Raw genomic sequence first — 115343 nt, 5'->3', positions numbered from 1 at the left:
GCCAGTAGTTCCTCCATCACCAAGGGAAATCTTTATGTTTAAGCGTAGTAAGGGTAAATTTGGTGGCAACTTAGGTAAAACTACGGGTTGGATTCATCGTACTAGCTTAAAAAATAAAAAAGTACAGTTTATCAACCAGGTGCAATACACCAAAATTGATGATGACGGCCTGCATTATGTTCAAAAGGAAGCACAAAAAGTATTGGCAGTGGATAACGTTATCATTTGTGCAGGCCAAGTGCCATTAGCAGCATTGGTAGCCCCTTTGGAAGCAAATGGTATAAAAGTGCATGTGGTTGGCGGTGCAGATGTTGCTGTTGAATTGGATGCAAAACGCGCCATTAATCAGGCCAGTAGATTGGCGGCTTCAATTTAAAGAGGAAAAAATGAATATTCGATTACAAAAACCAAGGCATGATCATACCTAAACTACATTATATATCCCAGGGAAATTCACCAACAGCGCATTTGGAAAACATACAAAAAGCCTGTACCTCCGGAATAGAATTAGTGCAATTGGACTTAAATAGTGTTTCAGATAAAAAAATGCTGAAATTGGCACAAGAGGCTAGAGAGATCACCTCTCATTTTCAAACCAGATTAATTATTAACGACCATTGTAAAATAGCAAAAGAAGTTAAGGCAGATGGGGTCTTTTTAGAACAAAAAGTTGCCGACCCTACCCAAGCTAGAAAACAGTTGTTTAATTGGCAAATGATAGGTGGTGTGGCAAATACCCTGCAAGATTGTGAAGCATTGATTGCCAAAGAAGTGGATTATATTTGTTTAGGCCCGTTTAGGTCTGCACACCCCAAAAACAATTTAGGTCGATCTATAGGTTTAAACGGTTACACTGCAATTACGGATATCTTAAAAACCGACACCCCTATTATTGGAGTTGGAGGTATAACCCTGGCAGATGTTGCCGCCATATTGGAAGTGGGTATTACTGGACTTGCAGTCTCGGGAGAAATTTCCCAAAATTTTGATCATATAAAAACCTTCAACCAATTACTGAATGCCTCTTCAACGGAAGAGCAGCGCTATACCTTTGAATAGCATAAGAACGATATTTTATACTTGGATGATTAAGTTATGGCAAGCAATACCTGCACCTGACAAAAAGCTAGGTGACACTCCCCTCCCGCTGTTCACTCGTTTAATACGCTTTTCTTTAGAGCCATAAGTTTAAAAGATTGGGAATCTATGAAATTTTGAGCGATCTAGGGTGTTGGCAAATGTAAAGGAGAAAAACCTATCCACCCACCTCCCGATTGCCATCTAAATCCGCAAAAAAAAAGGGAAGCCAACCAAGCTCCCCTTTTTTATAACAGATCATTACCTTACTCCCCCTGCGGTGCACTGATGGCATCCACATATCTACCCGCCCAATAAGGCAACAAGTAGATATAGGGGGCATATTCCCGTTTGCCATCACTTCCCCCATTGTTTCGATAGGCCCCATTGTGCAAATGAAGTGTCCTCTCGTCACCCGGCAACACTTCGGTATAGGTCTGACTTCTAAAATTTGGTTCTATTTTCGTAAGGTCTTTACGGTGCTCATTATCTATTTTCCAATCGATAAGATCCATAGGAAACTCCCGTAACCACCATGCGGATTCTTCACTATCTATATTTTTTCCGCCAGAAAGTGCAAAAAGATAATTCCATAGAGGATTTTTCTCAGAGCGTTCTACTTCCCAATGGCTTTTTACAGAATTAAAATGAGCTTCTTTCTGTTCTTCCGAAAAGGAAAAATTAACAAATCCGGGAATGGTCAAGAAATACATTTCATCATCGGAATGGTTCCATTTATCGCTTAGATCCTCCCCATCCACATAACCAATAACCGTGGCCGGTCTGTTGGCATTCTCATCATAGCCATATTTTTTTATCAACTTTTCGGCCCCTTTTTTATATTTTTTATCTTTTGTAAAATGATAGGCCGTTTGGAGGAAAGACAGAATAAGTGTCGAATTCAATCGACGATCCCCTACATTGATAGGGAAGCTATTTACATATTCTGGATTCCATTTTCCCCAAGCGGTCGGCTTTCCATTCCAATCCATTAGGTACCAATCGTTATCCATAATATGGTCCATCTCTATTTTTATTTGATGTATCGCCCTATCTCTCCACGCCTTATCGGGTGCCAATTCAGCAAAAAGTGCATAAACGAAAAAATGCCCACAAGATTCATCGCTGCTTGTAGTGGACTTCCATCGCCAAAGTTCATCATCGGACAACTGCCAAATCCTTCCATTTTCTTTTTCATATTTCTCTCTCCATTCTTCAGAAAATCCGTTGGCATGTAGTCCCACTTCATAGCCGTCCCTTTCAAAAGACCTTGCCGGAAACCCTTTTAAATTAGGAAGCGAAGTCATCCGCTCCATTGCCTCAAAGGCTTCGTAGGCATTTTGCTTGGCGTCTTCAGACTTGGTAACGGCATAACGAAATAGCTCACCTGCCAAATACATGGATGTCCAAAGTCCATCATTATCGGTATCATGAAAGTAGCCCGTAGAAAGGTCTCCCGGAGTTCTCATGGCCAGATCTGAAGTAAAACCGTACCGTATATGTCGCAACCGCTGAATTTCTTGAAAATAGTCCGCTTTTTGAGCTAGTGTCATGGGTACAAAGTCGATTTTGCTCATTCCCTTTTGGGTCAGGACCAAAACACTTTTGTCCGGACCTTCTGCCAGATCTACCACATGATCGTCTACCAGCCATCGCTTGGAAGCGTAATAATCGTATTTGCCATCTTCCCGTAGTTTAAAGGCTCCTTTGGTTGACCCGAACCATAGACTGCCACGGATATTTTTTACACTTGTAATTTCTGTCCAAGGCAGTTTTTGGTCCAAATTATTTAAGGTAAATGTTTTGCGGTCCAAAATCTGTATCCCATTGGTAGAACCCAGGACGATGGTGTCTTCATACAAACTGATTGCCGTTAAATTATTGGCTTCATATACCTTTTTTGCTGTTTTTAACACATTATCCACTTGGTACAATCCCTCTGCAGTCAAAACCAAAAATTGATTGGAATTGGGATCATGCTGTATGGATATTGGATTTAGGTTATTGATGGAGGACCTCCATACTTCTTGGTTTTCCTTAAAAACAACAAAGTCGCCTTCTCCTGCTATCAGGGTCAAAAAGTCGGGACCAATACCCATGGCCTTAGGAGACTTTATATTATGGTTGATAAATAGCTTGCCCGCCCAGGCATTGCTCAGTACCGCCTTGTCCGTCAAATAAACAAATTGGCCTTGGTGCTCGGTCATTTTAACAATGCTCATGTCGATCAAGGGTCGATACTGTACATCTTGTCGAATTTCTTTTTCATGTGGGAGCATTAGCCCTTGGCTCGAAAGTACTTTAATGGCTTTATTTCGATCACTGGCAATTTGAAGCAAATCCACATTCCCCAATCCCTCTTCCAAAGAGAACTTTTCAGCCTTATCCTGAAGAAACGCCTCATCGGCGACCGTTTGTGCCGTGGTCGCCAATCCTACTATTAAACAAAAACCTAAGAATAATTTTTTCATAACTTATATCAATTATTGAATCGATAAAACTAAATGTAAGTAAGCTAAGTTGTATCACTATTCTTGATGAATACCTATAGTATTTTAACCTAAGTGATTTTTAACATTTGGAAAGTTAGGATGAAAAATTTATCGGTGTTTCAGGTGTGTTACAAAAAATCAACCAAGTGGTTATATCAAATTACATAGATATACTGTTATTTTGGTATGATTATATTGAAGATGGTCTTCCATGAACAATGTATTCTGACGACTATCATATTGTTTTGAACAATAAAGGCCTATCAGAAAACAGGCTAATATTCTATGTATTTAAATCGAAAATGAAGGCGTCAAGAAGAAGGTCGTATACAAACTCATTGATGCACTAAATAGTCAATTTGAACATAAAGGCATGAATTCAACTTTTATTTCTTGTGGCCCAATAAGAAATAACTCCATGGGTCGTACATTAGGCTAAAGCAAAAAAAAATGGCTCTACAGTCTATAAATACAGAACTGAAAAAGAGCCAATATAGGTGGTCCAAAAATATAAACTGGACCGTTTTAAAAGAAGAAGTAGCCTACAGAAACCTGAAATACCCCATTCCTGAATTTATCCGAAGTACCATTTAAATCATTAATATTGGATAATCCCAAATCATATCGCGCACCAAAGTTTAGTCCGTTGTCCAGTTTATATCCCAACCCTAGATTTACACCAAAATCTAGGGTTTTAAAATTATCCTTTACGTTTACATCTTCATATTTGGCAGATAATAAAAATCCAATTTGTGGACCAGCTTCCACACTAAAACCTTTTGTTATATAATATTTTCCCATTAATGGAAGATTCATATAATTTAAAGCAACTACATCTTCCCCTATGCTATAACCTTGGATAGAATACATTATTTCTGGTTGAAAAGACAGTTTCTCGCTAAATGGCATTTCGGCGACAACACCAAAATTAACTAGGCTGGTTATAGGGTCAAGGTTTCCTGTATTGTCTCCATAAATTGAGGCAAAGTTAATTCCTACTTTAGCACCGAGGTGAATCTCTTGGGAATGAACATTTGCCAATCCAAAAACTGTAATTGCCGTAACAAGTAATAATTTATTCATTGTTTAAATTTAAATTTTTCAAAACAAAAGAATAGCTTTTAATCTGTCCGGTCATTTTTTTACAATCACTTTAACGTTTTTAACCGATTTTAACTAATTTTTGGAAATACAGATTGTGGGTCAGTGCAAAAGTTTAAATTCACTTGGATTCTATAACTTTATAGAAGTTTACAAATTCCATGAATAAGCTCGATTTATTCAATACCGTCTTGAGAAGCGGCATGAATTCTAATGATTGAGAGTCTTTAATTTTATTAGTGACTAGGTGGGGCGGAAAATTTCGGAATTATGTAGAATGAGAATTATTCTATTTATGAATGGCCCGATCTGTTGGCGAATCAAAAAAATACTAATTACTCTTATTTTCTGTAAACATTCTGTTGTTGGTACAATATACCGTCCTATGAACTGCAACTTAAAAATAGGTGTTTCAGCATACTAATCTGGATTCAATTCATCTACATGCAACATATAGGTAGCAATTGTTTTTAATTCCTCATCGGAGATGTTTTGTAAAAATCCATCAATGTTGGCCTGCATAATCGCCACTTGACTAGCTGTGGTATCTACTAGTGGTTTTGTCCCACCTCTTAAAAATGCCACTATATTCCCATTTTTCTCTTTATAAACCTTCATTATTTTCTTGACCGAAGGCCCTACTTTTTGCCCATTGATATCATGACAGGTAATACATGTTTTCTCTGAAAACAATCTATTTCCAAGAAAAATTTGAGAGTCCATGCTCAATTCCCCACGTTTGGGTACAGTATTTTCCTTAACGTTATTAGATTTCTTATCCTCATTACAGCTGGATACTATTAGAAATAGAATGAAAAATGAAATTGGGCGCATAGTGTTTGATTTTTAAGCAATGGTGCTAATAAATATAGTATTATGTATTCCATTCTACAAACATTTAAAAATGCTAGTTATTTGTTCTTTAGAGGATTACATACACCTCACAAAAAAATTCGGCGGCACTTCCCTACCAATTATTTGACTTCGATCAGTAATGGCTGTGGCTTGCCAGATAAGTTTTTACTCTCATTTTATTAATTACCATCCTCCCCCCTATCTACAACATACTTTCAGTTAGGCATATGGAACATATGGACACAAGCCATCGGCACACCGAAAATCATGCTCAAAGACCAAGCTATCCTGATTTTCTACCAAGTGTCATGAACAAAATCAAAAGTGGTAAAACGAGTCAAAAACATAAATTTAGCGCATTATTTCTTCATGGTAATGGTACCGCTCCAGTTGTGATGGGAATTTGGATCTAGACTGCTGTTGTAATCGTTGGATATTCCACCGCCTCTAGCTCCTTGGTATCTACCTGTTCCACCAAGTATTTCAAAGGGATCTTGCCAATATGAAGTTACATGTTCAGGATGATCATCCAATCTACCTGGTATAACATTTCCGGCGATTGAAACAAAAAGAGTATCTCCCTTCACTGTTACCATATAAGCATCGGTTTGCCCATATCCATCTGGTCCAACACAGAAATCAAAGTTCCCTGTAAAATTTCCTAAAGGAGTTCCACTGCCCTCGAAATCAACAATAACTCGAGTAATGTCACATTTGGGCTCTAGGCCTGTAGATTCTTCATCATCAGGTCCGACATACCTATAATCGCCAATAAATTCGGCCTCGAATGGCACAGTAACGAATTTAGTCTTGTGACGTCCAAAAAAATCATCATAGTGGGTACAGGACACGGTCATGGCAATAACAGCCATCAAGAGTAGAATTTGCTTAATAGTTTTCATAGTTAATAGTTTTAAATTAATAAAGTATTTGGGAAGGAGTCCATTAAACTAAAAAACTACACTCAACCACACAATGATCTAAATCAGTTAATAAGCTGATAGATGGTAGCGGCAAGAAAAGTGCAAAATACGCTAAAGCACCCATTCACTTAACCTCCAAGATTTGAAGTAGCTATATTCTTTTCTTTCAAGGGAGAAGAAGTTTCAATGCGTTATTCCTTGATTTATCCAAAATTCCGTTATTAACCTCAAAAAAATGCTTGTTTTAATAAATTTTTTAAATAAAAATCAAAGAAATAGCTATTTTATTAGGAATTCTTCAATATAATCGTATATTGATAGAAAGAATTATTAATTAAAACAAATATATGAGGCAACTTAAGATCACGAAACAAATTACAAACAGAGACACAAAATCCTTAGAAAAGTACTTTCAAGAAATATCAAAAATTGATTTGATAACAGCAGATGAGGAGGTGGAACTGGCCAGAAGAATACGTGAAGGTGATCAGATTGCCCTTAATAAATTAGTAAATGCCAACTTACGTTTTGTAGTATCCGCTGCAAAACAATATCAAGGAAACGGTTTACGGCTTTCCGATCTGATCAACGAAGGAAATATTGGATTGGTCAAAGCAGCCAAACGATTTGACGAAACCCGTGGTTTTAAATTTATATCCTATGCGGTTTGGTGGGTACGCCAATCTATATTACAGGCGATGTCCGAACAATCACGTATGGTCCGATTGCCCTTGAACAAAATTGGTGAAATCAGTAAAATAAATAGGGTATACTCTTCGTTGGAACAGACCTATCAGAGGCCGCCTATTGCAGCCGAAATTGCAAGGGAACTTGATATGAGTTCAACGCAGGTTAAACTTGCCATTAAAAATTCTGGAAAGCATTTGTCTATGGACGCACCTTTTGAAGAAGGGGAATCTTCCAATTTATACAATGTAATAAAATCGAAGGAAACGAACAGTCCTGATGCCAAAATGATGAAAGACTCCCTTAGAATGGATATTGAACAAGTATTGAAAACACTTCCAAGTAGGGAAAGTGAAATAATTCGTCTCTACTATGGTATAGGACAACGAACCCCTAAGAGTCTGGGCGAAATTGGCGAACTCTTTGATGTTACCAGGGAGCGCGTAAGGCAGATTAGAGAAAAAGCGATTCGAATTCTACAAAACAAATCACGTAACAAAATTTTAAAAGCATATTTATAAGATTTTATAGACGATATATATTGAGTATTAAGGCCGACTTCCCTAAAGTCGGCTTTTACTTGTCCTAGATACCAAGTATTTATTGAGGAGGATTAGATACGGCAGCTTGAAAAAAGTTCGTATATTCATTACTGCCAAAGTATCCCTTCCAAGTTCTAATACACATTTTATGAGCCAGCTAAAAAGAAGAACTTTTATGAAAAATATGGTCACCGCAGGAGTTGGTGCCACTGTATTGCCCATCAGTTCATTAAACGCTAATAATATAGAGGAGGAGTTAGCCTCAGATTGGACTAAACCCTCGGCAACTTCAAAAAAAATAATTATTGGGGGTGCAGGAATTGGTGGTTTATGCTGTGCATATGAACTAATGAAAAAGGGTCATGAGGTTGTTGTTTTGGAAGCATCGGGTAGACATGGCGGGCATGTGTATACCACGCGGGATGAATTGTCCGACGGACTTTATGGAGATTTTGGGCAGGAACATATTGTTAAACCCGGTTATGAAAGATATTGGGCATACCTTGAGGAATTCAATATTACAGCACTTCCCTACCCTAGGAGAAAAAATTTAAAACGAAGGATCAATGGAAAGTTCTATACCGAACAAATGCTCCAGGATCCTGCACTATTGAAGGGTTTTGGATTCAACAAAAGAGAAATAAGCTATTTATCTACCCATCCTTGGTCCGATTTAAAGTTGCTTTATACCAAGCCATACTTGGATGCCTTCATAGATGAATACCAACCCTTCAATGTTGGGTATGATGCATTGGACAATATACCCATGTCGGATATTTATAAAAAAGAAGGTGCTTCCCCGGCTGCCTTGGGTTTTTTGGGAGGAAATAACTCTTCCGCACTTTATGAATTGTGGTATGCTGCCATCTTAAAAATGAGGGGCGTTGCCACCTACCCCACCGAGGTTTTTAGATTAAAAGGAGGGAACCAAATGTTACCGAACGCCTTTGCCAAAAAATTGGGATCCAGAGTTTGGCTTAATTGCCCCATTTCCGCAATAACTAACGGAGAAACAGGGGTAACCGTTACGTATGAACGGCAAAAAGAGGTGAAAGAAATTACCGGTGATTATTTTGTGAATTGCATTCCGCTGCCAACCCTTAAAAATATCCCCATACAACCTGCATTAACTGATAAAAAACAATATATCAACGAAAATATCACCTATGATTCTTACCAACGGTTTGTATTTCAGGCCAGCTCCAAGTTTTGGGAAGATGACGGTTTCAAGGATATTAACATGAGTCTGGACCATCCAGATCTCTGGGAAGTATGGCAATCTGCCGAAGAAGTTGATACCCATCGTGTAATCGTACTAGGGACAGGACCGGGAGGAGTTTCGCCCCAACGAGCACTGGCAGCTTTTCGCGAAGTCTATCCAGGAAAAGGGGATTCGATCGAATTGGCTGTTGGTCGGGATTGGACCAAGCAAAAATATTCGCCCAATTGTGAAAGAACCGCCTTTCCTATCGGAGCGCTTAGTAAATTTTGGCCCCATATCATAGAACCTGAAGGACGCATCCATTTTGCAGGTGCCTATGCAGATAACCTTAATTGGGGTACAGAAGCCGCTACTAGATCGGCTAACCGGGTTGCAGAAACAATAGACAAGCTCTAATCCCTGAATGGATGCGACAAAATATTATTACTGATGTTATTGTTTGTGTTTTCTTTTATTTCCTCTTGGGTTTTTCATCATTTCAATTACAAGAAAACAACCCTCCAGAAATTAGGATAAAAGTACCTTTTGCCAACAGTACTTTTGGTTGGAACTCCATTCTACCTTATGAAATTCAGGTTTTGGATGATGAGGATGGCAATTCGGAATACGATGAAATTAACCCTAACGAGGTGCTTTTAGTCGTAAAATATTTGCAGGATTCATCCCAGGTTAAATCCTATTTGCAGCTTGAGGCCAATACCAATTATAAGCCATTGGTCCAGATGGGTAATTCAACCTGCTTTAATTGCCACAAAGCTAAAGGAACATTAATAGGTCCATCGTTTGAACGTATTGCAGCCAAATACGATAATGACCAAAAGGTTGTAGAATCCCTAGCTGAAAAAATAATAACTGGGAGCACTTCCAATTGGGGAGATGAGAAAATGCCCCCCCATCCAGATTTGATGGCTGGGCAAGTCCAAGAAATGGTACGATGGATTTTGGCCAATAATTTAGATTCCAATAAAAATTATCTAGCGGGACTTAAGGGCACCATAAAAACGAAGGAGCAAGCAGTGCCTGTTTCAGAAAAAGGTGTCATTGTTTTGACAGCAATGTACAGTGATCATGGTTCAAATAGTCAAAGACACAATAGCAAACAGGCCCGGAATACACTTATATTAAAAAGCGACTAACTCGTGTTGGAACAAAAGCCAATACCTCAACATGCTGTCTAAATAAAATAATCCACTGGATAATTTTAATTGCACCCAAATTACCCCTTACCAAATCTTGATCCTTTCGGATTCAGGTTTAAAATTGTTTTCTCCGTTTTTAACATCAAAGGCCTCGTAAAATGGAGTAAAGTTCATTAAGGGCCCATTAACACGCCACATGGGGGGTGAATGTGGGTCGGTAGCTACATAATTGCGTAAAAATTCATCTCGCATTTTAACACGCCATATACGTGCAATAGATAGAAAGAAACGTTGGTCTGGAGTAAAGCCGCCAATTTTTGTGGTGTCCCGCCCTTGGGCTGTCAATTTAAAAGCATCATAGGCAATGGCAATACCACCGTTATCCGCTGTGTTTTCACCCACCGTTAAGGCTCCTTTGAGGTGCACGCTATCCAATACCGTAAAATCACTATACTGGTCAATAATTTGTTGCGTTTTTGCTTTAAATTTCGTGTAATCGTCTTCCGTCCACCAATTGGACACATTTCCATTTTTGTCGTACTGCGCACCTTGGTCATCGAAGGCATGGGTAAATTCATGGCCAATCACCATCCCAATCCCTCCGTAATTAACGGCATCGTCAGCATACAGATCAAAATAAGGAGATTGCAGTATTCCAGCTGGAAATACAATTTCGTTCAAGGATGGGTTATAATAGGCTGTTACCGTGGACGGAGTGGTATGCCACTGATCCCTATTGGGCGCTTTATTTAAATCCGCCAGTTCATACTGGTATTCGTCTTGACGTAAGGCAACTACATTTTCAAAAAACTTCCCTCTATCTATTTCCACTTCATAGGTTCTCCATACGTCCGGATATCCTATTTTTTTGTTTATGGCGTAGAGTTTGTCCTTGGCCTTAAGCTTAGTGCTATCGCTCATCCAATCCAGCTGCTCTATTCGTTTTTCCAATGTTTTCTGAAAATTATTGACCAGGTCCAGTGCCCGCTTTTTGGCATCTTCATTAAAGTATCGCTTTACATACAATTGCCCGAGGGCAAAACCTATTTGCTGGTCTACACTACGTGTCATTATTAGTTTTCGCGGTTGTTGTTGGGACTGGCCGGATAATACCTTTGAATATTCAAAGGCTGCATTTTGAAAAGGGGTACTTAAAATATTGTCATGGGAACCTATTGAGTTGGCCTTTAAAAATACCTTCCAATCCCTTAACGGAATAGAAGTCAACATAGCGTTTAAGGTTTCGTAATATGCCGGCTGACCAACGTCTACCGAATCCACATCGGCACCTAAATTTTTTAACATAGTTTTCCAGCCAATATTACTTTGGGTCTTGTCCAAACCGGCAACAGATAATTTATGGTAGTTCTCCTTTACCACTCTTCTTTCCACTCGAGTTTTATGGGATTCTGCCAATTGTTTTTCGATGGCATACACTGTTTCTGCCTGTTGTTCGGCAGAGGCGTTGCCAACCAATTCAAACACAGTGGCAAGGTAGGTTTTATAGGCTTCTTGAATCTTTTTTACCGAAGGGTCTTCTCCGAAATAATAATCCCGATCTGGCAGGCCCAAGCCTGTTTGCGTAAAATGCAAAATATTGATACTGCTGTTTTTTTGATCGGGAGAGATGTAAGGAGCAATAAAAGAATAGTCGCCCGATTTTATCTGGTCGGCAACAAACTCCATCATCATGGGAATATCTTTAATGGCATCTATCCTTTCTAAAATTGGTACTATGGGAGTTACCCCCCTTAGGTCTATCCCGATGGTATCCATTCCGGAAGCGTAAAAATCGCCCACTTGTTGTTCAATACTACCTTTGGCATGATTCCCGTTGGATACTTCATCCAGGATGTTTTGCAATAATTCCTGTTGTGGAATATTTAAAAATCGATAAGACCCTACTCCCACTTGGTCTTCAGCAATAACAGCTTCATCATACCATGTTTTATTAACGTGGTCGAAGAAATTATCCCCGGGTTTTATTCCTTGCGAAATACCCTCAAAAACTACGGTTTTATTTTCTGCTTGAAGATTATTTTTATTGGAAGTCTCATTTTTACAGGAAATAATCAGAAAGGCCAGAAGTGGTAAGAAGACAAATTTTTTCATCTGTAGACAATATGTTTTCTCAAATATAAGCATTATTTATAGTTGGGATTATACCGGATATTGAGGGTTGAATAGCCAGCTCATTAAAGTTACCCTCCGGTACTCCCGGACAAATGGTGGCAAAGGATATGATTAATATTCTTAAAGAATTAAGGAATAATAGTCAGGCTTAGGATAAATTTAAGGGAATTGACGAGGTTAGGGCAAAATTGGTTATCTTTAATGAAATCAAGGGTTTAACACCACAACCTTGATTACTTACTAATAAAATTATAAATATTATGAGCCGCATAAAAGAACTTAAATATTTTACTTTGGCAATGCTCCTATTTGGCTTTGTTACGGCCGGGACATTGAGCTCCTGCAGGGAACAAAAAAAGGAGGAAAAGACTGAACAACAGGAAGATCATATGATGGAGGAAGGTGAGGTTCATGAAGAACATCCTACTAATGGCGCGGACGAACATCCTAAGAAGGAAGGGGATGAACATCCAAAAAGTGACGAACACCCTAAGGATTCGGTATCAGAATAGACTTACCACATTTTTTGAGGTTTCTTTTCCAATTTTCCTGTTAAACCAAAAAAATGTTTTTGGGAAGGCTGGATTTTTTCCAACTTCCATGACCGGGTAGGCCAAAAAGTTGATCGGGCCGGATTGTGGACCGGGTTCAACTTGAAGGTCCCGCCCTCGACTGAATTCGATTCGATTTGCAGGATGACGTCCAAAATAGTAAGTAGCGAGGGCCGTGTATTTATTGGCTTCACTAATATCTACAGGCCACCATTTACCCTCTGCATAAAATTCTGCCCAACAGTGATAGCCATCTATACCACCTTCGTCCCGATCTGATGGGATGGAAGCCCCAACGGCAAATCTGGAAGGTATTCCCGCGGATCTGGCCAGTGAAATGAACAAAGAATGGAATTCGGTACAGTTGCCACTAAGTGCATCACAGGCGTAAACAGCATCACCCGTGCCGTATTTTCCCGCCTTTATGTAACGCATATTATCTATTACATAATCGTACAAGGCCCTTGCCTCCATAATGCTTCCTTCGCTACTTTTTTGTGCAATAATGGAATCTGCCAGGATTTGAAATCGGTCACCTACTGGCATCAGTAAATTGGCATTGAGATATCTTGTTGGTGAGGCTTCTTCTTCATAGGGGCTTTTCTCCTGCCTTACTACGTCGTATACCAGTTCTATTTTTCTTCCACTATGTTCAGGCGAAAGTTCCATGTACAAAATAGAATTGCCGTGGTATTTCTCATCAAGTATCCGATGTTCCACGGGCGTTTCTATGGTCCGTAACACTATCGATTGAAAGCGATCGCTCTGTGGAACGGGAATCCATATTCTTGCCGATTCCTTCATTTCCGGAAGGGTAACCTCATAATGAAATTCAAATTTATCCTCCCCTTCTATGACTCCAAGCAGATCTGAGGTTGCGTTTAAAACAGGCATTCTATACCACGTCTTATCCTTGCGCTGTTTCCATGTATAAAAGGGTTTGCCATTAAGTTTGTGCAAGGTAGTTTCGGTAACGGACATACTGCCAGGATCTCCGTCCAAGAAAAAATCCACGTCATATACATCCCCGCTAATATCGGCCAGATCAACACAGGCAAAATGCCGTTGCGGGCCTAAATTGGATAGGTATTCGGTATGTACTCGTACCAATTGCAATTTAAGTTCCTTTCCACCTGCAGACATATTAAAATATCCGCCCCCCTCTTCCACCTTTTTGGCTATATTGGCCTTAATGCCGGACTCAATATCTGCCGTAACCACCTTGGGAAGGTTTTTAGCTGCATATTTTTCTTCCTTTTTTTGCTTTGTCCCGGAATTGCATGCCATCATCACCGAAAATAAAAATGCAAAGATAATCCGAGAGTCATTCATGTGGGATAAGTTTAAGGTTTCTATGAATTTACGATATTTCCTTGGTTCTTCCAATACGGGTAGGTATCCTGAAGCCTGATCGGCAAACTTAACATCTCATTTCAGACACATATCTTTTTAATATTGACCAGGCAAAAATGATTATCGAATCACCTCGGATATATTTTAATTGTTATTTGCCGCAAAAAGATTGCCGATATAAAAAATGTTCAACCATTGGAATTGCGTACATTACAAGGGGTTATAAAAATATAAAAATGAAGCTTGTTTTGTTTGGATTATTTTGTAGTGTTTTGTTTCAAGGATTCTCCCAAAACTACTTTGACATTATTAATTTAACCTATACCAATACCCCACCTGCCGATTTTGAAATAACAAATGAACACACCACCGTTCAAGAATTGGCCTTAGAACTTAACTTTCCCGTTATAATTAATGAGAAAACAATTGTGCTTACCGGGCTTGTCGCAAATAGGACACAAGTGAAGTTAGATGCAAATATGCCCAGATCCAGCTTGAATGTCTTAGGGTTTAATTTTGGTGTCAATAGAACTTTTGACGATAAATGGTCCGCTACGTTTATGGCCTTTTCTAAAATTGCATCCGATAAAATAAGGCTCTCCAATGATAACCTTCAATTTGGATTTTTATCATTACTCACAAATAAAAAACGCGATGATCTAAAATTTAGATATGGGCTTTATGCCAATACCGAAAAATACGGATTGATAGTAGTTCCTATTTTGGGTTTATATTATATGAGTGATAATAAGAAATTTGAAGCGAATCTAAATTTACCTATTATTGGGGACGTCACTTATAAATTATATGAAAAAGCTTGGGTCGGGATGCGGTTCGATGGCCTGGGTACTACTTACAATTTAAATAATCAAAGCTATAGCCCCAATGGGGCGTATGTTTCTAAAACTTCCAATGAATTGGTTAGCTATTTCCGATTTAAGTTAAGTAAATCGATATATATAGATACTAAATTAGGCTATGCGATCAGTAGAAATTATAAAGTTTTCGATGCTAATGACAAAATAGATCTGGCGGTAAGTTCATTTTATATTGGCGATAATAGAACCCAATTAAATGAACGCTTTAAAGATGGTGCTATTTTTAAGATGGAGCTGTTTTATAGGCTTCACTTTGATTAAGGACTTACCTTAAGCTTTAAGTGATTTCATGTCAATTACAAACCGATAATGTACATCACTTTTTAGCATTCGATCATAGGCTTTATTAATTTCTTGAATTTTAATTACCTCTATATCCGAAGTAATATTGTGCTTTCCACAAAAATCCAATAATTCTTGCGTTTCTGCGATTCCACCAATTAAGGATCCCGCAACCGATCTGCGTCCCATAATCAAAGGCACGGTCACCAACATTGGGTCCAAGGGTCCCAAATAACCAACGACAACCAAGGTGCCATTGGTGGTTAAGGTCCCAATATACGGATTCAAATCATGTGCATAGGGAACGGTGTCTATTATAACATCAAAATGTACCATAACGCTTGCCATTTGCTCTTCATCTGTTGAAATGATCACCTGATCTGCACCTAAAGCCAATCCATCTTTCACTTTGTTTGGGGACCTTGAAAACAAAGTTACGTGTGCACCGAGGGCATCAGCCAATTTTATAGCCATATGGCCCAAACCTCCAAGACCAACAACAGCCACTTTGCTATTTATCCCAACCTTCCAATGTCTTAAGGGAGACCAGGTGGTAATGCCAGCACATAATACCGGTGCTACACCTGCTTGATCTAGATTTTTAGGCACACGAAGTACAAATTCTTCATCGACAACAATGGTTTCTGAATAACCCCCATGGGTAGGCGAATCCATATGCTTATCGTAACCGCCATAAGTACCAACCCATTGCGGACAATATTGTTCCAAATCATCTTTACAATTATCACAGCTTCCACAAGAATCTACTAAACAGCCTACAGCTACCAAATCGCCCACTTTATACTTAGACACTCCTGGACCAACCTTTGATACGGTTCCTACAATTTCATGCCCGGGCACCACAGGATATTGTGTCATGCCCCAATCGTTGCGTGCGAAATGTAGATCGGAATGGCATACACCACAATAAAGGATATCTATTTCCACATCTTTGGAAGTCACGGACCTTCTGTTAATATTCAAGGGTTTTAAATCCGCTTCAGCAGAGGCAGTTCCGTAGGCTTTTACAATTTTAGATTCCATAATAGTGGGATATTAGATCAATGGTTGGATGATTCTTAAATGAACAAAACATATTTAACAATATACAGTATATAGTTCCCCTGCCGTTCACAAATGGCTTGTACAATTATAGTTTAGGTAAACTGTAAATTTTAGCCCTTGGTTCACTATTGCGCTACAGGAATTATTTCTTGGTCAGGGGATGGCACATTTTCTTGATATTACTTAAAATAAGAAAACAAAAAAACCATCTATCAAGATGGTTATTCCTAAATACAATTTTGAATTGAATGTATTACTTCGTACGTACGTTTACGGCACATAACCCTTTGTCACCTTTTTCTATTTCAAATGTTACCTGGTCGTTTTTTTTGATCTTGCCAACAACATTTGATGCGTGTACAAAGAATTCTTCATCAGAATCCTTAAGGCTTATAAAACCAAATTTCTTGGTTTTATTGTAAAACTTTACCGTTCCTTCTTTAATTCCACTTCCTTTATTAATATTCAATAATTTATAAAAAAATTGTTTGATCATTATTCCTTAATTTTTTTCAAATTTATGCTTATTTATCTTATATAGCAATTACTTCTTCCTTCTTTCCCAACAAGCGCAACATCTTCATATGGTCCCAAATCGCAAGAACGATCGATTTTTTGACATGATAGGGCATTCCGAATTCTTTGGCTGTTTCGGATACGATCTTCGTTAATTTTTTGTAATGCACATGGCATACATCAGGTAGTACATGGTGCTCTACTTGGTAATTCAACCCACCTATGAGCCAAAATATAAGATTGCTGTTCGGAGAAAAATTACTAGTGGTGGCGAATTGATGTCCATACCAATTATCATTTATTACACCTTGATCGTCAGGTAGCGGAAACTCGTTGACCGGCATAATATGTGCAATCTGAAAAACGATGCTCACCAATAGGCCCGTCACAAAATGCATACTTAAGAATGCCAGTAAAATAACCCACCATGAAAAAGGCAACATAATCATCGGAAGTATCAGCGCATAGGAATAATAAAACACTTTCCATGCCGTCATACTGATCAATTTCTTTACATATTCGTGTTTTTTATCCAAAAACCCCATGTTTTTATAGCGCTTTAAGCGCACAAAATCCTTGGTGGTAATCCAGGATAAGGTTGATATGCCATAAAAAAACCATATATAAATGTGCTGATATTGGTGTATCCAATAGTGCTTGGCATGTGGTGAGAACCTCAGAAAAAATGGTGCATTAAGATCATCGTCTGCATGGTCAATATTGGTATAGGTATGATGCAGAACATTGTGCTGTATTTTCCAAACAGTTGCATTGGCCCCTATTAGATTGAAGGAATAACCTAACAGCGTATTAATTCTTTTATTTTTTGAATATGAACCATGGATCGCGTCATGCATAACGCCCATGCCAATTCCTGCCATTCCCAATCCACTTAATATATACAGCGAAAAAAGCAACCAAACAGTTGTGGCAAGACCTGATGCCAGTATTATTAAGGGGAGAAAAAATAAGGCCAACATTATTACCGTTTTCACCACCATAGTGGCATTGGCATTTCGACTTTTATTGTGGGTTTTAAAATAGGTGTTTACCCTTTTTCTTAACGTTTTGGAAAAGCTGGGGTTAATGTCTCTTGAAAATTTTGGATTGACTCTGATATTTCTTTTTATTTGATTAATGCTTCTTTAAAAGCAGTATATCATTCCAATTAGGAGAAGTGTTATAGGAGAAGTGTTACTTATTGCTTAACCCACTTAACATTATATTGAAGCGAAGTAACCAAATACACTTTATAGACTCAACTACATCTATTAAAAAAAATGAAGAAAGCAAAAGATTGATTAAAATGGTAAGAAATTAAAAAAAGAAGAGCTGTCTAAATACTGAATATTCCAAAAGTAGGTTAAATTGGCGTTGGTCTTTAAAAAAGCATGTTAAATAATTGATGATCAATCCAAATGCATCTTCATCCCTTCATGGCTGTTCTTAAAACCAAGTTTTGTATAAAAAGCTATGGCCTTTGGCCTTTTCTTATCTGTAGTTAATTGAAGCAGATGGGCATTTCTTTCCTTTGCTCTCTTTATGGCCCATTCAAACATTTTGGTTCCTAATCCTGATCCCCTTTGATCCATTCTTATTCGCACCCCTTCAATCTGCCCTCTTACCCCTCCACGATACGTAAGGTATTGGATAAAGGATAATTGTAAGGTTCCTATCACCTCACCAGCTTCATTTTCAACAACTATAAGTTCCTGATTATCATCGCAGTCTATATTTTCAAAGGCCTTATAATATTCATTGGGCAACGGTATATTGAAATTTTCCCGCGTTTTTCCCAAATCGTCATCGGCAATCATTTTTACAATCTCCAAAACGTCATTTTTTGTAGCTTTTCTGAACCTCATTTCTATTTAAGTTTTCTTCTCTATGTCCTCTTTAATTTATTAAATATTAAACTATACAACAAACCAACAAATGCGATACCAAATCCAAAGACGCCTATATTAACTCCCAATAATGTTTTTTCACTTCCATCCATAAACCTCATAGAACCCCCATAAGATTCCTGTAAGCCAAAAGCCAATAAGAAGCCCCCTGTTACCAATAAACTTAATATGCCACTGATATTGGTTTCATTCTTAACCCAAACCAACCACAGGCATAACATTCCAATACTCGAATTCGTAATTAACTGCCATACTTCATGAATTCTAACATGGGGAGTCCAATTTGGATTGAAAACATGGGTTGCATTTATTTCCAAAAAAGGAACCACAATGGCATAAAGAAGGATACTGAAGGTAATTATTGATTTTCTCATGGGATTATAAGCTATCGTACAATTTTTCAGTGGCCTTTTTGAGATCAGCACTTGGTAGAAACTGATCTGCTAAAGTAAGTATGGCATTCATATTATCACGCAATCTATCTGATTCAATATCACCTGGTCTGATAGCTGTCTGCAATAAATGTAGTGCCATATCCGCCAGAAGCATACGCTGTTTTTCCAACCACTCCATATCGCCTATTTTGGCGGGATTATTCAAATAACTAGTTTCAACTTGACTATGCAACTTCCAACTAGTATCCAATATTTTTAATTTCTGCTCTTTATTCATCTTTTCTAAATCATAGGTTTATTAAAATAAGTTGCCTCTTCAAAATCTCGGATGTTCATGGATAGAATCTGAACTTCCGGAAACATTTGCTTTAATTTGGTTACCAATGTTTTTGATAACATAGACTTTTGATGTACCGTTCTCCCTTCCATAATATTGGCGAATATGTGAACAAAATCATTCTTAGTGTTCCCTATATTGTAATACTTAAATGGATTGATCCTCACCTTTATGTCTCCAGGGTCAAAAAGTTCTGTAGACTCGGCGGCATCATATACATTTTGCATAATCTCCTGAGGTGACTTTAATGAAATAATGTTTTCCGAACAATCTATAATAAAATGTGGCATAGGTTTAAATTTTTGAATTATTCTTTTTAGTTTTTATCTCCTGTCTGCTTTAAGATATATTTATTTTACTAAAGCAGATAGTTGCTGGTCCAACCTATAGGATTGTTTTCAACCGATATTAATTGTTGATATCTACTCTATGTGAACCTCCGTGATTTCATAAAGAAGGGGGATTCCAAACTCCTGTAGCTGCAGTTCCCTTTACATAGTCCGAGAAATCTTTTGGCTTTCTTCCCAATACTTTCTCTATATCATGGGTAATTTCTGCATTGTCTGCATTGCCCAGAACCTCCGTAAACAAGTACTCAATTAACCAAATAAAATTGGCAGGGACTCCCTGTTGTTTCATTACTTGGGTATAGGACGACAGGGCAATTGGCGTAAATACAATGTCCCTTCCAGTGGCTTCCGAAATTTCCTGGATCACTTCCTTAAAAGTAAGTTGTCTTGGACCCGTAAGTTGGTAAATCTGCCCATTGTGCTTTTCGTTCAACAAGGCAGCTACAGCCACATCGGCAATGTCATCCGTATCCACGTAGGGAACTTTAACATCTGCCTGTGGCAAGGCCACAAAGCCCTCCAAAATAGGTTCCAGGAAAAAACTTTCACTAAAATTTTGATTAAACCAACTGGCCCTAACAATAGTATAATCCAGTCCCGAGTGGATCACCACTTGTTCACAGAGTTCAGCTTCGCGCTCTCCTTTTCCAGATAATAGCACTACCTTTTTTACTCTAGATTGCTTGGCTTTCTTGATCAATTTTTCAATAGCTTCCAAAGCTCCCGGAACCGCTAGGTCTGGCTGAAAGGTGATATAAACCTTGTCTATCCCTTTCAAGCTCTCTGACCAGGTTTCTGGTTGTTCCCAATCAAAGGCCGGAGAAGCCGATCTGGAACCTATCCTCACCTTATGGCCCGCCTTAATTAATCTTTTTACTACTTTGCGGCCCGTCTTTCCAGTTCCGCCGATGACTAAAATATTGTTCTTGTTTTCCATTTTAATTTTAATTATTGTTTACGATTTAGAGACCTTTATTGAAAACTGTTCTTAGCGGCCTGTATTAATACCATTAGTAGTAAGAGAAAGGAAATAACCGAGGTGATGGTCCTTATAAGGTGCAAACGATTCCATTTTAGTTCGAAGCTTTCCCTCAATCTTCCCAATTCATTTTTGCTTGCCGTATTCAAATCGACTTTATCCAGCATCTCATTTAAAGGGACGTTCCCGAAAATAGTGACCAGCACTACCCCAAAGAAGTAGGTAGCCGTGGCCAAAACCAATAGCCACATAAGTGTAGCCGGACTTCCTTGGAACCAATACAAACTGATAAACCCGAGTATGGAAGGACCAAAGAACACCACAAAGAACAGGGGATTGATTATGGTTCGGTTCATTTGTTGAAAGGACATCAAATAGCCCTGGTCATCCAACCTTCCAATTCCGGGGGTAATGGCATTGGTCCAGGTGAAGCACAGTCCCGCCGATAGACCGGTCAATATTATCAATACGCTGATTAATATAGTTTCAAGTGTGATATCCATGGCCTTAATTCTTTAGTAGTTTAGTTTTGGGGTATATGCGGGCATACCAGTATAACACGGCTACCAATAAAAACTCGGCCGCTATGATCCAGAATCCCAAGGAGGTAAAAAAGCTAAAATGACTACCTCCTTTTGGGATTACGAAGAAGGGGACCGTGATTAAGGCATCCAATAAAACAGCAGTCAATAACATGGTTTGCCCCACCAGATATCCATGGGTTTGGAGGTCCTTTTTGTAATAGAAAGTGCATCCGAACCAGACCAAAGGTATCACCACAACAAACAATACAAGATTTGCCTGTGCCTCTCTATTTTCTGAAATGGGTAAATAATAAGAAACCGAGTAAAAAAGAATGGCAATAATCCAAATGACCATGCCGATAAGCAGTGCGCGTTTAATTTTCATGACTTTTATTTTTTAAAGTTACATGCCAAAATTATTGGAGTGCGCTCAGGACGGGTTGTCCCAAATGGAGTAAGATTTGTTCGAAAAGGAATTTACTTGATCTGACTAGGTCTATAGCCAAACTTTTTTTCAAAGGCGTTGGAAAATGAACTTAGACTATCATAGCCTACATGCCAGGCAGCTTCCTGTACCGTAGCATCCCGATTTCTGATCAACTTGTGAGCCAAGGTCAATCGTTCGTTTTGAAGGTATTTAAATACGGGAACGCCAAAATATGCCTTAAAGTCTTTTTTTAATTTAAAGGTGTTTAACCCTATTTGCTTGGAAAGTTCGTTTAGGGAAGGAGGGTTATCAATATTCTTCAATAAGATATCTTTGGCCTGATTAAGCTGGCCTCGTTCCTGGGTGCTTATTTTTTCCGTTTTCAAACTGGCCAATTGACCAAAAAAATGGGAAAGCAAAGTTGTTATCTGACTTCGGAAAAACATCATTTTGGTTTTTCCATTGTATTGAATGTTAAATAAACCTTCAACAATGGCTTGCATTTCCGGAGTCATGATAAAATGAGGTCCTTCCACATAATGATCCGAGGGGTTCACCAACTGCGTCAGCATTTCCCCGAATAATTCGCCTTCTTGATTGGGAAGTTTATCCAATACTTTTATGGAAGTGGCAATTACCAAGCACTCCAAAGGCTTGGAGGAGGAGACCGTATGTATAAATTCTACCTTGTCATCCGCATAAAACGAAAGCGCGAGACCTGTGGTATGATTGAACTCTTTAAGTTTATCCCCATATTTTACCTTTAAATCAACATTACCAGAGCCATAAAAGGCGACGGCTATCAAAGGTTCATCAAAAGTACATGAATCTATGGTGGCCTCATTTACTTTGGCTTCCTCTACCAAAATAATAAAGTCGTTTATATCTATTATATCCCTTGTCATATTGTTAATAGCGAATTTACAAAAATTTAGTTTTTGATTTTTCTACTGCTATTGACTTCCATTTCATGAAAAGAAATAAAAAAATCCAGCCACTTTTACAAGTAGCCGGATTTTAATCGGGGGAACAATAAAAATTAATCAACCTGTAGGTTCATCAACTCAAAAAAACTATTTATTTAAATAACTGCTCACTGCTGTGGCACGGGCGCCAACGTGACTATTCAACTGGTTTATGGCAGCCTGAAAATCCGAACTTGAACTTAGAAATGTATAACCGGAAACTTCAAGGTTCGCATAAGGTTCTACCAATGTCTCATAGGTTGCATATTTTGCTTGCATGGTACCAACACTAAAGGCATTATCCACCACTTCCTGTAGATAAGCATCGTACTGTACCCTATAGGCTGCATCTTCATATAGATAGCCGATCAATGGCCATTCCGTAACATTTAAGTCAGAGAAATCCAAAGCTAAAGACCCTTCTCTATTACCCTCTTGCAAAGCCTCATTATTATCCCAAGGAATCCATGATAATTTTTCCGTATCGGGATTATTGTACAGATAATAATTATGCGTCATTCTTCCGTAAGTATCCCAATTTTGGATTACCGTATTTACCGCCAAATATTTTAAGAAGGTATCGGTATCAAAAACAGCCTCTAAATTGGCACGCCATGTTTCAGGATTCGTTGTTCTGTCCGCTGCATGCAAAGCAGCGAAAACACTCTCTACATCCGAATAATCGGCCTCATCTTCATTGGTCTTCTTTACAAATACATCTTCGGTAAATGTGCCTTCGGCAAAACTGGCTCCGTCACCATCAGGCTTGTACAGATTACCATCATTATCCGAAAACTGGGTGTCGATCACCGTGTCATCAACTTCTTCAACCAAAGTATACACTCCAAAATATTGGGGTCCATCGCCATGATCCACATAAACGGTATAAAATGCCGCGTGCGAACTTGCTACACCGGCATCTCTAAAGATATCCGTAGCCACCTTTTCCCGCAACATGGATTTGTCATTGTAGTTGTTTTTTAAACTCAATTTCTTAAAACCATAAAAGCGCTGATTGTCTATTTGGGGGTATTGATCCTCAAATTCATCAAAATCCAACTTAAAGGATAGCTTTAAGATGCCTCCCGACCAGCTGGACTGTAAACTTGAGTTGCCTTTAAAGCGCACTCCTACCCTGTACCATTCCTTTCCATTATACAACACTTCCCCCGGCACAAAAATAGGGTCCTCATCAACCTCTACCAATCCTCCACCGCCTGGACCTCCACCACTAGGGACTCCACTCCCACCAAATGCACCGTAAAGTGAGGTCATATCATCCAACATACTCTGCCACCGTTCTTCTGTAATTACAATATCCAATCGCTTCACAGCATCATCTTCAAATACTTCATCAAAATTAGGGTCGGCCGATTTACTATGGGTATCATCCGTCCAATCAGAAGCTTCAAAATCCGTATCCCCATAGGTTTCAACATACGCCTCGCTGTCTATTACTTCTAATTCATCACCCGTTGTTTCTGCAACATCGTCAGAACAGGAAAACACAAATAATAGTTGCATTGCTAAAAAAAACAGTATGCTTACTTTTTTCATTATAAAATTCATTTTAGGTTATTATTACCCTACAAAGATGTGGATTGGAACAACATGAATTTTAAGGAATCAGTGAATGGCCTATTCTTTTAAGTGAAACACAAGGAATATCCAAAGAGTAAAATTTGAGGGCCGTTATTGGTTGTCTTCACAAGGCTATATCCATATTAAAAATAATTACTCTCAATATTTTTTTAAATAAAGTTAATTACTACAACCAGGTAACTATATCTTCTTTATTCCTTCTCGATTTGGCAAAGGCTGGTTCTTCCTTTCTGTAACCAAATGCCGCCATATACGACAAACCATATTTGTCCGTATCCACGCCAAATTTTTCCCGTAACAGCGCTTCTGCTTTTTCTTGGTGAAAACCTTCAATTGGACAACTGTCTATACCGATCAATGCCGCTGATGTCATCATATTCCCCAAAGCGATGTAGGTCTGCTTAGAGGCCCAATCGAACAACTTTTTATCATTATCGAGATTAAAATCGCGCTCCTGGAATTCCCTATAAAATTTGGAATACATTTCTATTACATCCGCTGGTAATTGCTTTACATCCTTCATCATGGACATAATATATTCCGAATCCCATTTGGTCATGGGTGCCTTCATACTCAACCCCAATACAAAGTGACTTGCAGTATCCAATTTTACCGGTGCACCCCAAGCCACTGGTTTTAAAGCTTCCCTTAGTTCCTTATCCTGGACCACTATAAAATGCCATGGTTCAAAACCAAAAGAACTGGGAGATAAATGTGCCGTTTCCAAAATGAAATTTATATCGGCATCCGATACTTTTTTAGTGGCATCGAATTCTTTGGTTGCGTGTCTAAATTGAAAAGCGTTGATAATGTCTTTTTTAGAAATGTTTGGAGTAAGCATTTTTTATATTTTTTGTTTCAGATTAATTTCTGTTGCAAAGTTAATGGGGCACAACTGCTAATTTGTGGTATAAAAAATGGGTATTTATGTATTTTTAAAGGTTAATGGACCAGATAATTGATGTGTTAATGCTATTTTACTTAATTTTACTTAAAAATAAGCCTTAAATGCAAGTATTGGAGACCTATAAACCTTTTGAAATACAAGAACTGGAATTATCGGAATGGAAACAGCGCCCGGTCAAAAACAACTTCTTTGAATTGGTTTTAATAAAAGAAGGAGAAGGTACGCAGTGTATCAACTATAATGAGGTTGCCTATTCTAGAGGCAGCATCTTTCTACTGCCTCCTCTAAAATGTCATTCTTTTACTATTGAACAACCCACCAAGTTCGTCTTTTTAAAGTTTACGGATTCATTTTTTAAGAATATCAATGGATTGTCCATTGATAGAAACGAATGGTTTAAGGAAGCCTCCTATATACTTTCCAATTACAATCAGTTACCGGGCGATATAATAAAAAGTGATTTAGATCGGCACCATTTGGAAAGTTTGATTTCCATGATTCTGCTCGAATCCAGGAACTATGGCCAAGAGTCGGTAAACTTGATTACCAGTTTAATGACCAGCATTTTGGAGATACTGATCAGGAACATTAAAAGGACCAGTTATTTTGATTTTCCCAAAAAGAATTTTGACGAAAGAATTACAAAGATGCTTATCTATATAAACGAGAATATTGACAAGTCCGAGCTATTGAAGGTAGAAAACCTGGCCGATGTTTTTATGATGTCTACGACCTACGTTAGTGAATATTTTAAAAAACAAGTGAATATGCCTTTGCGGGAATACATAATCAAGGCTAAATTGAAATTGGTAGAAATTCGTTTACTAAACTCCGATTTCACGCTTACTGAAATTGCCGATGAATTAGGATTTACAGATGTTAGCCATCTATCAAAGACCTTTAAAAAATATGCAGGCACCTCCATACGCGAATTTAAAAACAACGGAGAATATAGGCTATTAACACGAAATGCCTGTACTGCATAACCCTCTAAATTTGTTCTTATACATTCTCATGGCCAAAACTTCTTATTCAATACCAAATGGTATTGTTATTAAAAATGTTATCGCCCATTTAATCCAAAAGCACCGTAGCCAGACTCCACTTGCTTGCCAAATCAGCCTCCTCCGGAGCTTTTAAAAGCGAATAAAAAGCAGTACCCGCATTATTGAAAAAGCCAAAATGTGCTTCCGAATCATAAATTGAGCCATCTCCGGTGCCATCGGGAACCAAATATCCTGGCAACAAAATAGTCCCTATATTTCCATGATACTCCGCATCAAATATGTTGATGATATTGGACGGCACTTCCTGATAAATGGTACCAGTTTCCATTACAGCGCAAATTTTATTGGCAACTGTATGGATATCCAAGGTAGATATTTTCTGATTTCCCATTAATTGTCCATTATAACGAATATCAGTAGCTTGGTCCTCAGACAATTTAAATATATTTCTGCTTCTCGAAAACAATTTATCACCAGCATCAGACATCCAAATATCACCATCAAAGGAATAATCTCCGTGATAGGGTGAATCGTACAAATAATGCGCGGTCCCAGCATTAATATCATATTTCTCTACATCGGAGGGAGAAACACCGTTATCCGATCCGTAAATAAAATTGCCCGAAGGGTGCAACTTGGCCTTGGTGCCTTCACGTATCTGATTGCCTGTAGAGATGGTCTCAGTTCCATTGGTCATATCTACGCAATGGATCCTTTGCCACTGTCCCGACCTAGGAAAAGCATAAGCCCAATTATTTGGGGCCAAAACGATGTCGAAAACATCTGTGGCAACATCAAAAATATTAAGCAATTGCATTGTGTTTAAATCAATATAGGAAACTCGGGCATCGTGTCCCACTACGGCAAAATTTCCATCCTGGCTTACCGATAGACAGGTGGGAGTTATGTTCAATTGTAGAGTTTCCATGCTCTGGTTCAAAGGGTCGATCTTACGAATTTCGTTGGGTCCTGTTGACACCACAATCATTTGGTCATTTATTCTATCGAACTCCGCATCCACTACTTCTCCACTGATCAACCATTTTTCTTCCTTATAATTTTTATAGGCAACCGGTATTTTAATGATTTGATTCCTATTGCTGATAATAGATAAATCAAGTTCATGGATGGTAGTGGGCAAGGAACTTCTGTCCAACACAGCATTGACCATAACGGAATCTCCCGGCGCTAAATTGGAATTTTGAGGGATAATAGAAAAATAGGATTCGGCTAAAGTAGCACTCCAATCCAGCACGACATTACCTTCATTTTTTACATAAAAGCTCTTTTCATCTTCGAAATATCCAAAACTCAGACTACTCTCAGACAAGCTCATAGAGGCCTTTTCTCCAATGCGTAATATCACATTTGCTTCTGCCTCCAGGCCATTAGAAGTTAATTTAATAATTCCATCGTATTCACCTGGACCTAACCCTTCAGTAATAGGGCTTATATACAACGATACGGCTTCTCCCTTAAAAGTTCCCGAAAGCGAATTGATAAAAATCCAATCCGGTTTAGATGAAATTTCCCAGGGCGTTTCCCTGGATGGGACAATTGATAAAGTTAAAGTACCACTACTGTTTTCAGAAAGGGTCAGTGATTTAGGGGAAAGTAAAATTGCAGATTCAACTTCCATATTCTCGTTACTGTCTGAGCTACAGCCGGAAATAATCACCATAAAATAGAATAGGAAAAATATGGCACCAAGACTACCTTTTAAAGTATTCATTCTTAGATCTAAAGTTTAAATTGGTGGTGAATATTTGTGGTTTATCAGCATCAAATTTAAATTTTTCCTTGAGATATTTAACACACTGACAAAAATATTTTCTTATTATTTAAATGCCATCAAATTAACTTAAAAAATATATGCCTACGCTTATTTTAAGCCCAATACTTAAAGCTTTACTTTAAGTATTTTTGTATATATTAGACATTTTATTGAGGATTCTTCACCTTAAAGGACCCAATGATCAAAAACAATAAAAAAGCTAAGGTGATATAACTTATATACTTATACGACCCCAAGGAGGTAAAACAATAACTAAATAAGCTAGGCGCAATGGCGCTGGCTATAACTAATACGCTCATCACTTTTCCTGTAATGGAACCTAAATACTTTCTGCCGAAAAAACTTGGCCATGTAACTGCATTGATTACGGCAAATAAGCCACCCATGGTCCCTAGCCCCCCGACCAATAAATAAACCCCTACAGGATTGGAGAGAAACAATAATCCCAATGAGGCCACTACCCCACCTGCCAACATAATGAATAAGTAGATCTTATGCTGGATATAATCACTTAAAATATTACACAGGGTTGACACGAAAATCGCTATAATAGACATTGGTAAAAAAATAGCGATGGCCTCGGCCTTTGTATAATCCTGACTGCCAAAAATGGAAACGATATGAAATGTAAATCCCGTTACATAAAAACTATTGAAGGCCAATACCAATCCAAACATCCAAAAGGCCCGAGTTTTTTTAGCTTCTTTTAAGGTGAAATCGGTTTCCATTTCCTCCTTTTCTTGGTCCACTGCGTTCCTGTCATATCCATCCGGAAGCAAATTAAAATCTTCTGGCCTATTTCTATATAATTGTAAAATACAGATGCAAAAAATAAAAAGACACATAGCCATTATTTGCCAACTGCTTGCCCAGCCATAGTCGTCTATAAGACTATTTAACAAAATAGGTGCACTGGAAAAACCCAATGACACGGTAATACTGCTTATGGAATTAATTTTGCCCCTATTTTTTTTGAACCACATCATAATCATGTTCCTTGAGGCCATAGTCAATACCCCCTGACCACTAAATCTTATTAAAAAAAATAAAAGGGTAATCAATAAGAACGGAATCAACCAAGAATCGAAATTAAAAAGGGCCTTTAAGGCCCCACTAATTTCAACAGAAACAGAAAATATTAAGAGAGACGCTCCAAGAAGCAGGGTTGCAAAGAAAGCCACATATCTGGCTCCATAAGCATCGAACCAAATGCCCGCCCTTGCCACCAGGGCGGAGCTTAACAAAGTACCGATCATATACGCATTGCTAAACTCATTTCTCGTTAATCCCAAGGCATCTTTTACAGGATCTGTAAAGACCGAGACACCCATGGTTTGTCCCGGTATACTCGCTAAAATGCCCAAACTGCCAATAAAAAGCACTACATAACCATAGAAAAAAGGAAACTCTTGGGGCTTTATTAAGGTTATTCTATTTTGATCTTGCATGTGCGTGAAAAATCTGCAAAGGTAACCTATTATAAAGATCTCCTTTTTGGCAGCCATAAAACACTTGAATCCAATTCTTGGTAGACCTAGCGAAAATGGATACAGTCCAAGGCTGAAATCGGTTTAAAGCGCTTATTGACTGGGCAGGCCAACGTATTCTTCGCTGTAATAAAATTAATATAGGTGGCTTATTTATGACAAATCATTTCTTCAACTGTTGGTGGCATAACTTCCTTTTAGTTATTTTTAGGACAAACAAATACAATCACTATGGGTTCTAGAAGAGATTTTTTTGGAAAATTGACCGTTTCTGCCATCGGTTTACCAATTTTATATAGTCCAGCACAGCTGTTTGCAGCATCCAACGAGCCTTATGAGGGACCCATTTTAAAAGTTGCCATAATGGGCCTTGGAGGTTACGGTACTCGAGTTGCCAAAGCCATGGAATCTTGCAAGAGGGCCAAGTTGGTTGGACTTATAAGTGGAACCCCATCCAAAGTTGTAGATTGGCGCTCCAAGTATGACATTCCCAAAAAGAATTGTTATAACTACGATAATTTTGATCAAATCAAAAACAACCCCGATATAGATGCCGTTTATGTTATAACACCAAACGGATTACACAAAGATCAAGTGATTAGGGTAGCCAAGACGGGAAAACATGTAATCTGTGAAAAACCTATGGGCATCAATGCCCAAGAAGGTCAGGAAATGGTAGATGCCTGTAAAGCGGCAAATGTGAAATTATTGGTGGGTTATCGTATGCATTATGAGCCCAAAACAGTGGAAGTAATTAGGATGCGTATGGCTGGGGAATTTGGAAAGCTCAAATTCTTTCAAGGACTATCCGGATTTACCATTGGTGACCCCACCCAATGGCGATTGAATAAAAAACTGGCCGGTGGAGGTGCAATGATGGATATTGGTATCTATTCCATTAATGGAGCCCGGTATATGCTAGGTGAGGAACCAATTTGGGTTACGGCCCAGGAAACCAAAACAGATCCCGTAAAATTTAAGGAAGGTGTGGATGAAACCATACAATTTCAAATGGGATTTCCAAGTGGTGCTACGGCCTCATGCCTATCTACCTATGCCATGAGCCATTTGGACCGTTTTTTTCTAAATGGGGAAAAGGGTTATGCAGAAATGCAACCCTCCTCAGGATATGGTCCCATTAAAGGCAGGACACATAAGGGCGAATTGACACAGCCACATATAACCCACCAGACCCTTCAGATGGATGGAATGGCCCAACTAATTTTTGAAGGGGTACAACCTATTGTTCCCGTTGACGGTGAGGAAGGTCTTAAGGACCTGAAGATTATCGACGCCATTTACAAAGCAGTAAAAACAGGGCAGAGAATTGATTTATAACACTTTACGCAACTGCATTAAATTCAATAATTTAAAGTTTATCTAGAACCCTGCCTAATCTACTTCGGCAATTAAATAGACTATTACCGGAACATCCAATGGCGATTGATAAATACCAATTGCCGATCGGGTGTGGATACCCCTTTTCCCAAACACTTGGTTCAATACGTCCGAAGCACCGTCCAAAACATCGGAGTGTTCCTTAAACCCTTCTGCAGCCTGAATATGGCAATCCAAGCGGATAATTTTTTTAACTCGTTCAAGATCTTTAACCGCATCTTTTAATTGCGCAATGGCATTGATGGCACAAATACGGGCACAATCATATCCCTGTTCAATATCCAGGTCGCTCCCTACCCTACCGGTATATGCCAATACACCAAATTCTCCATCCTTCCAAGGTAATTGACCAGAGGTGTAGAGGATCTTATTACTAATTGTCCAAGAAACATAATTCCCTACCCCTCTTGGGGCTATTTTGGGAACCACTATACCTAAACTTTCTAATTTTTCTTCAATGGTCATTTGCCTGGGATATTAACTAATAAAGGATTACCGTTTTACCTATAGATTTTCCGGATTCTTGCATTTCATGCGCGTACTTGAGGTTTTCCACCGTAAATCCATATAGTGTAGTGTTCAAGGTGGATTTTAAAATTCCCTCGTCCAACAAATGGGCCACATGATTTAAAATATCGTGCTGCCTCTCTATGTCCTCCGTTGTATACATGGAACGAGTATACATTAACTCCCACGAAAAGGTAACGCTCTTATTTTTTAGCAAATTCAGATTCAAAGGTTTACTACTACCCGTAATAGAAACAATATGTCCCTGTGGTTTAATAATATCTGTAGCCATTTCCCAATACCCTTCCAAATCCACAAAATCCAAAATATAATCTACTTGGCTATACCCTAATTTTTCCAATTCCTCTTTTAGGTTATGATGATTTACTACGAAATCCGCCCCTAAATCTGTACACCATTTAATGGAGTCTTCACGGGAAGCCGTAGCAATTACCGTAAGATTGGCCAACTTCTTGGCCAACTGTATAGCAATAGAGCCTACCCCACCAGCTCCTGCCAAGATCAAGACGGATTTTCCCTTGTCTTTCTCCGCGTCTATTCCAATACGATCAAACAAGGCCTCATAGGCTGTTAAGCTTGTTAGTGGCATTGCGGCCGCTTCGGCTATACTTAGGTTTTTAGGTTTGTGACCAACAATACGCTCGTCTATCAATTGGTATTCTGCATTGCTACCACTCCTGGTTATGTCCCCAGCATAGTAAACCTGATCTCCAACATTAAATTTTGAAGTGGTGTCGCCTACCGCCTCCACGATTCCCACTGCATCCCATCCAATAATTTTCGGGGTCTCCAATACCGTATCCTTTGCAGCATTTTGCCTTATTTTAAAATCTACCGGGTTTACGGAAATTGCTTCAATTTTAACCAGTAGGTCGTATCCAGTGGGCGTTGGTATTTCCGTTTCGAACGCTATAAAACTATCTTTTTCAGAAATGGGTAGTGATCGTTTAAATCCTATTGCTTTCATTGTTTTTCGTTTATATTGTTTTACTATCGCTCTTAATTATACTTCAAAGGTAGCTGTATACCTCTTTACCATTATTGTAAATATTGGGTATTTTATGCACTTTTAAAGGTTTGTGCTACATAAATATAGTTGAAATGACCCTAATATATGATTTCATCAAAAAATAACCGATATGAATGGTCATAAACTCTTGACAAGAAAATTTGCAAATATAAATTGCCAACAATAAGTCCTTAGTTTGCTTCAGCAGTCGGTAACAAATAAAAGGTATTAAACCTCATGGCAAGCCCTGAACCCAATAATAGGAATCGACCCAAGGGTCGAGGTATTGAACCTAGATCCCGCCTTTTTCGGCGGGATTAGTTCAACTTTCAATTTTCAGTGCGTCTTACTGACTTCTCAAAATTGAGTTTCACTAATAAAATTTTGACAGTCTCGGGGTGTTTTTAAGAGTTATTAGACTGAAAATAGGATTTATATGACCTTAACCTGAGTTTTAGATTAAAAACTTCTTTATATTTATAGTATGCAATCAATACTATTTTAAAATGAACGATTTAAGAAAAGTATTAGGCCAGATTACACAGCTTACCTCCAATATCGAGAGCAATTACCCCGAATTATATCGTTCTCTGGATGAAAACCCTTTGACAATTTCTGCAAAAAACCATCCGCATGTAGACAAGGAAGCTTTGCAGGATTATTTGGAGAGTTTAAAGCAATTATTAAAACATCATATGGAGACCCATAAAAAAAATGGGTGATGCAGGTCAAAAATAAAGCATATGGGAGAAATAGCTACATCGGAAAGACAGATTACCTTGTATTACAGTTCCAAATCCACAAGGGCCAAGCAAACCTTGGCATATGCGAAGGCTAAGGGCCTACCTATACATGAAATAGACATCTTAAAAGTCGCCCTAACGGGAACCCAAATAGTAGAACTGGCGGACAAATTAAAGATTGAGGTGAAGGACTTGGTAAATCAGGAACATCCATCCTATAAGGCACAATTTGATCCTCATGAGTTTTCTACCGACGACTGGATCAAAATGATAAGGCACAACCCTGAAATTATGAAGCAGCCCATTGCACTACGTGGTAAAATGACCATTTTAATTGAAACTCCTACCGATATTATTAACATATAATTAGGTCCAGAGCCGGTTGGCCGTAAACAATAATCAATATTAACAAAGATTTAATATGTGTGGCTTCCGCTATGCCGGTTGTTCTATGCAGCTTACAGAAATTGAGCATTATCGAAACCTATTTATAATTGAACAATATTACCGGGATCTGCTGACTCATGCAATGCGGCGTACCCAAGCCCCTTATTTTATGATCACTGACACTTATATAATTTACTTATCCGGAAATCTTGTCAATAGTGGGTTCTATACTGCCTAATTATAGCTTAAGCACTTAAAATACGTTTCAGCTGGAATGCCTAGCCCTACAAAAGTTCTCTACAGAAATAACCATTGGAATTTAAGACGATTTCTACGTGGGAGGTAATATCGTCAATGGTTTCTATACGGAGTATATTATCACAATCCTCAAAATCAAAATCTATCTTTAAAATCTCCTTAAATAGGTCTAAAAATTGTCTTACCCGGGACTCCTGCTCCTGACTTATATCTGTCTTAAAAACTGTAATCATGGTTATTCAGATTTTTTCCACCATTCAGAGGTGCGTACATTCAATTTATCAATATTTATGGGTTCCCCAATTCTTGGTGTTATCAAATCCAGATTGAGTTCCTTAGCTTTTTTGGAAAGGCGTTCAACAGGTTCTGTCCAGGGATGCATTGCCAATTTAAAGGCTCCCCAATGTATGGGCATTATCTGCTTTGCCCTTACATCCAATCCTGCCTGGGCTGTTTCTTCTGGAAACATATGAATATCGGGCCACATCTCATTGTACTGCCCACATTCTATCATGGCAAGATCGAAAGGACCAAATTTATCTCCAATCTCCTTAAAATGTGGGCCATAACCACTGTCTCCACTAAAGAAAATATTATCGGTTTCTGATTGTACTATCCAAGAACTCCATAAAGTATTTGCTCTATCGGACAATCCCCTTCCGGAAAAATGCTGGGCCGGGGTACATCTGAATACTAAACCCTCATGGTTAACTTCCTGCCACCAATCCAATTCTACAATACGTCCTTTTTCCACTCCCCATTTTTGTAGGTGGACACCAACACCCAAGGGGGTGTAAAACATATTCACTTTCTCTTTTAATTTCTGAATGGTGCCGTAGTCCAAGTGATCGTAATGATCGTGGGAAATAATCACGGCATCTATTACCGGAAGTTTTTCTACAGCGATCGGTAGCTCCCTACTAAATCTGTTACTTCCCAACATGGGGTGCGGTGCAGGCACCTTACCGAACATGGGGTCGATCAAAATTGTTTTGTTGTTCGTTTGCAACAGGAAAGCAGAATGACCAAACCAGATAAGCCGAGTGCTGTCTTTAAATTTAACAATATCCAACGAATCCAAATTGTCCACTGGAATATTCATTTTGGGTTTTGTAAGTGGTGAAGACCCAAAGTAGCCCGCCAAACTTTTACCCATATCGCGCATACTCATATCCAGTTTTACGTGTTCCCTGTTGACAAACTTTCCATCCTTATAATTGGGTGATTTAATGTAGATTTTTTTTTGCTCCATGGTGGGAGTACCACCAAACTCAGGGCTTAAATACAAAAATAGAACCCCGATCACAATCACCATGAAAAGTCCACTGCCAATAATTATACTCATTTTCTTTATTGTATTTCTAAATTGATTCATAGTTTTTGCCACCAATATGCCACTAATTGCTCTATTATCGAATATTAATTCTGTTATGATCCAAAAAAAACTAACTTTTAATGGCGTCCCAAACCGTGGAGAACATCAAGTCTATATCTTTCTTACTCAATTCCAATTTATTATCCATAATTAGTTTTACGGTCTCCCCCATTATGGCCCCGATAACGGCAAAGTGAATATGGTTATCAATATTCTTTAGCAGACCTTCCTTTTTCCCCAAGTCAATTAATTCCATGGCCAACTTACTTTTGTTTGCCTTAACGGATACAGGTACTTTATCGTAATAAGGAGATTTCTTTAACTGATCCAAGAAACTCATTTCCTTTCTATGGTTGATACTGAAATTGATCCAAAATAACCACAGTGTTCTTAGTTTTAGCTTATAGGGTAAATTCTGTGATATCTCCTGTTCGCTTCTTTGGGTTTCCCTGGCGATTAAATCCGTGGCAATAGACACAACTAAATCCTCTTTATTCTTATAATAAACATATAAGGTGGAAACAGATAGGCCAACCCGCTTGGCCAGGTCCGCCATTTTAATTCCGGCGAAGCCCCGTTCAAAAACCACTTCTAAAGTGTTTTCTACTATGGCCAATTGTTTTATTTCATCCTTTACTCTCACGCTGCAAATATAAACAATATAATCGAATAAATATTCGTTTATATTACTGTTAATTACATATCACCAACTTGTCCCGGGCAGATCACCTTGGCTAGCAGTCAATAGCGGACAAACTTAACCGTCGTTTTTTAAATAAGAAAAAGTCCAAAGGGCTTTCACTTAATTCTTTAATCAAGGCTTAATTGGTTGCTTAAATTTTCAAGCTTAAAGGTCTTATGCCTCTTGAAGCTGTTTTTTAGACTGTCTATAAGTGTATTTAGGATAGATCATACGTTTGGCAAAACGATTAACCGTATTGGAGTTGACCATCTTGATATAAACTTGTTTGGTAACGCCAAAATACTCGTAAGTAGATCCGTCCATAAAGGTAATTTCCAACAAAAGACCTTTGTGATGGTAATCTGCAATACCGGAATTATTAATAGTTTCGGTATATGCCTCTAGATTTGCTGCTTTGGTTTCAGGAGCTATACTCACTAAAAAATGGTAGCCGTCTATAATCCTGCGACCATTTACTTCCGCTTCCCCACGTTTGTTATCTCCTTCTTGAAATTTATCCGGGTGCCATTCCTTTACCAAGTCGCGGTAACTTTTCTTCAGCAACTTTAGATCGATTTCCTTTTCTATTCCAAATAATTTCTTGTACTCATTTATACGCTTCATACACCAGTTTTTTACAGGGCGCGAAACTACGCCTTATTTCTTAAAATTCGTTGTTTTATAAACATAAAAAAGCCCATCATAACTGATGGGCCTTTTCATTAAACATGGAAGTATATATTATATAACTTGTACGTTTACTGCGTTTAATCCTTTGTTACCTTCTTTAAGATCAAAAGATACTTCATCGCCTTCGCGAATTTCATCGATTAATCCAGAGATGTGTACAAAATGATCTTTTTCAACACCTTCTTCAGTGATAAAACCAAAACCTTTAGTGTCATTGAAAAATTTTACTGTTCCTTTACTACTCATTGTAATGTAATTAAATTTATTATAATATTATTTTGCAAATATCGTGCTAATAATTTAAAATACAGCTAATTAGTTCAATAATATTTACTGGGCCTATTTTCAGAGGCGAACAAGCTTGAATTTTCACGCATAATTTCTTAAATCTTAAAACCCTGTCCCAACTGCAATATACCTAGCTCTACTGCCATTCCTATCGATAAATATCATAGGTAAATTTGAAGATCTTAGCGGTTTAAATAAACGTCAATTCCCGCATAACAATTCCAAGTATTATTATCAACAATTCGTTAATATGTTAACATTGTGTCCCACTTACGCAAATATTTCCCCTATAAAACGTAACTTTCAAATAGATTTTCCAGTTCTTTTTTTGGATCATGGCATAGGCCCGAATGTGTTTCTGAACTTTGAATCATAGTGCTCCTGGAGGCAGTTAACCACCGAAATCTATCCGGTAAATCCAATTTCCCGATCGCACCTCCATATGGTGCTCCTTTACATACCAATGTCCAGGCCTTTAAATATTCATCTATGGCATTAATATCGATTTCGCTTGAGAAACATTTTAATTTTTTGGGATCTACTAAATATTTTACTTCCAAGAATTTCCTGCGCCTTGAAAAAAGTATCACCCCAATATTGAAGAATTCTGCACGCTCCACTTTAGGTACAAGTCTAATAATTGCGTATTCGTATTTGTCTTTATCTTGCATTTTCAGACTCTTTAGCTAATATATCGATCATAGCAAGTTTGGCGTTTATATATTCAATATAAGCCGCTCTAATTTCATCGGGATTTAAATCATCGGCCCCGTCCAACAACCATTCCTCTGGTATTAATCCAATGATCTCTTCAATTTTATCGGTATTGAGTGAACCTTTTATTACTAATGCCGCCTCTTTTAATTCTGTGGCAAACTCTAAAAGCACATGGTCCTTTATTAGTGGAAAGGTTCTGGTAAGATGATTTTTCCATGTTTCCCAATTATGGTGAAAATAAAAACTTGCGCCATTATCAATTACCCACAATTCATTATTCCAGTGCAACAAATTGGTGTTCTTTGCCGTCCTGTCTATATTACTCATAATGCTATCCAGTAGTACCACTTTAGATGCGATCAAGGCATCCACCTTGGAAACCAAAGGATCATAAGTAATGGCACTGGACAAAAAATGCAAGCCGAGGTTGAGGCCTACACTAAATTTGAGTAAGTCTTGAACTTCCTCATCCGGTTCTGTCTTGCTAAATGAATCATCTAGATTCATAAAAACCAATTCAGGCACCTTAAGTCCAATGGCCCGGGCCAGCTCGCCTCCAATAAGTTCAGCTATTAACGCCTTTTTTCCTTGTCCTGCCCCTCTGAATTTTAAAACATATAAAAATCCATCGTCGGCTTTTACAATCGCCGGCAGGGAACCACCTTCCCGTAATGGTTTTATATATTGAACAACATCAACCGTTCTTATATCAATTGCATTCATAGGCACGAAGATAAAAAAGTTAATCGTGTAAAATAGAATTTGTATTCCGGTAAATAGGTCTGTTTTTTTCAGATTGAAGTCAATTACTTCAGGGGAATCCCATAAGGCATCGGATGGAAACTACAGCTAATATTCCGCCCCAAGCATCTGTGCATTCAAATCTCACTTATTGAGTAAATTCAAACTGTAATTTGGCGGGATATGATTACCAACCAATTGGAAAGTAATCCTTCAGGAATTTACCTGACCAATGTTTTCCGGTATTAATTCCATCAATTAAAGGATCCAACACCCTAGCAGCACCATCCACAATATCCAAGGGCGGTTGAAAATCATAGACTTCCTGTTTCATTTTAGATAGTTCAGCTGGGTCTTCATCCGTAACCCATCCGGTGTCCACGGCATTCATAAATATTCCTGCTTTGGCCAATTCCCCTGAAGCGGTATGAGTAAGCATATTTAAAGCGGCCTTGGCCATATTGGTATGTGGGTGGCGTGATTCCTTAAAAGAACGATGAAACTTCCCTTCCATTGCCGAAACATTAATGATATGTTTTTGTCCTGTGTTCTCCTTCTTCATTAATTCCGCCAAACGGTTGCACAATACAAAAGGGGCAACAGCATTCACCAATTGTACTTCCAACATTTCGGTAGTTTCAATTTCTCCCAATTTAAGCCGCCAACTATTTGTTTTGCGTAAATCCACCTGTTGTAGATCGGCATCCAATTCCCCTGTGGGAAATACCTCTTTTGCCACCAAGACATTATCAAAACTATAGGGAATTTGGGATAATTTGGCCGAAGCCCTTATTCCAATTCCCGCTTCCGGTCCATGCCAGCTAACCGGCATATTCCGATTGGGGGATGCTCCAGAGGTTAACTCTTTTAATTCCTGTAAACAACTTGTATGATCGCTCAAAACTTTTTGTGCATCTGGAGGAAGTAATTTTATGGGGCTTTCTTCGTTGGACATCAAATGATGGTAAAAGCCAGCGGGCCGTCGTACAGTCTGGGCTGCATTATTGATTAGAATATCCAATCGTTCATATTGCCGCTCTATATAATTACAAAATATTTCCACACTTGGGATATGACGTAAATCCAGGCCATGTATTTTTAATCGATGCCCCCACTCCATAAAATCATCCTCCTTGGAAAAGCGCAATGCCGAATCAACAGGGAACCGGGTCGTAGCGATAACAGTGGCCCCGCCACGTAATAACATTAAAGTAATATGATAACCAATTTTTAATCTAGAGCCAGTTACAACGGCAACTTGCCCTTTTACATCAGCTGTTTGAAAACGCTTGGCATAGTTGAAATCACCACATTTTATGCACATAGTATCATAAAAATGATGCAATTCGCTAAACTCCGTTTTACAAACATAACAGTTCCTTGATACCTCCAGTTCCTGTTTTTTATGATCGATCAATTCTGCAGAAGGCAAAAGTTTAGGGGCTACAAATATGTGGGCCTCACGTGCATTTCTAATACCTGTTTCCTTACGGGCCTTTTTGTCCCTTGCAGCTTTTTTACGTTGGGCACTTTTCTTGCCGTCTTTTTTTCTTCTGGAAAATTCTTCCCTATTGGGTCTGGAAAATTGGCCCGATACCTTTATTAAGGCGGTTCTTTTTTCTTTTGGAATATCGAATATCTGATCTGTATGGTCCACTAATTGCTGCAAGAGTGCAATACAATTATCAATCTCCTCTGGAGTGATTGCAGCTTTATTCCCTTTTAGATCTTCTTTCATTTTTAAGGTATTCCAACGGATAAATATCTAGTTTTTACTCAAAAAAATTATAGAACCGTAATGCGAACTTTTTTCTTTTTTAAACGTGAATTGTTCAATTTTTCCACCAATTGATTGGCAATCGACAAAGGAACGGCAACAAAAGCGCAGTCCTGTTTCAATTCTATCTCCCCCAATTGATCCTTGTTGACATTCCCTTGTTTAAAAAACAGCCCAGCAATATCACCCTTGGAAATTTTGTCTTTTCTTCCTCCTGAAATAAACAAGGTTTCCCAAAACTGTTTCATAGGTGCCGCTTTTTTGGAGATATCCATATCGCCAGTATCCTTTATAAACTCAGGCAATCGCTCCTTTTCCCATTTTAACACGTAGGCAGTTCCTTTGGCATTTACCCGTGCCGTTCTCCCATTTCTATGGATAAATTCCTCCTCAGAATGTGGAAGTTCGTAATGAATTATATATTTTAACTCCGGGATATCTATTCCCCTCGCAGCCAAATCCGTGGCGATTAAAATTTGACTGGTTCCGTTTCTGAATTTAATAAGGGAGCGCTCCCTATCCTTTTGTTCCATTCCTCCGGAAAAGCAAGTGTGCCCAATTTTATTTTTCTCCAATAAAGAACTCACTTCCTCTATACTATCCCTGAAATTACAGAAAATGATTCCCGGCTGATTTCCCAAGTGTTGCAACAGCTCCAATAGTGTTGGCAATTTATCCTTCGCCGGCGATAACACGATCTTAATTGCTAATTTTGAACCAACTTCTTCCTCTAAATAATCGATTAGTACTGGTTGGTCCAATTTAACAAAACTTGGAATCTCAGCTCCCTGTGTAGCGGAAGTCAAAATCCTTTTGCTGATATTGGGCAGTTCACTGAGAATTCCCTCCATTTCTTCCTCAAAACCTATTTCCAGCGACTTGTCAAACTCATCCAATACTAAGGTTTTAATACTTTCCTTTGAGAACCGGTCACTATCAAAATGATCCAAAATACGCCCTGGTGTTCCTATTAAAATAGAAGGATTATGTTTAATTTCAATCTTATCCTTGGACATTGGGCGTCCGCCATAAACGGCATTTACCTTATAGCCAGTCCCCATATTTCTAACTACCTGTTCAATTTGTATGGCCAATTCACGCGTAGGTACCAATATCAGTGCCTGTACTTCGTCACTATTGGGATCTAGAGTGTCTATCAATGGCAACAAAAAAGCCAATGTTTTGCCTGTACCCGTTGGCGACAAAATAATGGTGTTGGTGTTTTTTCCAATTACGGCAATAGCTTCCTCCTGCATGGGGTTCAACTGATGGATATTTAGTTTTGCTAAAACATCCTCCTGGTCTTTAATGTTATTTGCCATGGCTATTTTTTTGATTTTTTCTTTTTAGGCGTTTCTACTTTTGGACCGTGACCGGTAGATTGCACCAAGTAATTCGCCAATATCTTATCTATAAGTTCCTCTTTGGTCAAATGATGGAAAACTGTTCTTATTTCTTCCCTAAACTCCTGTGAAATATTTCGATTGGGTTTGGTCTTGAATATTTTGTTAGCCCATATCAAGGCATTGTTTTCTTCTATACTTTGGGCATCCGCCTTTTTAAATTCCTTAAAATCTATTCCCAACTCCTTTTCAAAATCGGCTATATCCTCCACTTCCTCTTTTTGGATAACGCTTAATGAAAATCCCTCTGCCCCTGCCCTAGCGGTACGTCCACTTCTGTGGACATAGGTGTCATATGTATCCGGTAAATGATAGTTTACTACATAGGATATTTCTTTAACATCGATACCACGTGCTGCCAGATCCGTCGCCACCATTATGTCTATATTACCTTCCCTAAATTGTCCCATCACCCGATCTCTAATTCCCTGGGTTAAACTACCGTGGATTGCACCTGATCTAAATTTATTTATCGCCAAATTTTTCCCTAATTTATTGACCGCCGCTTTGGTCTTGCAAAAAATAATTCCCCTTTCGCCTTCCCTTGACTTTAAAAAGTGTAACAGCACTTCCAATTTCTCTATGGGTTCCACTACAACATACCTATGCTCTATACCCTGATGCCCTGCAGTAGCCATGTCCGCTTCTATCTGAACCACATGTTTGGACATATAATTCTGGATCAATTGCTTTAAGGCTCCCGGCATGGTGGCCGTAAACAATAATGTTCTTCTGGATTTTGGGATTTCTGAAATAATATTATCCAAGTCCACCTTTAAGGCAGTTACCATTTCATCGGCCTCATCCAAAACCAAATACTTGATATCTTTAATATTGATGGCATTCCGTTTTACCAAATCCACAAGTCGACCTGGTGTGGCTATGACGATATGGGTGGCTGTCTTTAAACGTTCAATTTGAGGTTTAATAGGGATTCCACCACATATGGAAGCAATGGAAATAGACGGACTATGGGTGGAAAAGGAAACCAGATTTGCATAAATCTGTTGTCCCAGTTCCCGCGTAGGCGCCAATATTACCAATTGTATATTGCCATTATTTGTATCAATCAATTGTAATAAGGGCAGCCCAAAAGCAGCTGTTTTACCGGTTCCTGTTTTCGCCAGAGCAACTACATCCTTGTTTTGCTCCAAAATCACAGGAATTACTTTCTTCTGAATATCAGTGGGCACTGATATTTGCTGGTCTATTAAACTTTGAAGTAGGTGTTCGTTAATTCCTAAATCAGAAAACTGCTTTGACATATAATAATTTTCGGCAAAGATAGCCACAGTTTTCTAGGGAATGTCAGTAATTGGTATATATTCCTATTTTTGAACAACCTATGTTCTTACGCCTATAATTAACGGAGACTCCTTAATTTATAATACATAAGAAATTGAGATTTAACTATCCATAATTCACCTCTTCTCTCAAAACCCTTCAAAATTAATTCTTTGTTAAAAAAAGAATGAACATTCATTTTAGTCTTATCTTTGCACCAGAATTATGTTATGGATGTCAACGATGTCCCCTAAATAAACCTAGTACATATAATGGCACAATTACAAAAAAGTATTGAAAAGCGAAATGCTTTGGTAAAGGCGACCATTCACCTAGTCAACAATAATGGATTTCACGCCACGCCAATGTCCAAAATTGCGAAAATGGCGAGTGTTTCCCCAGCTACAATTTATTTGTATTTCGACAATAAGCAGGATTTGGTAAATAAGGTATATATAGAGGTAAAGGCTGCCTTTACCGCTTATGCCTTCAAAAATTATAATACGGATATCCCTGTGGCTGAAGGTTTTGAGATAATTTGGAAACGCATTGCCGATTTTAAATTAAAAGAAGTGCAAGAAGCTATGTTCTTGGCCCAATGTGACAATACCCCCATGATCGATGAAGCTAGCAGACAAGAAGGCCTAAAACACCTTCAACCATTACTTGACCTATGGGAACGAGGCAAGCGAGAGGGTATTATAAAACCTTTGTCTCCCTACCTATTATATGCGTACTCTATAAATCCCCTTTCCTTTCTTATGGTGATGCAACAACGCGGTGTTTTTCAATTAAACCAAGATCATTTGGAGGACGCCTACCAGGCTGCTTGGGGCAGTATAAAAAAATAAAACTCAATAAACTAATAGCAAATTATGATTAAGACAATAATATTAAAACAAAGACCCATAGGAAAGCCTACCCTTTCAAATTTCGAACTTATAAAAGAGGAGACGGATTTAAATATTGAAAAAGGTGAAATACTTTTGGAGGCCACGTACATCTCCGTAGACCCTTATTTGAGAGGAAGGATGAGCGATGCCAAATCGTATGTAGCGCCCTTTGAATTGGGAAAGCCTATTACTTCTGGAATAATAGCAAAAGTAATCGCCTCCAAGAATGACAAATTTAACGAAGGTGATTTTGTTTCTGGAATGATGGATTGGAAAACCCAACAAATTTCAAAAGGTGAAGGACTAATAAAAGTAGACAGGGACAGAGCTCCGCTCAGTGCCTTTTTGGGTATTATGGGAATGACCGGCTTAACCGCCTATTGTGGGCTCACCCAAATTGGCAAACCCAAAGCCGGGGAGACCTTAGTGGTATCTGGAGCTGCTGGAGCCGTGGGTAGTATTGTTGGACAAATAGGAAAAATTTTGGGGCTATACGTTGTAGGTATTGCAGGTACAGATGAAAAAGTAGAAATGCTAACCGCAAAATTTGGATTTGACCATGCCATAAACTACAATACCACAGATGACATGAGAGCAGCCCTTAGAACAGCTTGTCCCGATGGTGTGGACGTTTATTTTGACAATGTGGGCGGCCCAATATCGGATGCAGTACTTTTTAATATTAACAAATTTGCCCGAATGATTATCTGCGGGGCCATATCCGTATACAACAATACTGAAGTGCCCAAGAGTGTCAGTGTTCAACCATTTTTGATAAAAAACAGTGCTCTAATGCAAGGTTTTATTGTGTCTAATTATGCAGAGAAATTCCCAGAAGCCATAAAACAATTATCAATTTGGTTGGCAGAAGGTAAATTAACATATACCGAGACCATTGTAGAAGGATTTGAAAATACCCCTCAAGCATTTTTGGATTTATTCGAAGGCAAAAATGAAGGCAAAATGATTGTAAAGGTCTAATTACTAGAGCTGATATTTGATTATTAATTAACATTAAAAAAGCAAAAACGAATGAATATATTATTTGTATTGACCTCTCATGATAAATTAGGGGACACTGGAAAGAAAACGGGGTTTTGGATCGAGGAATTCGCCAATCCATATTATACCCTTTTGGATAAAGGAGTGGACATAACATTGGCTACGCCAAAAGGTGGTGCTGCACCCATAGACCCCAGTAGCGACACTCCTGATGCCAGTACTAAAGATACCGAGCGATTTAAAAATGACGCTGTGGCCCAAAATAAAATAAAAAATACACTGTTATTGGCAGAAATTAATACCAACGATTATGATGCCGTATTTTACCCAGGAGGACACGGGCCTTTGTGGGACTTGGCAAACGATGCCACCTCGATTGGTCTAATTGAAACCTTTAATAAACAGCAGAAACCCATCGCTTTTGTATGTCACGCTCCCGCTGCCTTAAAAGGTGTTAAAAATGAAGATGGATCCCCCTTGGTAAAAGGTAAAAAAGTAACCGGATTTACAAATTCCGAAGAGGAAGCCGTCCAACTCACCTCCGTAGTTCCATTTTTAGTGGAAGATATGCTTAAAACAAATGGAGGTATCTACTCCAAAGAATCCGATTGGGCTCCTTATGCGGTGCAGGATGGTAATTTAATTACTGGACAAAATCCCGCATCCTCAGAATTGGTTGCCGAGAAATTATTGGCATCCCTCAATTAGAGAATCGACTTTAGTATATAAAAGCCGTATGACTGTTTATAGTTGTTCGGTTTTTTTTATCAACGGTTTGAGTTTTCTATTTATTTAAGTTAACTACCATTGATCTTGAATTATGTCATAAACTGAATCTCCAAGTCTTGCAAATCCAGTCTATCTTTTTACAATCATAAAAAAAGGTGGGCCATGAAACCCACCTTATTAACTTCATATAAAATATGCTTATTCTGCCACCAAAATAAAATCTTGGGAGGTCTTATTTCCCGCAACTATTTCTATACCGACAACTGTTTGCTTTTGGAAGGTTGGTAATTCTACCTCAACATCATAGCTTCCAGCCATTAAGCCCATAACCATATATTTTCCGTCAACATCCGTAAAAGTTGTTGTATTTAAGGTATCTCCTGCAAAAACCGCTACCTGTGCCCCTTCCAATGCAACTTCCTGAAGTGTTGTCACCATGCCGGCCAAGGTTCCAGCCGTGGACATATTGCAAGCTTTGATGACTGGTTTAAAATTAAAACCTGTTATATTCTCCAAATTACTGCCACCGCCCTTGGCCACAAAGGATTTGCTTACGTCGAAGTCCAACAATAAATCAGCACTTAGACCACCATTTACCACAAGACCAGGTTTGATGAAGATCTTAATTCCGGACTGTTCTCCGCTAGGTACTTTTAAATCAAATGTAGAGCCATCCGTAAGTACTACATTTACCCCTTTAACATATACCCTTACTAGGTCGTATGTGCCAACAGGTACATCAAGGTCGGCCAAATTCTTGGTAACTCCGTTCGTAAGATCCAATAGGTTTACCTCAATTTCTTCTTCCATTAATACCACAAAAGAAGACTTTTCTTCAGATTCCATCGAAGAATCCAAATTGTCATCAGCCTCTGAATTAATGTCCAAATCCCCTTTGAAACGGGCTTCTATCTTAAAAATGGTCACGTTTGCTTCCGCTACCAGATCATGGGGAAAAGGCGCATCAGTTAAATTGACGGAAAGCCGTCCATAATCATTGTTCTTATCATCATTGTCCGTACAAGAGATGAAAACCGTAAATACAACGAGCATTGCATATGTAAATAGTTTAAATTTCATAGTTATAATTTTTAATAATTAGCAATTGTTGGTATACCTCCACATTTGAAGGCTATATATAACAACCAAAGATGGGGTATACCCTACCACCATCTCAATTTTTTAGATTTTTTTCGATGAAATGCATTCGATTCTTAAACCTAAAGGGGTCAAAAACTAATTTGCTCTGATTTATAAGTTCTCAATTAATGGCTAAAGAAAAGGCCCCTGCTAAGGGGCCCTTCCAATTTAGAATTATAACTTATTAATTTCCTATATTATTGCAGACCCCTGGCTTTTAGCATAGGTTCAATTTTTGGATCGTTTCCTCTCCATTCCTTGTACATTTCTTCCAAGGGCAAGGTATTTCCACGGGAAAGAATCATATCCCGTAAACGTTGACCGTTTTCCCTAGTAAGTCCGCCATGTGTTTCAAACCAATTGTATGCATCATGGTGCAGCATTTCTGTCCACAAGTAGGAATAGTAACCTGCGGCATAGCCACTGCCAAAAATGTGTGCAAAATAAGTAGATCTATAACGTGGTGGGACGGCACAAACCACATCCAATTTAGTTTTATGCAAGGCCTCTTTTTCAAAGGTATTTGCATCCTCTATTTTGGTGTCCGATTCAATGGTATGCCATTGCATATCCAAGTTTGAAGCCGCCAAATTTTCGGTTAGGCTATAACCTTGATTAAATGTGCCCGATTTCTTTATCTTATCTATAAGCTCTTGTGGAATTTGTTCCGCGGTTTTGTAATGCAGGGCGTAGTTCTTCAGGATTTCCGGATACAAGGCCCAGTTTTCATTAAATTGGGAAGGAAACTCTACAAAGTCGCGCGCCACTGAGGTACCGGATAAAGATGGGTATTGTTGATCGGCAAAAAAGCCGTGCAGTGCATGTCCAAATTCATGGAACAGGGTCTCCACCTCATCGTATGTAAGCAGGGCCGGGTCCCCTGGGGTTGGTTTGGGGTAATTACAAACATTATAAATTACAGGTTTGTTATTGTACAATTTGGATTGGTTAACAAAGTTGCTCATCCAAGCCCCTCCCCGCTTACTGGGGCGGGAAAAGAAATCGCCATAGAACAACCCCAATTGATCTCCGTTCTCTTCAAAAAGCTCATAGACCAACACATCCTCATGGTAGGTAGGGATATCGGTCCTGACCAAATATGTAATTCCGTATAATTTTTCTGCAGCATAGAACACCCCTTTTTCCAGTACCGTCTTTAATTCAAAATAAGGTTTTATCTGATTTTCGTCCAAATCGTATTTTTCCTTGCGCACCATTTCGGCATAATAGTTCCAATCCCATGGGGCCATGATGAAATCCCCTCCCTTTTTCTGTATCATTAACTGAATTTCGACTGCCTCTTGTTGCGCTTTAGCAGTGGCGGCAGGAATAAGTCCGTTAAACAACTTATTCACATTCTCCGGCTTTTTGGCCATGGTGTTTTGCAGGCTCCATTCCGCATAATTAACAAAGCCCAACAAGGTTCCTTTTTTTGCTCTTAATTCAGCAATTTCTGTGATAATGGCCTTGGTATCATGAGTGGAACCATCTGTCCTGTACCAGGCAGCTTTAAATATTCGCTCACGTGATGCCCTTTTTTCAAGCGATTGCAACAAAGGTTGTTGAGTAGTATTCTGAAGTGGTAACTTCCAACCCTCATCTTCTTTATTTTTTAATGATTTCAACCCGGATTCAGATATTCCGGCTAGTTCGGATTTATCCTTGAACAATAAGGCTCCGGCATTATTGGCCTCCAAAAGCGTTTTATTGAAAGTATTGCTTAGGGTAGCCAAGCGCGAATTATAGGTTTTTAATGTTTCCTTGTCTTCTTCCGACAAGTTGGCTCCGGCTATTTCGAAATCTTCAAAATAATTTTCCAGTAATTTTAAGGATTCCGCATCCAAGTCCAAATTTTCTTTTTTACTGTGTAAGGTTCTTACACGCTGAAACAATTTTTCATTGAGATAAATGGCATCGCTAAGTTCCGAGAATTTAGGCGCCATTTCTTCTTGTACGGCCTGCAGGGTATCGTTGGTATGTGCCCCTGTTAGGGCCGAAAATACGTTTTGAACACGCTCTAAAAGACTACCGCTCATTTCCAGCGCCAGTATCGTATTTTCAAATGTTGCAGCTTCCGTACTACTTGCAATTTTTTCAATGATTTCTCTTTTTTCGTCCATTCCTTGCAATAATGCTTCTTTGAAATCTTCGTTTTTAATTTGGGTAAAATCGGGCACGCCATAAGGCAAGGTACTTACAGCGAGTAACGGATTATTATTGGAATTCATGGAATTATGGGGGGTTGGATTATCCTTGGTGTTGGAGTCCTTACATGCGGAAAACAAAACCGTTAATAATAACACAGAACAAACTTTTTTCATTCATTTATCAATTTAAAATTTGAGTGCAAAAGTAATGAAATAAGTAGAATCCGTGTTTCATGGCACTTTCAATAAATTCTTTTGGAATATAGACACCATCTCCCCAATTCCAAACATATAGCAATTGAAGCAGAGAATAAACACCCGTAAAAAAAACCTTATCGGAGGAATAAGGTTGTAATAAACTGTACGGTACTACAATTGTTATTCATCAAAATCGAAGGTCATTTTCTTCTTCTGATGTCCATCTGTCAAAGTAACTTTGTACTGTTTTTTAGTCAAATTGTCCTCGGAAAATACACATATATAACGATTCTTTTCCATTTTCCAACCTTCATTTCCATCAAATACCATTTTCCTTACCGGCATGGGCAATACGATATTTTCAAAATTTTCAAAGGCAGTCACAATAGACCCATCGGAGGTATAGGAGGCTATAATGTCCCCGTTGCTGGCTTTGAAAACAACTTCGAAAGTATGAATGTCCTTTTTATCGTATTCATTTAAAGAGGTTACATCAAAGTTGGCTGCTTTGTATTGTAATTCCTGAACCACTTCTGGAGTATATCCATCATTTACTTTCCGCAAATAATCAACATTAACTGGAGAAACCGTTATGGCATCCAAGGTTACAGCAGTAATTCCGTCATTGTCTTGCTGTGCAAAGACCATGCAGGCAAGACCTAAAAAAATCAATAGTGTTACAAATTGTCTCATGATAAGGTTGTTTAAATTATTATTGATTCATTGAAACCCTAAGATATAATTAGTTGTTAATCAACACATAACAATTATAAACACTTTCATTTCAACTTATTTTGGAATTGCTTAATAAATGTGCTAAAGCCTTACAGTTAGGTTGCCTTAAGGGAAAAAAGTGCAATAAAAGCATTTCAATCTATAGTGAGAAGGTAATGTACCTAGGGAGAATACTTTCCTTTACAAATTCAAGTACGTTGTAACTTAACTATTTAGGAGTTAAGAAAGGCTCCGGGCACAGAGCAAGGAAAAGTACTTCGATCGTGTATTACCAGGCTAAAATGGGCATTCTTGATGAATACGACTATGTCTACACCAGAATATTAGTTACATTATTCAAAGTTCGAATACTTAATACTAATTTCTTCTAGGAATACTCACTGCTATCATTCTAAAAGCCAATATTCGGTGCTAATCGGCCCACATAAATTTTTCGATATGAATAGAAACTTGTAGGCTATCATCCCTATGCCCTATAACCTTCGAACCTCTTATTCCCCGATTCATCTGCACATATTACTAGGTAGGTTTAAAATGAAAACTTTATCGAATCTTAATTTGGTAGTTGGGCAACATAAAAAAACCCTGTCTTTAGAACAAGGTTTTTGCAAATGGATCAATTTTTTATTCATCAAAGTTCAAAATCATTTTCTTCTTCTTGTTCCCGTCGGTTAAAGTGACTTTGTATTGCTTTTTGGTTAAATCGTCTTCGGAAAATATACATATATAACGGTTCTTCTCCATTTTCCATCCATCATTTCCATCAAATACCATTTTCCTTACCGGCAGAGGAAGTATAATATTGTCAAAATCTTCAAAAGCTTTTACAATTGAACCATCAGGTGTATAGGTGGCTATAATATCGCCATTACTGGCTTTGAAAATAACTTCGAAAGAACTAATGGCCTCTTTATCGTATTCAGATAATGAGCTTACATCAAAGTTGGCGACTCTGTATTGCAATTCCTGGACCACTTCCGAGGTCTGGCCATCGGTTACCTTTCTCAAATAATCAGCATTAGCTGATGAAACTGTAATAGCATCCAAGGCTACAGGGGTAATTCCGTCATTGTCTTCCTGAGCATAGACTATGCTGCAAAGACCTAAAAAAATCAAAAGTGTTACTAATTGTTTCATGATAAGGAGTTTAAACTATTATTAATTTATAGAAACCTTAAGTTATAATTAATTGTTAATCAACACATAACAACTATGTACACTTTCCTTACAATTCATTTTGGAAGTACTTAACAAATGTTTCAAAGCCTTACAACTATGTTGATTAAAAATGAAAATAGACTTATGCTCGCAATTGTATTAATCCGGAATAGTAAGTGGAGGCACGGGGAACTTCATTTTCTTATACAAATTCAAATACCTTGAATCCTGCCTATATGTTGCCAACAAAGGCTCGGCGCGCAACCAGGTCATTTCCACTTCGTGGTTATCATAGGATTTTTGAAGCCAATTGAATACTTCCTCCCTATTTTGTATATGACAGTAATAAAGTGCCATAAACCAGGCCGGACTACCAGACGAACCTTGCTTGTATTGTTTCTGTAAGGTGGTGAGGCTTTCTTGAACACCCTCTCTATTATCGGCCATTTCATAATGTAAGGCATTAAGCCATACTACAATTGGCGGCCGATCTGTGAAATTATTCATCAATTGCTGCAGCTTTTCTTTGGAGGCATCGTATGCTCCAAAATAATAATACCATTTGGCCGCTTCCCTTAGATAGAACATATCATCCATGAATAGGGGATCGTATTTTCTTAATTCCTCTTTTGCTTCCTCCGTGGAATAAACGAAAAATATCACTGAGGCCCTAATGGCAAATAACCACCCATAGGACGGATCTAAAAAAATAAGCCTATTTAATTCTGACAGTGCATATGAATATTTACCGGTCTTAAGGTAATAATCAACAAAGAGATATTCGTTCCAATTATCAGCACCTATACGGGCATAGGTTTCTTCTACATATTGCTCCACAGCCTCAAAATTCCAATCAAAATAAAATTTACCAATATGCAATTGATCGGATAATTGAATATTATCGCCATCAATTAGCGAAGCCTTTTCCAAATAATATTTGGCATTTCTCCAAGCTTCCTGCTCACCATACATGCCCCAAACAGCTCCACCAGTTACATAAATATCGGCGAGACCAAGGTAGGGTTCAATAAAAGTTGAATCCAAGTCCAAGGCCTTTTCATATAAGGGAATAGCATTTTTAAATGATGTCTGATTAAATTTATTGTTTTGATATTGAGCCAGGAGATAATAATTATAGGCTTCTTCATTTTTTGTGGGTATGCCTTTGAAGGCATTATAGTCCCTTTCGGTAAGTTTTACATTCATTATTGTAGCAACATTTTCCGCAACCTTGGATTGAATTTCGAATATTTCATTCGCCTTCCATTCTCCAGAATATGATCCAGACCATAGTAGCTTATTCAAGGGACCGTCATTTAAGCGTAAATTTATTTTAAACTTATTGCCCTGTTTTTGAAAGTTTCCTTCGAGAATGTAAAACACGTTAAGTGTTTTTGCCAATTCTGGCATACTTTTTTCGCTGTTCTTGAATTGAAGACTGGACGTAAAAGGTACCACTCTATCCATTTCCTTAATTTCAGAAATTCTGCTGATTACTGCATCGGTCATCCCATCACTTATGTATTCCAATTTGGGATCTCCACTCCAATTCTTTAGGGGCAATACCACAATGGACTTGGTACTGTGGCTGGTAGGCAATGGAGGAGTTATGGTAGTGTCAATTGGAGGTTTAGTCCAAATACTATTGTACTGAAAAAAACCAAATGCAATTATTAAAATGAGAATTCCCAAAGCTATGGTTAACACCAATTTTCGCTTACTGGATTTTTTTAACTTCGGGCGTTCCTGCTCTAGGTGCTCGCGTATTTTAGCTTCGCCTGGGGTAAAGCCAAAATACTCCTTAAAACAAGTATTAAAATAGGTGGGACTGTGAAAACCTACGGAATAAGCAATTTCAGAAACCGTGGCAGAATCTTCTTGGAGCAACTCCATAGACTTTTCTAGCCTCAATTCGCGAATAAACTGACTAACGGATTTACCTGTTAGCTTCTTTAGCTGCCTATGTAAATGTGAGCGACTCACCCCATAGATCCGGGCTGCTTCCTTAACTCCAAATTGTTCGTTATCGAAATTATTACGAATAATTTCAGTCAATTTCAGAAGAAACCTTTCGTCTATACTCTTTGATTCTGAATTACCCATAAAAGATTAGGTTAATAATTCAGGGGAGAGAATGATACAAATTTAAAGTTACGAAATATTAATTATAATAAAATGTTAATCATGTTTTTGGATTAATTCATAATTGATGGAATCGCTGCGAGACTAAAATTCACTACCTTTTGGAGAAACCAACCATTGTTCCTTATGGATGAATTATTTTTAAGGATTGCCAATACTTTTTTCTATGTTTTCCATACGGTTCTCATAGTTTTTAATTTATTCGGATGGATATTAAAACGTACACGAAAACTTAATCTAATAACCTTACTTTTAACCTTTGGGTCTTGGGTTTTGTTGGGGATTTGGAAAGGTTGGGGATATTGTTTTTTAACCGATTGGCATTATGGGATCCTAAGACGCTTGGGTGAACAAAATCCGCCAAATAGCTATATTTCCTTTTTGATCCATAAAGTAACAGGTTGGTTGCCCAGTGCCGAGCTTATAAACTTCTATACCCTTGCCTTGGCCTTTTTGGCTTTGTTATGTTCACTTTGGGCAAACCTAATAACTCGAAGAAGCAAAAGAAAAATTAGTTAATTGCTGTAAAAAATATTTTTTTTGACAATTCTATCGCATCCTTTTAATTACCGAGGAAACCAAACAAGGTTTAGGTAAAAAAACCCAAAAATATTGGCCGTTAAGTGGACTTCAAGACCTCGATGGAATATATGTTGGACAAGCCAAATAGATGGCTTGCCAACACAATTCGCCGGCCATTAGCTACTAGGAAGGATATTCTGATTTACCCTAAACAAGTTCTTGGGGTCATAATGTTTTTTTATACGGGCCAATCGCTGGTAGTTATGCTTATAACTTGCTTTTACACGTTCCTGGCCTTCATCCATCATGAAATTGGAATAGGCACCTCCAGAGGAATGTGGATGCAACTCATTATAATAATCCTTACACCAATTAGTTATTTTGTCAGCATTTGCCGGATCTGGATCTACCCCTACAATAACACCTGCGTATTTTGCATCCCTATAGGCCCACGGGGTATCTTTATCCCCCACCCTACTTGCGGCCCCACTAATTGGATACAAATGCATCTGGGAAAGTGGCGTCGGAATTTTTGAGCCATATTTTAAATGGCTCGCTCTAACTTCCGGTCCTAATTTATTAAAAAAATCGGCCCTCCAATACCATTGCATTCCGGGAGGCAATAGTCCGTCAAACAGTGTTTGAATAGAAGGATAAGGCATTTCGCCCACATGTTCGAACAAGGGTTTTTTGGCCAAAACGGGTTTAAATATTTCTTCAAATTTATCAGGATGTCCAGTATAGCACCAGACCACACCGCAAAATTGTTTGTGGTGCAAATTTTCTGGAAATGGAGGCCCGGGAATCACCATGGTTGCAATAAACCCATTTAAATCTTCTGGTGCCTTATGTATAAATTCATCATACCAAGCCATTATTTCCTCGGTTTGCTCTATTGGCCATAATGTAGGCCCTCCAATAACGTTTTTTAATGGATGGGCCTGAAATTTAAAGGAAGTTACAATTCCAAAGTTACCGCCACCACCACGAATGGCCCAAAAAAGATCAGGATTCTGCTCTGCGTTTACGGTAACAAAAGAACCGTCGGCCAATACCATATCGGCCTCCAACAAGTTGTCTATGGTAAGTCCAAATTTCCTGGAAAGATAGCCTACGCCCCCACCTAAGGTTAATCCTCCTACCCCTGTGGTAGAAATTATCCCCGCCGGAATTGCCAAACCAAACGCATGTGTGGCATGATCTACTTCCCCCCAAAGGTTTCCGCCACCAACACGTACCGTATTATTGGAAGTGTCCACTTGAACGAATTTAATTCCGGATAGATCAATGACCAATCCGTCCTCGCACAAGCCCAAGCCACCTCCATTATGTCCTCCACCGCGGACAGCGATTAACAAATCGTTTTTCCTTCCAAAGTTTACAGAAGCTATTACATCTGCCACATCCACACACTTTACGATCATACCGGGATGTTTATCTATCATACCGTTGTAAACCTTGCGGGTACTATTGTATATGCCATCGGAAGGCATTATTACTTCACCCCTTATTTCTTTTTTAAAGGATGCAATGAGGTCAGCATCCATACCAATTACCATTTCCATAATTCTAACTATTATAATTATAATCAGCCTTTCTGTTCAATTCTTTCTATAAAACTATTCTGCTTTTACCTTTACTTATTTTGCACCAAGGGAAAGGCATCCAAAGGTTCTTCAAAGGCAATAAATAGTACACAGGGATCGGCACTCACACATTTTGCAGTATGAGGTTTTGTAGAGGGTCCAAAAGCATAGGAGCCAACTTTCATTGTATGCTCTAATTCCCCCTCATAGGTAACTCTTAACTCGCCGGATACAAGAACCATGCGCTCGGCCGAAGTATGCCAGTGCGCAGGTATTTCATAGTTGGCGGGCACTTTAAAGAAAACATCCAAATTGCTGTTGTTGGGATTAGCGTGCAATACGGATATAGTACAGCCCTCGGGCATAAAAGATGGGCAAGGAGCCCATTGCAAATCTTTATCAGTATGCGTTCTAACCAAGGCCACTTCATTCTCTCCCTCAAGATTTCCTTGTCCGAAAAATGGACTACTGGTTAAAAACATGCAAATGATTACAGCAACTTTTAATTTGGAATAATCTACATCGATTTTCATGGCTAAAATTCTTTAATGTCAATAATCAGTTTTTATTAAAAAAAGGATATTCATATTTTGTAAAGATGAACTCTACATAATTCAACCTATCCCCTAAACGAAGTAAGTTGTTAAGAGGGGGAATAGTCAATGAAGGCTGTTAAGCCAGAAAACGAGGGGGATGTTTTCACTTCCAAAAACCTGGGCATGTCTAATGGCAGGATTTGGTTTCAGCAAAATCACACAAATCGTTCGGATTTGAAGTGATTGTTATTTTTATTTATATAAAATTAGGGAAAGAAAAGGCAACTGACATCTAAAATTGATTCAATTGATTATAAAATTCAATCATAGATTAATTCCATGGAATAATACCTATATAACATAAGACTTTATATATTCTGATGGGAGAATTCCAAAATTGTCCATAAAACATTTAGAGAAGTAGGCAGGACTGTTAAATCCCGTCTTAAATGCTGTTTCAGAAATATTATTCGCGTTTTTGTTCAATAATTGCAGGGCTTTTTCCAAACGGTAATCTTTGATAAAGCTATTGGGGGACTTCCCTGTAAGAGCAATTATTTTCCTGTACAATTGGGATTTACTAAATCCCAGGTTTTTACTGAAATCGCTGGAATTGAAAGCGGCATTGGTCCATTCCTTCTCCGTATAATCCATTAACAGATTAAGGAATTTTTCGTCTCCAACATTAAGGGATTTTATATTTTCATGATCCAATTTAACATTAAGATTCTCGCTTTCATACAATTCACGTACTTCCGGGGATATAACGATTTTTCCATATATTACATCACAGAAGCGTTCCGCCATTTTAATGGTATCTTCAAAAATACCGTCCTTCTCTGTCACAGGAACCCCAGCATGTAATCCTATGTTCAATTGTATAACCGTATCAACTTCCTTTGAAGATGCCTTTAGGTCCGAATAAATTTCCTGTGCAAAAAGTACAGCATTGGTAACTGAATTAAAGGATAACAAAAAATAATCGGATTTTTGTTTTACAATTCGACCAATAAATTTTTCAATGGATTTAAGAATGGCTTTATTGTACTGTAGGATTTCCCCATTTAAGCACTCTGAATCAATACCTGCAAAGGATATCTTTCTTAAACCAATGACCATAATGGTTCTAAAAGCAGGGTCGTTAATAATATTTAATTCTGTCTTTTGTGATTTTTCAGGATCTTCGATCCTACCTAAAAACGATTCTACTATAGAACCTTCCACCTCAATAATCCTATGTGGAACTTCGCCGTGGGCGTGATTGTGCATATCCTGGATAGCCTTTATATTAGGTGCCTGTATTAAGCAAAAAGCTGTTCGCCTTTTTTCATCACACCAATAAGTCATACCCTTACAACCGTAAAGGTGTTCTATTTTTAAGTCTTCCCGATGCATTTGTGCTACATGCGCCGCAGTGATTTCCTCAGGAATTTCGTGACGATCCATGTATATTGGCATAATCTAAATTTTTATACAAGTTAGTAATTTTAATCTAGTTAGAGGTGAGTACCCCTATATCGTTTTAACCCATTTTTACTTAATTCCATATACATTTTTCCGGTCTTAATTCTCGTTTAAATCTACTTGGGATATTTTTTAAGACCGACAATGATATCTAAAAAGAGCATATGAATAACGAAATAGGTTTTTGCAATTCTTATAAACCCAAGTGCCCTTAACTTAGACCAATAATGGAGTTGGAGTATCTACGCAAGCAACCTCCATATCTGCGCTACCAAAAAAGTCACCACAAATCCCATAATAACGGGTAGTATTGAAGCTACAACGGTCCATTTAACACTTTTGGTCTCCTTGTAAATAGTATAAATTGTGGTGCTGCACGGATTGTGCAACAAACTAAATAACATTAGGTTAATAGCCGTCAATAAAGTCCATCCCCCAGCTCTAAGAATATCTCCGGTTGCAGTTACGGAATCCAATTCGAACATGACACCTGCTCCTGAGCCGGCGGTTAATCCTGTTACCAGCACGGTCAGCATCAAAATAGTGGGTATCACAATTTCATTGGCGGGAATGGCTACAATATAAGCTACAAGGATTACGCCGTTAAGACCTAAAAGGAAACCGAATCCGTCCAAAGAATCAATTAACCATGCGGCAACACTGACATCGCCCAGGTAAATATTTGAAATAAGCCAAATAACGGCTCCTGCTGGTGCCGCAAATACAATGGCCCGCCACAATACAATCAATGTCCTGTCTATTATGGAAGTATAAATGGTTTTCCAAAATCTTGGCGGACGATAGGGAGGCAATTCCAAATTAAAGGTGGATACTTCTCCTTTCAATACCGTTTTGGAAAGGCCCCATGACACCAAAAACATAAATACCATGCCCAAAACTGCAATTCCGATAACGGCCGCCAATGATAACATACCCGAAAATGAAGCGGGTACCAAGGCCCCAACAAAGATAGTGGCTATTAGAATCTGCGTTGGCCAGCGACCATTGCAAAGTGAAAAATTATTGGTAATTATGGCAATCAATCTTTCCCTAGGGCTATCTATTATCCTAGTCGCAACAATACCTGCTGCATTACAACCAAAGCCCATACTCATGGTCAATGCCTGTTTACCATGGGCTCCGGACAATTTGAATAAATGGTCCAGATTAAAGGCCACCCTGGGCAAATACCCAAAATCCTCCAACAGGGTAAACAAAGGAAAGAAAATGGCCATGGGCGGCAACATTACTGCAATGACCCAGGCCACCGCCAAATACACTCCATCAATTAAAAAACCATCCAACCACCAAGCCATGCCAAGGCTGGAAGCCATGCCCTTTAATGCTGGATGAATGGTATCCAATAGCAATCCCGACAGCATGGCCGAAGGATAATTGGCCCCAACAATAGTCAACCAAAGAACTACAGCTAATATCAAAAACATCAGCGGAAACCCCCAAACCTTGCTGGTGATGATCTTATCTATTCTGGCGTCTATCCTAAATGCTCCTTTTTCATCCTTTTTGTGGACAGAAGCCTTTACTATCTCCGCAGCATCGGCGTAAATTCCCTCGGCAAGACTGTCGTGAAATTCATCTCCCATTTGCCAACGAAGGTCATTGGAAAGCGATATAATATGGTCTATTTTATTATTTTTCATCAAGCTTAATTATACGAATTCACCTGTTTTAAGTGTTTCAATGATATTTCTGTCCCCTTCCAATAACCTCAACGCAATCCACCTGCTGTTTGGAATGTCCGGATACACCTGTTTTATCTCAGTGCTCAACTTCTCCAATGCCTGCTCTATGTTTTTAGGTATATTCTTTAAACGATGGGGTTTACAGACAATTTTACCGTTTGCCAATTCACTTATGGTCTGGATCAACTCTGGGATTCCCTTATTATACCTGGCACTCGTGGGTACTACTGGGATACCCAAATCCTTTGCCAAGGTACGGGTGTCAATTTCCAAATTATTTCTTTCTGCCTCATCCATTAAATTTAAACACAGGACAGCATTATTGGTGATTTCCAAAATTTGCAGAACCAGATTCAAATTTCTTTCCAGTCTACTGGCGTCCACTACAATCACCGTTACTGATGGCTTCCCAAAAAGAATAAAATTCCGGGCTACTTCTTCATCTTCCGAGGTGGAAAGTAAGGAATAGGTGCCCGGCAAATCTACCAACTTAAACTTCTCTTTATTATATTCAAAAGCACCTTCAGCCCTGGTTACCGTTTTTCCTGGCCAATTTCCCGTATGTTGGCGCAATCCTGTCATGGCATTAAAAACAGTACTTTTACCAGTGTTCGGATTACCGGCCAAGGCTACTACAAAGTCAAAATCATTAGTGTTTACCCCTAACTTTTTTAATCCATCTGCATTGAACTGGGCACAGCTCTCACACGCACTCTTGGGTTTAACTTCCATGATCTAATCTTTTTTAATTAATATTTTCGAGGCCTGATTTTGGCGCAGGGCAATACTTGTACCTTTTATTAGAAAGGCTTTGGGGTCGCCAAGGGGGTTTAAAAGGTCTATTTTGACCTCAGCACCTTTCACAAAACCCAAATCCAACAACCGTCGCCTACTATCTCCTCTAATTTCTTTGGATATACCTATAATCTTGGCAGTTTCATTTTCTCCTAAAAGGGACAACCTAGCCAAATCCTCCTCATAGACTACGTCTTTTTCCAAAACAGAAACTGTAATATTACCGGCCATAATAGGCGCTAAAACAAAAGCTTCGCCCTCGGAATGAAACTCAATTCGAGTAGGTGTTTTTTCGACAATCCGTATCAGTGAACCAATATGGATATTTTCTGCCAGAATCTGCTTGTAAATTATATCGGGCTTATCCTTAATATGGACAATTCTCCCTATAGTTCCTGTAGATAACTTGGAAATAGGAATTCCTTTGACTGTTGCAATCTTTCCAGTATTTGTTGGTATTGGGTCTCCATGTGGGTCGAATTGCGGATTTCCCAATTTGGACGCTAAAATATCAGTATCAACCTTAGACAATTCATGTTCCATTCTTTCCGCCCTCTCGTGCCACTCCGCTTCTTTGAATCCCGTTTTTTCCGCCAAAAATTTTTCCCAAAGTCTATGTGCCCTAACAATGCGTAGGGCATAATCAATCCCGGTTTTTTTCAGTTTTACAGCATCGCCCTCTATACTAATTAACTCATGGTCAGACATTTTATTAATACAGTCCAGAATTAAACGGTCATTGTATTTTAAGGTTCTAATGATATCATTTACATTGAGATGTTTATCCGCATTCTCATTGTGATACAACAATTTTAAAACATCCTCCACCACAATCTTATCGTTGGAAGCTGAATTATATTTTATTAACCAAAACCATCCCCTGTTAGGTCTAAAAAGCAGATACACCAAAATTGATAGCGCAAAAAACACCGCTAGGGCCGTTATGGGATTGTAGGTATTCATTCGCTTTTTAGATATAAGTTTTTGGCTACATTCTCTGAAATAACAAACTGCCTGGAATTGGTATAAATAAGGAAGGAATTGTCAAAAGGTTCAATATACAGTAATTTCAAGGTATCCCCTATTGCAATTTTATTCTTGCTCAAATATTTTAAAAAACTATCCGAAGAATCCTTTACACCGACAAATATCCCTACTTCCTCAATTCTAAACTCAGCAAGACTTACTCTGTTTACTTTGGTTATCTCGCCATTGCCATTGGGTATGGGATGACCATGTGGGTCAAACTTTGGGCTTCCAAGGTAAGCCTCTAATTTTTTGATTAGTTTTTCAGATTTAATATGTTCCAATTGTTCTGCAATATCATGTACTTCATCCCAAAGAAAATTCAATTTTTCTACCAAAAAAGTTTCCCAAAGACGGTGTTTTCTAACAATGGAAATGGCTTTGTCGTTTCCTTTTCCTGATAGTCGACTTCCTCTATATTTGGTATAATCTACCAAGCCCTTATTGGAAAGTTTTTGCAACATATCAGTAACAGAAGACGCTTTAGTTTGCATCTTTTCTGCAATTGAATTGGTACTGACTGCCCATTGGTTACCTTCCTGCAACGCATAAATTTCCTTTAAATAATTCTCTTCTGTCTGGGACAACATAGATTCTTTCTTCATATAAAGGTAATTATTTATTTTTAGATTAACCTAAAAAAATGTTTCGATAAATCAAGGTTTATCTTAAAATATAATGGTGGCAGCTTTACCATATTCCTTAAATTTTTTTATCCATTTTTTTATAGGATATTTATTAAAACAAATATTACTTTTAGAAAAATATTATTCTAGAGTATTATGAAAAAATCATTGTTCACATTATTATTAAAAGGATTATTTCTGCCAGTTCTGATTTTTGGCATGTTTACTTCCAATGCCCAGCAAAAGGTTGGTGGTCTGGCACTCTATACGGTCCGGGACAATATGGGCGCCGATGTCAAAGCTACGCTAAAGGCAGTTGCTGATGCTGGTTATAAAAACATTGAAGCAGCAGGATACAGGGATGGGAAATTTTACGGCATGGCCCCAAAGGAATTTAGCAAACTGCTTAAAGAGGTAGGCCTTACTCCTATTAGCACACATCAGGGCGGGGTTACGCTAGAAAATGCGGATAGCATGATCGCAGATGTTAAAGCCGCAGGTTTTAAATACTTTGTAATTCCGGTACCGCCTATGGGATTGAGGGACGACCACAAACAACTTGCTTCAGTTTTAAGCACGCTTGGCGAAAAATGTCAGAAAGCCGGATTGAAACTTCTATACCACAATCATGATTTTGAATTTAAAAAAGGGGATGATGGTGTTGTTACCATTGATTATCTGCTCGAAAATACCGATCCGAAATATGTGAATTTTCAAATGGACCTATATTGGGTAACCAAAGCTGGCGAAGATCCTGTGGCTTATTTTAAAAGATATCCAGGTAGGTTCATAATGTGGCATGTTAAGGATATGGACGATCAAGGTAGGTTCGCCCCAGTAGGTAACGGCCAAATTAATTTTTCCAAAATCCTTGATCAAAAAAAGATTTCCGGGATGAAATATTACATGGTTGAGCAAGATAAAACCTTTGATATGACGCCTTTGGAAGCTATAAAAATTAGTCATAAAGGCATCATTAAAATAGGATTTAAATAAGAATCCAAACCATTTCAACTGCCTGTAAAATGGTGTTGATAATACATTGGTTTCATTTTAATCAAACGGCTGCCAGGGTCCATTCATGGCAGCCGTTCATTTTTTAAATACTGAACGGTATAAGTTTTGAAAACAATGACTAATCCTGATTAAAACGCAACAGTCGCAAAGCATTGATGACCACCAATAAGGTTGACCCTTCATGAATGGCTACGGCAATACCTATATTGGCAAATCCGAAAAGGGTGGCTGGTATTAAAAATGTCACCACGCCCATGCTGATCCATAGGTTTTGTTTGATAATTAATTTTGATTTTCTGCTCAACCCGATAACAAAGGGAAGGCTTTCTATCCTGTCCGACAATAAGGCAACGTCTGCAGTTTCCAAGGCCACATCACTCCCCGCAGCACCCATTGCAATACCTACCGTACAACTCGCCATTGCCGGCGCATCGTTTACGCCATCTCCTACCATGGCTATTTTTACACCCTTTTCCTGAAACTCTTGTATGGCCTTTACCTTGTCTTCGGGGAGTAAATTACCTTTAGCCTCCGTAAGTCCTATTTGTCTGGCAATAGAGTCGCCCACTTTTTGATCGTCCCCTGTAAGCATAATCATCTGTTTTATTCCCATATCTTTTAGTCGCACCAAAGTAGCAGCTGCACTTTCTCTAGGAACGTCCATAACACTCAACAATCCGATTAGCTCCTGGTTATACCCGACCAGCATAACCGTCTGTCCATCTTCCTGTAATCGATTTATTTGATATTGGGTTTCAGCTGTAATTTGGATTCCCTCCTCCTCCATCAGTTGCGTATTTCCAATAAAAATATACCCACCGTTATATTGTGCCTTTACACCCTTCCCTTGAATGGCCTGCATATTGGAGGAACGGTGTTGGCTTTCTATGTCATATTTTTCTATAATGTCCTTTGTAATGGCCTTTGCCAAGGGGTGATTGCTTAAACTCTCAACGTCCACCACCATAACCAGAAACTCATTTATATCATATGCATTTAAGGGAAGGGCATTTGTCAACCTCGGTTTGCCTTCGGTAAGAGTCCCTGTTTTATCAAAAGCAATGGTGGTAAGGCTGCCCAAATCTTCCAAGGTGCGCCCACCCTTAATGAGCACTCCTTTTTTGGCCGCCCTGGCAATGGCACTCAAGACAGCACTCGGTGTTGAAATAGCCATGGCACAAGGACTTGAAGCTACCAATACACTAATGGCCCTATAAAGGCTTTCTTTTACGGTCTCATCAATTATCAAATGAACAAAACTCAAACTAACGACCAAAAGTATCACCGCTGGCACGAACCATTTTTCAAATTTTTTGGTCAGCAATTGGGTGGGCGATTTTTTGGTTTCCACCTCGTTCACCATTTTTACCAATCTAGAAATGGTGGCATCCTTATTCAATTTTAAAACTTGAATCTCCAGTATGGCATCTCCATTAATGGTTCCCATAAAGACAATGTGCGACTTTTCAATTTTACTAAATTCCGGAAGATCTTTGAAATTGGGAACCGCTGTTTTGTCCACAGGAATACTTTCTCCTGTTATAGGTGACTGATCAATACTACTACTCCCTTTTACAATAACCCCATCTGCCGATATCTTGGTGTTTGGTTTTACCAATATTATATCGTTCAACTTCAAATCCTCTACAGGAACTTCCCTAATATCCTTGCCATTTTTCAAAAACGCCGTCTTGGGGGAAAGCTCCCCTAAGGCCTTTATGGATTTTGTGGCTTTATTCATGGCATAATGCTCCAACGCGTGGCCTAAACTGAACAAAAACAACAATAGGGCACCTTCTCCCCAACTATCTATAAATGCTGCCCCCAATGCGGCAACTATCATTAAAAAATCAATTTCAAATTCGCCTTTGCGAATCTTGGCAATTGCTTCGAGCAAGGTGAAATATCCTCCAAAAAAATAGGCTGATATAAAACCCACCAATGGAGCCCATGTAGGGGTATTAAATAGGGTGGACAAAATCAAACCAATTAAAAAGAATACCCCACTAAAAATAGCAAAATAGAGTTCTGTCCTTTCATTAAAAATCCCGCGGTGGTCGTGTTCATGATTGTGGCCCCCAACCTCATGATCGTGCTGATGCTTCATAAATAATTTATTTAAAAGCAAAACTAACCGCTTTGCCCTTGCAATGTATGTGCATTTATTGGTTGCAGTGCTCGCAAATACCCTTTACTAACATATTGACATCTTCTGGGATGAATTTTTCCGGAAGATTTATTTGAGGTATTCGATGCTCCGTTAAGCAAGTGGTTTTATTACACTGTGTACAATGAAAATGCAAATGTAGGTCCGTGTGTCTTGCCATACCTTCAGCATGATCGCAGAGTGCATATTTGGGGATTCCGGTACCGTCGTCTATCTGATGCACAATGCACTTTTCCTCGAAAGTCTTTAATGTCCTATATAAGGTAGTCCTATCTGATTTTTCAAAATTCTCCTCCACGGAAGTAAGGCTAACCGCCGACTTCTGCATAGCCATGAACTGATGCACCAAAATGCGCATAGCAGTTGGTCTAACCCCAAATTTATTCAGTTGTTTCTCTGTTTCCCTCATAATCTCTTTGTGTAGGTGCTAACCTTGCCCTATTATAACGTCATTGTATTTTTTAACATCTCCCAGATACTAAGGTATTATATTCTTATGTATCCTTAAAATACAAACTTTTGAAGTTTTCATAATTAAAAACGAAATCTCTACAACAATTGATGGTTTTTAAGCAAAGCGATATAGTACAAAAATTTTCATTCCTTTTGGCAAAAGCGATTTTAGATAGATTAGTTGAAGTAATATTTTGTATTTTTAAGCTAAACCAAAAACTCATGATAAAACCATCTCTTTTCCGTTTTGCCCATCTGCAAATATTACTTTGTTTTCTTGTTTTCAATTCGATTTTAAACGCCCAAAACGAATCTTTCCTATACGGGGATGCCCTGCCGGATGCTCCAGAATTATCGGCACGTGGCACCTATAAAATTGGAGTACGGACTTTGGATTTTGTTAATAAGGCACAGCCGGATGTTTTAAATTCGAAAAACGGTATAGACCCTATTTACGACCGTCCATTAAAAGTAGAAGTTTGGTATCCGGCTAAATTGAATGACGGAGCAACAGAGTCCGTTACATATAACGAAGTCATGGGAACCGCCCATGATACTTTACGACCTTTGACTCCCTTTACTTTTAAAGGTAGGGCATCCCGTGATGCCGCACCACTTACAACTGATGGTCCTTTTCCGCTTTTAGTAGTTGCCCATGGGTATGTTGGCTCCAGATACCTTATGACCTATCTAACAGAAAATATGGCGTCTAAAGGCTATATTGTTGTTGCAATAGACCATACCGATTCCACATTCAAAGATGCCTCGCCTTTTCCGAGCACCTTAGTAAACCGTGCAAGGGATATTACCTTCGTTTTAAACGAAATGGCCAATTTAGGCAACGCTAGGGACAAAAACTTTTTGTCTGGATTGGTGGATTCCGAAAATATTGGCATCATAGGGTACTCCATGGGAGGCTATGGTGTATTAAATGTAGCGGGAGCTGGTTATAGTGATGGACTTGTAGGTTTCTTTGCCGGAATGAGCGGTGGTAGCAAAGCCATAGCAGAGTTGGCCATGAGTAACCCTAAATTCCCAAAAGTAGACCCACGAATAAAGGCTGTTGTAGCCTTTGCGCCTTGGGGAATGGAGCGCGGGGTTTGGGATGCTGAAGGCTTAAAAGGGTTAAAGGTTCCTACCTTTTTTGTTGCAGGAAGCCAAGATGACATTTCTGGCTACGAAAAAGGAATTAAAGCTATATATACCGGAGCTGTTAATGCCGACCGGTATTTACTTACCTATAAAAATGCAAGACACAACGTAGCTCCCAATCCACCCCCGATAGAATCTTTAAGACCTGGCCTCCATATAGATGAATATTTTAGATATGCAGAACCCAGCTGGGATGAAAGGAAAATTAATAATGTAAATCAACATTTTCTGACCGCCTTTTTAGGGATACATCTAAAACAAAAGGAATACTCAAAATTCTTGGAGGTACAAGAAAATTCCAATGAAAAGGACTGGATCGGATTTAAGCCCCGTTCATCAACGGGCATGGAACTCCTACATGAAAAACCCACCCCTTAACGGCGTCTTATTCGGGCAGTTACTTAACTCAGTATTTAATATTTTTCACAATTTCAAAACATCGAGCCCATGAAGCTATTTTGGACAATTCTTAAAATACTATTGGCCCTTTTTATGTTATACGCCGGGGTGCAACATTTTTTAAAGCCAACCTTTTACCTTTCCTTCGTTCCCCCTTTTTTACCTTTTAAAATGTTGGTCATCTATTTATCTGGAATATTGGAGATTGTTCTAGGGGTACTACTTCTGCTTCCCACATATGCCAAATTGGGAGCTACCGGGATATTATGGCTTATGATTATCTTTCTGCCCATCCATATTTGGGATGTATTTTTGGAGCAACCTGCCATTGGAAGCCATGAAGCTGCCATGGTTCGATTGCCGATACAATTCATAATAATAGGCATGGCATGGGCAGTTGGAAAATACGCTACTTGATGGGAATTTGGATTGGAATTTTAAAAAGTGGCATAAAAAATATAACTTCAGGGTTCCAACCCTGTCCATAACAAAGTAGCTTAGGCCCATGCTGGAACCAGCACATCTTCACTTTAAAATATACAAGCCGTTCGAAATGCTAAGTCAATTGCAGTCCAATGACTCCAAAGAGTCGCGCAACAAACGTTTCTTAAGTGAGCTTCATAATTTTCCCGAAGGCATTATGCCCATTGGTCGTTTGGATGAAAAATCGGAGGGACTGCTACTGCTCACTACAAATGGAAAATTGAGTGATCTGGTCAACCGTTCGGGTGTGGAAAAGGAATATTATGTACAGTTGGATGGGGAAATAACCAATGAGGCTATCGAACTATTACAGCATGGAGTGGAAATAGGATTCCAGGGCAAGAAATACATAACAAAAACCCCCACTGTCCATAGATTGTCCTCCCCCCCAGCCCTACCCGACCCAAGTAAAAAGTTAAGAATTGGGAGGCATAGGCCCACTTCCTGGATCAGTATCACCATCACAGAGGGGAAGTTTCGTCAGGTACGCAAAATGACTGCAGCCGTAGGGTTTCCGACTCTACGATTGATTCGCATGCGCATCGGGGACATTGAATTGACCAATTTAATCCCAGGAGAGGTTATCCCCATTCTCCATCTATCTATTTAGGGATCTTAAATTAATATTTAAGAAAACAATATTAACTCTACCCAACAAGCACACTTAATTTCTTGACTTAAAACCCCATTATCATTTAAAAACCCAAAGCCAATCCCAACAGTTCTAGTTATTTCTGGTGAAGGGCACAAACCGGACGGGAAATAATTTTTTGGTAATTATCCTGTCCTTCCTTTTGGTGACCTTTACCAAATAGGTAACATCATTGTTTTGCCCCACTGGAATCACCATATGTCCTCCATTCTTTAGTTGGTCTACTAAAGGTTTTGGTACGGATTCTGCCCCAGCTGTGACCATAATGGCGTCAAAAGGGGCTTTTTCTGGCCAGCCGTGATAACCATCACCCCATTTAACACTGACATTATCAAAACCTAAATTAGCCAATCTTCCCTTGGCAGACATGGCCAAATCTTTAATTATTTCTATCGTAAAAACAGAATCTACTATTTTGCCCAGTACTGCTGCTTGGTATCCCGAACCTGTTCCTATTTCCAAAACTTTATCAGTTGATTTCAATTGTAGTGTTTGGGTCATAAATGCAACTATATAGGGCTGGGAAATGGTTTGGTCGTTGCCTATTGGCAAGGCTCCGTCCTTATAAGCATGGTCTACAAGGCTTTTGGGCACAAATTCATGCCTTGGCACATTCAGCATGGAATAAAGAGTTAGCGGATCACTAATGCCCCTAGCCTGCAGTTGTGTTTTTACCATCTGCTCCCTTTTTATAAATTGGTCGTTTTGGGCACCAAGGACACCTACCCCCATTAACAGAATACCCAATAAGTAAAAAGGACCATTAGCCATAATATGCATTAAAATATTCTCACTGGAACCTCATATGAATCCGCTAAACCAAAGCGCCAATTTTTAGCCTGTCCAATATCCAAATTTGTACGGGAACGAGCTAGGGAATGCAATAGTTATCCATTTCCAAATACCATTAAGGCATTGTTGCGCTTAACTCCGTGATCGGGGTAAGAAATACTTTACGGAATTCTACTTCCGAGCCTTCGGCCTGCAAAGCTATATTCCCACTACTGGCCGTGGCATTATAGCCGTGGTTTACCAAGTCGCCGTTTACCCAGACCTTTACCTCATTCTGTAAACATTCAATAGTCATGGAGTTCCATTCTCCCAAGGGTTTTTCAGATCCATCCGTAAGGTTTTTTATTCTTCGCAATTTGCCTTCGGTAATTCCCCATTCTTCTTTTGGCCCTCGCCTTTCCAACATGTTATCTGTGGTGATATCCTGAACGATACACCAAAAATCACCTGCATTATTGTGCATCATCTGAACCTCAATAGATTTGGGAAACATTTCATATAATGATCTTGGTGTGGAAGCAAAAACCAATACACCACAATTTCCTGGCTTACCAGCAAAACGATACTCCACTTCCAATCTAAAATCCTGATATATGGCATCTGTAATAAGGTGACCTTGGGGTTCCCCCAGACTCACCAACATTCCATCCCTAACTATAAAGGGATTTATAGTATTGGGAACGGTATCCATTTTGGGTACATCTACATGCCAACCCTCCAAATCCTTGCCATTAAAAAGACTTTTGGCCGATGGGGAGGTACAAGAAAATAAAACAATGAAAGTGAATATAATAACGATCGTATTTTTCATCCTGCTAATTTTTTTATTTGACGTTGACTATTTGTTTAATTCACTGCTACGCCCTATAAATATATCATTTTAGGATGATATACCACTTATTAAAAAAATTTCATTGGTCTTTGTATGGGAGAAAAATGGAATCCTTTTCCTAGACCATTAGAATCCTTCTTTTCAAATATCAATTACTTACAAAATTCACTTTTCTGGGAATAAGACAGTTTAAATTAAGTAATTTGCAAGCCTTTTAAACCCTATTTGAAGTGAAAGTCTGTATTGCAGAAAAACCCAGCGTGGCTAGAGAAATTGCACAAGTTTTAGGAGCAAACACCAAGCATGACGGGTATTTTGAGGGAAATGGTTATGCCGTGACTTTTACCTTTGGACATCTCTGCACATTATTTGAACCTAATGACTATAAGCCTTATTGGAAAAGTTGGGACTTGAACAATCTACCGATGCTGCCGGACAAATTTAAAACAAAGGTGGTAGATAATGCAGGTATCCAAAAACAGTTCAACATAATAAAAGGCCTTTTTGATAAGGCGGAACTGGTCATCAACTGTGGGGATGCCGGCCAAGAAGGAGAGCTTATACAACGTTGGGTTATGCATCAGGCCAACTACAAGGGAGAAGTAAAGCGTTTGTGGATTTCTTCCCTAACGACCGAAGCCATAAAAGAAGGGTTTACAAAGTTAAAGTCTTCCCACGATTATGACAACCTTTATTATGCGGGCTTTTCACGTGCCATAGGCGATTGGCTTTTAGGAATGAATGCCACAAGGCTCTATACTGTTAAACATGGCGGTTATAAACAGATGTTGTCTATAGGCCGGGTACAGACTCCCACCTTGGCCATGGTGGTAAATAGGTATTTGGAAATAGAAAACTTTAAGCCCCAACCCTATTGGGAATTGCAAACTCTATACAGGGATACGGTCTTTAACTATGAAGAAGGCCGATTTTTGAAAATGGAAGAAGGGGAAGTGCTGGCCAAACAAGTAAAGGAAGACAATTTTGAAATTGTCTCCATTTCAAAAAAGAAAGGTAAGGAATATGCTCCCAAACTATTTGATCTAACTGGGCTACAAGTATATTGCAATACTAAATTTGGGTTTACAGCAGACGAAACACTGAAGATAGTCCAAAAATTATATGAACAAAAAGTGGTCACCTATCCTAGGGTGGACACCACTTTTTTGCCTAATGATGTATATCCCAAGGTTTCAGGAATACTTCAAAATTTAAGTAATTACGAGCCTTTGACCACCCCACTGTTGGCCAAAAAAATTAGAAAATCAACAAAAGTTTTCAATGACAAAAAAGTGACCGATCACCATGCTATTATTCCCACTGGCGTAGAGATAAAATTAGCCACAGGCCAACAGCAGGTATACGATATTATTGTTAGGCGATTTATCGCCGTATTTTATGATGACTGTGATGTTTCCAACACTACGGTAATTGGCAAGGCGGCCAATATTCCATTTAAAACTACTGGTAAGGAGATTCTAAAGAAAGGGTGGCGCATTATTTTTGAGACGGCCAATTCCAAAGAAAAAAAGCTGCCAGGCATTTTACCGAATTTCGTGAAAGGTGAAAAAGGTCCGCATGAACCTTCCTTTTTGGAAAAGCAGACCAACCCACCTAAACAATATACGGAGGCTACTTTGCTAAGGGCCATGGAAACTGCTGGAAAACAGGTTGATGATGAGGAAATGCGGGAACTTATGAAAGAAAACGGCATTGGAAGACCATCTACCCGGGCCAATATTATAGAAACCCTATTTAGGCGAAAGTATATTGTAAGAAATAAGAAACAGGTACTGCCAACCCAAACTGGCATCCAATTGATCAATACTATTCAAAACGAATTGCTGAAATCTGCGGAATTAACCGGTTTATGGGAAAAGCAATTAAAAGACATTGAAAAGGGCAATTATAGTGCTGGATTGTTCATCAGCAATATGAAAAAAATGGTAGACGAATTGGTTTACGAAGTTAGAAGTGAAACAAAACGTGCCAATATCTCCCATACCACTGTCAACAACGATAAAAAAGCCGAAAAATCCAAAATAAATTCGAATGGTATTACTGGTGAAACCTGCCCAAAATGTAGAAAAGGGAAACTTTTAAAAGGGAAGTCGGCCTATGGCTGTAGTGGGTATAAAAATGGCTGTGATTTTATACTGCCATTTGTAGTTCATCAAAAAAAAATATCTGAAAATCAATTGATTAGACTACTTCAAAAAAGTTGCACCGTAAATTTAAAAGGGTTTGACCACCAGGGGCTTAAGGATGTTGAAGGTCTCCTACACTTTGATGAAAATTTTAGACTAATTCTGGAACCTAAGAAAAAGTCGAAAACCGATGAGAGCCCTAGTTGTCCCAAATGCAAAGAAGGTACTATTATAAAAGGCAAAGCTTCCTACGGTTGCAGTAATCACCGAAAAGGTTGCGATTTCAGGTTTACTTTTGAGGAAATAAAAGCCAAAGCTGCCTATAAGCCCTTGACCAAATCCCTAGTTCTTTCTATTTTGAATGGCAATCATTAGTCGACATAACTTTCAAAACTGCTATGCCAAAATAACCATAGCACTGTAGATTTCTTAGAGAAAGTTAGTGTATAAAAAACAAAAGACCGTCTAACTCAAGACGGCCTTTTTCATTTAATAGCATCATCCAACAGTAGTGAAAAATGCCGTTTTATTTTAAGCTTTATAAGATAGCCACCAATTCCAACTCAAAGGTAAGGTCCTGTCCTGCCAAAACGTGATTGGCATCAATAACAATAGTTTCTTCCTTTATGTCCGAAATTCGCAATTGGTTTTCTGTACCGTCCGGATTTTTCGCAACCAACATCATTCCAATTTCGGGTTTAATATCTTCCGGAAGCTCCGCCTTCTTAATTTCATGGAACATATCTTCCACAATATCACCGTAAGCCTCTTCCTTGGGCACGGTTATGGTTTTCTTTTCATTAATTTCCATATCCACCAATTCCTTCTCGAAACCTGGGATAAGTTGCCCTTGTCCCAATGTAACTTCAAGAGGATCCCTTTCCAATGAACTATCAAAAATTTCTCCGGTTTTTAATTTTCCAGTGTAATGTACTTTTACTGTGTCGTTAACTTTAGCTTTACTCATAGAATTCAGTTTCTCAGATTTTTAATCTATCTCTTAGAGTGCAAACCTATGGGATATAGATTTTTTAAAAGAATAGATTGTCTAAAAACCTCTAAAATTCACAATATCTTAACACTTTCCATTGAAAATCGCGCAATTTCAACAATAACAGCGGAACTTTATTCCAAAATAGCTTGGTATACCAAACTTCTCAACTTAGCGTGATCGTCGATTCCGTTGGTAGGTATCAACTGTTTAAAATATACGACGACCAAATCCTCCACGGGGTCCGCCCAATAAGTAGTTCCATAGGCCCCTCCCCACTCAAAAGTTCCAACGGAGCCCGGTTCCCCTCTTTCTCCCACGTTTTTCGTAATGGAAAAACCAAGTCCAAAACCGGATCCGTTTCTACTGCCATACGGAATACCCCGAGCATCAACGTGATCTGCAATCATTAATTCAACGGTTTTGGGGGATATTATCCTGTGCCCGTTAAACTCACCTCCATTTAACATCATTTGCAAGAATTTTGCATAGTCCATGGCCGTAGAAAGTAGACCGGCACCACCGGAAAAGCTCTTTCGAGGTCCTTTAACATAATGGCCTTGACCAATTCCCAGGCCAGGATCTGGAGATCTTTCCAGGGGCTTACCTTCATAGGCCATATAGGAAGTAGCTAGTCTTTCTGTTTTATTTTTGGGCAAGTAGAAATAGGTATCCACCATTCCTATCGGATCCAAGATCTTTTCCTTAATAAAGGCATCCAAGGTTTTACCGGAAGCCTTTTCAACAATTACGCCCAGGATATCGGTATTGTAGCCATAAACAAACCTTTCCCCAGGCTGGGCATCCATTGGCAATTTTGCCATTCGGGCAACGGTTTCAGCAATAGGTTCGTCCCGGTCCGCAAAATACCAGTTCTGAATACCGGCCGCTTCCCATTCCTTTTTTGCATGACCATGACCATACCCAATTCCAGCTGTATGGGTGAGTAAATCCCTAATTGTAATGGAACGATTTGCTTTTACCACATCATAACCCCCGTCATCACGAATTTTGGCAACAGTAGTTTCTTTCCACTCCGGTAAATATTTTCCAATTGGATCCGCAATTAGGAGCTTACCTTCTTCCTGTAATATCAAGGCAGCTACACTAACTATGGCCTTAGATTGTGAAGCGATCCTAAATATAGCGTCGTTGGTCATTTTTTTACCTGACTCCATGTCGCTAGCCCCAAAGGCATGTTGATAAACTATCTTGCCCTTTCTAGCAATGAGCGCCACGTTTCCGGACATTTCACCATCTTTAACATACTGTTCAAGGGTTTCCGATAGTCGTTCCAAGCGTTCAGATGACATCCCTACTTCCTCGGGAAGTGCTGTGGATAAGTCCTGTGCCTGTGTAAAGGATAGCCATAGCAGACACCCTATTAAAAAAAAGTAAGCTTTTATTAATTTTATCATTTTACCTTAAAATTTGATTATTTTTCCCTTTTTACGAATGCTAAAAGTTATTGCTTTTTTTGGTATTACAAAACAGTAAATAGTTTGCCATTATTTTTTGACAAGAAAAGTTATGGCTAAGGGCTTAAATAGAAATGTAAGCAACAACTTCTTTCCATGTAATTACATAAACTTTTTAAAAAGAGTTATTGATTATAGTAACCAATAGACTAATGGAATTGACGTCTTTCTAGGATTTCATTGAAGGACAATAATGAAGGTTTTGATCAGGAAAGCAAATTAAAAGGTGCAAATATATTCAAAATTGGGTACAGGAAAGGGCCGTACATAAATTCATACAACATTGAATTTATGTACGGCCCTTTATATACGATATCTCCTAAAATCTTTTTTGATAATGGACTTGGGTACTAGATTTTCTTTACGCGGACGGCGTTCATACCTTTTTGCCCTTTTTCAAGTTCAAAGGAAACCTTGTCATTTTCAGCAATTTCGTCTATCAGGCCACTAACGTGGGTGAAATATTTCTCTTGATTCTCAGTATCGATAATAAAACCGAATCCCTTGGAAGTATCAAAGAACGACACTTTCCCATTTCTAACAGGGTCGAATTCCTCTACATCGCTATCATCCCTTTTTGGAACACCAATTTCAATGGTAGAGGCATCCACTTTTATTTTTTTTGTTGGATCTGGCGGAGTATCCGTTAAATTACCATCATGATCAACATAGGCGAATTGAATACCTGGTCCATTTTCCTTAGACTCTAACTTGCGGGCCTCTTTTTTCTTTTGTTTTTCCTCACGCTTTTTTAGGCGCTTTTTTTCCTTTTCACTTTTACTATAAGTCTGTTGCGATTTTGCCATTGTTTTTTTTAAGGTTATAAATTGTAAATCTCGTTTGAGTAGCGGTTGAAATACTAAACGAGTGTTTGAAAAAGAAAATGAATCTATTTTATCTACCCAAAGATTTAGTAGCAGCAATGGTAATTACAGGTCAATGCGCAACTCTTTAAACTTCAGCAAATATAAGGCTACTATTTTAATTATTTTAATTTAGCCCGCCAATTTTTTATTCCTAGCGCTTAAAAATATGCATGATTTTCAGGATTTTGGGATTGTAAACAAGAAATTCTGTGTTATCCTATATACGCATTAAAATTTAGGTTGACGGGTTCCTATTACTCTAATTGTTAATGGCTTGGATGACTTAACTCCAACGCTTACATAAGACAATTGATTCATTCCTGTTTTTCTCTCTATTAGGCAATAAGGTCACTTTTTAGCAAATTTTCCTACAACTCGGCCTAAAATTCCTTAACTTCTATGCATATAAACTCAAAAAACTCATATATGAAAAAGTATTACTTTATTGTTTTGATTTTCATTTTTGGGATGGTTGGTTTCACCAACGCCCAAGTAACAGGATCAGTTTTGGATGAAGAGGGCACTCCGTTGCCCGGTGCATCAATCGTAATTAAAGGTACCACTACAGGGGCCACAACGGATTTCGATGGTAATTTTACCATTGAGGCCACAATGGGCGACATTTTAGTGGTCTCCTATATTGGATTCGAGACCTTACAAGTTACGGTCAATAATACCAACATGGCCATTAGACTTACGTCTGGTGTGGCATTGTCAGAAGTAATTATAGTTGGTTCACGGAATCCCAATAGAACGGCTACTGAAAGCACCGTTCCTGTTGATGTTATTGACATGAAGGAGCTTAACAATGTGGCCCCTCAGGTAAATCTAAACCAGATATTGAATTATGTGGCGCCATCCTTTACTTCTAACACCCAGACCATATCTGATGGTACAGATCACATTGATCCGGCCTCCCTTAGAGGATTAGGTCCTGACCAGGTGTTGGTCTTGATTAATGGCAAAAGAAGACACACCTCCTCCCTAATTAACGTAAACGGTACCTTTGGCAGGGGAAGTGTAGGAACCGATTTAAATGCCATCCCTGCAGCTGCCATTCAGCGTATTGAGGTATTGCGCGATGGTGCTGCTGCACAATATGGTTCAGATGCCATTGCCGGGGTCATCAATATTATATTGAACAAAAATGTAAATGAACTTACCACGACAGTCACAACTGGTGCCAATTTCACCAAAAATGCCAATGATCAAACAGGTGGTATTGATGGAGAAACGACCAATATCTCCGCTAGTTACGGTATCCCTTTAGGGGATAACGGGGGATTTATAAATCTTTCAGGGGATTTTGACGTTCGTGAAGAGTATAGCCGAATGAAGGAATGGGAAGGCACTATTTTTAATTTGTACAATACCGTGGAAAGAGTAGCTGGTTCGGATGGATACGACATCTCCAATTTATTGGATGATGATATAGCCGATGTAATCCAATACACCGATCAAGCTGGAATTGACCGAAATGGTGCAACCACCAAAGAGGATTTAAGGACAATTCTTGGTGCTGATGCAACCACTGCGGAACTGGCGGCACGAGGGCAACAAAGGAGTGACTACAATATGCGGGTAGGACAGTCTGCATTGCGCGGGGGCCGATTATTTGCAAATTTCTCCTTGCCCTTGGATGATATTGGCACTACTCTGTACTCTTTTGCGGGAATCAGCTCAAGAACCGGTAATTCAGCCGGGTTCTATAGGTTGCCAAACCAAAGTAGGACATATACGCCTGCCTACGTTAACGGTTTTCTTCCTGAAATAAACTCCAATATAAAGGATCAGTCCATTGCAATAGGAATCAAAGGATTGGTTGGGGATTGGAGTGTTGACCTGAGCAATTCCTATGGTAAAAACTCATTTTTGTATACAATTGGGAACACCTTTAATGCCTCCATGCAAAATGCCTCACCAACATTTTTTGATGCCGGTGGGTTTTCTTTCCTTCAAAATACCTCCAACCTGGATATTACGCAATTCTTTGACGATGTTATGTCCGGTTTAAATATCGCGTTCGGAGCGGAGTATAGAGTAGAAAACTATGATATTGTTGCTGGCGAAGAAGCTTCATATGCCCAATATACTGCCAACGGTCAACGTATAACTTTGGCCTCCCAACAACCTTCCCAAGATTTCTTTGGAAATTCCAGACCTGGGGGCTCTCAAGTTTTCCCAGGATTTGCCCCTTCAAATGAATTGTCGAGAGGACGAAGCAGTGTAGCTGGATACTTTGATGTAGAAGCTGATTTTTCAGAAGCATTTTTAGCTAGTTTCGCCACCAGATATGAAAATTACAGCGATTTTGGAGGTACCATAAACTTTAAATTGGCAGGAAGATTCAAGGCTACGGATAATATAAATATTCGCGGAGCTTTAAATACAGGCTTTAGGGCACCATCCTTACACCAAATCAACTTTAATTCCACCTCCACTATTTTTGACAACCAAGGTAATCCACAGGAAGTAGGTACTTTTGCCAATGACAGTAGGGCAGCCAAACTCTTGGGTATTCCGCAGTTAAAAGAAGAAACATCGTCAAGTGTTAGTTTGGGGCTTACGGCCAAAATACCAGACGCCAATATCACCTTGACGGTGGATGGTTATTTTGTAAAAATCAACGACCGTGTGGTATATACAGGTCAGTTTTCTGGGCCTGGCACAGGAACTGAATTGGATAATCTACTAAGGCAGGCCAATGCAACGGCCGCCTCATTTTTCGCCAACGCCATTGATACTGAATCAAAAGGGTTGGATGTTGTGGTTACCCACAAAACGGACTTAGGTGCCAATTGGCGTTTGAAGTCCGATCTGGCAGGTACATTCTCCAAAACCAAAAAAGTAGGCGATATAAATGCCTCAGACGTATTAAGGAATGCAGGATTGGTAGGCACTTACTTCCCTGAGGATAGTAGAGTATATTTAGAGGAGGCCGTTCCTAGAACCAAAATAAACCTTTCCAACAGCCTTACCTCCGAGAAATTTATCATTTTCTTAAGAAATGTATACTTTGGTGAGGTTACCGAGGCTACTACCACTTTGGCCAATCAACAGGTATTCAGCAACAAACTCGTAACCGATCTTTCTGTGGGTTATAAAGCTACGGATGCACTAACTTTTACCCTTGGGGCTAATAATTTGTTCGATATTTATCCGGACAGGGCCAAGAATGAATTTGGAAATCGTAGCGACGGCCGATTCGATTGGTCCCGAAGGGCCCAACAATTTGGGATCGGAGGTAGGTTTCTTTTTGCACGGGTGAGTTTTACCCTAAAATAAGTATAAATGAACGAGTAAACATAAAAAAAAGCCACTGTAATAGTGGCTTTTTATCGTTATACCCATTTGGAAGGTAAACAGCTTTATGTCCTAACCCTTTAACTTTACCTCTAACACTATTTCTGTTTTCAATAATTTGGAAATAGGGCAAATTTCCTTGGCTTTTTTAGCAATTTCCTTGAACTGCTCCTCCTTAATTCCTGGTACTTGACCAGTAAGACTTAAAGTTATTTGCGTTATACTCCCGTCCTCAAAGTTTACCTTGGCGCTGGTATCCAAGTTGGCTGGTGTAAATCCGGCCTCGCCCAATAAAAAACTTAGTTGCATTGTAAAACAACCGGCGTGAGCAGCTCCAACCAATTCTTCAGGATTGGTGCCCTTGCCATCTTCAAATCTCGATTTAAAGGAGTATTGGGTATCCTTGAGGATGGTACTTTCCGTACTTAGGGTACCTTTACCATCCTTGCCACTCCCTTTCCAATTTGCACTTGCATTTCTACTGAATTTCATACTTATATATTTATAGTTATTATAATCCGTTAATAATTCAATTAAATTCCAAGAAACCACTTAGTCAAATGTACTTTCAATTTACCCAATTCTTTACTCCAATGTGCCCTTGAAAAAATTAAATAATACCAATTGGCCGAACCTGACGGCATTTTAGGGACTAAACTGGAGTGCACAATAGTTTGAAGGAAATCGACTCAATAAATAATTTTCCCTGTACCTCTAAGATATTAAATAGCAAGTGATATTCCGATAAAATTCACATAATTCCAAATAAATGCCTCCGTGACGGCATTCCACCTTGCAAATATTTTCCACTTGATGTTGGTAACGTATTAATTTAAGATAAGACTGCAAAGTAGAGATTCCTACTAATTCTCTCCGCTTACTTTAACCGAAATGGATTTACCGTTTATGGATGATTCATAGTTTAAGCCGTCGCTTTAATACCAGTGCATGGGAATCATTAACTTATTGAAACCCCTAATCACGGAAAACATACTTTTCACGAAACCATCATAATGTGTTGATTATCAGTTAAATAGTAATCCTTGTACTTTATACCACCTCACTCAAATGTTAAATATTGCTTAAAACGGTACTATTTTATACATAGTACTGTAACAATTTTATTAATGTTTCGTCTACTAGTAGTAAATCAATTATTCATTTTAAAAATAAAATCATGGAAACTATTAACAAACACCTAGTAAAACAAACATTGGAATCTTCTAAAAGTAGAATCTGGAACAGTAAAAGACGGTACAATTAACCTACCGTTATCAAAAGTATCAACATCAATTTAAAAACAACATCATGGAAACAGTAAACAAGCATTACGTAAAGCAAACAATAGAAAATTCAAAAAGCAACATCTGGAATACCAAGAGGCGTTTCAGGTAACATATAGACCTAAAAAATAGAAATAATGAAATCATTTATTCATAAATCACAGTCAGAATCAACAAATTTTCAGCTGACCGGAGAAAGTATTTTGATGGTAAATTTTCGAGATATCAAAAAGAATCGTTGGGCTGAGCGCAGAATCTATTGTAACTAAATGTATCCAATTAAGTTAGATAGGGCTGAAATTTTAAAAGCAGTGGATTTTGGAATCAGCTGCTTTTTTAATTCCCGACAATCTCGACCAATTTACTTATCCCCTACTCCTTGTGTAGCTATTTGAAAAGTTAAATTGCGACTAGTCCTCTTTGGGCGAATACCGACTTGAAAATCTGGAGAACAAAACCAATTTCTTTCTGGTATTAATAAAATAGACCCCCGTTAGAAGAACAATTGCAGCAATGATGGATTGAGTGGTTATCTCTTCTTCCAAAAAAAACCAACCTAATAAAAGGGCTATAATGGGATTTACATAAGTGGATGTGGCTACCTTTTCCGGCGAAACCACTTTTAATAAATAATTAAAGGCCGTAAAGGCAACGATACTGCCAAATATAATAAGTAGTAACATAGAATATTGTACAGGACTGCTCCAAGTAGTTGGCAAGGACCAGGTTTCTCCAATTAGTAAACTTCCGACCATTAATATGATTCCGGCTGCGAACATTTGAAAGCCTGTATTTACAAAATAGTTCTTCGGCAGGTCTGCTTTGGCCACAAACAAACTTGCATAAGCCCAACTTATCATGCATAAAAATATCATTACCATTCCCAGAACCGAATTCTCCTTGCTTATTACCTGGTTTTGGCTTACCAATAAATAGATACCCAATATCCCAATTATAACCCCTACAAAAGACATGGTCTGAATTTTTTTACCCTCAAGTATTCGCATCAACAATAGAATAACCAGAGGTTGTGCAGCTATTTCCAAAGCTGCAAATCCACTGTCTACATACTTTAGCGCCCATACCACAAAACCATTCCCAAAAGCTAGGAACAAAAATCCCGCTATACTTGAATTTAATAATTGCCTTTTCGTTACAGTCAACGGAATTCCCATTATTTTGCAAAGTGCAAATATCAAAATACCGGCTACCGAAAAGCGTATCGAGGCCAACATAAATGGTGGCAATTCACTTACTGCAATCTTATTTAAAAGATAGGTGGAACCCCAAATAACATATATGGCAAAAAAGGCAAGTACAATAAGCAAGGTATTCTGGGATTTGGACATAAAAAAAGCTTTTCCAATGAAGCGTAAAAGTAAGTATAACTTTTATTAATTAAGCTGTTCTGTTCAAGCTCCCTTTTTCTTAAGAAAACCAAGATAATTGATCAAACCCAACCAAAAGTTTCTAAAAACAAAGGTTTATACCCTTCAATTAAATTTCAATTTCAATTAAGTGGCCAACCATCCATTTACCAACTTCCTCCGCCACCTCCACCGAAGCCACCACCGGATGAACCGCCCCCTGAACTTCCACTACTGGATGGCGAACTTACCATATTGGACTTGGTGCTGGCCATGGAACTGGAAAAGGATTTCGAAAACTGATTCATGGATAAGGTCCCACTTGTAGAAGATGAATACCAATCTGGTGGAGGGATATTTAGGTCCTTGAATTTTTTGGCCCATTGATCAAATAATCCAAAAGCCAGGGCATATCCCAAGGTATTTTCAAAATAATGGGGATCGTCTTTAATAAGCATCTTTAGCCTATTTTCCTCTGCTACCTTGATAAACCTTTTAAATCCTTTTAATTCTGACAACAACTCATTCCCCTTGGCATTCTTTTTTATCATAAAACGATTTACAAAAATCAGAAGAATGCAGGAAACCACAATTGCCACGGCGGCCAAAGGACCCCAGAAGAAAAGGCCAGTTACAGTAAGGCCGATAGCCAAAGCCACTAATGCAAAATACATTATGCCTTGAATTTTTTTGGATTCTGCTTCGTAATAGGGCTGTGCCAATTGCTTTAATTCGCTGCGAGCTTTGATCATCTTTGTGTAAAAGGTATCTTTTAAACTGCTTACCAGCACCTCTGTGCCAACTACATTGTTATTGTCACCAAACAGGCCCTTGAATATCTCCATTTCATAGGTTGGTGAATCCAATGGTAAAGATTGTAAACGAATAATTTTTGTGTCCTTGGAGCCAAATAGACCTTTTTTTGGAATTTCTTCAAGTCTAATAAGCCCTTTAGATCCCCAATACGGAATCAGGGAGATTAAATCCGAATTATCATCCCTGTCATTGATTAAAAAACCTACCATTGCCGGGTCTATATTGTCCGGAGGGTAATAACTTGTGGTGGCAATGATGCGTTCATCCCTTCCAAAATTCCACCATACCCTAAAAAATGCAAAAAACATTATCCCGATCAAGAACACCCAACCGAACCGATCCCAAAAAGGCCAAAAAGGTTTCTCTTCTACGACCGAGCCCAGGGGAAGGTTCATTAAAACCGTAACACTCTGTCCTGGATGTGATACAAAACCCGACTTACTGGTACCAGAAAATTCGTTGGCCGAGAAATATAACTGCATATCGGTACTCCTTGTACCAATACCACTGTCCCCAGAATAAACAAAACTATTTTGCCCGTCAGGAAATATGTTGTCCGGAACATGTATTTTAAAACTGACTTGGTGAAAATCGGCCTGCCAATCCTCTGGTTTTATGTTCCAATAAAAGCGAATATGGGAATCCTCAAAGAGAAAGGCATTGTGAACCCGGTATTTTATTTCATAATGCTGTGGACCTATTACGGTGATATCCTTGTCGCCAATTTTAATCTGTACATTGTCCTGTAACTTTTGTACAAAGTCGAACGGAGCTTCATAGTTATGATCGGGAACCTTTATCCTACTTATTTTAATCTTTCTGGTTGATTGCACGCCCTCGGAATCCAAAAGGTCATATTTTGTTTGAATGTTCCGATAAATACCGTGTTTGTAGATTTCAAAGTTAAGATCATAGTTTTCAACCACATCAAAATAACCTTCTTGATGAATGGTTATGTCCACCGAATAATTTATAACCGTAAAATCCTGGGCAACTCCCTTGCCCACAACAAGGAGAATAAAAAGAAAGAAAGAAAAATTTTTCATTAAGAGAAATCTACTTTTACATTGGCCCTACTAGCCTCCTCTGCTTCGAAATAATCAAAATGTTGATATTTGAACAAACTGGCTACAAGCACCCCAGGAACGCTTTCTCCATAAGTATTATTTTCCCTAACAGAACCGTTATAGTACCTCCTCGCCCGTTCCAGATTTTCCTCGATCTCATTTAGTTTTTGTTGAAGATCCAAATAATTGGTATTGGCCTTTAGATCAGGATAAGCTTCTCCCAAAGCAAATATACTTCGCAAGCTTTGTTGCAATTGGTTTTCTGCCTTTATCTGGGCATTAATATCTCCCGATGGTACTGCCATGGCAGCATTACGTGCATTTATTACTGACTCTAGGGTGGATTTTTCATGCTTTGCATAGCCCTTAACAGTTTCTACCAAATTAGGTATTAAGTCGTACCGTCTTTTTAATGCGACATCTATATTGCTCCAAGCATCCTTCACAAGATTTCTAAGTCTGGCAAAGTGATTAAACACATTAACCAAGAAAAGGGCTAACAGTGCTAAAATTCCTAAAAAAATAATTAAAGTAATCATGGTAAAGTGTTTTTAGTTGTTTAATTATGGTCTCCACTAAGTTACTTTATTTTTTTATTCAGACAGCAGCCTATTTAACAAATTATAGGACAGACTCAAACTACTTAATTAAAGATCTACCTACTACTCCTATCATGTAATTCCATTGATTAGGGATTCCCCAATTACCGTTAAATAAAAAAAAGAGCGTCGTGGGCGCTCTTTTTCCTACCTGAATTTTGCTGCTATTTTGCATCCAAAATCTTGGTACTTACGTATGCTATGGACCTCGTAATTTTTCCTTCGTCATCAAAATCATGAAGATATAAGGCTGGTAAAATAATTTTCTTGCCGTCCGATTTTCTAGTCAATCTAAATTTCCACCAAGATTGAACCACTTTGGCATCCTGCATATCATATTCCAAATAATCCGGGTAGCCATTTTCGTCCAAACTGTCTATGGTATAAGTCTCCATTAATTTCTTATTGCGCTCTTTTATCTCATCCAAGCCAAGGCTTTCTCCATCAGGTAGTTCCAGACTATAAAATCTAGCATCCTCAGCATAGAAACTGTAAAAGGTCTCCAAATCATTGAATTCTAAGGCATACATCAATTTCCTTACTGTATTTATATTATCGTGATGATTAAATATGGTACCATTTTGTCGATCACCAAAACTTCTTCTAACTTCCCAGATCACATCATTATCAAAATAATTGATCATGCTTTTTATTTTGTTATCGTCATCCAGCTTATATAACCTATGATAAGGCATATCCAATTTTACCCCTGTTTTTTTATGCATTCCTTTTATATGATCCCAGGTCTGTACCCAAACACCGCTTTCCTTATATTCCAAGGCATCGGGATAGGCACCTTCACTTGGTTCCGAAGACAGGTATGCAATATTATCTTTCCAAAAATTTACTTGTTCCAAATACTCTTCTTTAGTTGTCCCTTTATCATCCTTATTGGTACTAAACCCATTATAGGCCTTGAAATCTTCGGCTAGGTAAGAGCCCACCTTTTCTGCATCACCGGCTATAAAAGCGGTCATCATGCCATTAACAACTTCGATAGCGGGATGCTCCAAAAATATGGTCCCATTTTTTTTCTTCTGCGAATAGCCAAATACTACCATGAGGCCCATGGCCAATAAAATCGATTTTTTCATTTTAACTCTGTTCTTAGATTACTATTAATGCCCAAAATCATTTTTTGGGTCTGATTAAACCATAAGTAAATTAGATTCCTGCAATTTTTTTATCCGACAAGGACGAACGAATAGTTTTATTGTCCGAAACATGTGCATAAATTATCGACTAAATAATTATTTCAATCCATTGCCGACCCTCTATATATTCCAAATTGAAGTTGTCCTTAGGAATTGGGCATTACTTAACATACATCAATGTGTAATCCGCTATCGATCCTTAATTTTGAAGAAATAAAAGATAAATCATGAAAACAATTAAATATGCAGCGGAAAGTAGGGGCCATGCCCATCACGGATGGCTAAATTCATATCACAGTTTTAGTTTTGCCAATTATCACAATCCCGAAAGGATGAATTTTGGTGTTCTTAGGGTGTTAAATGACGATACTGTATCTGGCGGCCAAGGTTTTGGACAGCACCCCCATAAAAACATGGAAATTATATCCATTCCCCTAAAAGGAGATTTGGAACATAAGGACAGTATGGGAAACACCACTGTAATTAAGGAAGGTGATGTGCAGGTAATGAGCGCAGGAACCGGTGTTTTTCACAGTGAGTACAACAAGAACAAAAATGAAGAAGTGCAATTTTTACAAATTTGGGTAATTCCAAAAGTACAAAATGTATCACCTAGATATGATCAAATTTCCACCCGTGATCTGGCTACAAAAGATTCCTTTTACCAAATACTTTCCCCAAACAAAAGTGATCAAGGGGTATGGATACATCAAGATGCTTGGTTTTCCTTGGGTGATTTTGAAACAGGAAATACCTCCACCTACACTTTAAATAAAGCAGGTAATGGTTTGTATATGTTTGTTTTAGAAGGAGAGATAACCATTGGGGAACAAAAGTTGGGACGCCGTGATGCCCTAGGGATCTGGGAAACCAACGAAATCACCCTTGCCTCCTCGGAGCCCAGCAAGGTACTACTGATGGAGGTTCCGATGAATTAATAATTTAATTCAAGATAATTACTGGCTTTTTTCTATTTTTAATAATTCCATTGTTATCAAAGGAGGATATGTCCAATGTTAAACTCGTAATTCCGGAAAGGGCGGCCAATATCGGCAATTTTATGGTTGGCCGATTATTGCCATTTAGACAAAAGCGCATGGTAGGCCCCTTTGTCTTTATAGACCACATGGGACCTGTTAAACTGGACGAAAATGAAAATTTGGATGTTCCGCCACATCCGCACATTGGACTTTCTACACTCACCTTTCTTTTTGAAGGAGCCATAATGCACCGGGATAGTTTAGGAAATGAGGTGCAAATCAATCCCGGCGGCGTTAATTGGATGACTGCCGGTAAGGGCGTAGTACATTCCGAACGCACTCCAGAACACTTGAGGAACAGTAAAAAGTCGCTACATGGACTACAAATTTGGGTAGGGCTCCCTAAGGAAAAGGAACAAATAGAGCCCTCATTTAACCACATCCCCAAGAATGAAATTCCCAAATGGCAATACAAAGGGGTTACAGTGACCCTAATTGCCGGAGAGTTGTTAGGCAGGATTTCTCCTGTACCCGTGCACAGCAAGTTGTACTTTCTGGAATTGAAGAGTACGGAAATGAAAAAAATAAATATAGGATCAGAATTGTTCGGAGAAAGCGGTCTCTATATATTGGAAGGAAGCCTTTCCAGTGACGGAAATACCTATGGCCCTAAACAAATTTTAATCGCTAATGACAATACGATCTGCGAATTTGAACTAGCTGCCAATTCTACTATTTATATTTTTGGAGGAGAACCTTTTCCGGAGGAAAGACATATTTATTGGAACTTTGTCTCATCCGATAAAAATATAATTGAAAGAGCCAGTAATAACTGGAAACTTCAGAAGTTTCCAAAAGTAGCGGGCGAACTTGATTTTGTACCCTTACCAACCTAAACTACACAATTTATTATGAAAACAGGGAGATTGGAAGCATTTAGCGATGGGGTTTTGGCCATCATAATCACAATCATGGTTTTGGAAATGAAGGCTCCTGAAGATACCACTCTGGTAGGATTATGGTCTATTTTCCCTGTCTTCATGAGCTACATCCTAAGCTTTATTTATTTAGGGATTTATTGGAACAACCACCACCATCTAATGCAGGTTACACAAAAAGTAAATGGACCCATTCTCTGGGCCAACCTCCACTTGCTTTTTTGGTTGTCCCTGATTCCCTTCGCCACGAGTTGGGCAGGGGAAAATTATCACGCTCCTTTAACTATTTCACTCTATGGCACTGTACTCTTAATGTGCGCCATAGCATATAGAATTTTGGAGATTTACCTCATAAAGTACCATGATGAAAACTACCCACTAAAACTGGTTACCAAACGAGGTTTGAAAGAAAGCATTTCAATGCTTATTTATATTGCCTGCATTCCATGCGCCTTTATCAATACTTGGATAGCTGTCATTGGATTCATTACAGTAGCCATTATTTGGGTGGTACCGAACAGGAAATTGGAAGGTCTGGCCGAGCAAAAGTAAGCCCAACCCTACCTTTCCGCAAGGCGATCCAACATAATTCTCCTTTTAGCGAAATGCAGGGTGGTTTGTCGATTTTAACCTGCAAGCCCGCCTTTTTGTCCTAAATTATCGCTAAATTGACTATGCTTTTTTTTGACAAAAATCCAATGCTTTGAAAAAAAATTATTTACTGGTCACGACTTTTATTCTCTACACCCTTGTCTTTTCTTGCTCCAAAGAGAGCAAAGAGGACCTCATAGATATTGTGGTCAGTGAAAAACCGACTGTCCCAACGGAAGAAGAACCGGAAGTGGAGGAACCCATTATAGAAAGTAGCCCCTTACACAACAATCCCCAAAGGACTGGGGACGCTTCGGCGGGATACGACTATTTAATTTCTGGGGACTACATGAGTTCAGGCATTCCTTATGATGCATTTTTGCTGGGAACAAGCGAAAATCCAGACAACCGCCTCAATAGAAGCGGCGACAATGCCAATATCCCCTATGATTATACCACCATATCAGCTTCAAATGGCGCAAGGGTAGTAGCGCCTAACTGTATGGCGTGCCACGCCTCTACCATTAACAATAATTTTATAATAGGCTTAGGCAGTCATGATGCAGATTTTACAGTGAATAGGGCCAGTAATATATCCCTATTGAATTCCGGTATCAGAGCTTTGTACGGTGGAGAAGAGAGTGCCGAATGGCTCGCTTATGATCAATTTAGAAAAAGTATTGTTGCCATTGGTCCAAAAACCATTACAGAAACCCGGGGCTCCAATCCGGCAGATAAGATTACACAGGTATTGATCAGCCATAGGGACAAAAATACCTTGGCTTGGCAGGACACCCCTTTTGTTGATGTTTTGGAAGATGTTATACCAACCGATGTTCCTGCCTGGTGGTTGCTGAAAAAGAAAAACGCCATGTTCTATCATGCCATCGGGCGATTTGATTTTTGCAAATCGTTTATCGGGTCAAGTCTGTTGACCATGGGGGATGTTTCCAAGGCTGCTGAAATAGACAGCAAAATGGTCGATGTCCTTGCCTACATCCAAAGTTTGGAAGCCCCGAAATACCCCTTTTCCATAGATACCGATTTGGCCCAACAAGGAAAACAGTTATTTGAAAATACCTGTGCAACCTGTCACGGCACTTATGGGGACAGCCCAACTTATCCTAATTTGCTGGTGACTTTGGAATCTGTCGGTACGGATTCCGAATTGTCCAAACATTACACCACCTCCTCCCCTATAAACGATTATTTTATGGACTGGTTCAATTCAGGTTGGTTTGGAACCACATCGAATAAATTACAGATAAAAGCGGAAGGTGGCTATATAGCACCTCCCTTGGATGGTGTCTGGGCCACAGCCCCATACTTTCACAATGGCTCCGTCCCTACATTAGAAGACGTATTAAACAGCAAAAACCGCCCTATTAGATGGAGTAGGTCCTTCCTGAATACCGATTACGACCAAACAAAAGTTGGATGGATATATACCGAGGAACAAACAAAAGTAGACAAAAACACATACGACACCACTCTAAAAGGCTATGGCAATTCAGGTCACATCTTTGGAGACCAACTAACCGACTCTGAACGAAACGCATTAATAGAATACCTCAAGACACTGTAATTCAATACTATACAGTGATTTAATAAATAAAAGGATTAGCAAGTGTGTTTTGACCCAACATGTCTTATTTGGCAGCTTAATTCCATTTTACAAGGAATCCAATCCCCATTTTTATCAGAGGTAGCGAGCGAAGGAATTACTCCTCTGGTGGTCTTCCGTGAACTTCTTCAAAAATAGTATCGAAATTCTGACGTAGATGTGTACTTAATTTTTTGTGATAGTCGTCCGTGAGCCACTTAAGAAAGTTAAAAGTACTTTTGCTTATACATTTGGCGTATCGCTGAATCCTATCGTCGATATCCGGGCCCAACATTTTGGAGAGGGCAAGGGCGTCATACACGTCCTCACTGTTTTCCACACAGATTCTTGCATGTTGGGCAATAGATCGCTCCAACACCACCTTTGAGGTCTCACCATTTTTAATGGAATCTACATAAGTTTCCTTAATATCAAAATACACCTCCTCGGAATTAGCGAACTCCAAACGCAATTCTTCAGGCATTTCCCATTTAAAATTGCTTTCCAGTTCCTCATCACTTATAAGTCTATCAGCATAAAAATTAGGGGATTTAAAAATGGTCTGCCAGTCCAAATCTGCGCCCCAAGGGCCAAAACGATGGAAATTATTCCCTAGGTCGATTACCGAAAATGTAGATTTATTATTCAATATCCGCGAACCACGACCAATCATCTGATAATACAGCGTTAAGGATTTAGTGGCCCTGTTCAAAATAATGGTGTCTATGGTAGGTTCATCAAATCCAGTGGTCAGAATACTTACTGACGTTAAAATGGCATTAGGCGTCATATTAAACCACTTTAGAATGGCCTTACGCTGCTTCTTAGTTGCTGTATTGTCCAAATGGGCAATTGGGTAGCCAGCCGCCCTGAACGTCTCGTATACGTGAAGGGAAGTGTTAATCCCATTATTGAATATTAAGGTTTTCTTTCCCTTGGAATGTTTTTCATAAGCCTCCAACAATTTGCTCAACATCAGACTATTGTTGTAAAGATCTTCAGAGGATTTTACGGTATAATCTCCATTGGAACCAACTTCCAAAGAGGTTAGACCCATATTGTAGGAGTAAAATTCCGCCCTGGCCAAAAATTCATTTTCAATAAGGGACACTATAGTTTCACCGACAATTAATTCGTCATAGTTGTCCTTCATTGGTAAATCCTTATTGGAACTCAAAGGTGTAGCGGTGACTCCCAAAACAAAGGAATTATCAAAAAATTTGAACAGTTTTGTAAATGAGTTGTAGTGAGCCTCATCAATAATTACCAGACCTACATCTGATATATCCAATTTGTCGTCCTGCAGCCTATTGTTCAAAGTTTCGACCATAGCCACAAAACAGCTATATTCTTCCTGGTCATCTAAATTGGCCTTACTGTCCACCACCTTATTGGTTACCCCAAAGCTGGTCAGCATGGTAGAGGTTTGTTTGCTGAGCTCTATACGGTGTGTCATGATAAGCACCTTCTTGTTGTGGTGCTTTAAATATTGCCTTACGATTTCCGAGAAAATAACGGTTTTACCACCACCTGTGGGCAATTGATATAAAAGATGATAATCATCGGGAGCGGTTTCAAATTTATCAAAAATCTGGTCTATTGCTCCTTTTTGATAGCTATATAGCTCCTTATCCGTTTTCCTATCTACAATAGCATTGGCAATCAAAGTCTCCGACATAATCTCTTTTTTGGACTGCAAAACTAAGCCCTTTAATGGGTGTTTAACTAATAATTTTGGAAAAATAAAGGAATATTTTTTCTAAATATCACTGTCTGTAGTCAATTCCTACAACTCTTAACGTGTATTTTTTATAAAAAAACAATTACAACTTAATACAGCATATTAATTGACAACCTATAATTTTCTAGTTCTTGGCCAGTTTTCTGAGTGCCACCCACTGTTTTAGCATTTCCCTGGAGTCGGTAGCAGGGTAGCCCAATACAGTTTTACCAGGAAGAACATCGCTCATTACACCGGAACCGGCCCCAACAACGGCACCGGAATTAATGGTAGTGTGATCTTTAATAGAGGCACTCCCTCCAATGATCACACCATCACCCAGAGTTACCGAACCCGCCAGACCGCTGTGTCCGGCCATAATACAAGACCTCCCCATTACACAATTATGTGCTATTTGGACCAAATTGTCAATTTTACAACCGTCGCCTATAATGGTCGAGCTAAATTTACCGCGATCAACACAGGAATTGGCTCCGATTTCCACGTAATTACCTATCACCACATTTCCTATTTGAGGTATTTTCACCAAACCCCTGCCATCTTCACTAGGCCTATAACCAAATCCGTCCGCTCCTATACTTACGTTGATATGAAAGATACAGTGATTGCCTATAACGCTCCGTTCCCTGATTACGGTACCCGACCAGACCACAGTATGATGTCCTATGGTAGTCTCATCAAAAACAGTAACATTGGGATATAGGACAACCCCATCCCCCAAAACCACATTTTTACCAACATAGGAACCTGCTCCAATTTTACAACCCTTGCCTAAAACAGCCGTTTCGTGCACTATCGCCCTTGGATGCACTTCCTCAAGTAATTCAGGTGGTTCTGGCTGAAATGCCTCCAATAATTTGGCCATGGCCAAATCTGCATTGGCTACCCTGATAAAAGCCTTGTTCCCACCTGGCAATATTTTTAAACTATCACTCACAATAGCAGCACTAGCTTTGCAAGTATCCCATTTTCGAGCATATTTATTACTAGAGATAAAGGTAATATGCTGGTCTTGGGCCCTGTCCATTTGCTCAGCCCCGACAATGGTTTTATCATACCCCCCTATAAGTTCTCCATTTAAGAGCTCATTTATTTCTGCAACAGTGAATGACTTCATTTAAATTTATATTATTGATTAATTATCAAAGGTTGATCAGATTTTCTGTGGTTTTTTTAAATATAGCGCTAAATATTAAATGCTCTTGTTAAATAAAATTAAGAAATTTCAAAAATAAGAATTGAAAAGTAATATAAAAGTACTGTAAATACATTTTTGAGGGCTTGTGTCCTATCACATTAACCCATTAACTATTTACTGTTTTATGGACCTCAAGTATAATTGCTCCACTTTTTCCCTTGCCCAAGGAGTCCGTCTTAAAAATTTTAAACTGGATTTTATGGAAGGGTCATGATTAAAACAACGGATATTAATTCTAGCACCCATTTCTTCCCAGCCGTATTGGGTCACAAGTGACTCCAATATTACCGCTAAAGTAATACCATGTAACGGATTGTTATTGTTATTCATATAAAGTAAAAAATCAGTTTTAGATATATAAATATCTTATATTCAATAACATACTATTTTCTTTTGTTATTTTTTTTCGCAAATCTCTTATCTCCCCGTGTTATTGGCTTTTTATATTTTTTTGCAATTTCCCTTTTATAGGACCCTCCTTGGTTTATCTTTTTATTCTTAACCGCCTTCTCGTGAAAGGCGGCACCACGAGCTTCCAATTCCGCAGCACTAACAGGATTGTTATGTTCCAAATTCTTAGGACGCTCTTCGGGTGTAAGTTCCTCCGATATTTTTACAGCTACAGGGAAAGTCATTAAGGGAATTTCATAATCCATTAATTTTTCAATAGCGTCTTTATACCCCTCCTCCATCTCAGTGTACATTAAAATGGAATTCCCCCTTTTCTCTGCCCTTCCGGTTCTACCAATACGGTGCATATAATTCTCAGGAAAAGTGGGAGTATCAAAATTGATTACATGGGTTATTTCATCCAGATCCAATCCTCTCGACATTACATCTGTAGATACCAGTATTCTATTTTTACCTTCATCAAACTGTTTGATCGATCTAATTCTGTAGTTCTGTGTTTTATTGGAATGGATTATTGCCGCCTCATTGCCATAATCCACTTTCAAGGCCTCAAACAACCGGTCAGCACTTCTTTTATTTGAAACAAAAACCAATACTTTTCTGAAAAAAGTTTTATCCTTAAGCAAATAAACCAAAAGGTTTACTTTTGTATAAAAATTTTCAACGCTATATGCAACTTGTTCAATATTCTCCAATGGAGTTCCACTAACGGCTATTGAAATCTTTTCTGGGGCAATAAAAAAGTCCTCGATCAATTTGGCCACATCATCTGTCATGGTAGCTGAAAACATTATATTTTGTCTTCTTTGTGGCATTAACTCAAAAATATTGGTAATCTGAAAACGGAAACCAAGATCCAGCATAACATCTACCTCATCAATTACCAATTTTTTAATATCCCTCAGTTTAACCGTTCTATCCAATGTAAGGTCGTATAACCTGCCTGGGGTGGCCACCAAAATATCACAACCTAGGGCAACGGCCTGTCGTTGCGTGTTAATATTTGCCCCGCCATAAATTCCGCAGACCCTTACACTCATAAATTTGGAATAGGCCTCTATATTGGCTACAACCTGCAAGACCAACTCCCTGGTGGGCACCAATACCAATATTCTAGGGTTAAGTTGTTTGGAAAATTTCAACTCCTGCAAAAGAGGCAGCATATAGGCGAAAGTTTTACCAGTACCCGTTTGAGCAATACCCACAATATCCTTTCCCGACATGATTACCGAAAAGGCTTCCTGCTGAATCGGAGTTGGGATCTTAAAACCCAATTCGTCAATTGCATAATGTAGTTGCTTTGTTATATTAAAATCGGCAAAAGTGCTCATTCCCTCTATTTTTTTGGGACAAAGGTAAAGTTTATAATCTTCATAATAGCCGTTGTGGCATTTGTTGAATATAATCAAGGTAGAAAATAGATTCTTAATTAAAACACAATTCTTGGGTTTTAATTTGGTATAATTATTATTTTGAACCCGCAGACTAATCTAAAATCTTAAATATGCAAAAAGTGTACTTACTGTTAATTCTATTTTTTATTTGTTTTTCACAGACAGGATTTACCCAAATAAATCAACAGCTCCTTAGCGAAATTGAACAGGAGGTTACCAATAATTCTCAATTGGAACACTTGGCACATGAATTATTGGATGTTATTGGTCCCCGACTGGTAGGTACGCCGCAGATGCAACAGGCACATGATTGGGCTCTAACGAAATACACTAATTGGGGTATTACTTCCCATAATGAACAATGGGGGGAATGGCGTGGTTGGGAGCGCGGAATTACGCATATAGATATGGTATATCCAAGAGTCCAGACCTTAAAAGGTACCCAATTGGCATGGAGCCCCAGTACTGGAAAAAAAGGTGTTACCGCGGAATTGGTTGTTTTGCCCACTATTACTGACTCCAATGAGTTCAACAACTGGCTACCAACTGTAAAAGGAAAATTAGTAATGATTTCCATGAAGGAACCCACTGGTAGACCAGATTACAACTGGGAAGAGTTTGCCACCCCAGCGTCTTTTGACAAAATGAAAAAGGAACGGGATCTACTGGAGGATCAATGGTCACAGAATATGCAACGTACCGGTTACGACCGTAGGTCCCTACCATTGGCATTGGAAAAAGCCGGAGCTTCGGGAATAGTAACCTCTTATTGGTCCAAAGGATTTGGCGCCAATAAAATATTTGGCGCCAGTACAGAAAAAATACCCACTATAGATCTAGAACTGGAAGACTATACCATGCTATATAGATTGGTTGAGTATGGAGATCGACCTAAAATCAGCATAAAAGCTGAATCCAAGGAACTGGGAGCCGTACCCACATTCAATACCATTGCAGAAATAAAAGGTTCCGAAAAACCAGATGAATATATTATTCTATCGGCACATTTTGACTCTTGGGATGGAGGTACGGGAGCTACGGACAATGGCACTGGAACACTGGTTATGATGGAAACCATGCGCGTACTTAAAAAATTATATCCAAATCCCAAAAGGACGATCTTGGCAGGACATTGGGGAAGTGAAGAACAAGGATTAAATGGCTCTAGAGCCTATGTAGAGGATCACCCGGAAATAGTGGGCAATATCCAAGCAGTTTTTAACCAGGATAATGGTACCGGGAGAGTTGTTCAAATATCGGGAGGTGGTTTTCTCAACTCCTATGATTATTTCTCCAGATGGCTATCCGCCGTTCCCGAAGAAGTAAGCCAACATATAGAAACTACATTTCCAGGCATGCCTGCTGGTGGAGGATCGGACAACGCCTCATTTATTGCAGCTGGAGCCCCGGCCTTTGGACTCAGTTCCTTGAATTGGTCCTATTGGAATTATACGTGGCACACCAATAGGGACACTTATGATAAGATTATTTTCGACGATGTCAGGAACAATGTGATTTTAACAGCCATATTGGCCTATATGGCAAGTGAAGATCCAGAAATGGTCTCAAAGGAAAGAAGGATAATGCCCATAAACAAAAAAACAGGGGAACAAACCACTTGGCCTGACCAAAGGGCCCCTGACAGAAAGGGGGGATTGTAAGAATTTACCATGAATTTCCTTTTGGTTTGTTAAAAATAAAGCCTAACTTAATTTCCGAATCTGAAAGCGGATTCAACCTGTATTTGTTAACCTAAAACCCTTATATATGACTATTAATTTTGAGTATGATGATGTAAAAGCAAGTGCCCGATTAGAGGAATTGGCAACCAAGAAGTTAGAAAAACTAGAAGACAAATATGATTTTATAGTGCGTGCCGACGTTTTCTTTAAAAAAGAGAACACCTCTACTCCCAATACAGGGTTAATTTGTAATATAAGACTAAGTGCTCCTGGGCCAAGATTATTTGCGGAGTCCAACAATGGTAAATTTGAAATGGGTATAGCCGCTTCCGTAGAGGAACTTGAAAGACAATTGGAGAAAAGAAAAGGTAAGATGAAAACCCATTAGGTTCTAGTCGCTAAACAACATACCAATGCCCAGGAAAAGTGTGAAATTTTTTCTTGGGCATTTTATTTTACCTCTTTACCAATACAATATTCAAATTGCTTAATCCTCAGCATCTTCAAATTTAGCATCTGCCAAGGTTTTCATCAATCGATCGGAAAAGGGGTTTTTATATAAATCCTTTAATAGTTTTTTCCTCTTGCGGTCTGAAATGTCCAAGGTATCCAAAACACCTTTTCTTCTTTTAGCTTCAACTATACGTTTTTTCTTTAAATTAATCCTGTCTTGGGCGGACAGTATCATATCTGGCTCATACTCCTCCAATATGGTCCATTTTTCCACTTTTAACTTCTTCCCTACACTATCTTTATCTAAAGATTGGGCATATCCTTCCGCCAGGAATAACCCCATAAAGAGCATTAACACAGTACTGTAAATTCCTTTCTTAATCATTTTCAAATAAAGTCTCCTCTAAATTATAACAATTTTTCACCAAACCAGACCCTCAATTCAGTTTTTACCTACCGTATATCGAGTTTTTAAACATCCTGCCGATTATTTTCATAATTCTCTCATTTACAGCGCCCCCAAGTCAGAAAACAAGGCGGTCATAATCATGTAAAAAAGATTGGTTTAGTTCCCATTAGTATTTAAAAATGATACTTACATTTGTGCCTTAAAATCATATTGACTATGTTAATTTGGGGATCCTTTATTTTTCTGATTATTATATTTTTAGCCCTTGATCTAGGAGTTTTTCATAAACACGAGCATGTTATTAAAACCAAGGAAGCTGGCATATGGACCGCCATCTGGGTCACTGTTGCCTTCAGTTTTAGTGGTGTAATTTATTGGTTATTCTCCAACGGCCTTATAGATAACCCCACTGGATTAACGCCCAATAATGCAGTTTTAAAATATATAACCGGTTATCTCATAGAATTGTCCCTGAGTATAGACAACGTCTTTGTAATTGCTGTAATTTTCGGTGCCTTTAAAATTCCGCCCATTTATCAACATAGGGTATTGTTCTGGGGTATTTTGGGTGCCATTGTATTTAGGGCCTTAATGATAGTATTCGGCGTTGCCCTTATTACGAAATTCGAATGGGTGATTTATGTTTTTGGTGTTTTCCTGTTGTATACTGCCTTTAAAATGTTAAGATCGGACGAAAGTAAATTTGATCCAAAGAACTCTTTCGTATTCAAGAGGTTAAAAAAGATATACCCCATCACAACAACCTTAAATGGCCATGATTTCTTTGTGAAGCGTATGGGGGTCACTGCCGCCACACCACTTTTTGTAGCCCTGGTAATCATAGAATTAACGGACGTTTTGTTTGCATTGGACAGTATTCCCGCAATTTTGGCTATTACGGCGGACCCTTTTATTGTTTTTAGCTCCAATATTTTAGCTATACTGGGATTAAGATCCATGTACTTCTTAATTTCCAGAATGCTGGAAAAGTTCAGATATATAAATTACAGCCTAGTGGTAATACTAGCATTTGTTGGTTTAAAAATGCTATTTTCCCATCATATCGAAATCCCTGAGTGGGTTTCCTTAACGGTAATATCTGTATCCTTGATAGCAGGCGTAATTACTTCTCTGCTTATTCAGGAAGTCAAGGCATCTGAGGAAAACTAATTATTCTTTATCCAATAGTTTTTGGTCTATAATATTTAAAGCATCCCTTACTGTCTGCATTTTATCCATGTCATCATTCTCCAGTCGGATACCAAAAGCATCTTCTAGGTCTAATATAATATCTACCAGGTGGGCGGAATTGATGTTTAGCTCAGTCACAAAATTGCTTTCCAGCTCTACATTACCAATTGGAACATCTTCAGGTAGATACGTCTTAACTATTTCCTTCAGTCTGGCTAAACGCTCCTCATTATCAACCATAATTACATCTCTTTAAATTCTTTAAAGATAATACAGGCATTTACATCTCCAAACCCAAAACTTGCCTTTGCCATTATTTTTGACCTATGGGAAATCGTATTTTGAGGAATTCGGGAAGCATCCACGAATTCCAAAATTTCGGGATGTATGTCTCGACAGTTTCGATTACCAAAGATCAAACCCTCACGGTATTGCAATAGGGCGGCCACGCATTCCACGCTGCCCGCAGCAGCCAGGCAGTGACCTACCATGCCCTTAGTGGAATTTATATAAGGGAAATCCTTGCCAGAACGCTCCAAAGCTTCACTCCAATTCCTAATTTCTTCGGCATCCTTTGATGTTGCAGTTAAATGGCCATTAATAGCATCCACCTCTGATCTCTCTATTCCGGCATCGGACAATGCATCTAAAATACAGCGTTGCACCGCCTCACTATTGGGGGCAGTCATACTCCCTGCTCCACGTTGTCCGCCGCTGTTTACAGCACCTCCCATAACTTCTGCATAAATCCTGGCTCCCCTCTCCAAAGCACTCTCCAAGGATTCCAACACCAATGCTCCTGCCCCACTTCCCGGGACAAATCCCGAAGCACTGGCACTCATTGGCCTGCTGGCATCCCGGGGATTAGTATTATAGTTGGCAGGTAGGATACGCATGGCATCAAAGCCACCCCAAACATATGGGCCGCTGTCATTACAACTTCCAACCAACATCCTCTTGGCCTTTCCCAATCTAATACGTTCCAGCCCCATAATTATTCCCTCTGTACCGGTAGCACAGGCCGATGAATTTGTGGTCACTTGATTGCCACATCCCAAAATCCCACCTAGATAAGCGCTTATTCCACTGGCCATGGTCTGCATAACGGAATTACTGCCCAAGCGCCTGGAGTTATTATCATCTATTAAATATATAGACTCCCTAAGTTTGTCTATACCCAAAATACCAGTGCCAAATATGATACCACTGTCCCAATCGGGTTTATCCTTACCTGCCTTTCCCAAACCAGCATCTGTCCAAGCATCTGTTCCGGCCATGACTCCATAAACCACACCACTTGAATTTAAGCCTTTAAGTTGTAAAGGTGTAAAATAGGCTTCTTTTAAGCTTTCCGCTATTTCGGGTTTTCCGGCGATTTGACACCCGAAGCCCAAGTCCGCCAACTCCTGATGAAATGTAATTCCACTGGCTCCACTAAGTAGGGCTTCATAAAAATTGGAAAGGCCAACTCCATTGGGAGCACATATTCCAAGTCCGGTTACCACTACACGCTTGTTCATATATCACCATTCCTTAACATCCCTGACAATACACCCTTACACACCACCTGAGCCTGTTGATTGTACATTTTCACTTCACATTTCAATTTATTAAATCTAAAATAAACCTTACTCGATTTTACTGTTACTGTCTCCAATGGATAAACCGGTAATAAAAATTGCATTTCGGAACTACTTAAAACTACTTGAAAATTCCCGAAAGTTTCCTCTTTACCGTACAATAAGAATATCCCCAAACATACCAATCCGATCTGCGCACAACATTCGGTCAGAATCACTCCTGGTGTAACGGCACGCTCTCTAAAATGTCCCTCATAAAAAAACTCATCCTTTTTAAAAGTGTAACAACCTTCAATTGTGCTCTCTGTTACCAATTGAATTTTATCCACAAATAGAAAAGGTTTGGTATATGGTAATCTATTAGGTATTTCATTAACAGTTAGCATATAAGTTGTATTTATTTAAACTAATACTTTAATAATTGACTTTAATATCACAAATATTGAAAACCTCTTGTTCCAAGCTTAAATCACCATTCCAGCAATATCCGTTGTGCAGAGAATCCAGGGCCAAAACTTAGCAATAAACCTTGCTCCCCCTTCGGGATTTCCTTGTCCATAAAGCGCTCCAAAACATAAAGTACTGTTGCGCTGCTCATATTACCATACAATCTGAGTGTTTCCCGGGTATCGTCCAAATCCTTGCCCAACTTACCAAAGAGGCTTTCCACTGTCTCCACAATTTTCTTTCCCCCAGGGTGAAATATTAAATGGTCCACTTTTTCAATAGAACTACCATTGCGCTCCAAAAAAGGATGTATTATAGCCTGGAAATGTTCAGAAATAACCTGTGGTACCATGGGGTCTAAAATCATTTTTAGTCCAGAATTGGTCAAATCAAAACCCATTAAATGTGTAGCGTCTGTAAAATGGTACATTTCTTCACCAACTATTCTAGGGCCAGAAGCATCTTTTTCAGAGGAAACCAATACACATGCGGCTCCGTCACCAAATATTGCGGCACTTACCACATTCGCCATAGAATAATCATTGAGCTGAAATGTGGCAGTGGGACTTTCCACAGCCACTATGGCCGCTCTTTTTCCAGGATTGGATTTTAAAAAATTGCTAGCGTAAATTAAACCTGACACTCCAGCTGCGCAACCCATCTCCGTAACGGGCAAACGAACAATATCTTTTCTAAGATCCAAATCATTTATAAGATATGCATCCAAGGAAGGAATCATGATTCCTGTACAACTAACTGTTATTATATAGTCTAGACTGTCCGGATCCCAACCGCTCTTGGCCAAGGCCTGTTCCAAAACCTTCCTTCCCAGTTTCTTTACCTCACGGATATAAACGTTATTCTTATCTTCAAAAGAAGTGGCACCAAAAACCTCTTCAGGGCTCATAATACTGTATCGTTTATCTACCGCTGCCCCTTCAAAAATTTTAATAACTTTCCTCTGAAACCGTGTATCCTGTCCCTTCATCCATTCTTCCACAAAAGGTATAATATCCTTTGTGTTTCTGTAGTATGCTGGCAATGCTTTGGTAACCGCAACTATCCTGGTCTCACTCATATGGTATATCTTTTTTCCTATTTCGTATTATCCACAGATACCGAAACGCCCATCTCCAACTTATATGATGTTCCAAATTGGGCAGATTATTGGAGAAAGCAATTAAGTCTGTCTTCGTAAATGCGCTTTGTATGGAAACCAAACCATCATGCTTCGCAATCTTTGTCTTCATAAAAATAAGGCTAAAGAGTTTATAAAGATAATAGGACATTCTACTTCTTTGCAAATCATTTATAACGACTCCCAATCTGCTAAGTTTTACAAATTGATTGAGAAAAGTTGGTATGGCGTCGGTATCAAAATGATGCATGGTCAAGGTGCAAAGAAGAATATCACATTGCAATTTGTTGGCTTCCAACGCCAGAATATCCTGTTCGAAGAATCTTATATTAGGATACTCCTTGGAATTTTCCTTAGCCAATTGAACGGACCTTGCATTTAAATCGATCCCAATTAGAGTTAACTCAAAGGATCTGCCCTTAAAATAAGAAGCAACTTTTCTCAACATGGCCCCATCCCCACAGCCCATATCCAAAATGGTATAGGAATTTTGGGGGTTTTCTGTAATGATTCTTTCCATAGCTCTCAAGGAATGGAAAAACCCTTGCAAAACTTCATTGACCTTATTTATGTCAGCATAAACTTCCTGCAATAGAAGTGCATCTAAATTGGAATCATCCATTAGCTCCCTCTCGGAACTACGGTTCGAAAAATTCATTGACCTTCAATTATTTGTCCATGTGTGCTCTTAATAAGCTTATTCACCAAGTATGGAGATTTAGCCAATATACCCATGGCCATATTTGAGATTTTTTCGTTCAGCAAGGCACTTTGAAGCTGCCTGCCCATCCAGAGTCTCCTGGAAAACATTTGCTTCCATTGTCTTTCATAGTCCCTTTCCAATTTATGACGATCAACAGAATTATTCTTAATATAATCGTGAATGGATTCCGAGGCAATTTTAGCACCATGAATCGCCATGGCCATGCCATTTCCGCATAAGGGGTGTATTAGGCCAGCGGTATCCCCACACATAAGGATATGTTTTTCCACAGGTTTCTTTTTATAAAATGAAATCTGGCCAATGGCCTGTGGTTGGGCAAATAGCATCTCAGCATTATTTAGGAATAAATTTAAATAGGGATTCTTGGCTATAACATTCTTATTAAAACAATCAACATCCTTCTCTTTTTTAAAGCTTTCATAGGAAACCAGATAACAAAAATTAACGGCCCCGCTCTCCGTCTTGGACAGACCACCGTAACCGCCCCTAAAATTATGGATTGCCACTAGATTATTTGGAAAGGAATCCAACTTATAATGAGCCTTTATCCCCAACCAAGGTGATTTTTTCTGAATAAATTCGCGCTGCAATTCCTTATCCAACATCCCTCTTTTACCATAAGCGCCAATGACAAATTTGCTGGTATATTCCGTGCCCGACTCTGTCAAAACGCTAAAATTGTCGCTTTCAAATCCTACAGAGGTTGCATTTTCCTGAATAACCAGTACCCCCAAGGCAATTGCCCTCCTATATAATAGGTAATCAAAAGTATACCTGCTTAGACCAAAGCCCCCCAATGGCAACTGGGCCTTTAAAGTTTTGCCATTTACGGTACTAAACAACATTTCATTGATCTGAACAGTTCGAGGCAATGAAACCCCTAAGAATTCCATATATGGTAACACTTCGTTTGAAATATACTCTCCACAAACTTTGTGATGGGGATATTGCCTAGCTTCAAAAACAGCAACTTTATAATTTTTTAGTTTTAAATGTATGGCAGCCGTTAATCCCGCCAGACCCCCTCCAACAATTATGATATCAAAAGAATCCATTAAGAAAAGGTACAGAAAATAAACAAAAAACCCGACGAATATCGCCGGGTTTTATATAAGGTGTAAGCTGTTTTATTGTTTGGCTTTCATAAGCGCCTCTTTTTGCAAGGCCTCATTGGCTACAATAACTAGTTCTACTCTACGGTTTTTAGCTTTTCCAGCGGCGGTGCTGTTATCAGCTTTAGGCTGTGCCTCACCATACCAAGCTGTGGTTAATCTATTTTTGGAGATTCCGTTGCCTGTTAGGTAATTTGTAACTGACTGTGCCCGTTGCTTTGATAAATTTAGATTGTATTCATCTGATCCCGCACTATCGGTATGACCTTCAACTAAAATATTGGTATCAGGATATTCTTTTAAAATACCTACCATTCGGTCCAATGTTGTTGCGGATGTACCTTTAACATCGGATTTGTTGGTGTCAAAATAAACACCGGCATCCTCATTAAAAGTTACATTAATTCCTTCACCTACTCTAGTAACCTCGGCCCCTGGAATCTCTTCTTCAATACGTTCTGCCTGGCGGTCCATTCTGTCGCCTATATAACCACCGGCAACACCACCTACCACAGCGCCGATTATGGCGCCTAAGGCTGTATTACCTCCCTTTCCTACATTATTTCCTAAAACACCACCTATAACTGCGCCACCGGCGGCACCTGTCGCTGCCCCTCTTTGCTTATGGTTGGTGTTCTTAACCGCTTGACAGCTACTGAATGTAACTAATATCAACATTATGGACAATCCACTTACTATTATCTTTTTCATCTTATTTTAATATTTATTATTTGTTAGTCCCTCTTATTGGGGTCACATACCTCTATCTATACAGAAACTATGCCAATCGCCACTGGTCCCGATATGTATATAAAGGTGTTTTGGAAATTGTTTTTATAATGTTTGGTCATTTTTGGAAAAGTCGTACACAACGGTCATCGGTTGTCCCTCTACAGTAACTTTTGAAGTCAACCTCATTTGTTGATCGCTCAGCAGTTCAATATCCAACCTATACCCTAGTCCGCCGGATATATCCTTGTATTTATCATCGATGAATTTAAATTGCAATTGACTTGACATACCTTGTCTATCAACAACGGACCAGCGGATAAAGCGTTCTGCTCCATCGCAATTACTACTGTTTCCCAACATGTAGCTGCCAGTACTGTTATTATTTCTAAAAAACCAGGTACTGCCCTCAAAACAAGAGGCATCGGCGTCATTAAATAATACGGATTTAAATTTCCCCTGACTTCCTTGATAGGAAACATTGTTTAAAATCCAATTACCACTTAAAACATTCCTATCCTGTCTTGCCGCCTTGGAAACGGAACAGGACGTAACAAGACTAGCTGTAAACACTAGCAATAATATAATTTTTTTAAAATGCATAATTTTCATATTTATAATTTGAACATATATACGTTGAAACTGGAAAAAAAGTATGTGTCAGGAATTAATAATATCAACATAAAAACTAAAACCTTCAACCTCAGTATTCTTGCCTTACATATTAATTTCAAAACTATCGTAATTGGGAACAATTAGTTTGCTCCAAAAGAAATTTTATTGACTTTACCGAAGTGCGGTCAGTCAAAAATGCAAAAGGCTCTATCTGTTCGGCCCCTTGACAAACAAATTGGAATTCTCTAAAAAAAACAAGGGAAAGCATTGCTTTCCCTTGTGCATTAACAGCCAAAAACTCTAATATTAAAACCAACAAACAGACTGTTAACAACCAACATTATAAATCCATCAAAATCATTGTATATAGTTCTTCCTTTAATTTATGAAAAGACTCCAAAATGGTCGTATATAATTTACGGTACTCCTCATGCTTGTTTATATAGTAAATATCACATTCCATATCTTCACATTCATGCAAATTCACCATGGAATTCTTATATCTATAAAAAACGCCCAAATGCAATTTGTTTTCCAAAGCCAATTCATCTAGTTTATTTATTGTTTCATCGCCATTGGACAACTTCTTAGCTATATTTTTTAAAATCTCAAGTTCACCGACATTGCCTACAAGATGCACGATCCAATTGTTTAACTCCAGTGCATCTTTTTTGGCAATTAACCTATTATCCGAATCATGCTCATAAAATACCTCCATAATTACAATAAAATATCAGAGTTAATAGGACTATGTTGTTGTTTTACATCGGCAACTTTGAGGGTTTGTTCCCCATTTCTAAACTCCCAAATAATATCGTCTCCTTTGGCATACCCAATAACTGCCGCACCCATAGGGGTTAAAATGGATATTTTACTATTTTTAAAATCTCCCTGTGATGGAATTACCAACTGAAATTGTTTGGACCATCCGTTAACTGCCTGTATAGTTACCATAGAATTAAATCTTATAACATCTTTAGGCATTTCTTCCTCATTATAAACCCTTGCGGATGTTAACTCCTCGGTTAGCTTATTAATGGAATTCTTATAGGTATTATCCGTATAAAACCCGGATACATTTACCAAACGCTTTAAAAGGACGAATTCTTTCTCTTCCAACACTAAATTTCCGTACTTCATAATATTTTGATTTTATAATAATTTATGGAAATATTCCTCTTTGAACATAGGCCTTTTCTATTCGTTCTATAGCAATGATATAGGCTGCTGACCTCATATCCCCATCTCTTTTTTCGGCCATTTCATATACCCTTTCAAAGACTTCCTTCATTTTTTTTTCCAACTTTAACATTACTTCTTCCAATTGCCATAACTCCCCATTTCTATTCTGTAGCCATTCGAAATAACTACCTATGACTCCTCCGGAGTTACAAAGAATATCCGGTATTATTCCAACACCGTTTTTAAGCAAAATTTCCTCGCCCTCCGCATCGGTAGGGCCATTTGCTCCCTCTGCAATTAGAAAAGCCTTGATCTTGCCGGCATTTTCGGCTGTGATTTGATTGCCTAGTGCCGCTGGTATACAGATATCGCAATCCAATTCGAAAAATTGGTCTTTTTCAACTGCTTCTCCCGAGCTGTAGCCAACAATACTACCTTTATTGGTTTGCATATACTGAAACAATTTGGACACTTCCATCCCATTTCTATTTGTAATGCTGCCATAAGCGTCTTGTACACCCACCAATTTGGCTCCTTCGCTTTCAAGAAAATGGGCGGTCCAATAACCTACATTACCAAAGCCCTGTACTATGAACCTTTTATTCCTCAGGTCCACTTTTTTCTTTTCGGCCCACAATTTTATATTTAGGAAAACTCCATAGCCCGTAGCCCTATCCCTACCTTCCGATCCACCGGACCCCAAAGGTTTTCCTGTAACCACGTGCTGATTTTTAGACCTTTCCGCAGGGGATTTGGTGGACATATAAGTATCCACGATCCAAGCCATGGTTTGCGAATTGGTATTCACATCTGGAGCAGGTATATCGTGCTCCGGACCAATATTGTCGCCTAGGGCATAGGTAAATCTTCTTGTGATCCTTTCCAATTCCGCATTGGAATATTTTGAAGGATCAATCTGTATTCCTCCTTTTGCTCCACCATAGGGCAGACCCGCCAAGGATGTTTTCCAGGTCATCCACATGGCTAAGGCTTTTGCCGCATCTATGTCCACCGTTGGGTGATAACGCAGCCCTCCTTTATAGGGCCCCAAGGCGTTATTGTGCTGTACTCGGTATCCCGTAAAAACTTCAACATCGCCATTATCCATTTTAACTGGGAAATGTATAAGCAGTTCATTATTGGTAATACTGAGTATTTTTCTAATATTACTGTTTAAATTAATAATATCGGCGGCATGGTTGAATTGACGCATCACGTTTTCCAACATGCCCTGTTTCGACTCTGTTTTCGACTTTGTAATCATAAAATTCTGTTTAGAACAATCCAACTCCCCATTTGAAAACCAATTGACCACTGTTGGCCACTACTCCTGAATCCGCTGATTCATATTCGTTACATTGCCAAATATCGGCCTTGTTTTTGGTGAGCACGCAAGTTTTAAAATACTCACAACTCGGACATAAACTAGTTTCAACACGCATAGGAGTTTTATTTAGAAATACATTGAGGGCAAGTAGAATGCCAGAAATTTAAAAAAGTGCTTTAAAAGCACATAAAAACTTGCTAATCAACATATTGACCTGCAAACATAAAAAATTACTTGAAGAAAATTATGGGATATATTCCTCAGATGGGTAATATTTACCCACCCAATTAAAAGGAATTAATGAATTTTTTGACGTAGTGTCTTGCGATCTATCTGTAGTATCTCCGCTGCCTTGGATTTATTTTGGCCTGTTGCTTCCAGAACCTTTAAAATGTACTTTTTTTCAACTTCCCTTAACGGTAGTAGGTCGTCTTCCGGAAAATCTATTTTATACTTCAAATTATCCGGTAAATTGGCTATTTCGATTCTTTTATCGCACATAATTACCGCTCTTTGAATTACGTTTTCCAACTCCCTGATATTTCCCGGCCACGGATAACGTTCCAAGAGCGCTACGGCTTCGGGAACAATGGTAACCAACCTATCCTTATACTCCACACCATATTTAAACAAAAACTTGTCGACCAATAAAGGTATGTCCTCTTTGCGCTCCCTGAGCGAAGGCACATTTATCTCCACCACTGTTAATCTATAATAAAGGTCTTCCCTGAACAATTTCTTCTGTACTTGGGAGTACAAATTACTATTAGTGGCCGCAATGACCCGAATATCTATTTTTTCAGTTTTTTGGGATCCTACTTTTGCGACCTCTTTTTCCTGAAGCGCCCGTAACAATTTGGATTGGACAGCAAGTGAGGCATTACCTATTTCATCCAAAAAAAGAGTACCCTTGTCGGCGGCTTGAAAAAACCCGTTTCGATTTTCATTGGCACCCGTAAAAGCTCCTTTGGCATAACCAAAAAGCTCAGCCTCCAAAAGGCTTTCAGGAATAGCCCCACAATTTACAGCGATAAAAGGGGCTCTGGAAAATTTCCCTGTATAATGTACAGATCGGGCCACCAATTCCTTGCCAGTACCGCTTTCCCCTTGAATCAATACAGTGGCTTTGTTGTCTTTCACCCTATCTATAATATCGGTCACCTTTTTTATGGCCTGTGACTCCCCTATTAATTCACCGTAATCACCAAAACTATTATTATTGGAGGTTAAACTATTTCTGGAGCCTTCATTATTTGCAGAATTGTGTGAGAAAGATTTTATGACCGCCTCCCTTAATTCCTCCTTGGTGAAAGGTTTTACCAAGTAATCCAAGGCCCCTGATTTTATTACGCTCAGCGCATCGTTTACCGATGGGTAACCCGTAACCACCAATTTCGGTAACCTTGGATAATGTTCGGAAACATACTTAACCAACTGCAATCCATCCACATCGGGCATCTTAAGATCGGTAATCAAAAGGTCTATTTTGGAATCTTTAAGGATGGTCAAGGCTTCCTTGACGGAAACGGCCTTGTAGCTATGATAATTAAAGGATTGTAGGTGTCTATGAATAAGCTCCAATATATTTACATCATCGTCTACGATCAATACGTTCTCTTTGTTAAAACCCATAATTCTAATTTTTTGGAAAAACAATGGTAAATATAGTTCCTTTAGGTTTGTTGGACCTGTAGCTTATAACGCCTTTATGACTTTTTACTATTCCGTGCACAACACTTAAACCCAAACCAGAACCTTCCCCAACCGGCTTGGTACTATAAAAAGGTTCAAAAATCTTATCACTAATTCTCGGGTCAATGCCAGGTCCTTCATCCGAAATTCTAATTTCTACATTATTAACCGTTTCCTTTATATCGATTAGAATCTTTCCCTTGGCCGGAGAAAAATATATGGCATTAAGTATCAAATTAAAAATAACCTGGGTCAATTGAATGGTATCTACCCGTAGAAATATGGATTGTGAATTAAAATTGAGTTCCCAAACAATTTTCTTTTTGTCAAGACTAGGTTCCATTAAGTTAATGGCATTGGTAATTATTGGGTTTATGTTCACCAAAGTCATTTGCTGTGGCATCTCACAGGCGAAGAACATTAATTTTTTAACCACCTCCCTGGAGAATATGGCATTATTTATAATTTTATCAAGGTCCTTGTTAGCTTGGGTGTCCTCCGCTATACGAGTTTTTAATAATTCTGAAAAACCCAATATGTTGGCCAAGGGGGTATTTAGCTCATGGGCAATACCAGCGGTAATTTCACCTAAAATACCTAGACGGTCCGCCCTTTCCATTTTACGTTTTATAATTATCTCGTTGTCCTTTATCTGCTTCCTCTCCAAAAGATTACCTACTTCCAGACAAACATTTTTCAGTAATTTTTTTTCTTCCTGCAAAAAATCGGTTATACCATATTTTGACTTGGGATATGCTACATGGATTGCCCCAACCTTCCTATTAAATACCTGTACTCCGGCCTCCAAGGAAACGGCATCAACTGGGTAGTTCGTTGTGGCCATATTGTATTGATCAGAAATGAGCTTTACTTGTGCCACATCGCTAAAACGCCAAGCTTTCTGCAAACAATATAAAATACCTTTTAGGGCATCTTCAATTTGGTCATAGTCACAGTTAACAATTATTGAAGTTACTTCATATAAACAAGTAAGCTCCTTTATTCGCTCCTTGAGTTTTTCTTCCGCTGTAATCATTCTTCCGTACTATAAATTGTTTTAGGTCTTGAATATTTTTAATAGGCTAACAAACTTAATAACTCATGTGCAAATCGTTCCTTGGGCAAATAATTATTTTCCAAATTTCTAGCAAAAGGAATTGGAGTCTCCAAACTGGCCACCCGTTTTACTGGAGCATCCAGGAATTTAAAACAGTTTTCCATTACCAGTGCGGAAATGTCACTCGCCACACCTCCAAACAGACTATCTTCCTGTAAGATAATAAGTTTACCCGTTTTTTGAACGGAAGTGTAAATTGCCTCCATATCCATGGGCTGTAAGGTTCTTAGGTCCAAAAGATCGGCTTTTATATAAGGATTGTCATTTAAGGTTTCCATGGCCCAATGCACCCCTAATCCATAACTAACCACTGTAATGTCCGAGCCTTCTTTTATAAGGGCGGCTTTACCAAATGGTATGGTGTAATAATCCTCTGGTACTTCTTGGTAAATACTCCTATAAAGTCCCTTATGTTCAAAAAACAATACTGGATTGGGATCGTTTATGGAAGTCGCCAACAAACCTTTCGCATCATAGGGAAAAGCTGGATATACCACTTTTAAACCTGGGGTTTTTGTAAACCAGGCCTCGTTGGTCTGGGAGTGAAACGGGCCTGCACCCACCCCGGCCCCACAAGGCATCCTTATAACGACATCGGCATTTTCTCCCCAGCGGTAATGTACCTTGGCCAAATAGTTTACGATAGGATTAAATCCGGTACTTACAAAATCTGCAAATTGCATTTCCATCACCGATTTTACACCGTTTATTGAGAGTCCCATTGCCGCTGAAACCACAGCTGATTCACATATAGGGGTGTTTCTCACCCGTTCTTTCCCGAAGGTCTCCACAAAACCCTCTGTAATTTTAAAAACGCCTCCATAATCCGCAATATCCTGGCCCATAACTACAAGGTTATCATGCCTATCCATGGATTGTTTCAGCCCTTGGGACACAGCATCTATCAATCTAATATTACTTGAAGTGGAACCATGATTATATTGCTGATAATCAAAGCCCTTATAAACATCATTTAATTCTTTGGTTTGATCTACTTCAATTTCCTGCTCCGCAAAAGCCTTCTTCAGATCATAGTCAATTTCAGCATATATTTCATTTTTAAAAGTTTCTATCAAATGTGCGGAAAGAATATTTTCTGCTAGAAGAAATTTTTCAAAATTTACGATCGGATCTTTTTCCTGCCAAGCCTCCAATAATTCCTGGGGCACATACTTGGTTCCGCTCGCCTCTTCATGGCCTCGCATCCTGAAGGTTTTAAATTCCAACAAAACAGGCCTTGGGCTTTTGCGCATACTTTTGCAAATCTCATCAACCTTGGAAAATACTTCCATTATATTGTTACCGTCCAAGATATGTGATTCCATCCCGTAGCCTATACCTTTATCCGCCAAGTTCTCACATTTATATTGTTCATTTGTTGGTGTGGACAGTCCATAACCATTATTTTCAATACAAAACAATACAGGCAAATCCCATACGGCAGCAAGATTTAAAGACTCATGAAAATCGCCCTCGCTAGTGCCTCCCTCTCCGGTAAAAACCGCAGTTACCTTCTTACTGTTTTTCAGAAGGTCTGCAAGTGCAATCCCATCCGCCACACCCAACTGGGGCCCCAAATGGGAAATCATCCCCACTATTTTATACTCCTGGGTCCCGAAGTGAAAACTTCTATCCCTGCCATTGGTAAAGCCATTGGCTTTTCCCTGCCATTGGGAAAAAAGTCGGTACAGAGGTATGTTGCGTGTTGTAAAAACCCCAAGATTACGGTGCATTGGCAGTATATACTCATCCGAAGTCAACGCACTTGCCACTCCAACCGATATTGCCTCCTGTCCAATACCACTGAACCATTTTGAAATTTTACCTTGGCGAAGGAGAATCAGCATTTTTTCCTCAATCAACCGGGGTTTTAACATTCGTTGATAAAGTTTTAATTGCATGGCCTTATCAACACTATCGCCTTTATATTGCATGTTAGGTTTTTATACTTTTTATCTATATTATTTTATAAATGTAACAAATCGGAAAAACAAAGTCGAATATTTTTTCAAGAAGATTGCCTATATATTTATTAACTTTGATGTAATAAAAAATAAGGTTGATGAGCGCAATACCCAGTGTAAATCTTGAAGATTTCATATCCGGCGATGAAAAAAGAAAAGAAAAATTTATAAAGGAATTAGGCAAGGCCTTTGAGGACATTGGCTTCGTGGCTTTGAGCGGTCATTTTTTGTCCGAAAAATTGGTCGAGGATCTATATGCCGAAATAAAGAATTTCTTTAATCTTCCACAGGAAGTCAAGGACAAATATGAAATTCCCGGCATTGGCGGGCAAAGGGGGTACACTTCATTTGGAAAGGAACATGCCAAAGGAAGAAAGGAAGGCGATCTAAAGGAATTTTGGCATTTTGGCCAATATGTAGAGAACAATCCTAAATTGGAAAAGGAATATCCGGCCAATGTAATGGTCAAGGAATTGGACCATTTTGATGAGACTGGTAAGAAAACCTATAAAATGTTGGAAAAAACGGCGAAATATGTTTTACGTGCGCTGGCCCTGCATTTGGACCTTGATGAAACTTATTTTGATGAATATATTAAAAATGGCAACTCCATTTTAAGGCCTATACACTACCCACCAATCAAGCAGGAACCAAAAAATGCTGTAAGAGCTGCGGCCCATGGCGATATTAACTTAATTACCCTTTTAATGGGAGCCCACGGAAAGGGCCTTCAGGTGAAAAATCACGAAGGTGAATGGATAGATGCCATAGCCAGACCAGATCAATTGATGATCAATGTAGGCGATATGCTATCCCGTTTAACCAACAATAAATTAAAATCCACCATACACCAGGTGGTTAATCCTCCCAAGGAGTTATGGGGCACCTCCAGATATTCCGTGCCCTTTTTTATGCACCCCATTAGCGAAATGCCATTAAATTGTTTGGAGAATTGTGTGGATGAAGCACATCCAAAACAATTTGAGGATATTTCTGCAGGGGATTTTTTACATGAACGACTGATTGACCTAGGCTTAATAAAGAAATAGATTAAGGTTAAGCCTTGCTTTATTATTGCCTAAGGAAGTACACAAGCTTGAGTATTAACATTTAAACGTGGACACTATGAAAAAATTAATTTTGCCAATTGTAGTATTGACAGTTTTAGCATTTGGTGTAGTTAAATCTACCCTTACAGATGCGGAGAGGGAATTTGCCGTTAAAGAAATGACAAAGTCCCATGATCATTTTTTAAATACAGTGGATGGACTGAGTGAGGCGCAGCTCAACTACAAAATAACCGATGACTCCTGGTCCATTGCAGAATGTGCAGAACATATCGCAATCTCCGAAAACATGATCTTTGGTATGCTTCAAGCCACTTTGGCAAATGAAGCGGATCCATCCAAACGCTCTGAAGTAAAAGTCTCCGATGAGCAATTAATTGCCATGATAGAAGATCGTAGTAATAAAGTAAAAACGGGAGAGGCTTTTGAACCATCAGGAAAATACGGTAGTTTTGAAGAAACAGTCGCAGAATTCAAATCCAAAAGAAGGGAACATATAGATTATGTAAAAAGTACCCAGGATGATCTGCGAAATCGCTATCAACAGCTGCCGTTTGGTACGGTTGATGCCTATCAAATTCTTCTTTTTATGTCAGGCCATACGGAAAGACATATAAAACAAATGGAAGAAGTAATGGATGACGAGGATTTTCCAATGGAATAAATTGTGCAATTACTGGATAACAACCCATTCCTACAAATTGACGTTTGGAAAAGAATGGGTTTTTATTTTTGGCCTGTAATACTATTTTAGTATAATATTTAAAACTTACAATGGACTTAAAAGATCAATTAAAGAATCTATTTCCGGACCACACGCCATCGGAAGATGACCAAAAAAAAAGTATAGAAAATAATATTTGGCTACAGGAGGCCCCTATTATATGCAAGTATGAAAAAAGGAAGGGAAAACCCATTACCATTTTAGAGGGATACACGGGAGCCGATGAGGATTTTAAAAAATTAGCCAAGGAACTGAAGACAAAGCTTAGTGTAGGTGGAAGCTTCAAAGACGATTCCATTATCATACAAGGCGATTATAGGGATAAAATAATGAAACTATTGCAAGAAAAAGGATTTAAGGTAAAACGCGTTGGAGGTTAGATTTTTGTTAATTATTTTTTGATTTTAAGATAAAACACTACATTTATTAGCCACAACCTAAACCACCACTACAATGAGTTCCCAATTACACATTACGAACGGCGACATGTTCACCCAAAAATTAAGAGCCCTGAAATTGGACGGGGAAATTATTACATGGCGAGAAATGCTGTGCGAAGGAAAGACGGAGACTAATGTGGGGAGCGAATCATTTTGGAAAACGAGGTTTGAATTTTTAAATAAAAACTATAAAGTATCCAAGTCTTGGTTCATTGATAAGACCTTAAAAGAATACCGTAGCCTATGTAATCACAAAAAGGAAGACAGTATTGTTCTGTGGTTCGATTACGATCTATTTGACCAAATAAATATGTTGGCCGTTATAAGTTGGCTAAAAACACATAGGCCTTATGCCGAAATTTCCTTGGTATCCGGTAACGAGGATGATAATTTGGACAATCTATTTGGGTTAGGGGAATTGGCAGATGAACAATTGCACAAATTTTACACCAATCGTACCCTTTTAACGCAGGACGATATAGAATACGCCGATTATGTTTGGCAATTGTATTGCAGTGACAACCCTATTAGATTGGAAAATTTAAAGGACTTCGACAGTTTTCAATTTTCCCACCTTTCTGGGGCAATCGAAGCCCATTTGTTGAGATTTCCAACCATTAGAAATGGACTCAATGAAGTTGAGAATAATATTTTGCGATTGGCCCGTAGCGCCAAGCCTAAAACCAAGCTCGAATTACTGAATACGGTTCTAAAAAATCAAGGCCGATATGGTTTTGGCGATACCCAATATGAGCGGGTGATAACAAAATTAAAGCCACTTTTTACCAATTTCAACCCAGTTAAACTTTCAAAAAAGGGTATGGAGATTTTGGAAGGGAAAACCAGCTATTATTCCTGTATCCAGGAAAATGATGCTTATTTGGGTGGTGCGTTAAAATATAATTTCCTTTATAACTCTGAAACGGAACGCATATTAAAATTATAAAATGAGATTTGGTTCTTCAGAGCTAATTATTAACGCTGACAAAAGCGTTTACCACCTTAATATTTTACCCCAGGATCTAGCAGATACCGTAATCACAGTTGGCGACCCCGATAGGGTAGAACGCGTTTCCCAATATTTTGATAAGATCGACGTAAAAAAAGGAAAGCGTGAATTCCTTACCCATACCGGATGGTTAAACCAAAAACGAATTACCGTTATTTCTACTGGGATTGGGACTGACAATATAGATATTGTGCTGAATGAGTTGGATGCCTTGGCAAACATAGATTTTGAGACTAGGACTATTAAAAGGGTCAAAAGGCAATTGGATATTATCCGAATCGGCACTTCCGGGGCCATACAACCAGATATTCCCTTAAACTCTTTTCTGATGAGCGAGTACGCTATTGGATTGGATAGTCTATTGCATTTCTATGACAGTTCCCATATTCAAAATCCACAGATACAACTAGCATTTTTAAAGCATACCAATTGGCTTAAGGATAAGTCCACACCTTATGTGGTTACCTATGACAAATCCTTGGCAGAAAGATTTATTTCTGATAAAATCCGTCTGGGAATTACCGCTACAAATGTTGGCTTTTATGGGCCACAAGGCCGTATTTTACGCCTAAAACTGGAAGATGAAAATATGAATGCCAAATTGGCCAGTTTTAATTATGACGATATGCGTATCACCAATTTGGAAATGGAAACCTCTGGTATTTACGGTTTGGCAAAACTATTGGGACATAGGGCCGTTTCCTTGAACTGTATTGTTGCAAACAGGTCCAATGGTAAGTTTTCCTTAAGACCGGATTCGGCAATGGACGAATTAATTAATTATGCAATGAACAAAATAGTGGAATAATTTAAAGTTTGACATCACTTAAATTATTGATTATGGAATCTTTACGATGTGTGATTTGCAATATTAGATATAAGGTGAATTGAGGAATAACACTAAGAAATGATGTTGACCAACTCTAAAAATTGTTGATTTGAAAAATGTAAATATTATTGGTGTTCCCGAACACTTTAATTTTCCTTGGCAGCTGGCAATCGAAGAAGGAGCTTTCGAAGATAGGGGCATAAACTTGCAATGGAAAGATATTCCGGAAGGAACCGGTAAAATGGCACAATTATTAAAGGACAATGAAACCGATTTGGCCATTATCCTGACCGAAGGGATCGTAAAAAGTATTACCGAGGGCAATCTTTCGAAAATAGTACAGGAATACATAGCTACTCCCCTCTTATGGGGCATCCACGTAGCTGAAAAAAGTAGCTACAGCACTTTAAAAGATTTAAGAAATAAATCCGTAGCCATAAGTAGATTTGGGAGTGGTAGTCATTTAATGGCTTACGTAAATGCCCAAAACCAGGGTTGGGATACCAAAGATCTAAAATTTGAGGTGATCAATAACCTGGATGGTGCGGTGGCTTCTTTAACAGAAGGTAAGTCAGATTATTTTATGTGGGAAAGATTCACCACAAAACCGTTGGTGGACCAAGGCATATTTAGAAGAATTTCGGATTGTCCTACGCCATGGCCTTGTTTTGTAATTGCCGCGACCGATAAATTTATAGCGGAAAATTCTGGCACCTTGGCACATATTCTAGAGATAATTAATGTATATACTTCCGATTTCAAACGAATACCCAGCATAGACCGTACTTTGGCCAATACCTACAACCAGAAGTTGGATGATATACAACATTGGCTGTCCCTAACCGAATGGGGACAAAA

109 protein-coding genes and 1 pseudogene (2 of these 110 only partly in view) are annotated in these 115343 nt (G+C 38.7%); 34 read left to right on the top strand and 76 right to left on the bottom strand.

All coding sequences use genetic code 11. The features are described from left to right. Together CWD91_RS12600 and CWD91_RS12595 are read left to right on the top strand one after the other, a co-directional pair. Window positions 1–376, top strand: the 3' end of a protein-coding gene (locus CWD91_RS12600) for an NADPH-dependent 2,4-dienoyl-CoA reductase (RefSeq protein WP_103441301.1). The gene continues 1652 nt to the left of window position 1, outside the view; only the last 376 of its 2028 coding nucleotides appear in the window; the start codon falls outside the window, past its left edge; the stop codon is at window positions 374–376. 38 nt (window positions 377–414) lie between these two features. Further along, complete coding sequence (locus tag CWD91_RS12595) at window positions 415–1059, top strand: thiamine phosphate synthase (RefSeq protein ID WP_103441300.1); 645 nt, start codon at window positions 415–417, stop codon at window positions 1057–1059. A 284-nt stretch (window positions 1060–1343) separates the two neighbouring features. Here CWD91_RS12595 and CWD91_RS12590 read toward each other — a convergent pair whose 3' ends face one another. The 4 genes from CWD91_RS12590 to CWD91_RS12575 all read right to left on the bottom strand — a co-directional run bounded on the left by CWD91_RS12590 (window position 1344) and on the right by CWD91_RS12575 (window position 6427). Continuing rightward, window positions 1344–3548 carry a hypothetical protein gene (locus tag CWD91_RS12590; RefSeq protein ID WP_103441299.1) on the bottom strand — a complete coding sequence of 735 codons (2205 nt, stop codon included), beginning with the start codon at window positions 3546–3548 and terminating at the stop codon, window positions 1344–1346. A 546-nt stretch (window positions 3549–4094) separates the two neighbouring features. Then, a complete protein-coding gene (locus tag CWD91_RS12585; RefSeq protein WP_103441298.1) occupies window positions 4095–4652 on the bottom strand; it encodes a porin family protein in 558 nt (185 codons plus the stop codon). 438 nt (window positions 4653–5090) lie between these two features. Continuing rightward, on the bottom strand, window positions 5091–5504 hold the full coding sequence (locus CWD91_RS12580) for a c-type cytochrome (RefSeq protein WP_103441297.1): 414 nt from the start codon (window positions 5502–5504) through the stop codon (window positions 5091–5093). Between the two features lie 380 nt (window positions 5505–5884). After that, window positions 5885–6427, bottom strand: coding sequence for a globin family protein (locus CWD91_RS12575; protein ID WP_103441296.1), 543 nt, complete (start codon window positions 6425–6427; stop codon window positions 5885–5887). Between the two features lie 368 nt (window positions 6428–6795). On the opposite strand from CWD91_RS12575, the gene CWD91_RS12570 reads away from it, so the two are divergent. The 3 genes from CWD91_RS12570 (at window position 6796) to CWD91_RS12560 (ending at window position 10035) form a co-directional block, all read left to right on the top strand. Then, window positions 6796–7656, top strand: a complete 861-nt coding sequence (locus tag CWD91_RS12570) for a sigma-70 family RNA polymerase sigma factor (protein WP_103441295.1) — start codon at window positions 6796–6798, stop codon at window positions 7654–7656. Window positions 7657–7825: 169 nt separating this feature from the next. After that, window positions 7826–9295, top strand: a complete 1470-nt coding sequence (locus CWD91_RS12565; protein WP_239985759.1) for a flavin monoamine oxidase family protein — start codon at window positions 7826–7828, stop codon at window positions 9293–9295. 11 nt (window positions 9296–9306) lie between these two features. Continuing rightward, on the top strand, window positions 9307–10035 hold the full coding sequence (locus CWD91_RS12560; RefSeq protein ID WP_103441293.1) for a c-type cytochrome: 729 nt from the start codon (window positions 9307–9309) through the stop codon (window positions 10033–10035). An 87-nt stretch (window positions 10036–10122) separates the two neighbouring features. Here CWD91_RS12560 and CWD91_RS12555 read toward each other — a convergent pair whose 3' ends face one another. Then, on the bottom strand, window positions 10123–12150 hold the full coding sequence (locus CWD91_RS12555; protein WP_103441292.1) for a M13 family metallopeptidase: 2028 nt from the start codon (window positions 12148–12150) through the stop codon (window positions 10123–10125). Between the two features lie 281 nt (window positions 12151–12431). On the opposite strand from CWD91_RS12555, the gene CWD91_RS12550 reads away from it, so the two are divergent. Next, window positions 12432–12683 (top strand): hypothetical protein, encoded by a 252-nt coding sequence (locus CWD91_RS12550; RefSeq protein WP_103441291.1) that lies wholly within the window; start codon window positions 12432–12434, stop codon window positions 12681–12683. Here the strand turns inward: CWD91_RS12550 and CWD91_RS12545 are convergent. Next, window positions 12675–14054 carry a transglutaminase-like domain-containing protein gene (locus tag CWD91_RS12545; protein WP_103441290.1) on the bottom strand — a complete coding sequence of 460 codons (1380 nt, stop codon included), beginning with the start codon at window positions 14052–14054 and terminating at the stop codon, window positions 12675–12677. The genes CWD91_RS12550 and CWD91_RS12545 overlap by 9 nt on opposite strands. Window positions 14055–14311: 257 nt before the next feature. Here CWD91_RS12545 and CWD91_RS12540 point away from each other — a divergent pair, with 257 nt between their 5' ends. Next, window positions 14312–15214, top strand: a complete 903-nt coding sequence (locus CWD91_RS12540) for a DUF6268 family outer membrane beta-barrel protein (RefSeq protein WP_103441289.1) — start codon at window positions 14312–14314, stop codon at window positions 15212–15214. A 9-nt stretch (window positions 15215–15223) separates the two neighbouring features. Here the strand turns inward: CWD91_RS12540 and CWD91_RS12535 are convergent, their stop codons facing one another. The 13 genes from CWD91_RS12535 to CWD91_RS12475 form a co-directional block, all read right to left on the bottom strand. Beyond that, the gene (locus tag CWD91_RS12535; protein ID WP_103441288.1) at window positions 15224–16279 is read right to left on the bottom strand and encodes an NAD(P)-dependent alcohol dehydrogenase; all 1056 of its coding nucleotides are present in this window, start codon (window positions 16277–16279) and stop codon (window positions 15224–15226) included. Between the two features lie 274 nt (window positions 16280–16553). Further along, window positions 16554–16796, bottom strand: a complete 243-nt coding sequence (locus tag CWD91_RS12530) for a cold-shock protein (protein ID WP_262923142.1) — start codon at window positions 16794–16796, stop codon at window positions 16554–16556. 37 nt (window positions 16797–16833) lie between these two features. Beyond that, window positions 16834–17796 (bottom strand): fatty acid desaturase family protein, encoded by a 963-nt coding sequence (locus tag CWD91_RS12525; RefSeq protein WP_103441441.1) that lies wholly within the window; start codon window positions 17794–17796, stop codon window positions 16834–16836. A gap of 429 nt (window positions 17797–18225) precedes the next feature. Then, complete coding sequence (locus CWD91_RS12520; protein ID WP_103441287.1) at window positions 18226–18681, bottom strand: GNAT family N-acetyltransferase; 456 nt, start codon at window positions 18679–18681, stop codon at window positions 18226–18228. Between the two features lie 20 nt (window positions 18682–18701). Beyond that, window positions 18702–19097: a hypothetical protein gene (locus CWD91_RS12515; protein ID WP_103441286.1), complete on the bottom strand. Its 396-nt coding sequence runs from the start codon at window positions 19095–19097 to the stop codon at window positions 18702–18704. A 4-nt stretch (window positions 19098–19101) separates the two neighbouring features. Further along, the gene (locus CWD91_RS12510) at window positions 19102–19395 is read right to left on the bottom strand and encodes a hypothetical protein (RefSeq protein WP_103441285.1); all 294 of its coding nucleotides are present in this window, start codon (window positions 19393–19395) and stop codon (window positions 19102–19104) included. A gap of 5 nt (window positions 19396–19400) precedes the next feature. Continuing rightward, window positions 19401–19745: a 5-carboxymethyl-2-hydroxymuconate Delta-isomerase gene (locus CWD91_RS12505; protein ID WP_103441284.1), complete on the bottom strand. Its 345-nt coding sequence runs from the start codon at window positions 19743–19745 to the stop codon at window positions 19401–19403. A 157-nt stretch (window positions 19746–19902) separates the two neighbouring features. Continuing rightward, a complete protein-coding gene (locus CWD91_RS12500) occupies window positions 19903–20742 on the bottom strand; it encodes an NmrA family NAD(P)-binding protein (protein ID WP_103441283.1) in 840 nt (279 codons plus the stop codon). A gap of 35 nt (window positions 20743–20777) precedes the next feature. Further along, complete coding sequence (locus tag CWD91_RS12495; protein WP_103441282.1) at window positions 20778–21287, bottom strand: anthrone oxygenase family protein; 510 nt, start codon at window positions 21285–21287, stop codon at window positions 20778–20780. A gap of 4 nt (window positions 21288–21291) precedes the next feature. Beyond that, window positions 21292–21693 (bottom strand): DUF5367 family protein, encoded by a 402-nt coding sequence (locus CWD91_RS12490; protein WP_103441281.1) that lies wholly within the window; start codon window positions 21691–21693, stop codon window positions 21292–21294. A gap of 92 nt (window positions 21694–21785) precedes the next feature. Then, window positions 21786–22640: a helix-turn-helix transcriptional regulator gene (locus CWD91_RS12485; RefSeq protein ID WP_103441280.1), complete on the bottom strand. Its 855-nt coding sequence runs from the start codon at window positions 22638–22640 to the stop codon at window positions 21786–21788. 168 nt (window positions 22641–22808) lie between these two features. After that, complete coding sequence (locus tag CWD91_RS12480; protein WP_103441440.1) at window positions 22809–24257, bottom strand: CotH kinase family protein; 1449 nt, start codon at window positions 24255–24257, stop codon at window positions 22809–22811. A 211-nt stretch (window positions 24258–24468) separates the two neighbouring features. Continuing rightward, complete coding sequence (locus CWD91_RS12475; RefSeq protein ID WP_103441279.1) at window positions 24469–25143, bottom strand: NAD(P)H-dependent oxidoreductase; 675 nt, start codon at window positions 25141–25143, stop codon at window positions 24469–24471. A gap of 167 nt (window positions 25144–25310) precedes the next feature. Here CWD91_RS12475 and CWD91_RS12470 point away from each other — a divergent pair, with 167 nt between their 5' ends. Then, on the top strand, window positions 25311–26195 hold the full coding sequence (locus CWD91_RS12470; RefSeq protein WP_103441278.1) for an AraC family transcriptional regulator: 885 nt from the start codon (window positions 25311–25313) through the stop codon (window positions 26193–26195). 88 nt (window positions 26196–26283) lie between these two features. Here the strand turns inward: CWD91_RS12470 and CWD91_RS12465 are convergent, their stop codons facing one another. Next, window positions 26284–27948, bottom strand: coding sequence for a BACON domain-containing protein (locus tag CWD91_RS12465; protein ID WP_103441277.1), 1665 nt, complete (start codon window positions 27946–27948; stop codon window positions 26284–26286). A 209-nt stretch (window positions 27949–28157) separates the two neighbouring features. Continuing rightward, window positions 28158–29459, bottom strand: coding sequence for an MFS transporter (locus CWD91_RS12460; RefSeq protein WP_103441439.1), 1302 nt, complete (start codon window positions 29457–29459; stop codon window positions 28158–28160). 270 nt (window positions 29460–29729) lie between these two features. Between CWD91_RS12460 and CWD91_RS12455 the strand changes: the two genes are divergently transcribed. After that, entirely contained in the window at window positions 29730–30836 is a 1107-nt protein-coding gene (locus CWD91_RS12455) for a Gfo/Idh/MocA family protein (protein WP_103441276.1), read from the top strand. Window positions 30837–30890: 54 nt separating this feature from the next. Here CWD91_RS12455 and CWD91_RS12450 read toward each other — a convergent pair whose 3' ends face one another. Continuing rightward, window positions 30891–31361 (bottom strand): RidA family protein, encoded by a 471-nt coding sequence (locus CWD91_RS12450; protein ID WP_103441275.1) that lies wholly within the window; start codon window positions 31359–31361, stop codon window positions 30891–30893. A gap of 16 nt (window positions 31362–31377) precedes the next feature. Then, entirely contained in the window at window positions 31378–32391 is a 1014-nt protein-coding gene (locus tag CWD91_RS12445) for a zinc-binding alcohol dehydrogenase family protein (protein WP_103441274.1), read from the bottom strand. A 548-nt stretch (window positions 32392–32939) separates the two neighbouring features. Here CWD91_RS12445 and CWD91_RS12440 point away from each other — a divergent pair. Beyond that, entirely contained in the window at window positions 32940–33155 is a 216-nt protein-coding gene (locus CWD91_RS12440; protein WP_103441273.1) for a hypothetical protein, read from the top strand. 21 nt (window positions 33156–33176) lie between these two features. Next, a complete protein-coding gene (locus tag CWD91_RS12435) occupies window positions 33177–33542 on the top strand; it encodes an arsenate reductase family protein (RefSeq protein WP_103441272.1) in 366 nt (121 codons plus the stop codon). A 305-nt stretch (window positions 33543–33847) separates the two neighbouring features. Here the strand turns inward: CWD91_RS12435 and CWD91_RS12430 are convergent, their stop codons facing one another. The 10 genes from CWD91_RS12430 to CWD91_RS12385 form a co-directional block, all read right to left on the bottom strand. Further along, complete coding sequence (locus CWD91_RS12430; RefSeq protein WP_103441271.1) at window positions 33848–34054, bottom strand: hypothetical protein; 207 nt, start codon at window positions 34052–34054, stop codon at window positions 33848–33850. 2 nt (window positions 34055–34056) lie between these two features. Next, a complete protein-coding gene (locus CWD91_RS12425) occupies window positions 34057–35196 on the bottom strand; it encodes an MBL fold metallo-hydrolase (RefSeq protein WP_239985758.1) in 1140 nt (379 codons plus the stop codon). Between the two features lie 70 nt (window positions 35197–35266). After that, complete coding sequence (locus tag CWD91_RS12420) at window positions 35267–35839, bottom strand: TetR/AcrR family transcriptional regulator (protein WP_157943774.1); 573 nt, start codon at window positions 35837–35839, stop codon at window positions 35267–35269. Between the two features lie 213 nt (window positions 35840–36052). Further along, window positions 36053–36502 (bottom strand): KTSC domain-containing protein, encoded by a 450-nt coding sequence (locus tag CWD91_RS12415; RefSeq protein WP_103441269.1) that lies wholly within the window; start codon window positions 36500–36502, stop codon window positions 36053–36055. A gap of 117 nt (window positions 36503–36619) precedes the next feature. Beyond that, a complete protein-coding gene (locus CWD91_RS12410; protein ID WP_031444295.1) occupies window positions 36620–36814 on the bottom strand; it encodes a cold-shock protein in 195 nt (64 codons plus the stop codon). Between the two features lie 329 nt (window positions 36815–37143). After that, entirely contained in the window at window positions 37144–37527 is a 384-nt protein-coding gene (locus CWD91_RS12405; protein WP_103441268.1) for a DUF3037 domain-containing protein, read from the bottom strand. After that, entirely contained in the window at window positions 37517–38296 is a 780-nt protein-coding gene (locus tag CWD91_RS12400; RefSeq protein WP_103441267.1) for a HipA family kinase, read from the bottom strand. The genes CWD91_RS12405 and CWD91_RS12400 overlap by 11 nt, the downstream gene beginning before the upstream one ends. Before the next feature lie 205 nt (window positions 38297–38501). Further along, window positions 38502–40052, bottom strand: coding sequence for an SDR family oxidoreductase (locus CWD91_RS12395; RefSeq protein WP_103441266.1), 1551 nt, complete (start codon window positions 40050–40052; stop codon window positions 38502–38504). Window positions 40053–40099: 47 nt separating this feature from the next. Beyond that, a complete protein-coding gene (locus CWD91_RS12390) occupies window positions 40100–41413 on the bottom strand; it encodes a DEAD/DEAH box helicase (RefSeq protein ID WP_103441265.1) in 1314 nt (437 codons plus the stop codon). A 2-nt stretch (window positions 41414–41415) separates the two neighbouring features. Further along, complete coding sequence (locus CWD91_RS12385) at window positions 41416–42759, bottom strand: DEAD/DEAH box helicase (RefSeq protein ID WP_103441264.1); 1344 nt, start codon at window positions 42757–42759, stop codon at window positions 41416–41418. A gap of 291 nt (window positions 42760–43050) precedes the next feature. On the opposite strand from CWD91_RS12385, the gene CWD91_RS12380 reads away from it, so the two are divergent. From CWD91_RS12380 to CWD91_RS12370, 3 genes are read left to right on the top strand one after another with little or no spacing between them, the layout of a single operon-like run. Beyond that, window positions 43051–43629: a TetR/AcrR family transcriptional regulator gene (locus CWD91_RS12380; RefSeq protein WP_103441263.1), complete on the top strand. Its 579-nt coding sequence runs from the start codon at window positions 43051–43053 to the stop codon at window positions 43627–43629. Window positions 43630–43653: 24 nt separating this feature from the next. Further along, a complete protein-coding gene (locus tag CWD91_RS12375) occupies window positions 43654–44652 on the top strand; it encodes an NADP-dependent oxidoreductase (protein ID WP_103441262.1) in 999 nt (332 codons plus the stop codon). A gap of 51 nt (window positions 44653–44703) precedes the next feature. Next, window positions 44704–45381: a type 1 glutamine amidotransferase domain-containing protein gene (locus tag CWD91_RS12370; RefSeq protein ID WP_103441261.1), complete on the top strand. Its 678-nt coding sequence runs from the start codon at window positions 44704–44706 to the stop codon at window positions 45379–45381. 219 nt (window positions 45382–45600) lie between these two features. Here the strand turns inward: CWD91_RS12370 and CWD91_RS12365 are convergent, their stop codons facing one another. The 5 genes from CWD91_RS12365 to CWD91_RS12345 form a co-directional block, all read right to left on the bottom strand. Next, complete coding sequence (locus CWD91_RS12365) at window positions 45601–46482, bottom strand: DUF4382 domain-containing protein (RefSeq protein ID WP_103441260.1); 882 nt, start codon at window positions 46480–46482, stop codon at window positions 45601–45603. A gap of 257 nt (window positions 46483–46739) precedes the next feature. Then, window positions 46740–48863, bottom strand: a complete 2124-nt coding sequence (locus CWD91_RS12360; protein ID WP_103441259.1) for a M3 family metallopeptidase — start codon at window positions 48861–48863, stop codon at window positions 46740–46742. Between the two features lie 204 nt (window positions 48864–49067). Next, window positions 49068–49580, bottom strand: coding sequence for a hypothetical protein (locus CWD91_RS12355; protein WP_103441258.1), 513 nt, complete (start codon window positions 49578–49580; stop codon window positions 49068–49070). A gap of 666 nt (window positions 49581–50246) precedes the next feature. Beyond that, entirely contained in the window at window positions 50247–50759 is a 513-nt protein-coding gene (locus CWD91_RS12350) for a hypothetical protein (RefSeq protein ID WP_103441257.1), read from the bottom strand. 180 nt (window positions 50760–50939) lie between these two features. Then, window positions 50940–52883 (bottom strand): helix-turn-helix domain-containing protein, encoded by a 1944-nt coding sequence (locus tag CWD91_RS12345; protein ID WP_103441256.1) that lies wholly within the window; start codon window positions 52881–52883, stop codon window positions 50940–50942. 165 nt (window positions 52884–53048) lie between these two features. On the opposite strand from CWD91_RS12345, the gene CWD91_RS12340 reads away from it, so the two are divergent. Further along, window positions 53049–53441, top strand: coding sequence for a DUF2784 domain-containing protein (locus tag CWD91_RS12340; RefSeq protein WP_103441255.1), 393 nt, complete (start codon window positions 53049–53051; stop codon window positions 53439–53441). A gap of 179 nt (window positions 53442–53620) precedes the next feature. On the opposite strand, the gene CWD91_RS12335 is transcribed toward CWD91_RS12340, so the two are convergent. The 6 genes and pseudogenes from CWD91_RS12335 to CWD91_RS12310 all read right to left on the bottom strand — a co-directional run bounded on the left by CWD91_RS12335 (window position 53621) and on the right by CWD91_RS12310 (window position 61159). Next, on the bottom strand, window positions 53621–55003 hold the full coding sequence (locus CWD91_RS12335; RefSeq protein ID WP_192877669.1) for an FAD-binding oxidoreductase: 1383 nt from the start codon (window positions 55001–55003) through the stop codon (window positions 53621–53623). A gap of 77 nt (window positions 55004–55080) precedes the next feature. Continuing rightward, window positions 55081–55563 (bottom strand): cupin domain-containing protein, encoded by a 483-nt coding sequence (locus tag CWD91_RS12330; protein ID WP_239985757.1) that lies wholly within the window; start codon window positions 55561–55563, stop codon window positions 55081–55083. A gap of 354 nt (window positions 55564–55917) precedes the next feature. Beyond that, complete coding sequence (locus CWD91_RS12325; protein ID WP_103441253.1) at window positions 55918–57024, bottom strand: nickel-binding protein; 1107 nt, start codon at window positions 57022–57024, stop codon at window positions 55918–55920. A 248-nt stretch (window positions 57025–57272) separates the two neighbouring features. Next, window positions 57273–59465: pseudogene (gene feoB, locus CWD91_RS12320) on the bottom strand (ferrous iron transport protein B). Between the two features lie 3 nt (window positions 59466–59468). Further along, window positions 59469–60491, bottom strand: coding sequence for a metal-dependent transcriptional regulator (locus tag CWD91_RS12315; RefSeq protein ID WP_103441252.1), 1023 nt, complete (start codon window positions 60489–60491; stop codon window positions 59469–59471). Beyond that, the gene (locus CWD91_RS12310) at window positions 60488–61159 is read right to left on the bottom strand and encodes a metal-dependent transcriptional regulator (RefSeq protein WP_239985756.1); all 672 of its coding nucleotides are present in this window, start codon (window positions 61157–61159) and stop codon (window positions 60488–60490) included. Before CWD91_RS12310 ends, CWD91_RS12315 begins: the two co-directional genes overlap by 4 nt. A gap of 177 nt (window positions 61160–61336) precedes the next feature. On the opposite strand from CWD91_RS12310, the gene CWD91_RS12305 reads away from it, so the two are divergent. Continuing rightward, the gene (locus CWD91_RS12305) at window positions 61337–62176 is read left to right on the top strand and encodes a sugar phosphate isomerase/epimerase family protein (RefSeq protein ID WP_103441251.1); all 840 of its coding nucleotides are present in this window, start codon (window positions 61337–61339) and stop codon (window positions 62174–62176) included. A gap of 139 nt (window positions 62177–62315) precedes the next feature. Here CWD91_RS12305 and CWD91_RS12300 read toward each other — a convergent pair whose 3' ends face one another. Both CWD91_RS12300 and CWD91_RS12295 read right to left on the bottom strand, forming a co-directional pair. Continuing rightward, the gene (locus tag CWD91_RS12300; RefSeq protein ID WP_103441250.1) at window positions 62316–64304 is read right to left on the bottom strand and encodes a heavy metal translocating P-type ATPase; all 1989 of its coding nucleotides are present in this window, start codon (window positions 64302–64304) and stop codon (window positions 62316–62318) included. 55 nt (window positions 64305–64359) lie between these two features. Continuing rightward, complete coding sequence (locus tag CWD91_RS12295) at window positions 64360–64773, bottom strand: Fur family transcriptional regulator (RefSeq protein ID WP_103441249.1); 414 nt, start codon at window positions 64771–64773, stop codon at window positions 64360–64362. Between the two features lie 266 nt (window positions 64774–65039). On the opposite strand from CWD91_RS12295, the gene CWD91_RS12290 reads away from it, so the two are divergent. From CWD91_RS12290 to CWD91_RS12280, 3 genes are all read left to right on the top strand, one after another. Continuing rightward, entirely contained in the window at window positions 65040–66347 is a 1308-nt protein-coding gene (locus tag CWD91_RS12290; protein WP_103441435.1) for an alpha/beta hydrolase family protein, read from the top strand. 69 nt (window positions 66348–66416) lie between these two features. After that, complete coding sequence (locus CWD91_RS12285) at window positions 66417–66785, top strand: DoxX family protein (RefSeq protein ID WP_103441248.1); 369 nt, start codon at window positions 66417–66419, stop codon at window positions 66783–66785. Window positions 66786–66873: 88 nt separating this feature from the next. Beyond that, the gene (locus CWD91_RS12280; RefSeq protein WP_103441247.1) at window positions 66874–67461 is read left to right on the top strand and encodes a pseudouridine synthase; all 588 of its coding nucleotides are present in this window, start codon (window positions 66874–66876) and stop codon (window positions 67459–67461) included. 114 nt (window positions 67462–67575) lie between these two features. Here CWD91_RS12280 and CWD91_RS12275 read toward each other — a convergent pair whose 3' ends face one another. Then, window positions 67576–68274, bottom strand: coding sequence for a protein-L-isoaspartate(D-aspartate) O-methyltransferase (locus CWD91_RS12275; RefSeq protein ID WP_103441434.1), 699 nt, complete (start codon window positions 68272–68274; stop codon window positions 67576–67578). A gap of 136 nt (window positions 68275–68410) precedes the next feature. Further along, window positions 68411–69106, bottom strand: coding sequence for a 3-keto-disaccharide hydrolase (locus CWD91_RS12270; protein ID WP_103441246.1), 696 nt, complete (start codon window positions 69104–69106; stop codon window positions 68411–68413). A 251-nt stretch (window positions 69107–69357) separates the two neighbouring features. Here CWD91_RS12270 and CWD91_RS12265 point away from each other — a divergent pair, with 251 nt between their 5' ends. Continuing rightward, window positions 69358–71649, top strand: a complete 2292-nt coding sequence (locus CWD91_RS12265; RefSeq protein ID WP_103441245.1) for a DNA topoisomerase 3 — start codon at window positions 69358–69360, stop codon at window positions 71647–71649. 163 nt (window positions 71650–71812) lie between these two features. On the opposite strand, the gene CWD91_RS12260 is transcribed toward CWD91_RS12265, so the two are convergent. The 3 genes from CWD91_RS12260 to CWD91_RS12250 form a co-directional block, all read right to left on the bottom strand. Continuing rightward, entirely contained in the window at window positions 71813–72241 is a 429-nt protein-coding gene (locus CWD91_RS12260) for an FKBP-type peptidyl-prolyl cis-trans isomerase (protein WP_103441244.1), read from the bottom strand. Window positions 72242–72399: 158 nt separating this feature from the next. Next, the gene (locus tag CWD91_RS12255; protein ID WP_103441243.1) at window positions 72400–73683 is read right to left on the bottom strand and encodes a serine hydrolase domain-containing protein; all 1284 of its coding nucleotides are present in this window, start codon (window positions 73681–73683) and stop codon (window positions 72400–72402) included. 410 nt (window positions 73684–74093) lie between these two features. Further along, entirely contained in the window at window positions 74094–74549 is a 456-nt protein-coding gene (locus CWD91_RS12250; RefSeq protein WP_103441242.1) for a cold-shock protein, read from the bottom strand. A gap of 486 nt (window positions 74550–75035) precedes the next feature. Here CWD91_RS12250 and CWD91_RS12245 point away from each other — a divergent pair, with 486 nt between their 5' ends. Then, window positions 75036–77894, top strand: coding sequence for a TonB-dependent receptor (locus CWD91_RS12245; protein WP_103441433.1), 2859 nt, complete (start codon window positions 75036–75038; stop codon window positions 77892–77894). A gap of 90 nt (window positions 77895–77984) precedes the next feature. Here CWD91_RS12245 and CWD91_RS12240 read toward each other — a convergent pair whose 3' ends face one another. From CWD91_RS12240 to CWD91_RS12220, 5 genes are all read right to left on the bottom strand, one after another. Next, window positions 77985–78404: an OsmC family protein gene (locus CWD91_RS12240; RefSeq protein WP_103441432.1), complete on the bottom strand. Its 420-nt coding sequence runs from the start codon at window positions 78402–78404 to the stop codon at window positions 77985–77987. Between the two features lie 1201 nt (window positions 78405–79605). Beyond that, window positions 79606–80544 (bottom strand): EamA family transporter, encoded by a 939-nt coding sequence (locus CWD91_RS12235; RefSeq protein WP_103441241.1) that lies wholly within the window; start codon window positions 80542–80544, stop codon window positions 79606–79608. 185 nt (window positions 80545–80729) lie between these two features. Beyond that, on the bottom strand, window positions 80730–82424 hold the full coding sequence (locus CWD91_RS12230; RefSeq protein ID WP_103441240.1) for a DUF2207 domain-containing protein: 1695 nt from the start codon (window positions 82422–82424) through the stop codon (window positions 80730–80732). Beyond that, window positions 82424–82984, bottom strand: coding sequence for a LemA family protein (locus CWD91_RS12225; RefSeq protein ID WP_103441239.1), 561 nt, complete (start codon window positions 82982–82984; stop codon window positions 82424–82426). Before CWD91_RS12225 ends, CWD91_RS12230 begins: the two co-directional genes overlap by 1 nt. Before the next feature lie 224 nt (window positions 82985–83208). After that, entirely contained in the window at window positions 83209–84138 is a 930-nt protein-coding gene (locus CWD91_RS12220) for a nuclear transport factor 2 family protein (protein ID WP_103441238.1), read from the bottom strand. Window positions 84139–84425: 287 nt separating this feature from the next. Between CWD91_RS12220 and CWD91_RS12215 the strand changes: the two genes are divergently transcribed. The 4 genes from CWD91_RS12215 (at window position 84426) to CWD91_RS12200 (ending at window position 88292) form a co-directional block, all read left to right on the top strand. Then, on the top strand, window positions 84426–85136 hold the full coding sequence (locus CWD91_RS12215) for a pirin family protein (protein WP_103441237.1): 711 nt from the start codon (window positions 84426–84428) through the stop codon (window positions 85134–85136). 68 nt (window positions 85137–85204) lie between these two features. After that, complete coding sequence (locus CWD91_RS12210; RefSeq protein ID WP_103441236.1) at window positions 85205–86074, top strand: pirin family protein; 870 nt, start codon at window positions 85205–85207, stop codon at window positions 86072–86074. Window positions 86075–86089: 15 nt separating this feature from the next. Next, complete coding sequence (locus CWD91_RS12205; RefSeq protein ID WP_103441235.1) at window positions 86090–86668, top strand: TMEM175 family protein; 579 nt, start codon at window positions 86090–86092, stop codon at window positions 86666–86668. Between the two features lie 151 nt (window positions 86669–86819). Then, entirely contained in the window at window positions 86820–88292 is a 1473-nt protein-coding gene (locus CWD91_RS12200; protein WP_103441234.1) for a c-type cytochrome, read from the top strand. Window positions 88293–88428: 136 nt separating this feature from the next. Here CWD91_RS12200 and CWD91_RS12195 read toward each other — a convergent pair whose 3' ends face one another. The 4 genes from CWD91_RS12195 to CWD91_RS12180 all read right to left on the bottom strand — a co-directional run bounded on the left by CWD91_RS12195 (window position 88429) and on the right by CWD91_RS12180 (window position 92991). Then, on the bottom strand, window positions 88429–89988 hold the full coding sequence (locus tag CWD91_RS12195; protein WP_103441233.1) for a DEAD/DEAH box helicase: 1560 nt from the start codon (window positions 89986–89988) through the stop codon (window positions 88429–88431). A gap of 187 nt (window positions 89989–90175) precedes the next feature. Next, window positions 90176–91168 carry a UDP-3-O-(3-hydroxymyristoyl)glucosamine N-acyltransferase gene (gene lpxD / locus CWD91_RS12190; protein ID WP_103441232.1) on the bottom strand — a complete coding sequence of 331 codons (993 nt, stop codon included), beginning with the start codon at window positions 91166–91168 and terminating at the stop codon, window positions 90176–90178. A gap of 195 nt (window positions 91169–91363) precedes the next feature. After that, a complete protein-coding gene (locus CWD91_RS12185) occupies window positions 91364–91579 on the bottom strand; it encodes a VF530 family protein (RefSeq protein WP_103441231.1) in 216 nt (71 codons plus the stop codon). Between the two features lie 53 nt (window positions 91580–91632). Continuing rightward, a complete protein-coding gene (locus CWD91_RS12180) occupies window positions 91633–92991 on the bottom strand; it encodes a DEAD/DEAH box helicase (RefSeq protein WP_103441431.1) in 1359 nt (452 codons plus the stop codon). Window positions 92992–93164: 173 nt separating this feature from the next. Between CWD91_RS12180 and CWD91_RS12175 the strand changes: the two genes are divergently transcribed. Continuing rightward, window positions 93165–94715, top strand: a complete 1551-nt coding sequence (locus CWD91_RS12175) for a M20/M25/M40 family metallo-hydrolase (RefSeq protein ID WP_103441230.1) — start codon at window positions 93165–93167, stop codon at window positions 94713–94715. A 106-nt stretch (window positions 94716–94821) separates the two neighbouring features. Beyond that, on the top strand, window positions 94822–95124 hold the full coding sequence (locus CWD91_RS12170) for an HPF/RaiA family ribosome-associated protein (RefSeq protein WP_103441229.1): 303 nt from the start codon (window positions 94822–94824) through the stop codon (window positions 95122–95124). 99 nt (window positions 95125–95223) lie between these two features. Here the strand turns inward: CWD91_RS12170 and CWD91_RS12165 are convergent, their stop codons facing one another. Then, window positions 95224–95574 (bottom strand): hypothetical protein, encoded by a 351-nt coding sequence (locus tag CWD91_RS12165; protein WP_103441228.1) that lies wholly within the window; start codon window positions 95572–95574, stop codon window positions 95224–95226. Window positions 95575–95814: 240 nt separating this feature from the next. Between CWD91_RS12165 and CWD91_RS12160 the strand changes: the two genes are divergently transcribed. Beyond that, on the top strand, window positions 95815–96768 hold the full coding sequence (locus tag CWD91_RS12160) for a TerC family protein (protein ID WP_103441227.1): 954 nt from the start codon (window positions 95815–95817) through the stop codon (window positions 96766–96768). Here the strand turns inward: CWD91_RS12160 and CWD91_RS12155 are convergent, their stop codons facing one another. From CWD91_RS12155 to CWD91_RS12085, 15 genes are all read right to left on the bottom strand, one after another. Then, entirely contained in the window at window positions 96769–97029 is a 261-nt protein-coding gene (locus tag CWD91_RS12155) for an acyl carrier protein (RefSeq protein WP_103441226.1), read from the bottom strand. It lies immediately after the preceding gene. Window positions 97030–97031: 2 nt separating this feature from the next. Beyond that, window positions 97032–98309, bottom strand: coding sequence for a beta-ketoacyl-[acyl-carrier-protein] synthase family protein (locus tag CWD91_RS12150; protein WP_103441225.1), 1278 nt, complete (start codon window positions 98307–98309; stop codon window positions 97032–97034). Continuing rightward, window positions 98306–98755 (bottom strand): 3-hydroxyacyl-ACP dehydratase FabZ family protein, encoded by a 450-nt coding sequence (locus CWD91_RS12145; protein ID WP_103441224.1) that lies wholly within the window; start codon window positions 98753–98755, stop codon window positions 98306–98308. The genes CWD91_RS12150 and CWD91_RS12145 overlap by 4 nt, the downstream gene beginning before the upstream one ends. Window positions 98756–98838: 83 nt before the next feature. Beyond that, window positions 98839–99894: a type III polyketide synthase gene (locus tag CWD91_RS12140; RefSeq protein WP_103441223.1), complete on the bottom strand. Its 1056-nt coding sequence runs from the start codon at window positions 99892–99894 to the stop codon at window positions 98839–98841. Next, window positions 99887–100612 carry a methyltransferase domain-containing protein gene (locus CWD91_RS12135; protein WP_103441222.1) on the bottom strand — a complete coding sequence of 242 codons (726 nt, stop codon included), beginning with the start codon at window positions 100610–100612 and terminating at the stop codon, window positions 99887–99889. The genes CWD91_RS12140 and CWD91_RS12135 overlap by 8 nt, the downstream gene beginning before the upstream one ends. Continuing rightward, window positions 100609–101733, bottom strand: a complete 1125-nt coding sequence (locus tag CWD91_RS12130) for an NAD(P)/FAD-dependent oxidoreductase (protein ID WP_103441221.1) — start codon at window positions 101731–101733, stop codon at window positions 100609–100611. Before CWD91_RS12130 ends, CWD91_RS12135 begins: the two co-directional genes overlap by 4 nt. Before the next feature lie 72 nt (window positions 101734–101805). Continuing rightward, a complete protein-coding gene (locus tag CWD91_RS12125) occupies window positions 101806–102501 on the bottom strand; it encodes an OmpA family protein (protein WP_103441220.1) in 696 nt (231 codons plus the stop codon). A gap of 123 nt (window positions 102502–102624) precedes the next feature. Continuing rightward, window positions 102625–103122 carry a lipocalin family protein gene (locus CWD91_RS12120; protein WP_103441430.1) on the bottom strand — a complete coding sequence of 166 codons (498 nt, stop codon included), beginning with the start codon at window positions 103120–103122 and terminating at the stop codon, window positions 102625–102627. Window positions 103123–103474: 352 nt separating this feature from the next. Continuing rightward, window positions 103475–103852 (bottom strand): hypothetical protein, encoded by a 378-nt coding sequence (locus CWD91_RS12110; protein WP_103441218.1) that lies wholly within the window; start codon window positions 103850–103852, stop codon window positions 103475–103477. Window positions 103853–103854: 2 nt separating this feature from the next. Then, window positions 103855–104274 carry a GreA/GreB family elongation factor gene (locus CWD91_RS12105; protein ID WP_103441217.1) on the bottom strand — a complete coding sequence of 140 codons (420 nt, stop codon included), beginning with the start codon at window positions 104272–104274 and terminating at the stop codon, window positions 103855–103857. Between the two features lie 22 nt (window positions 104275–104296). After that, window positions 104297–105580 (bottom strand): Glu/Leu/Phe/Val family dehydrogenase, encoded by a 1284-nt coding sequence (locus CWD91_RS12100; RefSeq protein ID WP_103441216.1) that lies wholly within the window; start codon window positions 105578–105580, stop codon window positions 104297–104299. A gap of 10 nt (window positions 105581–105590) precedes the next feature. Beyond that, the gene (locus tag CWD91_RS22695; protein WP_157943773.1) at window positions 105591–105758 is read right to left on the bottom strand and encodes a hypothetical protein; all 168 of its coding nucleotides are present in this window, start codon (window positions 105756–105758) and stop codon (window positions 105591–105593) included. 182 nt (window positions 105759–105940) lie between these two features. Next, window positions 105941–107275: a sigma-54-dependent transcriptional regulator gene (locus CWD91_RS12095; RefSeq protein WP_103441429.1), complete on the bottom strand. Its 1335-nt coding sequence runs from the start codon at window positions 107273–107275 to the stop codon at window positions 105941–105943. 4 nt (window positions 107276–107279) lie between these two features. After that, entirely contained in the window at window positions 107280–108371 is a 1092-nt protein-coding gene (locus CWD91_RS12090; RefSeq protein WP_103441215.1) for a sensor histidine kinase, read from the bottom strand. Window positions 108372–108409: 38 nt separating this feature from the next. Continuing rightward, window positions 108410–110386: an alpha-ketoacid dehydrogenase subunit alpha/beta gene (locus CWD91_RS12085; RefSeq protein WP_103441214.1), complete on the bottom strand. Its 1977-nt coding sequence runs from the start codon at window positions 110384–110386 to the stop codon at window positions 108410–108412. Window positions 110387–110514: 128 nt separating this feature from the next. On the opposite strand from CWD91_RS12085, the gene CWD91_RS12080 reads away from it, so the two are divergent. The 6 genes from CWD91_RS12080 to CWD91_RS12055 all read left to right on the top strand — a co-directional run. Beyond that, complete coding sequence (locus CWD91_RS12080; protein WP_103441213.1) at window positions 110515–111465, top strand: isopenicillin N synthase family dioxygenase; 951 nt, start codon at window positions 110515–110517, stop codon at window positions 111463–111465. Window positions 111466–111541: 76 nt separating this feature from the next. Further along, window positions 111542–112147, top strand: coding sequence for a DinB family protein (locus tag CWD91_RS12075; RefSeq protein WP_103441212.1), 606 nt, complete (start codon window positions 111542–111544; stop codon window positions 112145–112147). Between the two features lie 110 nt (window positions 112148–112257). Then, a complete protein-coding gene (locus CWD91_RS12070; RefSeq protein WP_103441211.1) occupies window positions 112258–112587 on the top strand; it encodes a translation initiation factor in 330 nt (109 codons plus the stop codon). Between the two features lie 73 nt (window positions 112588–112660). After that, window positions 112661–113593 (top strand): DUF1835 domain-containing protein, encoded by a 933-nt coding sequence (locus CWD91_RS12065; protein ID WP_103441210.1) that lies wholly within the window; start codon window positions 112661–112663, stop codon window positions 113591–113593. Between the two features lies 1 nt (window position 113594). After that, entirely contained in the window at window positions 113595–114464 is an 870-nt protein-coding gene (locus CWD91_RS12060; RefSeq protein ID WP_103441209.1) for a nucleoside phosphorylase, read from the top strand. 130 nt (window positions 114465–114594) lie between these two features. Then, on the top strand, window positions 114595–115343 hold the 5' portion of the coding sequence (locus CWD91_RS12055) for a substrate-binding domain-containing protein (RefSeq protein WP_103441208.1). The gene runs 103 nt beyond the window's last position; the window shows 749 of its 852 coding nt (coding positions 1–749); the start codon lies at window positions 114595–114597; its stop codon lies beyond the right edge, outside the window.

It is taken from the genome of Arenibacter hampyeongensis (genome assembly GCF_002909255.1).
GTDB lineage: Bacteria > Bacteroidota > Bacteroidia > Flavobacteriales > Flavobacteriaceae > Arenibacter > Arenibacter hampyeongensis.
Note: the sequence above shows the minus strand (reverse complement) of the source record. Positions and strands in the feature narration are given on the sequence as shown.

What these genes read in the sequence shown, in the direction of transcription:
- CWD91_RS12550 (WP_103441291.1), top strand. Translation starts at nt 12,432, where the DNA reads ATGAGCCGCATAAAAGAACTTAAATATTTTACTTTGGCAATGCTCCTA.
- CWD91_RS12195 (WP_103441233.1), bottom strand. Translation starts at nt 89,988, where the DNA reads ATGTCGGAGACTTTGATTGCCAATGCTATTGTAGATAGGAAAACGGAT.
- CWD91_RS12155 (WP_103441226.1), bottom strand. Translation starts at nt 97,029, where the DNA reads ATGGTTGATAATGAGGAGCGTTTAGCCAGACTGAAGGAAATAGTTAAG.
- CWD91_RS12415 (WP_103441269.1), bottom strand. Translation starts at nt 36,502, where the DNA reads ATGAAGCGTATAAATGAGTACAAGAAATTATTTGGAATAGAAAAGGAA.
- CWD91_RS12295 (WP_103441249.1), bottom strand. Translation starts at nt 64,773, where the DNA reads ATGAGGGAAACAGAGAAACAACTGAATAAATTTGGGGTTAGACCAACT.
- CWD91_RS12220 (WP_103441238.1), bottom strand. Translation starts at nt 84,138, where the DNA reads ATGAAAAAATCGATTTTATTGGCCATGGGCCTCATGGTAGTATTTGGC.
- CWD91_RS22695 (WP_157943773.1), bottom strand. Translation starts at nt 105,758, where the DNA reads ATGCGTGTTGAAACTAGTTTATGTCCGAGTTGTGAGTATTTTAAAACT.
- CWD91_RS12580 (WP_103441297.1), bottom strand. Translation starts at nt 5,504, where the DNA reads ATGCGCCCAATTTCATTTTTCATTCTATTTCTAATAGTATCCAGCTGT.
- CWD91_RS12410 (WP_031444295.1), bottom strand. Translation starts at nt 36,814, where the DNA reads ATGAGTAGTAAAGGAACAGTAAAATTTTTCAATGACACTAAAGGTTTT.
- CWD91_RS12285 (WP_103441248.1), top strand. Translation starts at nt 66,417, where the DNA reads ATGAAGCTATTTTGGACAATTCTTAAAATACTATTGGCCCTTTTTATG.
- CWD91_RS12330 (WP_239985757.1), bottom strand. Translation starts at nt 55,563, where the DNA reads ATGAAAATCGATGTAGATTATTCCAAATTAAAAGTTGCTGTAATCATT.
- CWD91_RS12515 (WP_103441286.1), bottom strand. Translation starts at nt 19,097, where the DNA reads ATGAGAAAATCAATAATTACCTTCAGTATCCTTCTTTATGCCATTGTG.
- CWD91_RS12160 (WP_103441227.1), top strand. Translation starts at nt 95,815, where the DNA reads ATGTTAATTTGGGGATCCTTTATTTTTCTGATTATTATATTTTTAGCC.
- CWD91_RS12405 (WP_103441268.1), bottom strand. Translation starts at nt 37,527, where the DNA reads ATGCAAGATAAAGACAAATACGAATACGCAATTATTAGACTTGTACCT.
- CWD91_RS12595 (WP_103441300.1), top strand. Translation starts at nt 415, where the DNA reads ATGATCATACCTAAACTACATTATATATCCCAGGGAAATTCACCAACA.
- CWD91_RS12105 (WP_103441217.1), bottom strand. Translation starts at nt 104,274, where the DNA reads ATGAAGTACGGAAATTTAGTGTTGGAAGAGAAAGAATTCGTCCTTTTA.
- CWD91_RS12395 (WP_103441266.1), bottom strand. Translation starts at nt 40,052, where the DNA reads ATGAAAGAAGATCTAAAAGGGAATAAAGCTGCAATCACTCCAGAGGAG.
- CWD91_RS12110 (WP_103441218.1), bottom strand. Translation starts at nt 103,852, where the DNA reads ATGGAGGTATTTTATGAGCATGATTCGGATAATAGGTTAATTGCCAAA.
- CWD91_RS12385 (WP_103441264.1), bottom strand. Translation starts at nt 42,759, where the DNA reads ATGTCAAAGCAGTTTTCTGATTTAGGAATTAACGAACACCTACTTCAA.
- CWD91_RS12335 (WP_192877669.1), bottom strand. Translation starts at nt 55,003, where the DNA reads ATGGTAATTGGTATGGATGCTGACCTCATTGCATCCTTTAAAAAAGAA.
- CWD91_RS12525 (WP_103441441.1), bottom strand. Translation starts at nt 17,796, where the DNA reads ATGTTGGCCTTATTTTTTCTCCCCTTAATAATACTGGCATCAGGTCTT.
- CWD91_RS12575 (WP_103441296.1), bottom strand. Translation starts at nt 6,427, where the DNA reads ATGAAAACTATTAAGCAAATTCTACTCTTGATGGCTGTTATTGCCATG.
- CWD91_RS12240 (WP_103441432.1), bottom strand. Translation starts at nt 78,404, where the DNA reads ATGAAATTCAGTAGAAATGCAAGTGCAAATTGGAAAGGGAGTGGCAAG.
- CWD91_RS12340 (WP_103441255.1), top strand. Translation starts at nt 53,049, where the DNA reads ATGGATGAATTATTTTTAAGGATTGCCAATACTTTTTTCTATGTTTTC.
- CWD91_RS12130 (WP_103441221.1), bottom strand. Translation starts at nt 101,733, where the DNA reads ATGGATTCTTTTGATATCATAATTGTTGGAGGGGGTCTGGCGGGATTA.
- CWD91_RS12480 (WP_103441440.1), bottom strand. Translation starts at nt 24,257, where the DNA reads ATGAAAAAAGTAAGCATACTGTTTTTTTTAGCAATGCAACTATTATTT.
- CWD91_RS12510 (WP_103441285.1), bottom strand. Translation starts at nt 19,395, where the DNA reads ATGAATAAAGAGCAGAAATTAAAAATATTGGATACTAGTTGGAAGTTG.
- CWD91_RS12075 (WP_103441212.1), top strand. Translation starts at nt 111,542, where the DNA reads ATGAAAAAATTAATTTTGCCAATTGTAGTATTGACAGTTTTAGCATTT.
- CWD91_RS12165 (WP_103441228.1), bottom strand. Translation starts at nt 95,574, where the DNA reads ATGATTAAGAAAGGAATTTACAGTACTGTGTTAATGCTCTTTATGGGG.
- CWD91_RS12250 (WP_103441242.1), bottom strand. Translation starts at nt 74,549, where the DNA reads ATGGCAAAATCGCAACAGACTTATAGTAAAAGTGAAAAGGAAAAAAAG.
- CWD91_RS12430 (WP_103441271.1), bottom strand. Translation starts at nt 34,054, where the DNA reads ATGATTACAGTTTTTAAGACAGATATAAGTCAGGAGCAGGAGTCCCGG.
- CWD91_RS12400 (WP_103441267.1), bottom strand. Translation starts at nt 38,296, where the DNA reads ATGAATGCAATTGATATAAGAACGGTTGATGTTGTTCAATATATAAAA.
- CWD91_RS12125 (WP_103441220.1), bottom strand. Translation starts at nt 102,501, where the DNA reads ATGAAAAAGATAATAGTAAGTGGATTGTCCATAATGTTGATATTAGTT.
- CWD91_RS12455 (WP_103441276.1), top strand. Translation starts at nt 29,730, where the DNA reads ATGGGTTCTAGAAGAGATTTTTTTGGAAAATTGACCGTTTCTGCCATC.
- CWD91_RS12100 (WP_103441216.1), bottom strand. Translation starts at nt 105,580, where the DNA reads ATGATTACAAAGTCGAAAACAGAGTCGAAACAGGGCATGTTGGAAAAC.
- CWD91_RS12210 (WP_103441236.1), top strand. Translation starts at nt 85,205, where the DNA reads ATGTCCAATGTTAAACTCGTAATTCCGGAAAGGGCGGCCAATATCGGC.
- CWD91_RS12425 (WP_239985758.1), bottom strand. Translation starts at nt 35,196, where the DNA reads ATGAATCAATTTAGAAATACAATAAAGAAAATGAGTATAATTATTGGC.
- CWD91_RS12290 (WP_103441435.1), top strand. Translation starts at nt 65,040, where the DNA reads ATGATAAAACCATCTCTTTTCCGTTTTGCCCATCTGCAAATATTACTT.
- CWD91_RS12120 (WP_103441430.1), bottom strand. Translation starts at nt 103,122, where the DNA reads ATGCATTTTAAAAAAATTATATTATTGCTAGTGTTTACAGCTAGTCTT.
- CWD91_RS12225 (WP_103441239.1), bottom strand. Translation starts at nt 82,984, where the DNA reads ATGATTACTTTAATTATTTTTTTAGGAATTTTAGCACTGTTAGCCCTT.
- CWD91_RS12275 (WP_103441434.1), bottom strand. Translation starts at nt 68,274, where the DNA reads ATGGCTAATGGTCCTTTTTACTTATTGGGTATTCTGTTAATGGGGGTA.
- CWD91_RS12350 (WP_103441257.1), bottom strand. Translation starts at nt 50,759, where the DNA reads ATGAAACAATTAGTAACACTTTTGATTTTTTTAGGTCTTTGCAGCATA.
- CWD91_RS12470 (WP_103441278.1), top strand. Translation starts at nt 25,311, where the DNA reads ATGCAAGTATTGGAGACCTATAAACCTTTTGAAATACAAGAACTGGAA.
- CWD91_RS12475 (WP_103441279.1), bottom strand. Translation starts at nt 25,143, where the DNA reads ATGCTTACTCCAAACATTTCTAAAAAAGACATTATCAACGCTTTTCAA.
- CWD91_RS12280 (WP_103441247.1), top strand. Translation starts at nt 66,874, where the DNA reads ATGCTGGAACCAGCACATCTTCACTTTAAAATATACAAGCCGTTCGAA.
- CWD91_RS12245 (WP_103441433.1), top strand. Translation starts at nt 75,036, where the DNA reads ATGAAAAAGTATTACTTTATTGTTTTGATTTTCATTTTTGGGATGGTT.
- CWD91_RS12065 (WP_103441210.1), top strand. Translation starts at nt 112,661, where the DNA reads ATGAGTTCCCAATTACACATTACGAACGGCGACATGTTCACCCAAAAA.
- CWD91_RS12305 (WP_103441251.1), top strand. Translation starts at nt 61,337, where the DNA reads ATGAAAAAATCATTGTTCACATTATTATTAAAAGGATTATTTCTGCCA.
- CWD91_RS12445 (WP_103441274.1), bottom strand. Translation starts at nt 32,391, where the DNA reads ATGAAAGCAATAGGATTTAAACGATCACTACCCATTTCTGAAAAAGAT.
- CWD91_RS12380 (WP_103441263.1), top strand. Translation starts at nt 43,051, where the DNA reads ATGGCACAATTACAAAAAAGTATTGAAAAGCGAAATGCTTTGGTAAAG.
- CWD91_RS12545 (WP_103441290.1), bottom strand. Translation starts at nt 14,054, where the DNA reads ATGAATGACTCTCGGATTATCTTTGCATTTTTATTTTCGGTGATGATG.
- CWD91_RS12565 (WP_239985759.1), top strand. Translation starts at nt 7,826, where the DNA reads ATGAGCCAGCTAAAAAGAAGAACTTTTATGAAAAATATGGTCACCGCA.
- CWD91_RS12230 (WP_103441240.1), bottom strand. Translation starts at nt 82,424, where the DNA reads ATGAAAAATTTTTCTTTCTTTCTTTTTATTCTCCTTGTTGTGGGCAAG.
- CWD91_RS12590 (WP_103441299.1), bottom strand. Translation starts at nt 3,548, where the DNA reads ATGAAAAAATTATTCTTAGGTTTTTGTTTAATAGTAGGATTGGCGACC.
- CWD91_RS12560 (WP_103441293.1), top strand. Translation starts at nt 9,307, where the DNA reads ATGCGACAAAATATTATTACTGATGTTATTGTTTGTGTTTTCTTTTAT.
- CWD91_RS12345 (WP_103441256.1), bottom strand. Translation starts at nt 52,883, where the DNA reads ATGGGTAATTCAGAATCAAAGAGTATAGACGAAAGGTTTCTTCTGAAA.
- CWD91_RS12435 (WP_103441272.1), top strand. Translation starts at nt 33,177, where the DNA reads ATGGGAGAAATAGCTACATCGGAAAGACAGATTACCTTGTATTACAGT.
- CWD91_RS12450 (WP_103441275.1), bottom strand. Translation starts at nt 31,361, where the DNA reads ATGACCATTGAAGAAAAATTAGAAAGTTTAGGTATAGTGGTTCCCAAA.
- CWD91_RS12170 (WP_103441229.1), top strand. Translation starts at nt 94,822, where the DNA reads ATGACTATTAATTTTGAGTATGATGATGTAAAAGCAAGTGCCCGATTA.
- lpxD (WP_103441232.1), bottom strand. Translation starts at nt 91,168, where the DNA reads ATGAAGTCATTCACTGTTGCAGAAATAAATGAGCTCTTAAATGGAGAA.
- CWD91_RS12140 (WP_103441223.1), bottom strand. Translation starts at nt 99,894, where the DNA reads ATGAGTGAGACCAGGATAGTTGCGGTTACCAAAGCATTGCCAGCATAC.
- CWD91_RS12145 (WP_103441224.1), bottom strand. Translation starts at nt 98,755, where the DNA reads ATGCTAACTGTTAATGAAATACCTAATAGATTACCATATACCAAACCT.
- CWD91_RS12485 (WP_103441280.1), bottom strand. Translation starts at nt 22,640, where the DNA reads ATGACAAGGGATATAATAGATATAAACGACTTTATTATTTTGGTAGAG.
- CWD91_RS12520 (WP_103441287.1), bottom strand. Translation starts at nt 18,681, where the DNA reads ATGAGGTTCAGAAAAGCTACAAAAAATGACGTTTTGGAGATTGTAAAA.
- CWD91_RS12360 (WP_103441259.1), bottom strand. Translation starts at nt 48,863, where the DNA reads ATGAAAAAAGTTTGTTCTGTGTTATTATTAACGGTTTTGTTTTCCGCA.
- CWD91_RS12365 (WP_103441260.1), bottom strand. Translation starts at nt 46,482, where the DNA reads ATGAAATTTAAACTATTTACATATGCAATGCTCGTTGTATTTACGGTT.
- CWD91_RS12300 (WP_103441250.1), bottom strand. Translation starts at nt 64,304, where the DNA reads ATGAAGCATCAGCACGATCATGAGGTTGGGGGCCACAATCATGAACAC.
- CWD91_RS12370 (WP_103441261.1), top strand. Translation starts at nt 44,704, where the DNA reads ATGAATATATTATTTGTATTGACCTCTCATGATAAATTAGGGGACACT.
- CWD91_RS12500 (WP_103441283.1), bottom strand. Translation starts at nt 20,742, where the DNA reads ATGGAAAACAAGAACAATATTTTAGTCATCGGCGGAACTGGAAAGACG.
- CWD91_RS12150 (WP_103441225.1), bottom strand. Translation starts at nt 98,309, where the DNA reads ATGAACAAGCGTGTAGTGGTAACCGGACTTGGAATATGTGCTCCCAAT.
- CWD91_RS12090 (WP_103441215.1), bottom strand. Translation starts at nt 108,371, where the DNA reads ATGATTACAGCGGAAGAAAAACTCAAGGAGCGAATAAAGGAGCTTACT.
- CWD91_RS12460 (WP_103441439.1), bottom strand. Translation starts at nt 29,459, where the DNA reads ATGCAAGATCAAAATAGAATAACCTTAATAAAGCCCCAAGAGTTTCCT.
- CWD91_RS12355 (WP_103441258.1), bottom strand. Translation starts at nt 49,580, where the DNA reads ATGAGACAATTTGTAACACTATTGATTTTTTTAGGTCTTGCCTGCATG.
- CWD91_RS12180 (WP_103441431.1), bottom strand. Translation starts at nt 92,991, where the DNA reads ATGAGCACTTTTGCCGATTTTAATATAACAAAGCAACTACATTATGCA.
- CWD91_RS12135 (WP_103441222.1), bottom strand. Translation starts at nt 100,612, where the DNA reads ATGAATTTTTCGAACCGTAGTTCCGAGAGGGAGCTAATGGATGATTCC.
- CWD91_RS12505 (WP_103441284.1), bottom strand. Translation starts at nt 19,745, where the DNA reads ATGCCACATTTTATTATAGATTGTTCGGAAAACATTATTTCATTAAAG.
- CWD91_RS12260 (WP_103441244.1), bottom strand. Translation starts at nt 72,241, where the DNA reads ATGAGTAAAGCTAAAGTTAACGACACAGTAAAAGTACATTACACTGGA.
- CWD91_RS12270 (WP_103441246.1), bottom strand. Translation starts at nt 69,106, where the DNA reads ATGAAAAATACGATCGTTATTATATTCACTTTCATTGTTTTATTTTCT.
- CWD91_RS12255 (WP_103441243.1), bottom strand. Translation starts at nt 73,683, where the DNA reads ATGATAAAATTAATAAAAGCTTACTTTTTTTTAATAGGGTGTCTGCTA.
- CWD91_RS12310 (WP_239985756.1), bottom strand. Translation starts at nt 61,159, where the DNA reads ATGAAGAAAGAATCTATGTTGTCCCAGACAGAAGAGAATTATTTAAAG.
- CWD91_RS12060 (WP_103441209.1), top strand. Translation starts at nt 113,595, where the DNA reads ATGAGATTTGGTTCTTCAGAGCTAATTATTAACGCTGACAAAAGCGTT.
- CWD91_RS12585 (WP_103441298.1), bottom strand. Translation starts at nt 4,652, where the DNA reads ATGAATAAATTATTACTTGTTACGGCAATTACAGTTTTTGGATTGGCA.
- CWD91_RS12205 (WP_103441235.1), top strand. Translation starts at nt 86,090, where the DNA reads ATGAAAACAGGGAGATTGGAAGCATTTAGCGATGGGGTTTTGGCCATC.
- CWD91_RS12095 (WP_103441429.1), bottom strand. Translation starts at nt 107,275, where the DNA reads ATGGGTTTTAACAAAGAGAACGTATTGATCGTAGACGATGATGTAAAT.
- CWD91_RS12570 (WP_103441295.1), top strand. Translation starts at nt 6,796, where the DNA reads ATGAGGCAACTTAAGATCACGAAACAAATTACAAACAGAGACACAAAA.
- CWD91_RS12235 (WP_103441241.1), bottom strand. Translation starts at nt 80,544, where the DNA reads ATGTCCAAATCCCAGAATACCTTGCTTATTGTACTTGCCTTTTTTGCC.
- CWD91_RS12390 (WP_103441265.1), bottom strand. Translation starts at nt 41,413, where the DNA reads ATGGCAAATAACATTAAAGACCAGGAGGATGTTTTAGCAAAACTAAAT.
- CWD91_RS12530 (WP_262923142.1), bottom strand. Translation starts at nt 16,796, where the DNA reads ATGATCAAACAATTTTTTTATAAATTATTGAATATTAATAAAGGAAGT.
- CWD91_RS12495 (WP_103441282.1), bottom strand. Translation starts at nt 21,287, where the DNA reads ATGGATATCACACTTGAAACTATATTAATCAGCGTATTGATAATATTG.
- CWD91_RS12440 (WP_103441273.1), top strand. Translation starts at nt 32,940, where the DNA reads ATGAACGATTTAAGAAAAGTATTAGGCCAGATTACACAGCTTACCTCC.
- CWD91_RS12465 (WP_103441277.1), bottom strand. Translation starts at nt 27,948, where the DNA reads ATGAATACTTTAAAAGGTAGTCTTGGTGCCATATTTTTCCTATTCTAT.
- CWD91_RS12325 (WP_103441253.1), bottom strand. Translation starts at nt 57,024, where the DNA reads ATGCCAATATACATGGATCGTCACGAAATTCCTGAGGAAATCACTGCG.
- CWD91_RS12375 (WP_103441262.1), top strand. Translation starts at nt 43,654, where the DNA reads ATGATTAAGACAATAATATTAAAACAAAGACCCATAGGAAAGCCTACC.
- CWD91_RS12555 (WP_103441292.1), bottom strand. Translation starts at nt 12,150, where the DNA reads ATGAAAAAATTTGTCTTCTTACCACTTCTGGCCTTTCTGATTATTTCC.
- CWD91_RS12315 (WP_103441252.1), bottom strand. Translation starts at nt 60,491, where the DNA reads ATGAATACCTACAATCCCATAACGGCCCTAGCGGTGTTTTTTGCGCTA.
- CWD91_RS12085 (WP_103441214.1), bottom strand. Translation starts at nt 110,386, where the DNA reads ATGCAATATAAAGGCGATAGTGTTGATAAGGCCATGCAATTAAAACTT.
- CWD91_RS12535 (WP_103441288.1), bottom strand. Translation starts at nt 16,279, where the DNA reads ATGGAATCTAAAATTGTAAAAGCCTACGGAACTGCCTCTGCTGAAGCG.
- CWD91_RS12490 (WP_103441281.1), bottom strand. Translation starts at nt 21,693, where the DNA reads ATGAAAATTAAACGCGCACTGCTTATCGGCATGGTCATTTGGATTATT.
- CWD91_RS12540 (WP_103441289.1), top strand. Translation starts at nt 14,312, where the DNA reads ATGAAGCTTGTTTTGTTTGGATTATTTTGTAGTGTTTTGTTTCAAGGA.
- CWD91_RS12070 (WP_103441211.1), top strand. Translation starts at nt 112,258, where the DNA reads ATGGACTTAAAAGATCAATTAAAGAATCTATTTCCGGACCACACGCCA.
- CWD91_RS12185 (WP_103441231.1), bottom strand. Translation starts at nt 91,579, where the DNA reads ATGAATAACAATAACAATCCGTTACATGGTATTACTTTAGCGGTAATA.
- CWD91_RS12215 (WP_103441237.1), top strand. Translation starts at nt 84,426, where the DNA reads ATGAAAACAATTAAATATGCAGCGGAAAGTAGGGGCCATGCCCATCAC.
- CWD91_RS12175 (WP_103441230.1), top strand. Translation starts at nt 93,165, where the DNA reads ATGCAAAAAGTGTACTTACTGTTAATTCTATTTTTTATTTGTTTTTCA.
- CWD91_RS12080 (WP_103441213.1), top strand. Translation starts at nt 110,515, where the DNA reads ATGAGCGCAATACCCAGTGTAAATCTTGAAGATTTCATATCCGGCGAT.